At 69.0% G+C, this 112,207-nt stretch carries 108 protein-coding genes (1 of these 108 cut by a window edge); 35 read left to right on the plus strand and 73 right to left on the minus strand.

Going from position 1 to position 112,207, the window contains the following annotated elements:
- The 4 genes from ACIOVG_RS05525 to ACIOVG_RS05540 all read right to left on the minus strand — a co-directional run.
- On the minus strand, positions 1-114 hold the 5' portion of the coding sequence (locus ACIOVG_RS05525) for a GH1 family beta-glucosidase (protein ID WP_400869950.1). 1,338 nt of this gene lie to the left of the window's left edge; the window shows 114 of its 1,452 coding nt (coding positions 1-114); its start codon is at positions 112-114; its stop codon lies beyond the left edge, outside the window.
- A gap of 5 nt (positions 115-119) precedes the next feature.
- On the minus strand, positions 120-1,010 hold the full coding sequence (locus ACIOVG_RS05530) for a carbohydrate ABC transporter permease (RefSeq protein ID WP_400869953.1): 891 nt from the start codon (positions 1,008-1,010) through the stop codon (positions 120-122).
- Complete coding sequence (locus ACIOVG_RS05535; protein WP_400869955.1) at positions 1,007-2,041, minus strand: carbohydrate ABC transporter permease; 1,035 nt, start codon at positions 2,039-2,041, stop codon at positions 1,007-1,009. Before ACIOVG_RS05535 ends, ACIOVG_RS05530 begins: the two co-directional genes overlap by 4 nt.
- Before the next feature lie 191 nt (positions 2,042-2,232).
- Positions 2,233-3,543, minus strand: coding sequence for an ABC transporter substrate-binding protein (locus ACIOVG_RS05540; protein ID WP_400869957.1), 1,311 nt, complete (start codon positions 3,541-3,543; stop codon positions 2,233-2,235).
- Between the two features lie 282 nt (positions 3,544-3,825).
- Between ACIOVG_RS05540 and ACIOVG_RS05545 the strand changes: the two genes are divergently transcribed.
- The 3 genes from ACIOVG_RS05545 (at position 3,826) to purQ (ending at position 5,582) form a co-directional block, all read left to right on the plus strand.
- A complete protein-coding gene (locus tag ACIOVG_RS05545) occupies positions 3,826-4,359 on the plus strand; it encodes an adenine phosphoribosyltransferase (RefSeq protein WP_400869960.1) in 534 nt (177 codons plus the stop codon).
- Between the two features lie 270 nt (positions 4,360-4,629).
- The gene (gene purS / locus ACIOVG_RS05550; protein ID WP_141874191.1) at positions 4,630-4,878 is read left to right on the plus strand and encodes a phosphoribosylformylglycinamidine synthase subunit PurS; all 249 of its coding nucleotides are present in this window, start codon (positions 4,630-4,632) and stop codon (positions 4,876-4,878) included.
- Entirely contained in the window at positions 4,875-5,582 is a 708-nt protein-coding gene (gene purQ / locus ACIOVG_RS05555) for a phosphoribosylformylglycinamidine synthase subunit PurQ (RefSeq protein WP_363557848.1), read from the plus strand. Before purS ends, purQ begins: the two co-directional genes overlap by 4 nt.
- Before the next feature lie 28 nt (positions 5,583-5,610).
- Here the strand turns inward: purQ and ACIOVG_RS05560 are convergent, their stop codons facing one another.
- The 8 genes from ACIOVG_RS05560 to ACIOVG_RS05595 form a co-directional block, all read right to left on the minus strand.
- Positions 5,611-6,855 carry a hypothetical protein gene (locus ACIOVG_RS05560; protein ID WP_400869964.1) on the minus strand — a complete coding sequence of 415 codons (1,245 nt, stop codon included), beginning with the start codon at positions 6,853-6,855 and terminating at the stop codon, positions 5,611-5,613.
- Positions 6,856-7,033: 178 nt separating this feature from the next.
- Positions 7,034-7,462 (minus strand): DUF1761 domain-containing protein, encoded by a 429-nt coding sequence (locus ACIOVG_RS05565; RefSeq protein WP_400869967.1) that lies wholly within the window; start codon positions 7,460-7,462, stop codon positions 7,034-7,036.
- 61 nt (positions 7,463-7,523) lie between these two features.
- Complete coding sequence (locus ACIOVG_RS05570) at positions 7,524-8,705, minus strand: Gfo/Idh/MocA family protein (protein WP_400869970.1); 1,182 nt, start codon at positions 8,703-8,705, stop codon at positions 7,524-7,526.
- Entirely contained in the window at positions 8,696-9,691 is a 996-nt protein-coding gene (locus ACIOVG_RS05575; protein ID WP_400869973.1) for a nucleoside hydrolase, read from the minus strand. Before ACIOVG_RS05575 ends, ACIOVG_RS05570 begins: the two co-directional genes overlap by 10 nt.
- A complete protein-coding gene (locus ACIOVG_RS05580; protein WP_400869976.1) occupies positions 9,684-12,887 on the minus strand; it encodes a hypothetical protein in 3,204 nt (1,067 codons plus the stop codon). Before ACIOVG_RS05580 ends, ACIOVG_RS05575 begins: the two co-directional genes overlap by 8 nt.
- A gap of 27 nt (positions 12,888-12,914) precedes the next feature.
- Positions 12,915-13,766, minus strand: coding sequence for a carbohydrate ABC transporter permease (locus tag ACIOVG_RS05585; RefSeq protein WP_400869979.1), 852 nt, complete (start codon positions 13,764-13,766; stop codon positions 12,915-12,917).
- Positions 13,759-14,697 (minus strand): carbohydrate ABC transporter permease, encoded by a 939-nt coding sequence (locus ACIOVG_RS05590; RefSeq protein WP_400869982.1) that lies wholly within the window; start codon positions 14,695-14,697, stop codon positions 13,759-13,761. Before ACIOVG_RS05590 ends, ACIOVG_RS05585 begins: the two co-directional genes overlap by 8 nt.
- A complete protein-coding gene (locus ACIOVG_RS05595) occupies positions 14,697-15,956 on the minus strand; it encodes an ABC transporter substrate-binding protein (RefSeq protein ID WP_400869984.1) in 1,260 nt (419 codons plus the stop codon). The genes ACIOVG_RS05590 and ACIOVG_RS05595 overlap by 1 nt, the downstream gene beginning before the upstream one ends.
- 266 nt (positions 15,957-16,222) lie before the next feature.
- Between ACIOVG_RS05595 and ACIOVG_RS05600 the strand changes: the two genes are divergently transcribed.
- The 4 genes from ACIOVG_RS05600 (at position 16,223) to ACIOVG_RS05615 (ending at position 20,930) form a co-directional block, all read left to right on the plus strand.
- Entirely contained in the window at positions 16,223-17,398 is a 1,176-nt protein-coding gene (locus ACIOVG_RS05600) for an ROK family protein (RefSeq protein WP_400869987.1), read from the plus strand.
- A 93-nt stretch (positions 17,399-17,491) separates the two neighbouring features.
- Positions 17,492-19,153, plus strand: coding sequence for a glycoside hydrolase family 13 protein (locus ACIOVG_RS05605; RefSeq protein WP_400869989.1), 1,662 nt, complete (start codon positions 17,492-17,494; stop codon positions 19,151-19,153).
- Positions 19,154-19,252: 99 nt separating this feature from the next.
- Positions 19,253-20,296, plus strand: a complete 1,044-nt coding sequence (locus tag ACIOVG_RS05610; protein ID WP_400869992.1) for a LacI family DNA-binding transcriptional regulator — start codon at positions 19,253-19,255, stop codon at positions 20,294-20,296.
- A gap of 40 nt (positions 20,297-20,336) precedes the next feature.
- Entirely contained in the window at positions 20,337-20,930 is a 594-nt protein-coding gene (locus ACIOVG_RS05615; RefSeq protein ID WP_400869995.1) for a hypothetical protein, read from the plus strand.
- A 71-nt stretch (positions 20,931-21,001) separates the two neighbouring features.
- On the opposite strand, the gene ACIOVG_RS05620 is transcribed toward ACIOVG_RS05615, so the two are convergent.
- A complete protein-coding gene (locus ACIOVG_RS05620) occupies positions 21,002-22,387 on the minus strand; it encodes an O-acetylhomoserine aminocarboxypropyltransferase/cysteine synthase family protein (RefSeq protein WP_400869998.1) in 1,386 nt (461 codons plus the stop codon).
- 99 nt (positions 22,388-22,486) lie between these two features.
- On the opposite strand from ACIOVG_RS05620, the gene ACIOVG_RS05625 reads away from it, so the two are divergent.
- The gene (locus ACIOVG_RS05625) at positions 22,487-22,858 is read left to right on the plus strand and encodes a hypothetical protein (RefSeq protein ID WP_400870000.1); all 372 of its coding nucleotides are present in this window, start codon (positions 22,487-22,489) and stop codon (positions 22,856-22,858) included.
- 409 nt (positions 22,859-23,267) lie between these two features.
- Here ACIOVG_RS05625 and ACIOVG_RS05630 read toward each other — a convergent pair whose 3' ends face one another.
- A complete protein-coding gene (locus ACIOVG_RS05630) occupies positions 23,268-24,533 on the minus strand; it encodes a hypothetical protein (RefSeq protein WP_400870002.1) in 1,266 nt (421 codons plus the stop codon).
- A 520-nt stretch (positions 24,534-25,053) separates the two neighbouring features.
- On the opposite strand from ACIOVG_RS05630, the gene ACIOVG_RS05635 reads away from it, so the two are divergent.
- On the plus strand, positions 25,054-25,278 hold the full coding sequence (locus ACIOVG_RS05635; protein ID WP_400870005.1) for a hypothetical protein: 225 nt from the start codon (positions 25,054-25,056) through the stop codon (positions 25,276-25,278).
- Positions 25,279-25,464: 186 nt separating this feature from the next.
- On the opposite strand, the gene ACIOVG_RS05640 is transcribed toward ACIOVG_RS05635, so the two are convergent.
- From ACIOVG_RS05640 to fdxA, 5 genes are all read right to left on the minus strand, one after another.
- On the minus strand, positions 25,465-26,418 hold the full coding sequence (locus ACIOVG_RS05640; protein ID WP_400870007.1) for a RimK family alpha-L-glutamate ligase: 954 nt from the start codon (positions 26,416-26,418) through the stop codon (positions 25,465-25,467).
- Between the two features lie 172 nt (positions 26,419-26,590).
- On the minus strand, positions 26,591-27,220 hold the full coding sequence (locus tag ACIOVG_RS05645; protein WP_400870010.1) for a superoxide dismutase: 630 nt from the start codon (positions 27,218-27,220) through the stop codon (positions 26,591-26,593).
- A gap of 26 nt (positions 27,221-27,246) precedes the next feature.
- Positions 27,247-27,756, minus strand: coding sequence for a flavin reductase family protein (locus ACIOVG_RS05650; RefSeq protein WP_400870013.1), 510 nt, complete (start codon positions 27,754-27,756; stop codon positions 27,247-27,249).
- The gene (locus tag ACIOVG_RS05655) at positions 27,753-29,108 is read right to left on the minus strand and encodes an FAD-dependent oxidoreductase (RefSeq protein ID WP_400870016.1); all 1,356 of its coding nucleotides are present in this window, start codon (positions 29,106-29,108) and stop codon (positions 27,753-27,755) included. The genes ACIOVG_RS05650 and ACIOVG_RS05655 overlap by 4 nt, the downstream gene beginning before the upstream one ends.
- Positions 29,105-29,431, minus strand: coding sequence for a ferredoxin (gene fdxA, locus ACIOVG_RS05660; RefSeq protein ID WP_400870018.1), 327 nt, complete (start codon positions 29,429-29,431; stop codon positions 29,105-29,107). The genes ACIOVG_RS05655 and fdxA overlap by 4 nt, the downstream gene beginning before the upstream one ends.
- An 82-nt stretch (positions 29,432-29,513) precedes the next feature.
- Here fdxA and soxR point away from each other — a divergent pair, with 82 nt between their 5' ends.
- A complete protein-coding gene (gene soxR, locus ACIOVG_RS05665; RefSeq protein ID WP_400870021.1) occupies positions 29,514-29,993 on the plus strand; it encodes a redox-sensitive transcriptional activator SoxR in 480 nt (159 codons plus the stop codon).
- A 99-nt stretch (positions 29,994-30,092) separates the two neighbouring features.
- Here the strand turns inward: soxR and ACIOVG_RS05670 are convergent, their stop codons facing one another.
- The 6 genes from ACIOVG_RS05670 to ACIOVG_RS05695 form a co-directional block, all read right to left on the minus strand.
- Positions 30,093-32,339, minus strand: a complete 2,247-nt coding sequence (locus ACIOVG_RS05670) for a glycoside hydrolase family 3 N-terminal domain-containing protein (protein ID WP_400870024.1) — start codon at positions 32,337-32,339, stop codon at positions 30,093-30,095.
- Positions 32,339-33,439: an ABC transporter permease gene (locus tag ACIOVG_RS05675; RefSeq protein WP_400870027.1), complete on the minus strand. Its 1,101-nt coding sequence runs from the start codon at positions 33,437-33,439 to the stop codon at positions 32,339-32,341. Before ACIOVG_RS05675 ends, ACIOVG_RS05670 begins: the two co-directional genes overlap by 1 nt.
- 1 nt (position 33,440) lies before the next feature.
- Complete coding sequence (locus ACIOVG_RS05680) at positions 33,441-34,529, minus strand: ABC transporter permease (RefSeq protein ID WP_400870029.1); 1,089 nt, start codon at positions 34,527-34,529, stop codon at positions 33,441-33,443.
- Positions 34,526-35,341, minus strand: a complete 816-nt coding sequence (locus ACIOVG_RS05685; RefSeq protein WP_400870032.1) for an ABC transporter ATP-binding protein — start codon at positions 35,339-35,341, stop codon at positions 34,526-34,528. Before ACIOVG_RS05685 ends, ACIOVG_RS05680 begins: the two co-directional genes overlap by 4 nt.
- Positions 35,338-36,162: an ABC transporter ATP-binding protein gene (locus tag ACIOVG_RS05690; RefSeq protein ID WP_400870035.1), complete on the minus strand. Its 825-nt coding sequence runs from the start codon at positions 36,160-36,162 to the stop codon at positions 35,338-35,340. The genes ACIOVG_RS05685 and ACIOVG_RS05690 overlap by 4 nt, the downstream gene beginning before the upstream one ends.
- A gap of 127 nt (positions 36,163-36,289) precedes the next feature.
- Entirely contained in the window at positions 36,290-37,954 is a 1,665-nt protein-coding gene (locus tag ACIOVG_RS05695; RefSeq protein ID WP_400870038.1) for an ABC transporter substrate-binding protein, read from the minus strand.
- A 156-nt stretch (positions 37,955-38,110) separates the two neighbouring features.
- Between ACIOVG_RS05695 and ACIOVG_RS05700 the strand changes: the two genes are divergently transcribed.
- Together ACIOVG_RS05700 and ACIOVG_RS05705 are read left to right on the plus strand one after the other, a co-directional pair.
- Positions 38,111-38,758: a TetR/AcrR family transcriptional regulator gene (locus ACIOVG_RS05700; RefSeq protein ID WP_400870041.1), complete on the plus strand. Its 648-nt coding sequence runs from the start codon at positions 38,111-38,113 to the stop codon at positions 38,756-38,758.
- Positions 38,759-38,799: 41 nt separating this feature from the next.
- The gene (locus ACIOVG_RS05705; protein WP_400870044.1) at positions 38,800-40,014 is read left to right on the plus strand and encodes an amidohydrolase; all 1,215 of its coding nucleotides are present in this window, start codon (positions 38,800-38,802) and stop codon (positions 40,012-40,014) included.
- Positions 40,015-40,130: 116 nt separating this feature from the next.
- Here ACIOVG_RS05705 and moaA read toward each other — a convergent pair whose 3' ends face one another.
- The 7 genes from moaA to ACIOVG_RS05740 form a co-directional block, all read right to left on the minus strand.
- Positions 40,131-41,210: a GTP 3',8-cyclase MoaA gene (moaA, locus tag ACIOVG_RS05710; RefSeq protein WP_400870046.1), complete on the minus strand. Its 1,080-nt coding sequence runs from the start codon at positions 41,208-41,210 to the stop codon at positions 40,131-40,133.
- Between the two features lie 47 nt (positions 41,211-41,257).
- Positions 41,258-42,046, minus strand: a complete 789-nt coding sequence (locus tag ACIOVG_RS05715) for a hypothetical protein (RefSeq protein ID WP_400870049.1) — start codon at positions 42,044-42,046, stop codon at positions 41,258-41,260.
- Complete coding sequence (locus ACIOVG_RS05720; protein WP_400870052.1) at positions 42,043-42,663, minus strand: hypothetical protein; 621 nt, start codon at positions 42,661-42,663, stop codon at positions 42,043-42,045. Before ACIOVG_RS05720 ends, ACIOVG_RS05715 begins: the two co-directional genes overlap by 4 nt.
- Complete coding sequence (locus tag ACIOVG_RS05725; protein ID WP_400870055.1) at positions 42,660-43,280, minus strand: hypothetical protein; 621 nt, start codon at positions 43,278-43,280, stop codon at positions 42,660-42,662. Before ACIOVG_RS05725 ends, ACIOVG_RS05720 begins: the two co-directional genes overlap by 4 nt.
- Before the next feature lie 40 nt (positions 43,281-43,320).
- Positions 43,321-44,574, minus strand: a complete 1,254-nt coding sequence (locus tag ACIOVG_RS05730) for a hypothetical protein (RefSeq protein WP_400870057.1) — start codon at positions 44,572-44,574, stop codon at positions 43,321-43,323.
- Between the two features lie 2 nt (positions 44,575-44,576).
- On the minus strand, positions 44,577-44,885 hold the full coding sequence (locus ACIOVG_RS05735; RefSeq protein WP_400870060.1) for a hypothetical protein: 309 nt from the start codon (positions 44,883-44,885) through the stop codon (positions 44,577-44,579).
- 136 nt (positions 44,886-45,021) lie between these two features.
- Positions 45,022-45,477: a MarR family winged helix-turn-helix transcriptional regulator gene (locus ACIOVG_RS05740; RefSeq protein WP_400870063.1), complete on the minus strand. Its 456-nt coding sequence runs from the start codon at positions 45,475-45,477 to the stop codon at positions 45,022-45,024.
- A 62-nt stretch (positions 45,478-45,539) separates the two neighbouring features.
- Between ACIOVG_RS05740 and ACIOVG_RS05745 the strand changes: the two genes are divergently transcribed.
- Positions 45,540-45,908: a VOC family protein gene (locus ACIOVG_RS05745; protein WP_400870066.1), complete on the plus strand. Its 369-nt coding sequence runs from the start codon at positions 45,540-45,542 to the stop codon at positions 45,906-45,908.
- Between the two features lie 18 nt (positions 45,909-45,926).
- On the opposite strand, the gene ACIOVG_RS05750 is transcribed toward ACIOVG_RS05745, so the two are convergent.
- The 4 genes from ACIOVG_RS05750 to ACIOVG_RS05765 are packed head-to-tail and all read right to left on the minus strand — an operon-like array spanning position 45,927 to position 48,961.
- Entirely contained in the window at positions 45,927-47,003 is a 1,077-nt protein-coding gene (locus tag ACIOVG_RS05750; protein WP_400870069.1) for an ABC transporter ATP-binding protein, read from the minus strand.
- A complete protein-coding gene (gene modB, locus ACIOVG_RS05755; protein WP_400870072.1) occupies positions 47,000-47,788 on the minus strand; it encodes a molybdate ABC transporter permease subunit in 789 nt (262 codons plus the stop codon). The genes ACIOVG_RS05750 and modB overlap by 4 nt, the downstream gene beginning before the upstream one ends.
- The gene (gene modA, locus ACIOVG_RS05760; protein WP_400870075.1) at positions 47,785-48,567 is read right to left on the minus strand and encodes a molybdate ABC transporter substrate-binding protein; all 783 of its coding nucleotides are present in this window, start codon (positions 48,565-48,567) and stop codon (positions 47,785-47,787) included. The genes modB and modA overlap by 4 nt, the downstream gene beginning before the upstream one ends.
- A gap of 1 nt (position 48,568) precedes the next feature.
- Complete coding sequence (locus ACIOVG_RS05765) at positions 48,569-48,961, minus strand: molybdopterin-binding protein (RefSeq protein WP_400870078.1); 393 nt, start codon at positions 48,959-48,961, stop codon at positions 48,569-48,571.
- Between the two features lie 108 nt (positions 48,962-49,069).
- On the opposite strand from ACIOVG_RS05765, the gene ACIOVG_RS05770 reads away from it, so the two are divergent.
- The 8 genes from ACIOVG_RS05770 (at position 49,070) to ACIOVG_RS05805 (ending at position 55,585) form a co-directional block, all read left to right on the plus strand.
- Positions 49,070-50,455, plus strand: a complete 1,386-nt coding sequence (locus ACIOVG_RS05770) for a D-alanyl-D-alanine carboxypeptidase family protein (RefSeq protein WP_400870081.1) — start codon at positions 49,070-49,072, stop codon at positions 50,453-50,455.
- Between the two features lie 66 nt (positions 50,456-50,521).
- Entirely contained in the window at positions 50,522-51,418 is an 897-nt protein-coding gene (locus tag ACIOVG_RS05775; RefSeq protein ID WP_400870084.1) for a lipase family alpha/beta hydrolase, read from the plus strand.
- A 150-nt stretch (positions 51,419-51,568) separates the two neighbouring features.
- Entirely contained in the window at positions 51,569-52,174 is a 606-nt protein-coding gene (locus tag ACIOVG_RS05780; RefSeq protein ID WP_400870086.1) for a hypothetical protein, read from the plus strand.
- The gene (locus ACIOVG_RS05785; protein WP_400870089.1) at positions 52,174-52,764 is read left to right on the plus strand and encodes an RNA polymerase sigma factor; all 591 of its coding nucleotides are present in this window, start codon (positions 52,174-52,176) and stop codon (positions 52,762-52,764) included. The genes ACIOVG_RS05780 and ACIOVG_RS05785 overlap by 1 nt, the downstream gene beginning before the upstream one ends.
- Positions 52,765-52,834: 70 nt before the next feature.
- Positions 52,835-53,620: a HesA/MoeB/ThiF family protein gene (locus tag ACIOVG_RS05790; RefSeq protein ID WP_400870092.1), complete on the plus strand. Its 786-nt coding sequence runs from the start codon at positions 52,835-52,837 to the stop codon at positions 53,618-53,620.
- Positions 53,617-54,852, plus strand: coding sequence for a gephyrin-like molybdotransferase Glp (glp, locus tag ACIOVG_RS05795; protein ID WP_400870095.1), 1,236 nt, complete (start codon positions 53,617-53,619; stop codon positions 54,850-54,852). Before ACIOVG_RS05790 ends, glp begins: the two co-directional genes overlap by 4 nt.
- Positions 54,849-55,355, plus strand: a complete 507-nt coding sequence (moaC, locus tag ACIOVG_RS05800; RefSeq protein WP_400870098.1) for a cyclic pyranopterin monophosphate synthase MoaC — start codon at positions 54,849-54,851, stop codon at positions 55,353-55,355. The genes glp and moaC overlap by 4 nt, the downstream gene beginning before the upstream one ends.
- Positions 55,352-55,585, plus strand: a complete 234-nt coding sequence (locus ACIOVG_RS05805; RefSeq protein ID WP_400870101.1) for a MoaD/ThiS family protein — start codon at positions 55,352-55,354, stop codon at positions 55,583-55,585. The genes moaC and ACIOVG_RS05805 overlap by 4 nt, the downstream gene beginning before the upstream one ends.
- 172 nt (positions 55,586-55,757) lie before the next feature.
- Here the strand turns inward: ACIOVG_RS05805 and ACIOVG_RS05810 are convergent, their stop codons facing one another.
- From ACIOVG_RS05810 to ACIOVG_RS05830, 5 genes are all read right to left on the minus strand, one after another.
- Positions 55,758-56,192, minus strand: a complete 435-nt coding sequence (locus ACIOVG_RS05810; RefSeq protein WP_400870103.1) for a molybdenum cofactor biosynthesis protein MoaE — start codon at positions 56,190-56,192, stop codon at positions 55,758-55,760.
- Complete coding sequence (locus ACIOVG_RS05815; RefSeq protein ID WP_400870106.1) at positions 56,189-56,677, minus strand: molybdenum cofactor biosynthesis protein B; 489 nt, start codon at positions 56,675-56,677, stop codon at positions 56,189-56,191. The genes ACIOVG_RS05810 and ACIOVG_RS05815 overlap by 4 nt, the downstream gene beginning before the upstream one ends.
- A gap of 41 nt (positions 56,678-56,718) precedes the next feature.
- On the minus strand, positions 56,719-58,329 hold the full coding sequence (locus tag ACIOVG_RS05820) for a molybdopterin-dependent oxidoreductase (protein ID WP_400870109.1): 1,611 nt from the start codon (positions 58,327-58,329) through the stop codon (positions 56,719-56,721).
- A gap of 96 nt (positions 58,330-58,425) precedes the next feature.
- Positions 58,426-58,704 (minus strand): hypothetical protein, encoded by a 279-nt coding sequence (locus tag ACIOVG_RS05825; RefSeq protein WP_400870112.1) that lies wholly within the window; start codon positions 58,702-58,704, stop codon positions 58,426-58,428.
- A 230-nt stretch (positions 58,705-58,934) separates the two neighbouring features.
- Positions 58,935-59,633 (minus strand): GTP pyrophosphokinase family protein, encoded by a 699-nt coding sequence (locus tag ACIOVG_RS05830; RefSeq protein ID WP_400870115.1) that lies wholly within the window; start codon positions 59,631-59,633, stop codon positions 58,935-58,937.
- Between the two features lie 132 nt (positions 59,634-59,765).
- Between ACIOVG_RS05830 and ACIOVG_RS05835 the strand changes: the two genes are divergently transcribed.
- The gene (locus tag ACIOVG_RS05835) at positions 59,766-61,871 is read left to right on the plus strand and encodes an APC family permease (RefSeq protein ID WP_400870117.1); all 2,106 of its coding nucleotides are present in this window, start codon (positions 59,766-59,768) and stop codon (positions 61,869-61,871) included.
- Positions 61,872-61,899: 28 nt separating this feature from the next.
- Here ACIOVG_RS05835 and ACIOVG_RS05840 read toward each other — a convergent pair whose 3' ends face one another.
- The 10 genes from ACIOVG_RS05840 to ACIOVG_RS05885 all read right to left on the minus strand — a co-directional run bounded on the left by ACIOVG_RS05840 (position 61,900) and on the right by ACIOVG_RS05885 (position 69,717).
- Entirely contained in the window at positions 61,900-62,604 is a 705-nt protein-coding gene (locus tag ACIOVG_RS05840) for a GntR family transcriptional regulator (protein WP_400870119.1), read from the minus strand.
- Positions 62,605-62,626: 22 nt separating this feature from the next.
- Positions 62,627-63,310, minus strand: coding sequence for a GntR family transcriptional regulator (locus ACIOVG_RS05845; protein WP_400870122.1), 684 nt, complete (start codon positions 63,308-63,310; stop codon positions 62,627-62,629).
- A 200-nt stretch (positions 63,311-63,510) separates the two neighbouring features.
- Positions 63,511-64,674 (minus strand): SLC13 family permease, encoded by a 1,164-nt coding sequence (locus tag ACIOVG_RS05850; RefSeq protein ID WP_400872688.1) that lies wholly within the window; start codon positions 64,672-64,674, stop codon positions 63,511-63,513.
- A 66-nt stretch (positions 64,675-64,740) separates the two neighbouring features.
- Positions 64,741-65,226: a hypothetical protein gene (locus tag ACIOVG_RS05855; RefSeq protein WP_400870124.1), complete on the minus strand. Its 486-nt coding sequence runs from the start codon at positions 65,224-65,226 to the stop codon at positions 64,741-64,743.
- A gap of 20 nt (positions 65,227-65,246) precedes the next feature.
- Positions 65,247-65,639 carry a hypothetical protein gene (locus tag ACIOVG_RS05860; protein ID WP_400870126.1) on the minus strand — a complete coding sequence of 131 codons (393 nt, stop codon included), beginning with the start codon at positions 65,637-65,639 and terminating at the stop codon, positions 65,247-65,249.
- 112 nt (positions 65,640-65,751) lie between these two features.
- Entirely contained in the window at positions 65,752-66,264 is a 513-nt protein-coding gene (locus ACIOVG_RS05865) for a hypothetical protein (RefSeq protein WP_400870129.1), read from the minus strand.
- Complete coding sequence (locus tag ACIOVG_RS05870; protein ID WP_400870132.1) at positions 66,261-67,913, minus strand: hypothetical protein; 1,653 nt, start codon at positions 67,911-67,913, stop codon at positions 66,261-66,263. The genes ACIOVG_RS05865 and ACIOVG_RS05870 overlap by 4 nt, the downstream gene beginning before the upstream one ends.
- Positions 67,910-68,191, minus strand: coding sequence for a hypothetical protein (locus ACIOVG_RS05875; RefSeq protein ID WP_400870133.1), 282 nt, complete (start codon positions 68,189-68,191; stop codon positions 67,910-67,912). Before ACIOVG_RS05875 ends, ACIOVG_RS05870 begins: the two co-directional genes overlap by 4 nt.
- Before the next feature lie 109 nt (positions 68,192-68,300).
- Positions 68,301-69,080 (minus strand): hypothetical protein, encoded by a 780-nt coding sequence (locus tag ACIOVG_RS05880; protein WP_400870136.1) that lies wholly within the window; start codon positions 69,078-69,080, stop codon positions 68,301-68,303.
- A 55-nt stretch (positions 69,081-69,135) separates the two neighbouring features.
- Complete coding sequence (locus ACIOVG_RS05885; protein ID WP_400870138.1) at positions 69,136-69,717, minus strand: hypothetical protein; 582 nt, start codon at positions 69,715-69,717, stop codon at positions 69,136-69,138.
- A gap of 263 nt (positions 69,718-69,980) precedes the next feature.
- Here ACIOVG_RS05885 and ACIOVG_RS05890 point away from each other — a divergent pair, with 263 nt between their 5' ends.
- Genes ACIOVG_RS05890 through ACIOVG_RS05915 form a run of 6 tightly spaced genes read left to right on the plus strand, consistent with a single transcriptional unit; the run spans position 69,981 to position 77,770 of the window.
- Entirely contained in the window at positions 69,981-70,070 is a 90-nt protein-coding gene (locus tag ACIOVG_RS05890; protein ID WP_141874126.1) for a potassium-transporting ATPase subunit F, read from the plus strand.
- The gene (gene kdpA, locus ACIOVG_RS05895) at positions 70,070-71,749 is read left to right on the plus strand and encodes a potassium-transporting ATPase subunit KdpA (protein WP_400870141.1); all 1,680 of its coding nucleotides are present in this window, start codon (positions 70,070-70,072) and stop codon (positions 71,747-71,749) included. The genes ACIOVG_RS05890 and kdpA overlap by 1 nt, the downstream gene beginning before the upstream one ends.
- Before the next feature lie 2 nt (positions 71,750-71,751).
- Positions 71,752-73,917 (plus strand): potassium-transporting ATPase subunit KdpB, encoded by a 2,166-nt coding sequence (gene kdpB / locus ACIOVG_RS05900; protein ID WP_400870144.1) that lies wholly within the window; start codon positions 71,752-71,754, stop codon positions 73,915-73,917.
- Between the two features lie 24 nt (positions 73,918-73,941).
- A complete protein-coding gene (kdpC, locus tag ACIOVG_RS05905; RefSeq protein WP_400870147.1) occupies positions 73,942-74,544 on the plus strand; it encodes a potassium-transporting ATPase subunit KdpC in 603 nt (200 codons plus the stop codon).
- Entirely contained in the window at positions 74,541-77,102 is a 2,562-nt protein-coding gene (locus ACIOVG_RS05910; RefSeq protein WP_400870150.1) for an ATP-binding protein, read from the plus strand. The genes kdpC and ACIOVG_RS05910 overlap by 4 nt, the downstream gene beginning before the upstream one ends.
- A complete protein-coding gene (locus tag ACIOVG_RS05915) occupies positions 77,099-77,770 on the plus strand; it encodes a response regulator (RefSeq protein WP_400870153.1) in 672 nt (223 codons plus the stop codon). The genes ACIOVG_RS05910 and ACIOVG_RS05915 overlap by 4 nt, the downstream gene beginning before the upstream one ends.
- 129 nt (positions 77,771-77,899) lie before the next feature.
- Here ACIOVG_RS05915 and ACIOVG_RS05920 read toward each other — a convergent pair whose 3' ends face one another.
- The 3 genes from ACIOVG_RS05920 to ACIOVG_RS05930 all read right to left on the minus strand — a co-directional run bounded on the left by ACIOVG_RS05920 (position 77,900) and on the right by ACIOVG_RS05930 (position 80,368).
- The gene (locus tag ACIOVG_RS05920; protein ID WP_400870156.1) at positions 77,900-78,688 is read right to left on the minus strand and encodes a TspO/MBR family protein; all 789 of its coding nucleotides are present in this window, start codon (positions 78,686-78,688) and stop codon (positions 77,900-77,902) included.
- Between the two features lie 102 nt (positions 78,689-78,790).
- Positions 78,791-79,678: an aldo/keto reductase gene (locus tag ACIOVG_RS05925; RefSeq protein ID WP_400870159.1), complete on the minus strand. Its 888-nt coding sequence runs from the start codon at positions 79,676-79,678 to the stop codon at positions 78,791-78,793.
- A gap of 120 nt (positions 79,679-79,798) precedes the next feature.
- Positions 79,799-80,368 (minus strand): TetR/AcrR family transcriptional regulator, encoded by a 570-nt coding sequence (locus tag ACIOVG_RS05930; protein ID WP_400870161.1) that lies wholly within the window; start codon positions 80,366-80,368, stop codon positions 79,799-79,801.
- Positions 80,369-80,464: 96 nt separating this feature from the next.
- On the opposite strand from ACIOVG_RS05930, the gene ACIOVG_RS05935 reads away from it, so the two are divergent.
- Positions 80,465-81,307, plus strand: a complete 843-nt coding sequence (locus ACIOVG_RS05935) for an alpha/beta fold hydrolase (protein WP_400870164.1) — start codon at positions 80,465-80,467, stop codon at positions 81,305-81,307.
- A gap of 112 nt (positions 81,308-81,419) precedes the next feature.
- On the opposite strand, the gene ACIOVG_RS05940 is transcribed toward ACIOVG_RS05935, so the two are convergent.
- From ACIOVG_RS05940 to ACIOVG_RS05960, 5 genes are all read right to left on the minus strand, one after another.
- Positions 81,420-84,188, minus strand: a complete 2,769-nt coding sequence (locus ACIOVG_RS05940; protein ID WP_400870167.1) for a glycosyl hydrolase 53 family protein — start codon at positions 84,186-84,188, stop codon at positions 81,420-81,422.
- Between the two features lie 29 nt (positions 84,189-84,217).
- Complete coding sequence (locus ACIOVG_RS05945; protein WP_400870170.1) at positions 84,218-85,129, minus strand: sugar ABC transporter permease; 912 nt, start codon at positions 85,127-85,129, stop codon at positions 84,218-84,220.
- On the minus strand, positions 85,129-86,751 hold the full coding sequence (locus ACIOVG_RS05950; protein WP_400870173.1) for an ABC transporter permease subunit: 1,623 nt from the start codon (positions 86,749-86,751) through the stop codon (positions 85,129-85,131). The genes ACIOVG_RS05945 and ACIOVG_RS05950 overlap by 1 nt, the downstream gene beginning before the upstream one ends.
- A gap of 123 nt (positions 86,752-86,874) precedes the next feature.
- The gene (locus tag ACIOVG_RS05955; protein ID WP_400870176.1) at positions 86,875-88,101 is read right to left on the minus strand and encodes an extracellular solute-binding protein; all 1,227 of its coding nucleotides are present in this window, start codon (positions 88,099-88,101) and stop codon (positions 86,875-86,877) included.
- Between the two features lie 121 nt (positions 88,102-88,222).
- Positions 88,223-90,226, minus strand: a complete 2,004-nt coding sequence (locus ACIOVG_RS05960; protein ID WP_400870179.1) for a beta-galactosidase — start codon at positions 90,224-90,226, stop codon at positions 88,223-88,225.
- Between the two features lie 209 nt (positions 90,227-90,435).
- On the opposite strand from ACIOVG_RS05960, the gene ACIOVG_RS05965 reads away from it, so the two are divergent.
- Positions 90,436-91,443: a LacI family DNA-binding transcriptional regulator gene (locus ACIOVG_RS05965; RefSeq protein WP_400870182.1), complete on the plus strand. Its 1,008-nt coding sequence runs from the start codon at positions 90,436-90,438 to the stop codon at positions 91,441-91,443.
- Positions 91,444-91,602: 159 nt separating this feature from the next.
- Here ACIOVG_RS05965 and ACIOVG_RS05970 read toward each other — a convergent pair whose 3' ends face one another.
- From ACIOVG_RS05970 to ACIOVG_RS06015, 10 genes are all read right to left on the minus strand, one after another.
- A complete protein-coding gene (locus ACIOVG_RS05970; RefSeq protein WP_400870185.1) occupies positions 91,603-92,469 on the minus strand; it encodes an alpha/beta fold hydrolase in 867 nt (288 codons plus the stop codon).
- A 199-nt stretch (positions 92,470-92,668) separates the two neighbouring features.
- Complete coding sequence (locus tag ACIOVG_RS05975) at positions 92,669-93,625, minus strand: siderophore-interacting protein (RefSeq protein WP_400870187.1); 957 nt, start codon at positions 93,623-93,625, stop codon at positions 92,669-92,671.
- Entirely contained in the window at positions 93,615-94,415 is an 801-nt protein-coding gene (locus ACIOVG_RS05980) for an ABC transporter ATP-binding protein (protein ID WP_400870190.1), read from the minus strand. Before ACIOVG_RS05980 ends, ACIOVG_RS05975 begins: the two co-directional genes overlap by 11 nt.
- The gene (locus tag ACIOVG_RS05985) at positions 94,412-95,485 is read right to left on the minus strand and encodes a FecCD family ABC transporter permease (RefSeq protein ID WP_400872691.1); all 1,074 of its coding nucleotides are present in this window, start codon (positions 95,483-95,485) and stop codon (positions 94,412-94,414) included. The genes ACIOVG_RS05980 and ACIOVG_RS05985 overlap by 4 nt, the downstream gene beginning before the upstream one ends.
- 5 nt (positions 95,486-95,490) lie before the next feature.
- Positions 95,491-96,534, minus strand: a complete 1,044-nt coding sequence (locus ACIOVG_RS05990; protein WP_400870193.1) for a FecCD family ABC transporter permease — start codon at positions 96,532-96,534, stop codon at positions 95,491-95,493.
- Between the two features lie 31 nt (positions 96,535-96,565).
- Complete coding sequence (locus ACIOVG_RS05995) at positions 96,566-97,600, minus strand: iron-siderophore ABC transporter substrate-binding protein (protein WP_400870196.1); 1,035 nt, start codon at positions 97,598-97,600, stop codon at positions 96,566-96,568.
- Positions 97,601-97,794: 194 nt separating this feature from the next.
- Complete coding sequence (locus ACIOVG_RS06000) at positions 97,795-97,998, minus strand: cold-shock protein (protein ID WP_141874111.1); 204 nt, start codon at positions 97,996-97,998, stop codon at positions 97,795-97,797.
- A gap of 289 nt (positions 97,999-98,287) precedes the next feature.
- Positions 98,288-101,170, minus strand: a complete 2,883-nt coding sequence (locus ACIOVG_RS06005) for an AAA family ATPase (RefSeq protein WP_400870199.1) — start codon at positions 101,168-101,170, stop codon at positions 98,288-98,290.
- 86 nt (positions 101,171-101,256) lie between these two features.
- Positions 101,257-101,517: a hypothetical protein gene (locus ACIOVG_RS06010; RefSeq protein ID WP_400870202.1), complete on the minus strand. Its 261-nt coding sequence runs from the start codon at positions 101,515-101,517 to the stop codon at positions 101,257-101,259.
- A 116-nt stretch (positions 101,518-101,633) separates the two neighbouring features.
- Positions 101,634-102,689, minus strand: a complete 1,056-nt coding sequence (locus ACIOVG_RS06015) for a DUF998 domain-containing protein (protein ID WP_400870205.1) — start codon at positions 102,687-102,689, stop codon at positions 101,634-101,636.
- Positions 102,690-102,906: 217 nt separating this feature from the next.
- Between ACIOVG_RS06015 and ACIOVG_RS06020 the strand changes: the two genes are divergently transcribed.
- The 4 genes from ACIOVG_RS06020 to ACIOVG_RS06035 all read left to right on the plus strand — a co-directional run bounded on the left by ACIOVG_RS06020 (position 102,907) and on the right by ACIOVG_RS06035 (position 108,054).
- Positions 102,907-103,941 (plus strand): aromatic acid exporter family protein, encoded by a 1,035-nt coding sequence (locus tag ACIOVG_RS06020; protein ID WP_247628791.1) that lies wholly within the window; start codon positions 102,907-102,909, stop codon positions 103,939-103,941.
- A 21-nt stretch (positions 103,942-103,962) separates the two neighbouring features.
- The gene (locus ACIOVG_RS06025; protein WP_400870209.1) at positions 103,963-104,631 is read left to right on the plus strand and encodes a DNA alkylation repair protein; all 669 of its coding nucleotides are present in this window, start codon (positions 103,963-103,965) and stop codon (positions 104,629-104,631) included.
- A 14-nt stretch (positions 104,632-104,645) separates the two neighbouring features.
- Positions 104,646-105,359, plus strand: a complete 714-nt coding sequence (deoD, locus tag ACIOVG_RS06030) for a purine-nucleoside phosphorylase (protein WP_400870212.1) — start codon at positions 104,646-104,648, stop codon at positions 105,357-105,359.
- 148 nt (positions 105,360-105,507) lie between these two features.
- Positions 105,508-108,054, plus strand: a complete 2,547-nt coding sequence (locus ACIOVG_RS06035) for a DEAD/DEAH box helicase (protein WP_400870215.1) — start codon at positions 105,508-105,510, stop codon at positions 108,052-108,054.
- Between the two features lie 192 nt (positions 108,055-108,246).
- Here ACIOVG_RS06035 and ACIOVG_RS06040 read toward each other — a convergent pair whose 3' ends face one another.
- From ACIOVG_RS06040 to ACIOVG_RS06055, 4 genes are read right to left on the minus strand one after another with little or no spacing between them, the layout of a single operon-like run.
- A complete protein-coding gene (locus tag ACIOVG_RS06040; RefSeq protein ID WP_400870218.1) occupies positions 108,247-108,636 on the minus strand; it encodes a VOC family protein in 390 nt (129 codons plus the stop codon).
- A gap of 56 nt (positions 108,637-108,692) precedes the next feature.
- Positions 108,693-109,649 (minus strand): D-alanine--D-alanine ligase, encoded by a 957-nt coding sequence (locus ACIOVG_RS06045; protein ID WP_400870220.1) that lies wholly within the window; start codon positions 109,647-109,649, stop codon positions 108,693-108,695.
- On the minus strand, positions 109,646-110,776 hold the full coding sequence (gene alr, locus ACIOVG_RS06050; RefSeq protein ID WP_400870223.1) for an alanine racemase: 1,131 nt from the start codon (positions 110,774-110,776) through the stop codon (positions 109,646-109,648). The genes ACIOVG_RS06045 and alr overlap by 4 nt, the downstream gene beginning before the upstream one ends.
- On the minus strand, positions 110,773-111,441 hold the full coding sequence (locus tag ACIOVG_RS06055) for a M15 family metallopeptidase (protein WP_400870226.1): 669 nt from the start codon (positions 111,439-111,441) through the stop codon (positions 110,773-110,775). Before ACIOVG_RS06055 ends, alr begins: the two co-directional genes overlap by 4 nt.
- An 87-nt stretch (positions 111,442-111,528) precedes the next feature.
- Here ACIOVG_RS06055 and ACIOVG_RS06060 point away from each other — a divergent pair, with 87 nt between their 5' ends.
- Positions 111,529-112,200 carry a response regulator transcription factor gene (locus ACIOVG_RS06060; protein ID WP_400870229.1) on the plus strand — a complete coding sequence of 224 codons (672 nt, stop codon included), beginning with the start codon at positions 111,529-111,531 and terminating at the stop codon, positions 112,198-112,200.
- The last annotated feature ends 7 nt before the right edge of the window (positions 112,201-112,207 follow it).

A 112,207-nucleotide genomic window follows, 5' to 3' on the forward strand; every position in this document is an offset into this window, starting at 1 on the left:
CGAGAACGCATCCCAGATCGACGCGGTGCGACCGTCCTCGAAGGCCGCGCCCTCGATCTGGTAGGCGGCGGTCGCGGCGCCGAAGAGGAAGTTCGAGGCGAAGGGGCGGGTCATGAAGGTCATCCTTTCACCGCGCCCGCCATGATGCCACTGACCAGCTGCCGCCCCGCGACCACGAAGAGCACGAGAAGCGGAAGGGTCGCGAGCACCGCACCGGCGAGCACGATCGAGTAGTCGATGTAGTAGCCGGACTGCAACTGGCTGAGCGCGGTCTGCAGCGTCGGGTTCTGCGGGGAGAGCACGATGAGCGGCCACAGGTAGTCCGTCCACGCGGTCATGAACGTGAAGAGTCCGAGGATCGCCATGGCCGGCCGCGCCGCGGGGATACCGACGGTGAGGAAGGTGCGGAACTGGTTCGCGCCGTCCATCCTGGCCGCCTCGATCAGCTCGTCGGGAATGACGTCGACCAGGTACTGACGCATGAAGAACACCCCGAACGCGGTGACGAGCGTCGGCACGATCACGGCACCGATCGACCCGGTCCAGCCGAGCTCGCGCATCAGCATGAACAGCGGGATGATGCCCAGCTGCGTGGGGATCGCCATGGTCGCGATGACGAAGACCATGAGCCCCTCGCGCCCCTTGAACTTGAGCTTCGCGAAGGCGTAGCCGGCGAGGGTCGAGAAGGTGACGACCGAGATCGTGATGATCGACGAGATGAGGAACGAGTTGCCCAGCGCCAGCCAGAACGGGATCGCGTCGAACACCTTCGCGGCGTTCACGAAGAAGTTGCCCCCGGGGATCAGGGGCAGCGTCTCGCCGCGGGTCGCGTTCGTGCCGCTGGCCACCACCACAGACCACCACAGCGGATAGACGCTGCCGATGATGAAGGCCGCCAGCAGTCCGTAGGTGAGGAAGCCGGGCCGGCTGCCGATGCCGGCCGTTCCGACGGACATGCTCCGACGGCGGCGGATCTTCTCGGGCACGCTCAGTGCCTGGGTGGCGGTCATCGTGCGTCCTTCTGGGTGGTGGTGCGAGCGCGGCGGCGGGTCGCACGGTTCTTGGGGGCGTCACCGGTGGAGATGCGGCGCGAGATCAGGAAGTTGATCACGCCGATCCCGACGATCAGCAGGAACAGCAGGATGGCGACCGCCGAGGCCTCCCCGAGGTTCCGGCGGAAGAACGCCAGCTCCCACAGGAACAGCACCGTCGTCTGGAACTGCCGGTCGCTGCCGCCGATGCCACCAGCGGTCGAGACGTCGAACAGGCGGGGTTCGGCGAAGATCTGCAGACCGCCGATCGTCGCGGTGATGATCACGAAGATCAGCGTCGGACGGATCGTGGGGATCGTGATCGAGAAGAAGCGGCGTGCAGCACCCGCGCCGTCGAGGGCGGCGGATTCGTAGAGGTCGCGCGGCACCGCCTGCATCGCGGCGAGGAGGATCAGGGCGTTGTAGCCCGTCCAGCGGAAGTTCACCATGACCGCGATAGCGATGTGCGACAGAGCGGTGTTGTGCTTCCACTCCTGGTCGGCGATGCCGATGAGGTTCAGGAGGTTGTTGGCCAGGCCGTCCGCCTCGTTGAAGATGCTCGAGAAGATGATCGCCACCGCGACGGGGGTGACCACGAACGGGATGAGCACGCTCATGCGCCAGAACGTCGGCGCCCGCAGGCCCCGGTCGAGCAGGTAGGCGATCACGAGGGCGACCACCAGCTGCGGGATGGCGGAGAGCAGGAAGATGCTCAGCGTGTTGCCGATCGAGTTCCAGAACATCGCGTCGCCGAGGATCTTGACGAAGTTGCCGGCGCCGATGAAGTCGCCCTCGCCCTTGAGCAGATCCCAGTCGTGCACGGCCACGTACACCGTGTACAGCAGCGGGAACAGGCCCACCAGTCCGAACAGCAGGAAGAAGGGCGAGATGTAGAAGTACGGAGAGGCGTTCTGGTCGAACCGGGAGAGCCGGTGACGCCAGGGGCGCTTCGCGGAGGCGTCCGGAGCGGGGTCGGATGCCGTTGCGCGGCGTTCCGCGGTGAGAGTCATGTGCGTTCCTTGCTTGACGCGAGTACTGGGTCCCTGAGCTTGTGCGGAACCTGGGTCCCTGAGCTTGTCCGAACCTGGGTCCCTGAACTTGTCGAAGGGGGCCGTGCAGTGCTTCGACAGGCTCAGCAACCCGGTGGCCGAGGCGGCTGAGCCCCGGGATGGGTCACTGAGCCTGTCGAAGTGAGGGGATGTCAGCCGACCAGGTCGTTCAGCAGCTGGATGGCCTGATCCCAGGCGCCCTGGGTGTCGGTCTCACCGCGGTCGAGGCTGCTCAGAGCCGGACCGAAGACGTTCTCCTGGATGACCGAGTCATCCGCGCCCTTGAACTGTGCGACGACGCCCTTGGCACGTTCGGCGAGGATCGCTCCGGTGGGAGCGTCGTTGAAGAACGCGTTCGGCGTGGCGTCTGCAGCCAGCGTCTCCTGGGCCTTGATCGTGGACGGGAAGTTGCCGGCGGCAGCGGACTGCTTGACCTGCTGCTCGGGCTGCGTCAGCCAGTCGGCGAGCTCGGCAGCCGCTTCCTTGTGCTCGGACGACTCCGGGATCGACAGGAATGCGCCACCCCAGTTCGCGGCTCCTCCGGGGAAGACATCCGCGAAGTCCCAGCCGGTGGAGGCGTCGCCGCCGCCGGCCTCGACCTGCCCCTGCACGACACCGAGCATCCAGCCGGGGCACACGAAGGTCGCGAAGGTGCCGTCGACGAACGACTTGCCGCCGTTCCAGTCCCACGCGGTCTGCGCGGCGGACTGGCCGCCCTCGGTCGCGGCGCCCAGCTGCTCGAAGCGTTCCTTGAGCTCGGCGTTGCCCTCGACGTTCAGCTCGCCGTCGGCGGTGTAGTAGCCCTCGTCGAGCTGGTTGACCATGGCGTTCCAGACGAAGCCGGAGTGGTCGTACCAGGCTTTGCCGGTCTTGGCGGTGTAGTCGGCGCCGACGGCGAAGTAGTTCTCCCAGTCGCCGTTCAGCAGCTCGGCAACGGACTCCCGGTCGCTCGGCAGCCCTGCGGCCTCGAACGCGGCACCGTTGTAGCAGATGCCCGAGGGGCCGATGTCGGTGCCATAGCCGATCACGCGACCTTCGGCATCCGTGGCCTGGCCGTACTTCCAGTCGACCCAGTCATCCTTGCGGTCCTCGATGCCGTAGTCGCGCAGGTCGACGAAGGTGTCGGACACGTCCATGATCGCGCCGAGCCAGCCTTCCTCGATCGCGACGATGTCGCTGAGGCCGGAGCCGGCGGCGATCTTGGTGAAGGCATCGGTGCGGGCGTTGCCACCCGTGTCGATGTTGGTCGCCTCGATCTTCACGCTCGGGTGGAGCTTCTCGTACTCCTTGTACAGGTCTTCGTAGCCGAAGGTGCCGAAGGTGGTCACGGTCAGCGTGACGTCTTCGTCGCCATCGGCCCCGTCCGTTCCGCCGGTGTTGGCAGAGCAGCCGGCGAGGGCGAGGGCGGATACGGATGCCGCGGCGGCAATCGTCAGGATCCGGCGGCGGGCACGTGTGTTCACAAGTCACTCCTTTGTGCGGGTTTTCGTGCGGTGATGGTGCTTCGGGGATTCGTGGGAGCGCTCCCACGAACTGAGCAGTCACTCTATGGGAGCGCTCCCACGGATGTCAAGCGCGTGCCTGATGCTCGGTTCTCGGAACGATCATCCGGGCGGATCGGGGGCCGGCACCGGGGTCTCGCGTTCACAACTCCTCAAAAACCGGGGCGATCCGCCCGGATCGGGGCAGTTCCGACCCGAACGGCGTCATTTCTCCGGAGTTATGAACGCGGGTAACCTTGCCCGGTGCCCGAAGCCGAACTCTCCCCCGCCCTCACCCGCGCCGCCTCGCTGATCCGGAGCATCCCGGACTACCCCGAGCCCGGCATCGTGTTCCGCGACATCACGCCGTTGCTCGCCGACGCCGAGGCGCTGAAGGCCACGACCCAGGCGATCCTCGATCCGTTCGCCGGGCAGTTCGACGTCGTCGCCGGTATCGAGGCGCGCGGGTTCATCCTGGCCGGCGCCGCTGCCATCGCCGCGGGGGTCGGGCTCATCCCGATCCGCAAGGCGGGCAAGCTCCCCCGCCCCGCCGCATCCGTCGACTACGCGCTCGAGTACGGCACTGCGACGATCGAGATGCACGATGATCTGCCCGCCGGATCGCGCGTGCTGCTCATCGACGACGTGCTCGCGACCGGTGGCACGCTCGCCGCAGGACGCCAGCTGGTCGAGCAGCTCGGCAGCCACGTCATCGGCATCTCGGTGCTGTTCGAGATCGACGGCCTCGGCGGCCGCGACCTGATCGGCGACCTGCACACGGTGTTCCACGCGGAGTAGCCGGCCCACGCGCCCGCGCGCGCCCGCCGGCTCTCGCCGAGCGGACGGGATCGCGTCGAGTGCACGGCATCCACGCGTCGACAGCCCGTGCACTGGGCAACAGCCCGTGCACTCGGCGTCACAACGGGCCTCGTCGCACGGCGGAGGGGTGCGGCGAGGGACGGTAGACTGGGCGCGCCAGCTTCCCGCGACTTCCGGCGTTTCGACTCCTCGCTGCGCTCGTCGCTCAATGACCGAGAGGTGCGGCCTTCGGCCGCCAAGAGGATCAAGATGCCCACCATCGTCGTCGACGTCATGCCCAAGCCCGAACTGCTCGACCCCCAGGGGAAGGCCGTCTCCGGAGCGTTCACGCGTCTCGGCGTCGAGGGCTTCACCGATGTCCGCATCGGCAAGCGCTTCGAGCTCACCGTCGAGGGCGAGGTCACCGACGAGCTGCTCGCCGAGGCGAAGCGCGTCGCCGACGAGGTGCTCTCCAACTCCGTGATCGAGGACGTCGTCGGCATCGAGGTCGTCGAATGACCGCACGCATCGGCGTCGTCACCTTCCCCGGCTCGCTCGACGACCGCGACGCTCAGCGTGCGGTGCGCATCGCCGGTGCCGAGCCGGTGGCGCTGTGGCACGGCTCGCACGATCTCGAGGGCGTCGACGCACTCGTGCTCCCCGGCGGCTTCAGCTACGGCGACTACCTGCGCGCCGGTGCGATCGCCGCACTGTCGCCGATCATGAGCGAGGTCAAGGATGCCGCGGCGAAGGGCATGCCCGTGCTCGGCATCTGCAACGGATTCCAGATGCTCGTCGAGGCGCACCTGCTGCCCGGCGGCCTGATCCGCAACGACCACCAGCACTTCGTGCGTCGCGACCAGAAGCTCACGGTCGCGAACTCCGACACCGCGTGGACGAACACCTTCCGCACCGGCCAGGAGATCGTGATCCCGCTGAAGAACGGCGACGGAGGCTACATCGCCGACGACGAGACGCTCGACCGCCTCGAGGGCGAGGGGCTCGTGGCCTTCCGCTACGCGGGCGTGAACCCGAACGGCTCCCTGCGCGACATCGCGGGTCTCACCAACGAGGCCGGAAACGTCGTGGGGCTCATGCCGCACCCCGAGCACGCGGTCGAGCCCGGCTTCGGTCCCGACACCGCGGTCGCGATGCGCTCCGGTGTCGACGGCATCGGCTTCTTCGCGAGCGCGATCGCCGCGGTCGCCCGCGTCGCCGCGTAGTCTCCTCGGCCAACCGGGCGCCGCGCGGTCAGTCGGCCGGCAGGGCGAAGGGGTTGTCCCCCGCTGCCGCGAGCAGGTACCACGCGGTCGTGCCCGTGTGCAGGCTGGCGTAATAGAGGTCGCCGAAGCCGGAGTCCAGGCCGTCCGTCGACGTCGCGACGATGCCCTTCCCGTCGCCGTTCGGGGCGTCGCGTTGCGCCAGACGGATGCCGGCCAGCAGCGACTCCGCGCTCGCCGCATCACCCTGACCTGCGCGCAGCTTCAGCGACAGCGCCAGGTGGCCGCTCCCCTCGAACCAGACCTTCGACACGTCGGTGCCGCTGATCGAGGGACCGCTGTATGGACCATCCGTCGCGATGAGGTGCGCGAGGGTCCAGTCGAGGGCGGCGCCGTAGCGTGCGTCACCGGTGCCGAGGTAGCTCCACGTCTGCGCATCGAGGGGCACGGGGTAGGTGTTGACGGTGGAGCCGTCGAGAAGCGTGCCGGTGTCGACGTGCCCGTCTGCCGCCTGCATCGCCGTGACGAAGTTCGCGGCGATGGCCGCACGATCCGCCCATACCGTGTCTCCGGTGAGCTGGGCGAGCTGCGAGAAGAAGCCGGCGATGTCGGTGTTGTGCTCCGTGGACTTCCACACGAGCGAGGTGCCGTCCTCGAGCTGCCCGCCGGTGTAGCCGTAGGGCGCACGTACCGTGTCGGCCGTGTTGGTCTGGATCCACTGCGCGACCTGGACGGCACCGTCGAGGTACTTCTGATCGCCGGTCGCATGGAACAGCCGGGCGAGCGCCATCCCCACCCACGCCTGGTTCCCCGTGAACGTGCCGGGCCCCGTGATCTCGACCCGCCCCTGTCGGATGCCGTGCGGCTCGTAGGACGCGCGCGTGCGGCCGTCGCCGATCGGGTCGTTGTCCTGCAGGAACAGGAAGGTGTCGCCGATCGTGCGTGCACGGCGGATGTCGTCCGGCAGCCCCCTCGCGGTGTAGGCGATCACGACCAGCGCATCGTCGTAGACGAACGAGGGAGTGAAGTCCCACGTCGGCGTGGTGAAGAATCCGCCCTGGTAACTGCGGGGGAGGCAGTGCCCGTCACCGTCACAGAACTCGTCGACCCTGGCGTCCAGGAACTCGTAGGCGCGGGCGACGGAGAGCGTGGGGTCCGGGAGGGCTCCCTGATCGGGCTGCTCCGCGGCGGCCACGGCTCCTGCTGATAACGCACCGGCGAGGATGAGCGCGGCAGCGCCCGCCCAGGGGGCTGATCTGCGGAGCGGACCGAACATCGAGACCTCTCGGATACGTCCGCGAGCCGGGGGGAGCCCGCGGGCGCGGAGTAAACCGTCGCAGCGAAATACTGGCATATTCCCAGGCATCGGGAAAGGCCCGGGGCCAGGGAAATTCGTTGCGATCCGCGTCAACTGCAGCGCGGGCGCGCTGCAGCGGAGGACGGTCACGGAACCGTCAGGCGAGCGCGGGCGGCCACACCCCGATGAGTACGCCCATGATGACGACCGTCACGAGCTCGTGCGCGATGTTGAGCGTCGTGAGCGCGGTCGGGCGCCCCTCGAACGCATCGTGCGTGATGAAGCGCGCGGCCGTGAAGCCCGCCCACAACGTGACCGCGGTGATGATCGCTCCCCAGAAGAAGGATCCGCCGTAGAAGTGCCAGGCGATGGCGGATGCCCCGGCGAGCACCCACGCCGTGATGAAGCTCACGATCACCGTGGTGATGATGGCCATGGTCGCGCTCGATGCGGGGCGGTCCATGTCGACGTTCGCGAGCTTCGACCACCGCGTCCCGAACACCTTCGGCGTGTACCAGATCGAGCCGACGATCATGCTCGACGCGGTGGCCAGCAGAACAGCCCAGTAGTTGATCTCGGGAACCATGATTCCTCCTCGAATCGGTGCGGTCAGACTACTCCCGGACACACCGGTTCGATGGTCATGCTCAGCCCGCGCGCACGGCCGCGTCGCGCTGACCTCCGTCGAAGTACGCCCTGATCGCCGGGTCAAGTTCGGACACCTGCTGTGGTGCCGCCCCGTTACGGATCGAGATGGTCGCTGCGATCCCCGCCGCGACGCTGTCACGCGCGGCGACAGGTGAGGTCGCCAGGCGCCTCTCGCCGCGGAGGAACCCGAGGAACTCCTCGACGATCGCCAGGTCGGCTCCGCCGTGAGTGCCCTCGCCGAGCGGGATCTCGTAGTCGTGGTCACCGCGTCCGTTGTACTCCGACCGACGGTTCCACAGGCGCACGACGCCGCCGTCGGAGTCGCCGAAGTTCTCCAGGCGCCCCTCCGTGCCGATCACCGTGTAGTTGCGCCAGTAGTCGGGAGCGAACGCGCACTGCTGGTAGCTGGCCAGCACGCCGTTGTCGAGTCGCATCGTCATGAGCGAGACGTCCTCGATGTCGATCACCGGATTCAGCTCCGTCTGCGCGAGCGGGGGCCAGTTGTCGTAGCTGGCGAGCGTACCCATCATCCGATCGGAATTGTCACGTCGGTCCTCGATCGCGCCGTAGACCATGAGGTCGCCCATCGCGACGACGTCTGTGCTGGGCGCACCGCCGAGCCAGTGGATGACGTCGATGTCATGGGCGCCCTTCTGCAGCAGCAGGCCGGTGGTCTTCTCGCGCTCGGCGTGCCAGTCCTTGAAGTAGAAGTCCCCACCGTGGCCGATGAAGTGCCGGCACCAGATCGTCTTGACCTCGCCGATGGTGCCCTGGTCGATCAGTTCCTTCATCAGGCGGACCATCGGCATGTGCCGCATGTTGTGGCCGATCGCGAGACGCGTACGGCTCCCGTACGCGGCGCCGAGGATCCGGTCGGCATCGTCGAGACGCGTCGCGATCGGCTTCTCGAGATACACGGGGATCCCGGCCTCGAGCAGGTCGACGGCCACGTCGGCGTGGGTGTGATCGGGAGTGAGCACGAACACCGCGTCGAGATCGAACGCGGCGAGCGCGCGATGGTCGGGTACGACCGTGACCGACGCCCCGAACAGCTCTCCGGCCCGCTCGGCTCCCCGCGGCTCGGGGTCGGCGACCGCGACGATCTCGGCGCCGAACCGCGGGATGTAGGTGGCGAGCTCCGCACGCGATCCCGCGCCGGCCACTCCGATCTTCAGGACCATACGTCGACCTCGCTCGTGCTCGCGGAGATGCTTCTGACCGGCTGGCGCGGCGGACGCCCCAGGTGGTCGTCGATGATGTCGGCGATCTGTCCGGCCGATGAGATGACCTTCGCATAGCGGTGGTGGCCGTCTGCGGATGCCGTCCAGAGTGTTCGGGCGATGTCGTCGACGGCGACGGTGCCCGGCTCGCTCCACTCGACGTGCCCCTCGAGCTCGGACGCGCTCAGCATCACGGCGAGCAGATCCCAGCTCGGCCGACCAGTGCCCTTGCCGCTGTGCAGCGCGTAGGCGATCGCGACCGGGCTGTCGTCGCCCTGTGTCAGCGGCAGCGTGCGTCCGGTGATCACGTCGGCGGCGGTCTCCCATCCGACGAAGTTGATCGGTCCTGGCCATTCCCCGAGGAACCTCGCGGTCTGGCCGACATCGTGGGCGAAGTTCGTCTCCGCGATCGGCTCCGCGCCCTGTTCCGGCTTGGCCCGCCGCCCGAACACACCGCCCATCACGATCGTCCGCGCGACCTTGGCGCGCACCAGCTCGCGCCCCGAGGCGGATGCCACGGTATCCGCAGCGGAGTCCAGCAGTGCGACCAGGTTGCCGAAGTAGCCGATCGAGACGAGAGTGACGGATCCGTCATCGGCATCCGCCAATGCCTCGCGGAGCACGTCGACCGCGGGCGGCATCCGCTGGGGGGTGGCGGTGGACGGATGCATGCGGCTGATCGCTCGCGCGTAGTCCTCCGGCCCGATCGCATCCGTGGTCGGATGCAGGATGCCGACGGGCAGCTCAGGGCGCCCGTAGTAGCCGTTCAGCACCCGCGCGGCGCTGTGGCTCCAGTGCCCTGAGGTGTTGATCCCGATGCCGAGGATCCGCACCCGGCCGTCGTCGGCCAGGGCGTGCGCCACCGCGAGGGCCCCGGCGTCGTCGACGTCGTCGCAGAGGTCGGTCTCGATCAGGATCGGCACGGGGTGATGCCGGTGGTCAGTCATTGCGCGAGATGAGGATGTCATCGACAGAGAGCGCCCCTCCATTGTGCAGGCCCCAGATGAGGCGGTAGTCGGTGTGGTTGCCGGTCGTGAACGTCACGGATCTCTTGCGCACGGTGCCGACCGGGTCGGTCCATTCGGTCACTCCCCGATCGCTCGGGGATCCGGCAGCCTGGGACCGGGCGAGGAAGTAGAAGTTGCCGCCGCTTCCGGGCGCGGCACCGGTCTTGGTCACGAAGTCGACGGTGTAGGAGGCGTTGGCGGCGAGCGCGATCGTCGTCGGGTTCGAGTACAGGAACTCGTACCAGTCCGTCGTCGCCGGTGCCGCGCCGTAGGCGGAACGGGTGCCGGAGATGACCTGGGAGGGCACACTCGTGATGGTGCCGTACGTGCCGCCGAACCCACCGGTGAAATGGCTCGTCGCGAACGACCCGGTCTCGAATCCGAAGAGCACGCCACCGTGCACGAGCGGGTTGCTCCGCGCGAGCAGCACGGTGTCGCCCTTCGCCATCGTGAAGGTCGCCGTGGTCGCCGACAGGCCGATCAGGGTGTCCGTCCCCGTGTCGTACAGGGGCCCGGCGGCAGGCACCGTCACGGTCTTCGTTCCTGCGGTCTTCGCGTGCAGGCTGATCCACGAGGCATTGGCTTCGAGGTTGTCGTCACCGCTCGTGTACACGTGCACGCCGGCCTCGCCGTACAGCTTCCGCAGCACGGGCGACGGGATCGGGGGCGTGCTCGCGAGCACCGACGTCCATCCGCTCAACGCCTTCTTCGCGATCACCGGGCGCGGCGTGGCCTCGACGGAGCGGGCCAGCGTCGTGTACCCGCTCCCGGCGGGGAGGAAGAGCGGTTCGAGGGCGATCTCGCCGCCGAACGTCTCGGTGACCCCGGGGAATGCCGACGAGTCGAGGTGGTAGCTCATCGGCGGGAGCCCGGCGTTCTTGACCTTCGTGATGGTGATGTCGTCGACCACGACCTCGCCGCCGTCGTGGATGCCCCAGATCAGGTAGTAGTCGCTGTAGTTCTTGAGCGTGAACTCGAACTCCTTCGTGTAGACCCCGCCCGGTGCGTCGCTCCACTGGTTGGAGCCGACGTCCTGCGGCACCCCTCCGGTGCCGGTGCGGGCGACGAAGTAGAAGTAGGCGCCGGTTCCGGGGGCGGTGATGGTGCGCCCGCGGAACTTCACCCGGTAGGTGGCGTTGGCCTCGAGCGGGATCGATGCGGGCTTGGTGTAGAGGTATTCGTGCCAATCGGTCGTCGCCGGCGCGCTGCCCTTGACCGATCGCGTTCCGCCGATCACCTGGCCGGCGGTCGTGATGATCGAGCCGGCGGTGCCACCCGCGCCCGCGGAGTACCCGGTGCCCGCGAAGCTGCCGGACTCGAAGTCCTCGCTGTCCAGCGGGGTGCTCGGATCGGGCGGCGACGCTGTCGGGGCGTTGACCTGGGTGAGGCTGAACCCGGTCAGCGCCTCGACGTCGGCCTTCGAGAGCCCGGTGTCTCCCGCGTACCCGGGCGCCCACCCCCAGACCAGCGTGCGGCCGCCGGACTTGAGCGCGGTGATGGCAGCCCGCTGGGCGGCGTTCAGCCGGAACGCGTCGGGGAACACGTACACCTTGTAGTGCGTGGGGACGAGCCCGTCGACCAGGTCGTCGATCGTGAAGCGGTCGAACGGGGCACCGGCGCGGCTCAGCTCGCCGATGCCCTGGCGGCTGCCGAGCGAAGGGCCCTCGTAGAGCTTGGCCGTCGTGTCGGTCTCACCGCCGAGCACGAGTTCGGCGGTCGGCACGCTGATCACGGCGACCTCCGAAGACCGGGCGCGCGAGACGTTCATCGAGTAGTCGCCCCAGTGCTTGAGCTTCGCGAACTCCGCCCCGAATGCGGGATCGGCGTACCAGAGTCCCGAGGAGTGATCCATGTACCACATGCCCGTGGCGTGGGTCACAGCCTGACCGAACGCCCGACGGATGATGCCGAGGGATTCGGCCATGGTGGTCGCGTAGATGAACAGGATGGGGCTCTGCGCGAGGTGCGTGCGGTCGTCTGCCTCGTCGATGAAGAGCTTGCCGTGCAGCGCGAGGCTCTCGGTATAGGTGCGGTAGGCGCCGTCATCACCGGGAGCACGGCGGTAGTAGGAGTGCGGCGAGGTGACCAGATCGACGGAGTCGAGCCGGTGCAGCGCGGCGACCGCGCGGTGATGCTGCTCCTGCGGCATGTACCCCTGGTCAGGGGTGTAGCCGTAGAGGACGGAGGTGAGAAGCGTGCCGTCGCTCTCGTCTTTGACGATCGAGGCGAAGTGGTCGATGGCCTCCACGACGACCTGGTGATGGCTCTCGTAGTAGTCCAGCACGCGGCGCGACGCGGCCGGATCACGGAACAGCCCGTTCGCCGTCTCCCGCCGCTCCCCTGTGCCCGGGATCACCACGGTGTCGAAGGTGATGGCCGGGTCGTCCCACGCGGCACGGAGCTGCGCAACGCTGTTCGCGTACTTCGTCTTGAGATGCCCGATCCAGGCGGTGCGCATGGCCTCGCTCGTGTCTGGCAGGTACTCCGCGTTGTAGCAGAGCCACTCGCCGTAGAGCCCGCCGGCGAGCGTGATGCCCATGGTCCGGTCGCCCTGCGGTCCGTCCAGGATGTGCCGCACCATCGCGCGGAGCTTCGCACCGGCCTCCGTGCGCCAGGTCGCCGAGGCGAAGGAGGCGTCGCGGGGGATGGCGGCCGTTCCGGGGTCGATCGCATAGTCGACCACGTCGTCGGGGTGGGCGTCGAGCCACCATGGGGGCGCCCACAGGTGGATCCGCGGCTGCGCGTAACCATTCGGCACATGATCCTCGAACGTCTGCATCACACGGTCGATGATCGCGAAGTTCTGCGTACCTGCGCCGGTCCACCCGAGGTCGAGGAAGCTCTCCTTCTCGATGAACGAGTAGAACTCCACGCCGGCATCGCTGAAGGTCTGGCCGTCGGCGACCGACACCTCCTGCTCGAACAGGTACATCGGGAAGCGCGGAGCGTCATCGACGAAGAGGCAGGGAGCGCCGCGATGGGTCCCCACCCGGAACGTCGGCCGCCCCGACGTCGTGGTGAGCGGATGCACGGAGCTGCCGGTGCCCGCGACGGCGGATGCCGGTCGGGCGTTGCCGTCGACGAGCGCGATCAGCAGGGGTGCGGTCATGACACCGAGGAACGTACGTCTCTTCATCGAGCTGTCCTTTCGAAGGGGTGGGTCTCAGCCTTTGAGACCCGAGAAGGCGATGCCCTCGATGACGCGACGCTGCATCACGAGGAACAGGATCATGATCGGCAGCATCGCCATGAGCGCTGCCGCGAGCATCGAGGGGTACTCGGAGCCGTGCTCGCCCGTGAACGACGCCAGCCCGACGGCGAGCGGCATCATGTCCTGACTGTTGACGATCACGAGCGGCCACAGCAGCGACGACCACGACGCGAGGGCCGTGAGGATCGCGAGGGCGCTCAGCCCCGGGCGGGCCAGCGGGAGCATGACCTGCCAGAACACCTGGCCGGGGTTCGCCCCGTCGAGTCGCGCGGCCTCTTCGAGCTCCTTCGGCAGACCGAGGAAGAACTGCCGCATCATGAAGATCCCGAACGCGTTCACGAGGCCGGGGACCACGATGCCGGCGAACGAGTTGAGCCAGCCGAAGCTCTGCACCGTCTGGTACTGCGGGATGAGCAGCAGCGTGCCGGGCACCATCAGCATCGACAGCACGATCGCGAACAGCGGGCCCTTCGCGAAGAAGCGCATGCGGGCGAAGGCGTAGCCGCCGAGCGCGCACAGAATGAGCGTGGCGACCGTCGTCAGCACGGTGATGATGACCGTGTTCAGCATCTGCCGCAGGAACGGGATCTGGGTGAAGACGCCGATGTAGTTGTCGAGGTTCCAGTGCGTCGGCCACAGCGTCGGCGGCACCGAGGTGATCTGACCGTTCGTCATGAACGTGGCCAGCAGTTGGTAGATGAACGGCGACACCATCACGACGCCGCCGACGAGCAGCACGGCGTGTGCTCCGAGGTGCCGGCCGGTGCGCTGGCCCCGACGGTTCTGCACGCTGCGGTCACTCATAGTGCACCCACTTCTTCTGGAGGCGGAACTGGATGGCGGTGAGGATGGCGATCATGACGATGATCACGACGCCGATCGCTGTCGCGTAGCCCTTGTCGTTCTGCAGGAAGCCCTCGTTGTAGAAGAAGTAGACGAGCGTCTGCGAACGAGCGGCGTTGGGGCCGGTGCCGAGCATCACGAAGATCAGGTCGAACACCTGGAATCCGCCGATCAGCGTCAGCACGCTGATGAAGAAGATCGTCGGGGTGAGCAGGGGAAGGGTGATGCTGCGGAACTGGCGACCGGGACTCGCGCCATCGATCGATGCCGCCTCGTACAGGTCAGGCGGGATGCTGGAGAGCCCCGCGCTGAACACGATGATGTTGAAGCCGAGCGACAACCAGATGCCGACGATCGCGACGGCCACGAGCGAGAGCCCCGGCGTCGACAGCCAGTACGGACCCGGGATGCCGAACAGGCCGAGGAACGCGTTGATGAGGCCGAAGTCGCCGCTGTAGAGCATCCGCCACACGATCGCCACCGCGACCGGCATGGTGACCACCGGCAGGAAGTAGAGCGTGCGGTAGAGACCTTTGAAGCGCAGTCCCGGCCGGTTGATGAGCGCGGCGAGGTACACGGCGATCGGCACGTTGAGCATCACGATGGCCGTGTAGATAGCGGTGTTGCCGAGGGCGAGGGCGAAGTCGGGGTCGCTGAACAGGCGGACGTAGTTGTCGATCCCGGTCCAGCTGACGTCGCCGAAGAAGCCCCAGGTGGTGAAGCTGTAGTAGAACGTGCGCAGCAGCGGCCAGATGAAGAAGATCGCCAGGGGGACGAGGATCGGCACGAGGAAGATCCACGGCCAGATGCCGTCGTACTTGCGCGTGCGCCGCGCGGGGCGGGCGGTGGCCGGAGCCACCACCCGCTCGCGACTCGCTGTGGTGGTGGTCATCACTTCTGCTCGGCGGCGAGCACCTCGTTCATCGCGGCGGCCAGTTGCGTGCAGGCCTCCTCGACCGTGAGCTCCCCTGTCCACGCCTTGGTGAGGTACTCGTTCTCGAGCGCGTTCCAGGCGGCGGTGTTGAGCGACACCGGGTACGGTGCCGCGTGCTCCGCCTGGTCGCTGAACAGCGACAGATCCCACTGAGGGAAGGCGTCCGTGAAGCTCGAAGCGACACCGTTGTAGGCGGGGATGCCGAGCCCCGCGGCTCCGTACATCTCCTGTGCCTTCTTCGATCCGAGGAAGGCCTGGAACGTCTGCGCGGCCTCCTTGTTCTCCGAGTAGGCGGACACGGCGTCGGCGCCGCCCTGGATCGTGGTGACGAGGTCGGACTCGCCGGTCGGCAGCGGAGCCACCGCGACGGTCTCTGCGATCTCGCTGTCCTTCAGCGAGTTCGCGTTCCAGGGGCCCGACCACATCATGGCGAGCTTGCCGGAGGTGAAGTACTGCGGGATGGGGGTGTCGGTGATCTGCGCGACCGACGGGGAGACACCGGCCTGGGCCAGGTCGACCCAGAGCTTGACTCCGGCGATCGTGCCGGGGTCGTCGTATCCGGAGGTGGTGCCGTCGGCGGAGATGACCTCGCCGCCCGACTGGTAGATCGTGTTGTACGAGGTCTCCTGCCCGGTCCACGGTGCGGCGGCGGCGCCGAAGACGCCCTCGGAGCCGAGCGCATCGCTGATCGCCGTGGCCGCGGCGACGAAGTCCTGCTGCGTCCACCCGTCGGCCGGGTAGTCGACACCAGCGCGGTCGAAGAGGTCGGTGTTGTACCAGACGCCCATCGTCGAGTACCCGGTGGGCGCTGCGTAGAGCTCGTCGTCGAAGGTGTAGCTCTGAATGGACGCCTCGGGGAAGTTCGCGGGGTCGAATCCCTGGGCGGTGTCGATCGCGGCGAGCGCGCCGTTGGTCGCGTACAGGCCCGCGTTCGGCTCGTTGATCCAGAACACGTCGGGCAGTGTCTTGCTCGACGCCTGGGTCTGCAGCTTGGTCCAGTACTGGTCCCAGGGCAGCGCCTGGATGTTGACGGTGATCTCCGGGTGCTCCTCGTTGAACGCGGCGATCACGTCCTTGTAGGGCTCCAGGGCGTTCGCGTCCCAGATCACGTAGTTGATGGTGCTCTCTCCGCCTTCGGCGGCAGGCCCGGCGCCGGAGGCGCAACCTGCCAGGCTGAGGGAGAGGACGGAGACGGCGGCGACGGCGCTCGCGGTCATGCGCTGACGGTTCATTGTCTGCTGATTCCTTTGCTCGGGTGCGAGGGGGTACGGCATTCGTGCGCGAGCGGTGACGACTTCGGCACACCTGGATGACATCTGGCTATATAATAATCCAAGTTGGCATTAAAATTAAACGACGGCGCAGATCGCTGTCAAGCACGAAATTCGACACCGATCCGTCAAGGGTGGATCCGCTGCGGGCGCGCGCTACGATGACTAACCAAACTTCACGTGAAAATCCACTCCTCTACGTTCGGGAGACCATGACGACGACATCACGCTCCGGCGACCGGTCGCTGCTGAGGCGCATGAACACGCACGCTGCGCTCCTCGGCATCCGCGACGGTCATCAGACGACGTCGACGCTGGCTGACCATCTAGGCATCTCACGCACCGCCGTCGAAGACGTGATCCGCGACCTCGGGGAACTCGGCTGGATCGCGCCCGCCGACGCCCCCGCGAGCGCCCGCCCCGGCCGCCCCGCGCGGAGCTACCGCTTCGCCGCCGAGTCGGGGTACGTCGTCGGTGTCGACATCGGCGTGCACAAGATCCTCGGCACGGTCGCCGACCTCGACGGCGAACTCCGCGCGTCCCACAAGGCGCCCGTCGACGAAGACGCGAGCGCCACCGACCGCCTCGACCTCGCGACCACGGTCGTGGAGGAGTGCCTTTCCCTGGCCGGCGTGGATGCCGACGCCGTCTGGTGTGCCGGTGTCGGCTCGCCCGGTGTGATCGACGCCGCAGGCACCGTCACCCGGTACGGCGGCAACGGTCTTCCCGGATGGCTCGGCCTCGACCTCGCACAGACACTCTCCTCGCGGTGGGGTGTGCCGGTACGTGTCGAGAGCGACAACAACCTCGGCACCATCGCGGAGCACTGGCGCGGCAGCGCGCAGGATGCGCAGGACGTGGTCTACATCCTCTCCGGCAATCGGACCAGCGCGGGAATGCTGCTCGCCGGCTCCCTGTATCGCGGCCACAGCGGCGGGTCCGGCCTGGTCGGCGCACTCCCCCAGCTGGGCTGGGCCGACGCCCCGAATCACGTCGCCGCGCTCGCCGGCAGCGGCGTCGAACCCACCCGCGAAGCCATGTTCCTCGCGGCACGCGAAGGGCACCCGCTGGCGCTCGCCGCACTCGACGGATTCGCGGGCAGCATCGCGACCGGCGTGGTGGCGATGTCGCTCGCGGTCGACCCGGAACTGATCGTGCTCGGCGGCGGCATCTCGCGCGGCGGAGACGTCATCCTCGACGCTGTCCGTGCGCATATCGAACGATTGCACCCGCACGCACCGCGCGTCGTGCTGTCGACGCTGGGCGACGAGTCCGTCGCGATGGGAGCAGTCAGGATCGCGCTCGATGCCATCGAGTCCCAGCTGCTCGCCTCCGTGCAACAGGAGACGCGGTTCCCCTCCCCTTCCCGGGGGATCCTGACCACCTGAGAATGCTGAGGGCGCGCGGAGGGGAACACGAAAATCGAACCGATTCGATCCCCGCCCTGGCAACCATGTAAGCGTTTGCACTAACCTGTTCCCATGGCACAGCTTGAGCAGATCGCAGCCCCCGGTTCCGAGTGGTGGCGCAGCGCCGTCATCTACCAGATCTACCCCCGTTCCTTCGCGGACGCGTCGGGTGACGGCATCGGCGATCTGCCGGGCATCACCAGCCGCCTGGACTCCCTGCAGGAACTCGGCGTCGACGCGATCTGGCTGAGCCCGTTCATGACGAGCCCGCAGCGCGACGCCGGCTACGACGTCGCCGACTACCGCGACGTCGACCCGCTGTTCGGCACCCTCGCCGACTTCGACGAGATGCTGGCGCAGGCACACGCCCGCGGCATCCGCGTCGTGGTCGACCTGGTCCCGAACCACTCGTCCGACCAGCACGTCTGGTTCCAGCAGGCGTTGAAGGCCGCCCCGGGCAGCCCCGAGCGTGCGCGCTACATCTTCCGCGACGGCAAGGGCGAGAACGGCGAGCTCCCGCCGAACAACTGGGAGTCCGTGTTCGGCGGCGGCATGTGGCAGCGCATCACCGAGGCCGACGGCACACCCGGTCAGTGGTACCTGCACATCTTCGACGCCACGCAGCCCGACTTCGACTGGAACAACGAAGAGGTGCGCGAGGAGTTCCGCTCCATCCTGCGCTTCTGGCTCGACCGGGGTGTCGACGGCTTCCGCGTCGACGTCGCCCACGGCATGATCAAGGCCGAGGGGCTGCCCGACTACACGCCTCCCGCCGACGCCGACTCCATGGGCGGCGGCGAGGCGAACGTGCCGTACTGGGGTCAGGACGGCGTGCACGACATCTACCGCGACTGGCACAAGGTGCTCGCCGAGTACGACGGCGACCGCGCCCTGTGCGGCGAGGCGTGGATGCCGACGCTGAAGCAGACCGCGCTCTGGGTGCGCCCCGACGAGATGCACCAGACCTTCAACTTCCCGTACCTGATGACCCCGTGGGACGCGAAGGCTCTCGGCGACGTCATCCGCGAGTCGCTCGACGACTTCGGCGCCGTCGGCGCTCCCAGCACCTGGGTGCTCTCGAACCACGACGTCGTGCGCCACGCCTCGCGCCTCGCGCTGACGGCGGACAACCCGCAGGGCGAGGGCATCGGCCCGAAGACCCCGCACAAGCCCGACACCGCGATCGGTCTGGCCCGCGCCCGCGCGGCCACCACGCTGATGCTCGCGCTGCCCGGCTCCGCCTACCTGTACCAGGGTGAGGAGCTCGGCCTGCCCGAGGCGATGGAGATCCCCGACGAGTTCCGTCAGGACCCGACCTGGTTCCGCACCCAGCACGAGCGCTACGGCCGTGACGGCTGCCGCGTGCCCCTGCCGTGGGAAGCGGATGCTCCGGCGTTCGGCTTCAACACCACGAACCTGTCGTGGCTGCCGCAGCCGGCGGAGTGGGCGACCTACGCCCGCGACGTCGAAGAGGCCGACCCCACGTCGACCCTCTCGCTCTACAAGGAGCTGCTGGCCGCTCGCCGCGCGCACGGCTTCGGCTCCGGCTCGCTGATCTGGGAGGATGCCGGAGACGACGCCGTGGCCTTCCGCCGCGGTGACGTGCACGTCGTCGCGAACCTCGGCAGCGCACCGCTGGAGCTCCCCGCCGGAGCGACCGTCGTGCTGAAGAGCCAGCCGTTCGAGGGCACATCGCTCCCGGTCGACACCGCCGTCTGGTACACCCAGGCGTAACACCACACCTGCTCCACCCGCTTCCGGTCGCGAATACTGTCGCTCAACTCTCGACAGCCGACAGCATTCGCGACCGGAACGGAATCGCCAGAGGACTCCATGGCCAGCATCGATGAAGTCGCCCGGATGGCCGGGGTCTCCACGGCGACCGTCTCACGCGCGCTCAGCGGCCGCGGTCACGTGTCGGAGGCCGCGCGGGCGCGGGTACAGGCGGCAGCGCAGGCCCTCGGGTACGTCGTGTCCTCGCGCGCCTCGAGCCTCGCCTCCGGAAGGACCAGGAACATCGGCGTGGTCGTGCCGTTCCTCGACCGCTGGTTCTTCAGCACCGTGCTCTCGGGCGTCTCCGCCGCGCTGATGCGCGAGGGCTACGACATCACGCTCTACAACATCACCGCCGACAAGGATGTGCGCCGGCACGTGTTCGACACCTTCCTGCGCCGCCAGCGGGTGGATGCCGTGATCGCGGTGTCGATCGAGCTCGACGACGACGAGACGCAGTACCTGCTCGACCTCGGACTCCCGGTCATCGCGATCGGCGGACCGAACCCGAAACTCGACACCCTCACGGTCGATGACGTCGCGGTGGCGCAGCTGGCGACCGAGCACCTGATCAGCCTCGGGCACACCGACATCGCCCACATCGGCGCGAACCCCGAGTTCGACCTCGACTTCCACATCCCCACCAACCGGCGACTGGGCTTCGAACGAGCGCTGGCCACGGCCGGCATCCCCCTGAACCCGGCGTTCCTGGAGCCGGCCGACTTCACGGTCGAGGGCGGCTACCGCGCGGCCAAGCAGCTGCTCGGACGACCGGGCCCTCGCCCGACCGCCGTGTTCGCCGCGTCGGACGAGATGGCGATCGGCGCACTGCTCGCCGCCCGCGACCTGGGCTTCCGGGTGCCGGAGGACTTGTCGATCGTCGGCATCGACGGCCACGAACTCGGCGAGTTCTTCCGCCTCACCACGGTCGACCAGTTCCCGCTCGGCCAGGGCGAACGCGCGGCCGATGCCGTGCTCGCCAAGCTCACCGCGCCGGATGCGGTGCGCATCCCCTCGGCCCTGCCGTACGAGCTCAACGTGCGCGGCACCACCTCGCGACTGCCCTCGACGTGGGTCCGAGACGAGCCGGATCACCGCGCATGACCTCGCTGTTCAACGCACGGCTGCACGAGCTCGACGCCCGGTGAGCGAACGCATCGGGGATGCCCTGATAGCACCCACGCCGCGAGCCGTGCGGGCCGCCCGCGCGACCGCCCTTCTGCTGGCCGTGATCGTGCTGTGTGCGCTCACGGTGCACTGGTTCTTCTTCACCGGCAACCTCCTCCCCCTGCTCCGCCCGGAAGCCGACACGGGCGGGGCGACGTGGAGGGGGTTGTTCGGGATCTATCTGCTGCTGGTGGTCGCGGGGTGCGCCGTGCCGGTCGTCGCCGCCATGACGGGGCTGCGGAGCTGGGGCGTCTGGCTCACCACGCAGATCCTGACCGGCGTGGTCGGCATCTGCTTCGGCCTGGTGATCATGTTCCTGATCCTGATCGCCGGGATCGGCTTCGACCCCGGCGAGTCACGGCCGTGGCACAGCGCATCCGTCGTCCCGATCGGTCTGGTCGCCGTCGCTCCGATCGTCAGCTGCGGCATCCTCGCGAACCGCCTGGCGAGCTGGACCGAAGAGGATCGCGCCTGGCGCGGTCGCGCTCTCGCCCTCAGCGCCGGGCTGCTGGTCGCGGCCACCGCGCTGGCGGCCCTGTCGATGCTCGTCCTGCACCTCGACCGCGGGTAGGGCGTCGGCGGTCGTTGACGAACGCGTCGTCCCGCCGCTGATCGAGGCGGGCCGTCAACAGCGAGCGGAGACTATCGACTCTCCCGGAGGCCGGCGCCGCCGGCCAGGTCGAGGTGCGCGGCGACGGCGAGCGCGCTGTCGAGGTCGGCGATCAGGTCTGCGGCTGTCTCGATGCCGACCGAGAGGCGCACCAGCCCGTCGTCGATGCCGAGCTGCGCGCGCAGTTCGGGCGTGAACGACAGGTGCGTGGTCGTGGCCGGATGCAGCACCATCGAGCGCACGTCGCCGATGTTCGTCATGCGGCTGAACACGCGCAGGCTGTCGATGAAGATCTCCGCTCCCGCCCGTCCTCCACGCACCGTGACGGCGAACACGGATCCGGATCGTCCGCCGAGGGTGCGCTGGGCGATCTCGTGCTGCGGATGGCCAGGCAGCCCGGCGTAGTCGACGTACTCGACCGCGGGGTGCTGCGCGAGGAACTCGGCGACAGCCCGGGAGTTCTCGACGTGCCGCTCCATGCGCAGCGACAGCGTCTCGATGCCCTGCTGCAGCAGGAACCCGTGCAGCGGCGAGAGCGCGGGGCCCAGGTCGTTCACGATGCCGCCGCGCACGAACTGCTCGTAGGCGCGGTCGCCGTAGGCCTCGAGCGGGCTGAGCGCCCCCGCCGCGGGCGGCTCAGTGATCCCCGCATACGATCGGGGGCTGCCCGCCCAGTCGAAGGTGCCGCCGTCGACGATGATGCCCGAGATCGCGGCGCCGTGACCCGACAGGAACTTGGTGCCGGAGTGCACCACGATGTGCGCACCCTGCTCGAGAGGTCGCACCAAGTAGGGCGTGCCGATGGTGTTGTCGACGATGAGCGGCAGGCCGTGTCGTGCGGCGATGCGGGCGACGGCCGCGATGTCGACGACGTCGTTCTTGGGGTTCGGGATGGTCTCGGTGAAGATCGCCTTGGTGTCGGGGCCGATCGCGGCCTCCCACTGGGCCTCATCGGTCGGATCCGAGACGTAGTCGACGCCGACCCCGAACCGGGCGAAGGACCGCGCGAACAGGATGCGGGTGCCGCTGTAGATGCTCGCGGTCGACACGAAGCGCTCACCCTGGCCTGTGATCGAGAGGATCGCCGCGCTGATCGCCGCCTGCCCCGACGACACCACGATCGCCCCGGTGCCGCCTTCGAGCGCGGCGATGCGCCGCTCGGCCACGCCGTTGGTGGGGTTGAGGTTGCGCGAGTAGATCTGGCCGTCATCCGCACCGCTGAAGCGGCGGGTGCTCTCCTCGAACGAGTCGAAACGGAACGCCGCGCTGAGGTAGATGGGCGCGATGCGCGATCCGTACTCGGGCTCGTCGAACTCGCCGGCGTGCACCTGGCGGGTGTCGAAGCCGAAATCGGTCCAGTCGTAGACCGGCTCGCGGATCTCGTGCGCGACGGATTCGGGCGGGATGCCGTTGCTCATTGTCCTGACGCTAGACACTGCACGCGCACGGCGCGCGCCCGATCGTCATGAGACGTCACAGACGCGCCCGCCCGTCGGCGAACGCGTAGCGTCACCCCCGTGACAGCTGCCCCCTCGCACGCCTCCGACACGGCCACCGCGTCGCCCCTCGGCCTGCGGCTCGCGGCGGCCGCGGCCGCCGCGCATCCGTCTTCCGAAGCCAGGACGATCGGATGGCGGTTCCCTGCGCTGCCACCGGCGCTGGCGGATGCCGTGGCGAAGGAGTGGGGGCTGACGATCGTCGAGGATGCCGACGCGATCGACCCCCGGTCGCACGGCGCCTTCGCCGCCCTGCACGCCCACGCACGCTCCGGCTGGAGCCCGGCACCGCTGAACGAGCGACCTCATTTGTGTTTCGCATCCCGATGCACAATTATCGGCCGGGCGATGGCGGCGACGAGAACGATTATCGCGGACGCCCCAGCCGCATAGAGAATCCAAGCATTTTTAGCCCCGTGCCCAAAGCCGGCCCCCCATACGCTCACCACCGCGAGCAATACGACGACGACGGTAGCAACGAACATGATGGATTCCGCGCGTTCCGCACTACCGGATCCACTGCGACCTAGCCTGAGACCGACTATTGCTGCCAGTACGAGGCTGGCGCTGAATCCACCGACCGTGAAGAAAGTCAAAACCCAGCCAAAGGCTTCGACCAACGGGGAGCGATCACCACAGGTAACTAACAGTGGCGCGAAAGTGTAATCAAAGTCCGACGTGCATCGCATGTCGCGAGTTTGCGCCCACGACGAAAGAGCCACCAATAGAGGTATGAAGATACTCACGCCGAGCGTCATCCATCCCACAAGAATGAGTCGCATCCTAGATGCCCCTGTTCGTTTCAATCTACTGTCGAGCAATCCCAAAACGACGCCGCAGCGGTTCCGAATTCTCCGGAGTACCAGCATAGGTTGGGTGCTTTCTTGTTGCGCGAATCGTTAAGGACCATTCGACTCGAGGACGGCCCGGGACCCGGGTAGGCACCAGGAGTCACACCCATGCAATCCATCAAAGGCATCGATGGGTTGGATTCGCAGAACGACCTGCTCACTGGCTGAACGATTGCACCCACTTTGCTCTGGGCATCGTTACCCTTCTTGGGATAAAGATAGAGGTTCAAGAATTCATCGCCATATGAATGAGGCATCATGGTTGGCTGCGCCATTCCAACCGCGATCGTACTCACGGTGCAAGGGTCGCTCAGATCATTAAAGTCCCCGTACATTCCGAGATTCGCGGGGGCAACCACAATGTTCGGGCCTGCGATGACCCATGCGAACCAGCTGTATGGCCGCGTCGATGCCGCCGCCCAGTCCTTATAGTTGATCGTGGTATTACCACAATAAGGTCGAGTACCATAACCAATCGGATAGTCGCCGGGCGTAAGGTGCGGCCTGAGCGATGTGTAAAAGTCGAACTGAAACTCCATCCCCCAATGATCAGCCATCGCAGATGCTCCGGCATAAGGGTCAAGGCCGTACCAGGAGTACTTCGCTGAGATCGAGAGCGTGGCACCCGCGCCTTGAATCATGACCTCGGCGTCGACAGGTTGCCAAGTGTACGAAGTCGCTCGCGCTGCCTCCTGATGACCCGCGCCAGCCTTGGACTTCTTAGGTGCGATCACAAGGGACGGGTCCGCATCAGGCGCGTCGAAAGTAGGTAGATCGGCACCGAGAGGACCGTCTAAACCACGCGCCAGCTCTCGGCTCTGTTCGAAGTCATCCGCAGAAACGTACGCGGATACAACCTCAGGCGCTGTGCCCGTCTCCTTGCTTACGTTTGCAAGGAATTCTTCGACGGTCAAGCCTCCGTCCAACCAATAGTCGCCGATGATCGAGTCGCTGATGAAGTGATACCCCTGAATCTCCAGCCCGGCCGCAGTCGACAATGAAGTGGCCGATGCGAGACTAACGGGATGTGCGAACTCCAACTCAGCGAAGGTCGCACTTAGCTCATCCGATGCGAGCCCCTGCGTCGCTCGAGCCGATCCGACCGCCTGGCCCTGTTGCATAACGGTGCCTGAAGCGTTCGCCGATGTTGGCGCAAGCAGCCCCATCGAAAGAGCCAACAAACCTGCGCAGTAGGCGCAGTTCATCTTCTTGTTCATTTGTCCTCCGGTTAGATATTCCCCTGAGTCGAATCTTGTCTGATGACGCGCGAAAATGTCAACCAGTCGGATACAGAGCCTCACCGGCATCGGAGATAGGCGACACGGCCCGCAGAGAACGAGCGGACGACTCGAAGAGGGCCGCAAGAGAGTGCGGGTGGTTCTTTTGATGCGCTCTCCGAAGCGTTCGTCCGGCTAGCTATCTAGCTGATCGGAGCAGCGGTCGGGCACCAGTCGCGCAGCTTTACCACGGTGCACGCTCTTCGCGGCTGCAGCACGGCTTCGACGATCTTCCCGAGAAGACCTTGAGCGGCATCCGAATACATGTCGGGCAGGTCAAGGCAATTCCCACGAGCGCATCGAGGCGTTGCGGGCCGATGACCGGAGTGGATCGCTCGGCCTGGATTTCTGAGCTTGTCGAAGCGCGAAGCGTCCCCCACCCCCATTACGACACAGTGCGTCGGATCATTTCGTCATGTTTCCGATGCCGTGCCCGCGCGGCGCTCCGTCCACGAGACTCATGCCGCGAGAAGGCCGCCGCCGCTCTCATCGAGTGCCGCGCGGCGGAGGAGAACCAGACCCGGTCCCGGTCACGGTGTTCATCTACGCGCTCGCGAACTCGAACCTCAACACCTGGGCCGCGACCATGGGGGCCTCGCTGATCGCCAGCCTCCCGGCGCTCGTGCTGGTGCTCGCGGCGCAGCGGTACGTGAAGGAAGGCGTCATCACCGGCAGCGGACGGTGAGCCGGGGCGTCTGCTCGGCCGCGCCGTGTTCGCAACTCAGGCCCGCCGCGTTCACAACTCAGGCCCGCCGCGTTCACAACTCCTCAAAGAAGCCCCCGGGGCCCCGAATCCGGGGGCTTTTCGCAGCCCGGCGGCCGAGCTTGCCTGAGTTATGAACACAGCCCGACGCCGAACACCGGCCGAACCTCAGACGGCGACGGGCTCCGCGTCGCGCGCGAGCAGTCCGCCCAGATGCCGCGCGATCGCGCGGGGACCGGAGACCGGGGCCGTCGCCTCGACATCGGGGTTGTAGTTCGTGTTGGTGTTCACGTCGTAGGTGACCAAGCGGCCGTCGACCGTCTCGATGAACTCGATGCCTGCGACCGTGATGCCCGCGTCCTGCAGGAAGGCGAGGTACTGCTGAACGAGCGGGTGCGCGGCTGTGATCTCCTCGCGGATGCGGAACAGCGGCTCCGGCTCGACGCCGTCGGCTCCGGGCAGTGCGCAAGCCTCAGCCGGGCAGAGCTCGAAGCTGCCGGCGCTGGTGTCGACGCGCACCGCGTACACGAACTCCCCGCCGGCGAACTCGACGCGGGTGACGAAAGGAGCGGCGGCGAAGAGGTTCTCCTGCAGCAGCGTGATGCCGTCGGGCGAGGGCTCGAAGTCGGGGCCGTCAACCCACGCGTCGAACTCCTCGTGGCTGTCGTGTCGGCGTACGCCGAGGCCCTTGCCGCCCTGGTTGTGCTTGCTGATGAACGGCGCCGTGAACTCGCGGGCGCGCTGCTTCAGGGCCGTGGTGCCGAACACCGCGACCGTCCGCGGCACGACGACGCCCGCACGCTGCAGCGCCGCGTGCTGCGCGGCCTTGCTGACCTCCAGCTCGAGCACGCCGCTGCCGTTGACGACCGTCCGATCCGATGCCTCGAGCCACCGCAGCACGGCACGGCCGTACTCCTTGGAGTCACCGTGATCGCGCGTGTGCGCCGAAGCGCTGAGCCGCGACCAGAACACTCCGGCCGGCGGTTCGGCCGACAGGTCGATCGCCCCGTCGGTGAGCAACCACTCCTGCGCCGGCACGCCTTCGGCCTCGAAGGCCGCAGCGAACGGCGGGAACCATTCGGCGTTCTCGTGGATCACGTACACGCGGGGCTCGGCAGTCATACCGCCACGCTAGGTCACCCCGGAGCCAGCAGGGCCGGTCCGCGTGATCCGGCGTAACGCGATGACACATCTGCGCGCAGCCCTGGGCCCCTGAGCTCGCCGAAGGGCCCGGGGAACGAATCCCCGAGCCCCTTCGACGCTCGATCAACGGCGCACGATCAGCGACGCACGATCAGACCGCCGTGATGAGTCCCCGCGTCGCGGTGCGCGCGGCCTCGAACCGACGCTGCACGTCGGCCCAGTTCACGATGTTCCAGAACGCCTTGACGTAATCGGCGCGCACGTTGAGGTAGTCGAGGTAGTAGGCGTGCTCCCACACGTCGAGCTGCAGCAGCGGGATGACGCCGAGCGGCGCATTGCCCTGCTGATCGAACAGCTGGAAGATCACCGGGCGCGCGCCGACGCTGTCCCAGGCGAGCACGGCCCAGCCGGACCCCTGCACGCCCAGAGCCGTGGCGGTGAAGTGGTCGCGGAACGCGTCGATCGATCCGAATGCGTCGACCAGTGCCGCCGCGAGCTCGCCCTCGGGTGCTCCGCCGCCTTCGGGCGAGAGGTTCTGCCAGAACACGGAATGGTTGATGTGGCCGCCGAGGTTGAACGCGAGGTCCTTCTCGAGCTTGTTCACGTTCGCCAGGGAACCGGACTCGCGGGCGGCGGCGAGCTGCTCGAGCGCGGTGTTGGCGCCGGTGACGTACGCCTGGTGGTGCTTGGAGTGGTGCAGCTCCATGATCTTGCCGGAGATGTGCGGCTCGAGGGCTGCGAAGTCGTAGGGGAGCTCGGGGAGCGTGTACAGAGTGGACATGCGTGTTCCTTTCGTGGTGCGGATCTTCAGAGGTCGGAGGCGGAGGGCAGGGCGTGGAAGCGGCGGTCGACGTAGACGAGCGGGCGCCCCTGGGGACCGGCGATCACCTCGAGCACCTCGGCGATCACGACCGTGGAGGTGCCGACCGCGATGGTGTGCAGCGCCCGGCAGCGCAGGGCGGCGCGGGCGGTGTCGAGGTGCGGCTCGCCGGTGCCGAGTGCGGTCCACCCCTGTTCGGGGGTGAAGCGATCGGCGCCGCTCGTGGCGAAGCTCAGCGCGAGCGCGGAGTGCTCGTCGTCGATGAGGTGCACGACGAAGGTGTCGGCGCCGAGGATGGCTCCGGCCGAGCCGGTCGCCCGGGTGACCGAGAACACGATCGCCGCCGGGTCCACGGCGACGGAGGCGACGCTCGATGCGGTGAGCCCGACCGGCCCGTCCGGGGTGGATGCCGTGATGATCGCGACCCCCGCCGGGTGCGTGCGAAAGGCCGCTTTGAGTGCTTCGCCGACCGGGGTCGGCACCGGGTTCGTGCTCATCGAGCGATCTCCGTCATCTGTTCGTGTGAGGCATGGGCGAGCATCTCGGCCCGTTCCACCAGTTTGGTCCGTTCGCGCCCGCGTTCGGCGCCCGCATGACGTTCTGCGACGTCGATGCGCAGCCATCCCTCGAAGTCGACGGCGCCGGTGAGGTGCGCGACCGGATCTCCGTCACGCACGACGCTCTCCGCGGACTCCAGATCCTCGACCAGGTGCGCGACCGTCTGCGCGGCATCCGACTTGGTAGAGCCGATCAGTCCGACCGGGCCCCGCTTGATCCAGCCGGTCGCGTACAGCCGGGGGATCGGCGTCCCGCCTTCGTCGATCACGCGGCCCTCGACGTGCGGGACCACTCCGGCCTCGTCGTCGAACAGCATGCCGGGAACCGGCGTCGAGCGGTAGCCGACGGCGCGGTAGACGGCGCCCACGTCGTAGCGGAGCAGCTCGCCCGTGCCGACCATGCGTCCCAGCTCGTCGGATGCGGTGCGCTCCATCTCGATACCGGTGACCCCGTCGACGCCGAGCACGCGCACAGGGCGCTGGCGGAGATGCAGGTGGATGCGGCGCGACGCCGTGCCGACCTCGTCGCGTTCGGCCCATTCGGTGAGCGTGCGTACGATGATCCGGCGCTGCGAGAACTGCGCGATCATGCGCTCGGCGTGCGCGTCGAGCACGACATCCTCCGGATCCACGATCACGTCGACGTCGTGCTGCGCGGCCAGCTCCCGCAGTTCGAGCGCCGAGAAGCGCACGTCGGCGGGACCGCGGCGGGCGAAGAGGTGCACCTCGCGCAGGGGATTCGCGCCGAGCTGGGCCAGCACGTGGTCCGGGGTGTCCGTGCGCTCGAGCGCCGCGGCGTGCACGGCGAGGATGCGCGTCACATCGAGTGCGACGTTGCCCGCGCCGAGCACCGCGACCGACTCCGCCGTGAGCGGCCAGTCCCGCGGCACATCGGGGTGGCCGTCGTACCAGGCCACGAAGTCGGCGGCGCCGAAGGAGCCGGGCAGGTCGATGCCTGGGATGTCGAGCCGAACGTCGAGGTCGGCGCCGGTCGCGACGATCACACCGTCGTAGGCGGCACGCAGCTCGTCGATCGTGATGTCGGTGCCGACGTCGACATTGCAGCGCAGGCGGATCCGAGGGTCACGGATCACGTCGTGCAGCGCGTCGGTGATCTTGCGGATGCGCGGGTGGTCGGGGGCGACGCCGTACCGGACCAGTCCGTACGGTGCTGGCAGCTTCTCGAACAGGTCGACGGATGCGGTCGGTGCGAGGCCGAGCAGGATGTCGGCGGCGTAGATCCCCGCCGGTCCTGCGCCGACGATGGCGATGCGCGGGTCGAGGATGCTCATTCCGCTCCTTCCTGCGGCGGGAGCGCCGCGATGAGCGGATGGTCGTGGGCGATCATCCCGGTCTTGGCTGCTCCGCCCGGCGAGCCGATGTCCTCGAAGAACTCGACGTTCGCCTTGTAGTAGTCCTGCCACTCGTCGGGCAGGTCGTCCTCGTAGTAGATGGCCTCGACCGGGCACACCGGCTCGCACGCGCCGCAGTCGACGCACTCGTCCGGATGGATGTACAACGACCGTTCGCCCTCGTAGATGCAGTCCACGGGACATTCGTCGATGCAGGCGCGGTCCTTCACGTCGACACACGGCAGGGCGATCACATAGGTCATCAGGCGGCTCTCCTCGGGATACCTCCACCGTAAAACCTCAAGTATGCTTGAGGTCAAATCGGCGAGCAGTGAGGAGACGCACATGACGTCCGCGACAGACGATGAGACGCACCCGCACACCGCCGACGAGCCGCTCACGATCGGCGAGATGACGCGGCGCACCGGCGTCGCCGCATCCGCTCTGCACTTCTACGAGAAGCTCGGCCTGATCGCCTCGACGCGCACGCCGGGCAATCAGCGCCGCTACCCACGGCACATGCTGCGACGGGTGTCGCTCATCACGGTCGCCAAGCGCCTCGGCATCCCGCTGGCCGACGTGCAGAGCGCCTTCGCCGACGTGCCGCTGACCGAGACCCCGACGCACGCCGACTGGCAGCGCGCCTCGCGTCGCTGGAAGCGCGAGCTCGAGAAGCGCCGCGAGGGGATCGAGCGCCTGGAGCGCGAGCTCACCGGATGCATCGGCTGCGGCTGCTTGTCGATGAAGGCCTGCGGGCTGCTGAACCCGGACGACACCTTGGGCGCTCAGGGCGTCGGTCCGCTCCGTCTCCGCGACGAGGAGTGACGCCGAGACCCACCGCCCCCGCCGAGACCCACCGCCGCGCGCGTCGGCCGCAGGGGGTCTCGACGGGAAGGGTGGGTCTCGACGAGGAGTGGATGCCGGCTATACGACCTCGAACCCGGCGGAGAGCAGCACATCCTCGCGGGAGGACGGGCCGACGAGCAGCTCGAAGGCGCCGGCCTCGACGATGCGGACGCCGGCGGCATCCACGATCGTGCAGTCCGCGACCGGCAGCTCCAGGCGCACCCGCACCGACTCCCCGGGAGCGACGTCGACCTGGCGGTAGGCCTTGAGCTCGCGGTCGGTCCAGCTCACGCTCGTCACCGAGTCGCGCACGTACACCTGCACGGTCTCGCGTGCGGGGCGCGCGCCAGTGTTCGTCACCGTCACGTGTCCGACGATCGTGTCGGCCGCGGTGAGCGACGTCTGCTCCAGCGACAGGTCGGAGTACTCCACCGTCGTGTACGAGCGGCCCTCGCCGAAGCCCCAGGCCGGAGCCTGCGTGAGGTCGGCGTAGCGGTCGCCGTGCTGTCCGCGGATCTGGTTGTAATAGGTCGGCTGCTGACCGACGTGCCGCGCGAACGAGATCGGCAGACGTCCTGACGGCTCCACGGCACCCGAGATGATCTCGGCCAGCGCGCGCCCACCCTGCATGCCGGGGCTCGCGGCCCAGATCACGGCGGCTGCCTGGGCGGCGGAGGCCGGCAGCACGAGCGGCTTCGAGGCGAGCAGCACGATCACCACGGGTTTCCCGGTCGCGATGAGCGCGTCGAGCAGGGCATTCTGTCCGCCGATGAGCTCGAGCGTCGCAGTCGAGCGCCCTTCGCCGACCAGCTCGATCCGGTCGCCGACGACCGCGACGACGACATCGGCCTCAGATGCCGCGGCGACGGCCTCCGCGATCAGCGTCTCATCCGGGGCGCACGGCTTCACGACCGACGGTCGCGGCTGACCGTCGGGGAACAGCGCCCCCTGCGGGTCGTCCTCGAGCGTGAGGATGTCGGCGCCACGGGCGTGCGTGACGGTCCAGCCGTCGACGCCCTGGAGCCCGTCGAGCACGGTCGTGATCATCTCGCGCGGCTGGCCGTCGAGCCACCCGGCCTGACCGGAGCCCCCGGCCCAGTCGCCGAGCTGCGTCTGCGCGTCGTCGGCCAGCGGGCCGGTGACCGCGATCTTCAGGGGAGCTGCGGCATCGAGCGGCAGCACGCCGTCGTTCTCGAGCAGCACGAGCGAGCGCCGGGCGACCTCGAGGTTCAGCTCGGCGTGCGCCACGCTGCCGACCACGGCGTCGAGCTCGGTGCCGGGCAGGCGCGGGTTCTCGAACAGTCCCAGCTCGAACTTCAGCGTCAGGATGCGCGCGGCCGCAGCGTCGAAGGCGTCTTCCGTGAGCAGTCCCTGCGCGACGGCCTCCAGCGCGCCCTCGAAGAAGAGCGGCGTGGTCATGATCATGTCGTTTCCGGCCTTCACGGCCGCGGCGGCGGCGTGTGCGTAGTCGGGCTGCACCTTCTGCTCCCACACCATGCGTCCGACGTTGTCCCAGTCGGTGATGAGCGTGCCGGTGTAGCCCCACTCGCCGCGCAGCACGTCACTGAGCAGCCAGTCGTTCGTGGTGATCGGCACGCCGTCGGTGGTCTGGTAGCCGAGCATGAACGTGCGGCATCCCTCACGGGCCACTCGCTCGAACGGCGGGAGGAACCAGGAGCGGAGCTTGCGGCGCGAGATGTCGGCCTCGCTCGCGTCACGGCCGCCCTGCGTCTCGGAGTAGCCGGCGAAGTGCTTAGCGGTGGCGAGGATCGCGGTGGGGTCGTCGAGACCGTCTCCCTGGTAGCCGCGCACCATGGCCGAGGCGAGCTCCCCGATCAGGAACGGGTCCTCGCCGAAGGTCTCGTCGATGCGGCCCCAGCGCAGGTCGCGGGCGATGCACAGCACGGGCGAGAACGTCCAGTGGATGCCGGTCACCGCGACCTCTTCGGCCGTCGCGCGCGCCACGCGCTCGACGAGTTCGGCGTCCCAGGTGGCGGCCATGCCGAGCTGGGTCGGGTAGATCGTGGCACCGGGCCAGAACGAGTGTCCGTGGATGCAGTCCTCCCCCACCAGCAGCGGGATGCGCAGCCGCGTCTGCGCCGTGAGCTCGTTGGCGCGCAGGATGCGCTCCGGTGAGGTGTGCAGGATCGAACCGGCGTGGCGCCGCGCGACGTGATCGTCGAGGTCGTCGCGCGCATCGAGCTGCAGCATCTGCCCGACCTTCTCCTCGACCGTCATACGGCTGAGGAGGTCGGCGACGCGCTCCGGGATCGAGAGGGCGGGGTCCTGGTAGGGAAGGACCGTGGTCAACGTCTGAGAGGTCATCACTTCGTGTTCTGTGTCGTGGTCGTCGATGTCGTGGTCTTCGGGGAGTTCTCGTCCGGCAGGGCAGCCGTGCGCACAGCAGTGACCGCGTCGTTCACGTTCAGCCCCTTCTTCTTCATGGCCCTGGCCCGCTCTCCGGCGGAGCGCAGCCGCGGGTTGACGTACTCGTCGATGCCGAAGTTGATCAGTGAGAGTGCGACGCCGATGATCGCGATGCACAGGCCCGCAGGCACGTACCACCACCAGAGCCGCGGGAACGCGCCGTTCTGCTGCGCCCAGAACAGGATGGTCCCCCAGTTCAGATTGCTCACCGGGATCACCCCGATGAAAGCCAGCGTCGTGAGGCCGAGGATAGCCGCCGTGACCGTGCCGACGAAGCTCGACGCGATCAGAGCCATCAGGTTGGGGAGCATCTCGACCGTGATGATGCGGCGCAGGGGCTCGCCGTTGGCGCGCGCGGCCTGGATGAAGTCGCGGTTGCGCAGCGACATCGTCTGGGCGCGCAGCACGCGCGCGCCCCAGGCCCACCCGGTCAGCCCCAGCACGGCGGCGATCACGATCAGCGGCGGGTTCTCGAACTGCGAGGCGATGATGATGATCAGCGGGATTCCGGGGATCACCAGGAACACGTTGGTCAGCGCCGAGAGCGACTCGCTCTTCCATCCGCGCACGTACCCGGCGATGACGCCGACCGTGATCGCGATGACGGTCGCGATCAGGGCCGACAGGAAGCCCACGACGATCACGCCCTGGGTGCCGTAGATGATCTGACTCAGCACGTCCTCGCCCATATGCGTGGTGCCGAGCCAGTGCTCGAACGAGGGCGGCTGACGCAGCGCATCGCGGTCCTTCTGCGTCGGCGCATAGGGCGAGATCCAGGGGGCGAGGATCGCGACGAGCACGAACACTCCGAGGATGATCAGCCCTGCGACCGACTTCGGGTTGCGGAACATCGCGAACGCCTCAGCCAGCTGCGACCAGAAGGTCTTGCGCTGCGGGCCACCGGTCACCGGCGAGCGCAGCGTGGCCGTCTCCGGCATCCCGGTGACGACGGGGGTGCCGTCAGGGGCGGCACTGCCGGTGGATGTGGGAACGGTCATCTCAAGCCTCCGTCTGGCGCGTGCGCGGGTCGAGGTAGGCGTAGACGACATCCGCGAGGATGTTGGCCACGAGCACCGAGAGCGTGATCACCAGGAACACGCCCTGCATGAGCGCGTAGTCCTTGGCGTTGGTGGCATCGAGCAGGAGCTTGCCGACGCCGGGGTAGCTGAAGACCATCTCCATCACGATCGTGCCGCCGACGATGAAGCCGATCGAGAGCGCGAAGCTCTGGATCTGCGGCAGCACCGCGTTGCGGGCGGCATAGGACCACAGCACCCGCTTGTTCGGCATGCCCTTGGCCTGCGAGACCGTGATGTAGTCCTCGTCGAGCACGGTCAGCATCATGTTGCGCATTCCGAGCATCCAGCCGCCGAGCGACGCGATGATGATCGTGAGCGCAGGCAGGGTACCGTGCATGATCACCTGTCCGATGAAGTCGAGGCTCCACTCGGGCGACTGCCCCTTGTCGTAGGCATGCGACGACGGGAACCACTTCAGCGTGGACGAGAAGATCGCGATCGCGATCAGTCCGAGCCAGAAGTAGGGGATCGTGTTGAAGAACGTCGTGATCGGGATCAGCGCGTCGAGCTTGCTCCCCCGCCGCCATCCGACGATCGCGCCGCCGACCGTGCCGATCGCGAACGAGATGATCGTCGCGATGCCGACCAGGCCGAGCGTCCACGGCAGCGCAGCCGAGAGCACCTCCGCCACCGGCCGCAGGCCGTGCAGGGTCGAGATGCCGAGGTCGCCGCGCAGCAGCATCCCCCAGTACTCGATGTACTGCTGCCAGATCGACTTGTCGGAGTCGATGCCGAGCAGGATGCGCAGGGACTCCGCCGCCTCGGGGCTGACGTTGCGGTTGCGCGCCAGATACGAGCTGACCGCATCGCCCTTCATGAAGCGCGGCAGGAAGAAGTTGATCGTGATGGCGGCCCACAGGGTGAACAGGTAGAAGCCCGCCCGCCCGGCGAAGAAGCGCCAGGGCACACGGCGGCGCCCCTTCTCGGCGACCGTCGCCGTGGTGCCGACCTCGAGCGCATCGCGCTGGATGAGGTCGTTGTCGTCGAGCTGCGGGAATGCGGTACTCACAGTGCCCCTCCGTTCGTGGCCCCACCCGATGCCGTCGCGAAGTGCTTGTCCGGATCGGGCGATGCGGCGCGCAGTTCGCGCGTGTAGGGATCCTGCGGGTTGAGGATCACGTCATCCGCCGGTCCCCGCTCTACGACTCGCCCCTGGTTGAGCACCAAGATCTCGTCGCTGAAGTGGCGGGCGGTGGCGAGGTCGTGGGTGATGTAGAGCACGCCGAGGCCCTCCTCGCGCTGCAGGTCGGCGAGCAGGGTCAGCACGCCGAGGCGGATCGAGACGTCGAGCATCGAGACGGGTTCGTCGGCGACCAGCAGCGACGGCCGAGAGGCCAACGCACGGGCGATCGCGACGCGCTGACGCTGGCCGCCGGAGAGCTCGTGCGGGCGGCGGTCGATCACGGCGTCCGCATCCAGGCGCACCCGGCCGAGAAGTCGGCGCACCTCGTCCTCGGTGTCCTTCTTGGGCACGACGTCGTCGAGGCGGATGGGCCGCTCCAGGTGGTAGCGGATCGAGTGGTACGGGTTGAGCGAGGCGAACGGATCCTGGAACACCATCCGCAGCTGCTGCCGGTACTTTCGCAGCCCCTTGCCGCGGCGCGGGATGGGAGTGCCGTCGAGCAGCACCTCGCCGCTGGTCGGGGTCTCGAGCTGGGTGAGGATCTTCGCGATCGTGGACTTGCCGCTGCCGGACTGCCCGACCAGGCCGATGGTCTGACCAGAGACCAGGGTGAAGCTGACATCGTCGAGCGCCTTCAGCTGCCCTGCTCCACGCACGGTGTACGACTTGGTGACGTTCCTGAACTCGAGCGTGGTCATCGCGTCAGCACTCCTCTCGCCCCGGTCAGCCGGGGGAACGACGACAGCAGCGTCCTCGTGTAGCCCTGCTGCGGTTGTGTCCAGATCTGCTCGGCCGTGGCGAGCTCGATGATCTCGCCCTCGCGCATGATCGCGATCCGGTCGCTGATCTCCAGCAGCAGCGGAAGGTCATGGGTGATGAAGATGACCGAGAAGCCGAACTCGTGCCGCAGCTGCGAGATCTGCGTGAGGATCTCGCGCTGCACCAGCACGTCCAGCGCGGTGGTCGGCTCGTCCATCACCATCAGCTGCGGGCGCAGCGCCAGTGCCATCGCGATCATCACGCGCTGGCGCATGCCGCCGGAGAGCTCGTGCGGGAACGAGCGGATGCGCTGCCGGCCGACCTTGACGATCTCGAGCAGCTCCTCCGCCTCGGCGCGGCGCTGGCGGCGGGTCATGTCGGGGCGGTGGATCTCGAACACGTCCTCGAGCTGCGAGCCGATCGTCGCGACCGGGTTCAGGGCGTTCATCGCCCCCTGGAACACCATCGAGACCTTGTCCCACCGGAAGCGCTGCATCGCGTCGACGTCGAGCGCATTGATGTCGATGTCGACACCGGATGCATCGTGGAAGGCCACGCTGCCGCTGGTGATGACGGCCGGTGCGCGCAGCAGACGCTGCACACCGTAGGCGAGCGTCGTCTTGCCGCATCCGCTCTCGCCGGCGAGACCGAGGATCTCGCCGCGCTGCAGTTCGATGGACACGTTCTTGACCGCCTCGACGGGCGGATCGACGTCGTACACGACCGAGAAGTCGCGCACGCTGAGCAGGGGGTCTGGCATGGGGCGTCCTTTGTGTGGCTGGGTGCCGTGCGCCCTTCGTCTCGCTGCGCTCGCTCAGGGAGCGGAGGTGCCCCCGCTCCCTGAGCGAGGAGCGAAGCGACGAGACGAAGGGCGAACAGACGGAGCGTTACTCGGCGGGCTTCAGCTTCGTGAGGATCTGCACGATGTTCTGCTGCGTCGGGTCAGCCGAGGCGTACGGGTCCTTGTCCGAGGGCCATCCGACGTAGTTGCGGGTGTTGAACTCGCCCAGCAGCGGGTGCGCTCCCAGAGGGATGGCGGGCACCTGCTCGGAGAAGATCGTCTGCAGCGTGTCGAGTGCAGCGGTGCGCTCCTCATCCGACGAGGCGTTCGCGTAGGTGTTCAGCGCCTCGGTCGCGGCCGGGTCGTCGAAACGGCCGAAGTTGAAGCCGGCGATGCCCTCCGGCGAGATCCAGCGCGGGTCCATGGTCGACGTGTAGAGACCGTAGGCCGTGCCGCTGTCCTCCAGCCAGTGGATGATGGCCGAGAACGTGCCGTCGTCGCGGGGGCCCTGCCAGCCACCCCAGTCGGGCATGTCGATCTTGACCTCGGCGCCGATGGCCTCGTTCACGTCCTCCGCGATCAGCTCCTGCGCGGTGTTCCAGTCGCTCCAGCCAGAGGGGACCGAGAGCGTGAACGAGACGGGGGTGCCGTCCGGGTCGACCAGTGCGTCGTCCTTCCAGGTGTAGCCGGCGTCGGTCAGCAGGTCGCGGGCCTTCTCGGCATCGACCTTGTACTCCTTGCCCTGGAACTCGGGCTGGATCTCGTCGTCGAGGATCGAGGAGAGACCGGTCACCGACCAGACCGCCTCGCTCGCGCCCTCGCGTGCGATGTCGACGTAGGCGTCGCGGTCGATCACCCAGGCGAGCGCCTGGCGGAACGCGGGGTCGTCGAAGGGCTTCTGCTGCAGGTTCATGAACAGCGTCGCTGAGCCGGTGGTCGGGGCGGCCCAGAACACGTTGTGCTCGGGGTCGGCGTCGATGAACTGCTCCTGCACCTGCGGGATGAACGCCTGCGCCCAGTCCGCCTCGCCCTGCGCGAGCGCGGTGGTGAGAGCGGTGTTGTCGCCGTAGGAGACGTAGTGCAGCTCGGGCACGGCGAGGTCGCCGCCCCAGTAGTCGTCGCGCGCTTCGAGCGTGACCGACTCGGTGGACCAGTTGGAGAGCGCGTAGGGACCGGTGCCGACCAGGTCGTCGCCCTTGACGGGGTCGGTCGCCGGCTCGTCGAAGTTCTCCCAGATGTGCTTCGGCACGATCGGCACATGCAGCACGCGGGCCTGGTTGACGTACTTCGACTCGCCGAAGGTCAGGGTCACCGCGTCACCGTCGACCTCGGCGCCCTCGAACTTGAGGCCCGCGGTGTCGAGGGCGGGCGTCGAGACGAGCTCGTAGGTGTAGACGATGTCATCCGCGGTGAACGGCTCGCCGTCGCTCCAGGTGACGTCCTTGCGCGGGACGACCGTGACGGCGGTGTAGTCGTCGTTCCACTCGATGCTCTCGGCGAGCCAGGGGGTGACGCTGCGGTCGCCGGTCTGGTTCACCAGACCGAGCGTCTCGAAGATCACCTTGCCGTAGCCGTACTTCGACGCGGAGGAGTCGCCGACGTACGGGTTGTTCGACTCGGCGGTGATGGCGCCATCCGGCTTCGCGATGGTCAGCGCGGGGGAATCGCCGGCGGCGGCGTCATCGCCACCGCCCGACGAGCATCCGGCGAGGGCCGAGACGCCGAGCGCGGTGATCGCGGTCGCGGCGATCAGAGACTTTCTGAGCTTCATTGCTTCTCCTTGGGCACGGTCATTGTGCTGCGTCACCGTCGGATGGGGATCCGCGGCTGTCGTGATTTGCTTACTGTCGAGAAAGTAAGCTTCCGTGAGGTTACCCACTGGTAAGTAAGATGGCAAGTGCATGATCACAAGCGAGAGGGGGTCGTGATGAAGGACACCGACGAGACGTCCCGCGTGCGCCCGGCGACCCGAGCGAAACGCGAGCAGATCCTGAAGGCCGCTGTGGAGATCTTCGGCAACAAGGGCTCGACCAACGGCACTCTCGCCGACGTCGCCGAGCAGGTCGGCATCACGCATGCCGGAGTGCTGCACCACTTCGGCTCCAAGCAGAAGCTGCTGCTCGAAGTGCTCGCCTACCGCGACCAGGCCGACGTCGCGAACCTCGCCGACAAGCACATCCCCGACGGCCCCGAGCTGTTCCTCCACCTCGTGCGCACCGCGTTCGCCAACGAGCTCCGCCCCGGCATCGTGCAGGCGTACACCGTGCTGTCCTCCGAATCCGTGACCGACGACCACCCCGGGCGCGAGTACTTCGAGGACCGGTACATCACGCTCCGCCGCGAGGTCACTGCCGCGTTCCACGAGCTCTGCGCGCAAGAGGGCGTGACCGAGCCCGACACGGTCGCCGCCGCATCCGCCAGCATCCTCGCCGTCATGGACGGACTGCAGCTGCAGTGGCTGCTGCACCCGGACCTGATCGAGCTCGGCGAGACCAGCGAGTTCGCGATCAGGGCGATCGTGAACGCCGTGCTGCATCCCGGCCCCGCGCTCACGACCTACGCGCGCCCGTCCTGAGCGACCAGGTGTCGCATCGCGTCCGCAGCTAGGCTCGGGCCATGACGATCGATCTCGAAGCGCTCTACATCGACCTGCATCAGCACCCCGAGCTCTCCTTCCAGGAGACCCGCACCGCCGGCATCGCCGCCGCGCATCTGCGGGATCTGGGCCTGGAGGTGCACGAGGGCATCGGCGTCACCGGCGTCGTGGGCGTGCTCGCCAACGGCGACGGACCGGTCGTCTGGGTGCGCGCCGACATGGATGCGCTCCCCGTCGGCGAGCAGAGCGGTCGCCCGTACGCCAGCACCGCGACCGGCATCGACCCGGCCGGCAACACCGTCCCCGTCATGCACGCGTGCGGACACGACATGCACGTGACCGCGATGATCGGCGCGGTCGAGAAGCTGGTAGCCGAACGCGCCGAGTGGAGCGGAACCCTCGTCGTGCTCATCCAGCCGGCCGAGGAGTACGGGGCCGGCGCGCGGGCGATGCTCGACGGCGGCCTGCTCGACCTGGTCCCGAAGCCCGACATCGTGCTCGGCCAGCACGTCACCCCGCTCCCGGCCGGCACGATCGGCGTGCGACCGGGCACGCAGATGGCAGCCTCCGACGGACTGACCGTCACGCTCCACGGCCGCGGCGGGCACGGCTCGCGGCCGCACTCCACGATCGATCCGATCGTCATGGCCGCGGCGACCGTCATGCGTCTGCAGACCATCGCCTCGCGCGAGGTCGACCCCCGCGATGTCGCCGTCGTGACGGTCGGCTCGATCCACGCGGGGCTCAAGAACAACATCATCCCGGCCGAGGCGAAGCTCGAGCTCAGCCTGCGCTACCCCAACGACGAGATGCGCGACAAGGTGCTCGCGAGCGTCGAGCGCATCGTGCGGGCGGAGGCCGCGGCATCCGGTGCCGAGAAGGAACCTGAGATCCGCACCGACCACACCCTGCCCCCGACCATCAACGACGATGAGGCCACGGCCCGCGTGACGACGGCGCTGCAGCGCGCGCTGGGCGAGGCGTCCGTGATCGACCCCGGCATGTTCACGGGCAGCGAGGACGTGTCGTGGCTCGCGCGCGACACAGGCGCTCCGCTGGTGTTCTGGTTCTGGGGCGGCATCGACCCGGCGACCTTCGCCGCGGCGATGGCGGCAGGCACGCTCGACAAGGACATCCCGACGAACCACTCCCCGTACTTCGCGCCGGAGATCCACCCGACGATCGAGGTCGGCGTCACCGCCCTGTCGGCCGCAGCGCGCGAGTTCCTGGGCTGAGCCGGCGTTCACAACTCCTCAAGAACCGGCGCCTTCGGCCCGGACGCACAGCTCGACCCCCGGAACGCTCGTTCTCTGAGGAGTTGTGAACGACGAGCCGCCGAGCACCGGAGGTTTCAGCCGCCGATCGCGTTCATCCCGCGCGCCGGCTGCAGGAACGAGGGGTCGTTGATCGCGTGCCCTGGCAGCTTGCCGTGTATGCACGAGCGCAGCATGTCGGCGATCCCCTCGGACCGGTCGCCGGGCACGGAGCCCTCTCCCCGCAGCACCCCGATGAGGTCGTACTCGGCGTTGGAGAACAGGCAGTTGCGCAGCTGTCCATCAGCGGTCAGCCGCAGCCGGTCGCACGCCCCGCAGAACGGAGCGGTGACCGAGGCGATCACGCCGACCTCGTGCGGACCGCCGTCGATCCGCCACTTCTCGGCCGGTGCGCCGCCGCGGCCTTCGACCGGGTCGAGCGTCCAGCGCTCACCCAGCGACGCGAGGATCTCCTCGCGCGTGACCATCGAGGCGCGATCCCAGGTGTGCCCGGCATCCAGCGGCATCTGCTCGATGAAGCGCAGCTGCGCGCCGACGCCCATCGCGAACTCGACCAGCTCGACCAGCTCGTCGTCGTTGACACCACGCATCGCGACCGCGTTCAGCTTGAGCGGCCGCAGCGACGAGGCCGAGGCCGCGGCGATGCCCTCGAACACGTCGTCGAGACGGTCGCGTCGGGTCAGGTCGGCGAAGCGCTGACGGTTCACCGTGTCGATACTGATGTTCAGCCGCGTGAGTCCGGCGTCGATCAGGGCGGGGAGCTTCGGGGCCAGGCTGATGCCGTTGGTCGTCATCGCGACCTCGACGGGGCCGTCCTCCCCCTCGATCCGCGCGATCCGACGCACGACCTCGACGATGTCGGTGCGCAGCAGCGGTTCGCCCCCCGTGAGCCGGAAGGTGCGGATGCCGAGCGCAGCGGCCACCTCCGCCACCTCGACGATCTCGTCGGTGGAGAGGATGCTGGTGCGCGCGAGCCACTCGTTGCCCTGCTCGGGCATGCAGTACGTGCAGCGCAGCGAGCACCGATCGGTGAGCGAGATGCGCAGGTCGCGGTGCACCCGGCCGTGCGTGTCGACGAGGCCTCCGGCCATCGAGGTGGCGGGTGCGGGCCCGACCTGCGGGGCGCGCACCCCGATGACGACCGGCACGGCGGTCATCGCGTCCCTGCACTCCCCGTCATCGTTCGAGACTACCCGCTGCTACCTCAGCCGTGCGCCACGTCGGCGACAGGAGGGCGCGCCGGCGCCATGGTGACACCGAGGCGTCCGAACGGCGCCCGCTCGGCACGAGATGTCTCTTCAGGGCCGACGAGGCCGCGTGCCGACGCCAGCTTCAGAGCCTCATGCAACTCGGCGCGCAGAGCGACAGAACGCTCGGGGGCGATGGTGGCGAGCGCACGATCCAGTCGAACGTCCTCCTTGCTCGCGCGTTCGGCAGCCGCGTCGGCAGCCGGGCGGTTCCGCCTCCAGCGGACGACCGACAGCGCGATGTCGATGACCGGACCTGCGAGCGCCCACGCGGCGCTGCCGTCGACTGCCCCGGAGGTGAGGAACATCACACCGAGCACGAGGACGATCAGCGACGGCACGATGTGCACCACGGCGACGAGCCGCTCCGTCCTGGCGTCCACACCCTCCGGACGCGAGCGCCGCGCGATCATCCCAACCACGGAGAGCGCCGCCGCGAGACCCGCAAGGACTCCCGAACGGACGAGGTCGGGCTGCCCGTCGACCCAGTGCCGGGAGACGAGCGTCACGAGTGCGAGCGCCGGAAGAAGGAGACTTGCGATCTCTGCCAGCGAGAGAAGGAGCCCACCCAGTGAGAAGTGCCGTGCAGCGAATGCGCGGCGGGCGTCGGCGGGCGCACGGAACCACAGCGCCATCCGCACCTCGGGCTCATCACGGAACAGGTGGGACTCGAGGTGCCACCACGAGGCCGGGCTCCAGCGCTCCTGCGCCTCGACGTAACTGCGGGGTGTCATCTCACGGGTCACGCTGACCACCTCGGCTGGGCCGTCTCGTCGACGCGGACGAGCGCTTCCGGGTCGAAATCGGGCGATCGGCTCAGCACTCGATCGCCGACCGACAGGGCGGTGAGGAGGTCTTCGACGGTCACGCCGACGCTCAGCGCAGCGCTCTGGCCCACGGGGGAGGCGATCGCGGTCAGCGTGCATCCGCCCGCGATGAACAGCCAGCGAAGCTCGGCGACGCCGGGCTGCGCGGTGGGGAATGCAGACGAGCATCCGATCCCGAACACGGTCGGAGGAGTGAGGCGAAGCCGCCCGGACAGCGGAGCCACCGGTTGCAGGAACGACAGCTGTTCGGCACGAGTCGGCTCCCCCTCGACGATCGCCAGACGCACCGGCGCGATCGCCTGCGACAGCGGATCGAAGATGACGATGAGGTCGCCGCTCTCACCGGCGGCGACGGTGGCAAGCGCCTCGAGGCCGGCTGTCATCCAACGGACACGTTCGTCAGCCAGCTCGTGCAGCCGTCCCCACTGGCCGGCGATATCCTCCGCCCACGCCTGACGGGCAGCCGCGTCCGTATGCGTGCGCGGCACGGGCACCATGCGCGTCTGGTCGAGACGCACGTCGACGTCGAGCATCATCTGCCCCACCGGAACGTCGCGACGTGTGCATCCACGAGCGCGGTCCACGCCGCGATCTGCTCGTCCTCGGCGGGGTCGATGTCGGGGTCGTGCGCGATCGTCAGGGCGAACTGCAGGGCGCGCGCACGCTGCGTGCCGGGGATCGGCGTGAGATAGAAGACGATGTAGGCGCCGACCTCTTCGGTGCCGACGCGCGTGGTGCGACGCTCGACCCAGCGCAGCAGACGCTTGCCATCGTCGAGCTGCTGACCGCCGCGGCGCTGGATGACGTCGACGACGAGGTCATCCAGAGAGAGCTGGGGGGTCGCCTCGCGGATCGTCGCGACGATGCTCGCCGGGGCGAACAGGCCGGCCTCCGTGTCGGGGCCCGGCAGGATGAGCATGATCGCCCCCTGCTCCCGGGCGACGCGCATGGCGGAGGATACGTGGGATTCGAGGAGCCCCTGGAGATCTACCCGGTGCACCGGGCGCAATCGCTCGCGCGCCTGGGCGAGCATCGCCCGCTCGGTCTCCTCGCTCGCGTTATGCGCCTGCCATCCCGGTGGCAACATCATCCGGAACTCGGGGATGCCCGCCGGAACGGCGACACCGAGAAGCTCGCTGCGCAGACTGTTCACGTTTCCACTCTCGCATACCGCCCGGTCACGCCCGGCCACATCAAGAGGTCACTGCCTCATAGGCGTCGCCGATCAACTCGAACGTGTCCTTGACGACCAGCGTGCTCTGCGCGAAGACACCGACCGCGTTGAAGGCGTACATGGCCTGCTCGCCCATGCTTCCCAGGTCGCCGATGACAGGCCAGAGGCTGTTCGACTGTCCGGACACGATGGCGCTCCATGTGTCGGCGAGACCGGAGACGCCCTGGCCGCTGAGGCGCATGCTGGAGAAGAAGTTGCCACCCGACATGAGGCTCGTACCCCAGCGCGCACCGTCGTCGGCGAAGTTGCGCACGAGATCGCTGAACAATCGGGAGTTCCCGGAGGCCGGGGTGATGGAGAGCCAGGTACGGAACCCGGCGGCGAAGCCGTTTCCGCCGGCTTTGAACGCGGAGAAGGCTTCGCCGACGGCACCGAACGGGATGACTCCGATGACGGCCAACGCGAGGTCCCATCCGTCTGCGTCCCCCCGGCTGAACTGCCACGCGGTGCCGATGAGAGACAGCACGCCCACGACGAGGGCGAGAGCGGCGACGATGGGGCCGCCGACCACGAGCGCGAGGACCGCGAGGATCACGCCGGCCGCCTGCAGCCACGGCATCGCCGCCGCGACGAAGCCATCGATCTCATCGCGCCAGTCGTCTTCGATGCCGTTCGCGGTCGAGGTGCGGATCCCGGACACGGCGGTGTCGAACGCTGTTTCCCACGTGTCGTACTGCTCGTCGAATGCGGAGGCCTCGGCGTACCACCGCTGGCGGGCGTCGTCGGCAGCGACGCGGGCGTCGTCGATGTCGTCCTGCCGCTGTTGCTCGGCATCGCTCGTCTGGGTCGATGACGGCGAAGCGGACAGAGCCGCCGTCGGCGTAGGCACACGCTGCGCGTCGCCATAGTCTGCGAGCGCCCCCTGATAGGCCCTCCACGCCTCATCCGCTGCGGGGACGATGGCCGTCATGCGGCTCTTCACCTCGCCGAGCGTCAGCCCGTAGTTGCGGATGTAGGGTCCGACCTCCTCGTAGAGGGTGGCCGCAAGGCCGAGCTCGGCGTGGATCTCGCGGCTCACCTCGGCGAGCGAATCGATCGCCTCGCCCTCCATGTCGGACTCGAGACCGGAGCCCAGGACGTCGCTGATGGTGTTGTACCCGGAGCGCATGATGCCGCCGAGCCGCACGATCTGATCACCACGGGACCGGACGTCATCAGGTTGCCCGGCGACGACCTCGACCGGCCGCCCCTTGGGAGAGTTGTGCATCGCCACGGTCAGGAACCCTCCTGCATCGCTGAGGCCATCTCGGCCGCCGCTTCGGTGTCGAAGTCACCGAAACCGTCGAGGATCGCCTTCGTATGCTCGCTGACCTTCTTCAAGCCCTCGTTCAACTTGTTTCGACGGTCGTCCCACTGGGACTCGAAGTCACCGGCGAGGTCACGCAGCTCGCCGCGTCCGTACGGACGATCGACGTCGGACTGGAGGTCGCTGCGACGGTTCGACGCCTCGTCGAATTCTGTCGAGATCGCCAGGAGATTGGTATACAGCTCTCCCAGCCGATCGTATGAGACCTTCACAGACATGTCCCGCGTCCCCCTCCGGTTCTTCGTGGGCGGCGACGATATGCGCCCGACATCGGAAATCTAACAGTCGCCTCCGGAGAGAAGCGATGGGGAGCATTCCCCATCGCTCCTCTCCCGAAGTCCGTCGAGACCGCGGTCAGGAGTCGCCGGGGTCGCGCAGCGACTGGATCATGCTGCGGAGGGCCCGGCGGGCTCCCGCCTGCTCATCCTCCGTCATGCCACCGAGCATCCGCACCTCGACCGAACGCACCGCGGCGCTCGCCTGCTGCCGCTTCTGCTCGCCGAGCGGGGTCAGCCGCGTGGGTAGTGCTTTGCCGACCGGGGCCTCGGTCGCCCGCGTCACGGAGCCGTCCCGTTCGAGCGCCTGCAGCAGCACGTTCATCGACTGCCGCGTCACGAAGGTGCCCCGCGCGAGCTCGGAGTTCGACAGGCCGGGACGCTGGGCCAACAGCTCCAGGCACGAGTAGTGCGTGACCGTCATCCCGAGCGGCCGCAGCACCTCTTCCATCGCCGCCCGCAGAGCGCTCGACGCCTCCTTCAGCAGATAGCCGAGCGATGTCTCCAGGTGGATGACCTCTCCGTCTTGACTCATGTCAGTATTCTGACATACAGTGATGCATGTCAGATAACTGACACATAACCAAGGAGCTTCTCATGCCCGTCACCGGTCCCGACTTCCTCTCCCTCCAGGCACGCGACCTCGCCGGATCCCAGGCCTTCTACGAGAAGTACCTCGGTCTCGTCCGCTCGCCCGCCGGCCCGCCGCACGCGGTGGTGTTCCAGACCACGCCGATCGCCTTCGCCCTGCGCGACGTCGTTCCCGGCACCGACCTCGACTCCGTGCCGCAGCCGGGCGTCGGCGCGGCGATCTGGCTGCACGCCACCGGGGTTCAGGAGATCCACGATGCACTGGTCGCCGACGGACACACGATCGTGGCGGCGCCGATCGACGGCCCCTTCGGCCGGACTTTCACCTTCGCCGACCCCGACGGCTACCAGATCACCCTGCACGACCGCGCCTGAACGCCCGCGCTCAGAAGCTCAGCCGACCGCGACGAACCGCACATCCGCGGGGTCGACCTGCAGGTGCAGCTCGTCGCCGGGCGCGAGACCCGCGGCATCCGGCAGGGCGACATCGACCTGGCAGAGCTCGGTGTGCACGCGGATGCCGGCGAGCGTGGGCTCGAGCCGGATGATGCGGCTGCGCCAAGACTCGGCCGCGTCCGGATCCACGAGGCGCACGGCATCCGCGCGGAACACGGCGGCGAGCGCGGCGCCGTGTTCCGCACCCAGGGCGCGAGACGCGGTATCCGCGCTGCGCAGTCGCACTTCGCCGCTGCGCCATGCTCCGTCATCGGCGACACCGATCACCCGGTTGACGCCCGCGATCGAGGCGACGAAACCGGATGCCGGAGCCGCCAGCACCTCGCGCACGGGTCCGCTCTGCGTGACGCGACCCGCCTCCACGATGAGCAACCGCTCGGCGAGAGCGACCGCATCGGCGGCGTCATGCGTCACCGCGATCGTCGTCACTCCCGCGAGCTGGTCGCGCAGCATCCGCCGGATCTCCCCTGCGGTCTCCGGGTCGAGGGCGACCAGCGGTTCATCCAGCAGCACGGCGCGGGGCGATGCGGCGAGCGCCCGCGCGACCGCGACGCGCTGGCCTTCGCCGCCGGAGAGTTCCCGCGGCATGCGATCCCCCGCTCCGGGGAGCCCGACGCGCACGAGCCATTCGTCCGCGGAGTCCCGCGCCGTCCTGGCATCGACCCCACCGGCGCGGGGGCCGAAGGCGACGTTCTCCCGCACGGACAGGTGCGGGAACAGCCGCGGCTCCTGGCTCAGCAGCACGATGCCGCGATTCATCGGCGGGGTCTGCACGCGCGGAGCGGCGGCGCGGTCGACCACCCGCCCCTCGATCGCGATCTCTCCGGACGTCAACGGCTCGAGTCCGGCCAGCGCCTGCAGCAGCGTCGACTTGCCGGCACCGCTCGGCCCCATGACCGCGACGGTCTCGCCGGGCTCGACCTCCACCTCCACGTCGACGGCGAAGTGCTCGCGTGCGACGACGACGTGCGCCCGCAGGCCCGGCGTGCGGGCGTCGACGCCCCCGGCACTCATCGCGCCGCTCCCGGTCGCCAGCCGCGCACGAGCAGCAGCACCACGATCGCGGTGGCGAGCAGCAGCAGGGCGAGCGCGACCGCCGTGCCCTGCGACACTCCGGCGCCGTTGAATGCGGTGTAGATCGCGAGGGGCATGGTCTGGGTGACCCCCGGCCGGTTGCCCGCGAACAGGGCGGTCGCCCCGAACTCCCCGATGGCCCGCGCGAAGCACAGCACGACGCCGGCGACGATGCCGGGGGCGGCGAGCGGCAGGGTGATGCGGCGCAGGATCGTCCAGCGGCCGGCACCCAGCGCGGCGGCCGTGCGCTCGTACTCCACGCCCGAGGTGCGCACCGCACCTTCAACGGCCAGCACCAGGAACGGCAGGGCGACGAAGGTCTGCGCGAGCACGACCGCGGGCGTGCTGAAGGAGAGCCCCAGTCCGCCGAGCCAGCCCGCGCGGCCGAACAGGTACAGCAGCGCGACGCCGCCCACCATCGGCGGCAGCACGAGCGGCACGGTGACGACGGCCCGCAGCAGGGCGGCCAGACGCGGCCCCGATCGTGCGATGTACAGAGCGAGCGGCACCCCCACGATGATGCACAGCACGGTGGCCACCAGTCCGGTCCCCAGCGAGAGCGCGAGCGCCGAGAGCGCGACCTCGGATGTCACATCGGCGAGGAAGGTCGACCACTGCACCCGCGCGACGAGCGCGGTCAGCGGCACGACCAGGAAGGCCAGTCCGATCAGGGCGGGGATGGCGAGCGCACGCGGAGCGTAGCCACGCGCGCCGGCCGCGCTCACGGCGCCCCGAACCCGAAGTCCGCCAGGATCTCCTGCCCCGCATCCGACAGCACGAACGCCACGAAGGCATCGGCGGCATCGGGGTTCGGAGCGTCGGAGAGAGCGGCGATCGGGTAGTGGTTGACGACACCGTCGGCACCGTCCGGCACGATCACCTCGACGTCGTCGCGACCGATCACGTCGGTCGCGTACACGAGACCGGCATCGGCTTCGGATGCGGCGACCTTGGTCAGCACGGCGGTCACGTTCTGCTCGATGCTCGCGGCCTCGACAGTGACCCCCGCCGCGGTGAGGAGCTTCTCGGATGCCGCGCCGCAGGGCACTTCGGGGGCGCACAGCACGGTGGTCACGTCGGCCAGGTCGGCGAGCGTCTCGACACCGCCGGGGTTACCCGCCGGCACCGCGATCACGAGGGTGTTCGAGGCGAACAGGGCGGGGTCGACCGCGACATCCGCCGCCTTGTCCATGTTCGCCTCATCTGCCGAGGCGAACACGTCGGCCGGCGCCCCCTCGAGGATCTGCGTCGCCAGCGTTGACGAGCCGTCGTACACCGGGCTGAACGTCACGTCCGGGTGCTCCGCGACGAAGGCTTCACCGATCGCATCGAACGCTCCCGTGAGCGATGCGGCGGCGTAGACGGTGAGGTCGCCGCTCACGGCGCTCTCGCCGGCGGAGACGGATGGCGACGGGGCCGATTCAGCGGCACTCGCGCAGCCGGTGAGGGCGAGCAGGGAGGCGGCGATCACGACCAGGGCGGAGCGGCGCAGCGTGCGGTTCATGTCAGGCCTTCGGGACTTCGACGACGACCTGGGTCGCCTTGACGGATGCGGCGGCGAGCGAGCCGACCTCGAGCTGCAGCTCCCGCGCGGCCTCCGCCGACATGAGCGAGACCACGCGATGCGGTCCGGACTGGATGTCGACCTGCGCCATCAGCCCCTCGATCTGCACGCGGGTCACGATGCCGATGAAGCGGTTGCGAGCGCTGGAGAGCGCGTCTCCGGCGATCGTCGCCTCCTCCGCGACGGCCACGGCCCGCGCTGCGATCGCATCGCCGGGGATCTCCGCCGGCACGGCGTCGGTCACGGGTAGCAGGCCCTGGTCGATCCAGCGCCGCACGGTGTCGTCGCTCACGCCCAGAAGTTGGGCGGCACGGGCGATCCGATAGGTCTGCATACGGTCGACATTACCGCTTTTGCGGATGCTTGGATCGGAATTCGCCGCAGTTGCGCATTCTGCGATCTTCTCTCCCCACCGGCATCGTTCGGCGATACGGTGTTGCTCATGCCAGACGCGACCGGTGAGGGGACCTCGATGACGGCACCGAACCTCCCGTCTGACGCACTGTCCGACTTCGCGGAGTTGATGGCCCAGGAGCAGGACCTGACCGGACGTCGTGATCGAATCGACCCCGAGAAACGCAGAGCACGCAGACGCCGGGGGCTCATCGTCACTGCTGTCTGTCTCATCCTGCTGCTGGCCGCGTGCGGGGGATACGTCTGGTGGGCTCTCACCGCCACCGTTGCTCCCCCGGAGGTGACGACGCAGACGCCGCAGGCGCCGTCCGTCGAGGCCGCTGCCATCACGGCCGCCCCTGGGGCCGCCTCGGCGATCAGCATCTCCGGCGCCGACGCGTATCTCGGCGAGGGTGCGAGCGGGATCTGGTCGTCGAGCGGAGCCGGCGACCCTCGACCCATCGCGAGCATCACGAAGCTCATCACCGCACTGGTCATCCTCGACGCCGTCCCGCTCGCCTCCGCGGACGATCCGGGCCCCACCATCACCTTCACCGAGGCCGACCACGACCTCTACGACCGCTACTACGTGCAGGGCGCGACCATCGCCCCCATGCCCACCGGCACCTCGATGTCGCTGCACGATGCCCTGGCCGCCATGCTGATCCCCTCTGCGAGCAACTACGCCGAGGCGCTGTCGTCCCGGATCTTCGGATCGCAGGATGCGTTCCTCAGCGCGACGCGCACCTGGCTCTCCGCCCACGGACTGACCGGCACCACGATCACCGAGCCCACCGGCATCAGCCCGCGCAACACGAGCACGCCCACCGACCTCCTGACGATCGGGAAGCTCGCCGCCGCGCAGCCGACCATCGCGCAGATCGTCGCGACGTCGTCGATCTCGCTGCCCGGAGCCGGGCAGCTCCACAACACCAACGGACTCCTCGGGACCGCGGGGATCACGGGGTTGAAGACCGGCACCCTCGGCCAGGGCACCTACAGCCTGCTGTACACGGCGACGCTCCATGTGGGGGCGGCGGAACCGCTGGCGGTGACCGGGGTGCTGCTCGGAGGAGCGTCGCGCGAGTCGGTGAACACGACCGTGATCGCGACTCTCGACAGCATCCGCGCCGGTTTCCACGAGGTACCGCTCGCGTCATCCGGTCAGGAGGTGGGCGCGATCTCGACGCCGTGGGGTTCCACCGCTCAGCTGGTCATCGACGAAGATGCGTCGATCTTCACCTGGTCGGACACCCCGATCGAGGTGAGCATGCAGATCGAGACCCCGGCGACCTACCGGGACGGCTCGGTCGTGGGGAGCGTCACCTGGACAGCGGGGCCGAACACCGTCACCACTCCGGTGACGATCCAGGGGCAGATCGATCAGCCGTCCGAGTGGTGGCGGCTCACCCACCCGTCAGAGCTGAGTCGATGAGAGCGTCCGGCGGCTGAGGCATCCTGCCCTATCCTGACCGCGTACCCCGTCGAGAAGGAGCCTCCCATGTCCGAAGCCGTCGTCCTGGTTTCCGGCGGTGCCGCGGTGACACCGTTCACGGATCCCGACCGCGCGAGCGGCTCCGGCCTCGCCGCCGGCAACACGCTCACCGCGCTCCGCGCACATCTGCTCGCCCGCGGCAGGGCGGTCTTCACCGCACCCGCACGCCTAGGACCCGGGGAGGTCAGGGAAGACACCGGCTGGCAGGGGTTCGCCGACGTGCCCGTCGTCCTGCCCGCCGAGATGACCGTCAACGCGGTCGGCGGAATCGACGAGGGCGGCGCCCGCCTGGCCGCTTTCCTGCGGTGGCTCAGCGCGGAGCACGGCTTCGCCCGCATCGACCTCGTCGCCCACTCGATGGGCGGTCTGTTCTCGCGCGCCGCGATCCGCGAGCTGGGCGACGCGGGCCCGTCGGTGTCGCGTCTCGTCACCCTCGGCACTCCCTGGGACGGCTCTCTGCTCGGCGACGTGCTCACCGATGAGGTCTCGGTCGCCGATGCCCACGGCGATGCCGCAACGACCCAGATCCTGGAACGGTCGCGCAGCTACGCGGCCGAGAACTCCCAGGGCGCTGCCGACCAGGTCTCGCGGCGCTTCCTGCGGGAATGGAACGCGACCCAGGCGGGGGCGCTCGACGCGGTGACCGTCACGGCGGTGGGTGCCGGTCACTTCCGCGCGGCCTCGGAACCGCGCCAGCTGTGGCCACACGACGGGCTCGTCTCGCAGCAGAGTGCGCGCGCAGAAGAGGTTCCGGTCGAGGTGCTTCCCCACGTCGCCCGCCGCACGTTCGCGCACGACGTGCACAGCATCTTCTTCGCCGATGCCTTCGACCTGCCCTGGGAACGAGCACTCACCTGGGACCCCGACGTGTTCGCGGCAGTCGACGAGGCGCTCCAGGCCTGACTCGCGTCATGCCCGCCGCTGCGGCAGGCCCGAATCAGCCGTCAGCCGCCGTCGCATCGGGGCCGAACGCGCGTCCCGACGAGACGATTGTGAGACGGTTCGCGCGCTCACGTCATGTCCTGTGTGAAGCGACATGATGAGGAGCGAACAATGAACGAACGAGTGCAGTCGGATCTCGCGTCCGCCGATCCGGTGCGCGGAGGCGATGACGCAGAGCTTCACGACCTCGTCCGCCGCGTGGCCGCCGACGCTCAGGCGACGGCCGCGATGGGCATCGCCCGCACCCCGTGGTGGAGGCGTCGCCGAGCGATCGTTCCGATCAGCCTCGGCGTCCTCACGGTTGCGACGGGGGCGGCAGTGCTCATCCCTCTGCAACTGAGCGTGAACGACACTCCGGTCGAGCTCGATGTCGAGATCCCCATCGTCTACACGACCGACACCGGCATCGAAGTCAGCTGCCGCTACGGGTTGTACTTCGGCAACCCCGTCGATCGCTCAGCGGCCGATGAACGACTCGCCGCCTTCGTGAGAGGCCATGACTGGACGGGCATCGGGCAGCGCATCTATGACGAAGCGATCGCGAACCCGTTCGTCCCCGGTCCCGACGACGACTGGGAGGTCGATACCCCCGAGCTGCGGGACCAGTCGTCGTTCATCCACGCGACGGAGTTGATCTGGGCGGAGATCCCCGACGAGCTGTTGCGTGAAGAGTGGTCGTCGGGCAGCACGATGGATTGCACAGGGGTGCTCCATTGATGGGCCCGCGTCCCCTTCCGGAGGAGCTTCGCGCCTGGGTCGAGATCGTCGTCCAGGACAACGCCGACGACCTGCTCCGGTATCTCGCGCGACGGGTTCGCCCGCGGGAGGATGCCGCAGACCTGCTCGGGAAGGTCCTGCTCATCCTCTGGGAGAAGGGCGCGCGCGTACCCACCACCGACGAGGCAGCGCGGATGTGGTGCTTCGGCATCGCGAGGAACGTGCTCCGCGAGCACCGGCGGCGAGCGCTGAAGTCTCTCGACCTCGCCGACGCGCTGCGCCACCACCTTCGCGACGCACCGTCTCGGGTCGATTCGGCGGATGCGATCGTCGAGGCCGCGATGCGCGCCGATGGTGTCCGCGCGGCGCTGCGGCGCCTCGACGAACGGGAAGCGGAACTCCTGATGCTCATCTATTGGGACGACTTCGCCATCGCCGAGGCCGCGCGACTTCTGCGCATCAACGAGTCGACCGCGCGGACTCGTCACATGCGTGCGCTTCGCCGGCTCGAAGCGCTGCTCGAATCCGCCCCGCAGCCTCCGCTCGCGCACAACGGCCGCAGCGCGGCCACCGCGAGAGGAACCACCTGACGGGCACAGCGGCTGCCCGGCCGAGAGACGCACGGGAGTGCCTCGTCCCGCTCGGGCATACGCTGAACCCATGCAGCCTCTCGTCGCCCCCGCCCCCGCGCTGGACCCGCAAGAGCTCGTCCGCACCGCCAGGCATGCCGTGCTCGCGGGCATCGGAGAAGAAGGGCAGCGCCGTCTGAGTGCCGCACGCGTCGCGGTCGTCGGCGCGGGAGGGCTGGGCTCCCCGGTGCTGCTGGCCCTGGCGGCTGCCGGGGTCGGATCGATCACGATCATCGACGACGACGTCGTGGAGCTCACGAACCTGCAGCGTCAGCTCGCGCACCGCGTGGACGACATCGGCACGCGCAAGACCGAGTCGGCCGCCCGCGCCGTCCTGGCGCTCGCCCCGCAGACCACTGTGACGCAGGTGCCCGAACGACTGGATGCCGCCAACGCCGCCCGGCTGATCGGGGGCGCGGATGTCGTGGTCGACACGAGCGACTCCTTCGCCACCCGCCGCGATGTCGCCACCGCAGCCGAATCCCTCGGACTGCCCGTCGTATGGGGCGCCGTGCAGGAGTGGCACGCGCAGGTCACCGTGTTCTGGTCGGCACCGCGCGCGGGCGAACCGGTGGTGCTCGCCGATCTCTTCCCCCCTGGCACCGAGGGAGAACCGCCCAGCTGCGCCCAGGTCGGGGTGCTCGGAGCGCTGTGCGTGCAGGTCGGCGGGATGCTGGCCGGCGAAGTGATCAAGCTCGTCACCGGCGCCGGGGAACCCCTGCTCGGCCGGCTCGCGGTGATCGACGCGCTGACCGCGCGCCAGCACGAGATCGCGATCCGCCCGGCCTCGTCTGCGACGGCGGAGGTGCACGCATGAGCGGGCGCCGTACGGTCGAGGAACAGCTCGCCCGTGTGCTCGCCGCGGTGCGGATCCTCCCGCCCGAGACTCGCCCGGTGCGTGCAGCAGCGGGACGGACGCTGGCGGCGCCCGCCGCCGCAGCCCACGACATCCCGCTGTTCGACAACTCGGCGATGGACGGCTTCGCGGTGCGCGGCGCCGATGTCGCCGCGGCATCCGAGGAGAACCCGATCACTCTGCGGGTCGTCGCCGACCTGCCAGCGGGTGTGTCCCTCGACCCGCCGCTGGGGCCCGGCGACGCCGCCCGCATCATGACCGGATCTCCCACGCCCGCCGACGCCGACGTGATCGTGCCCTTCGAAGACACGGAGGGCGGACTCGCCGACTCCCTCGGCGAGGTGCGGGTGCTGCGCGCGCCCGCGAAACCCGGCGTGTTCGTGCGCCGGCGCGGCGCCGACCTGCGCGCGGGCGACGAGGTGGTGCGCGCCGGTGAGCGCCTGGGCGCCTTCCAGGTCGCGGCAGCGGTGGCCGCCGGCGTCGCCGATGTCACCGTCACGCGCGCGCCCCGCGTGGCCGTCGTGTCGACGGGGAGCGAGCTGCTCGCCCCCGGCGAGGCCGTGACCCGCGGGCGCATCCCCGACTCCAACGGGCCGCTGCTCGAGCAGCTCGTCGCCGACGCCGACGCCGAGGTCGTGCTGGTCGCCCGCGTGACGGATGACGCCGACGCCGTGCGTTCCGTGACCGCCGAGGCCGTCGCGCTCGGCGCCGATGTGATCGTCTTCACCGGCGGCGTGAGCGCCGGGGCCTACGAACCGGTGCGCGGCGCCTTCGACGGCCAAGGCGAGGTGGAGTTCGCGAGCGTCGCGATGCAGCCGGGCAAGCCGCAGGCCTTCGGCGTGTTGAACGGCGGGACGCTGGTGTTCGGGCTGCCGGGCAACCCCGTCAGCGTCGCCGTCTCGTTCGAGGTGTTCGTGCGCCCCGCCCTGCTCGCGCTGCAGGGGCGCACCGAGATCCAGCGGCCGCGTGCAGCGTTCACCGCCGATGCGGCATGGACCACGCCGCCTGGCCGCCGCCAGTACCTCCCGGCGGTCGTCGACCTCGCGGCCCGCACCGTGCGCCCCGCCACTGCGGGCGGATCGGGATCGCACCTGGCCGGCGGACTCGCACGAGCCCACGCGTTCGCGATCGTGCCGGCCGAGGTCGAGGCCGTCGCCGTGGGAGATGCGATCGATGTCATGCTGGTGGGATGAGCTTCACTCACCTTGACGCCGCCGGCCGCGCCCACATGGTCGACGTGACCGCGAAGCAGCCGACCGTCCGCACGGCGACCGCCCGCGGATTCGTGCGCTGCAGCGCCGACGTGATCGCGGCCCTCCGCGATGGCACCGTGCCCAAGGGCGATGTGCTCGCCGTGGCGCGCATCGCCGGCATCCAGGCGGCCAAGTCCACCGCGTCGCTGCTGCCGCTCGCACACGTGATCGGCGTGCACCGGGCGAGCGTCGAGCTCGAGATCGTCGACGACGGCGTGCGCGTGGAGGCGACGGTGGGCACCGCCGATCGCACGGGCGTCGAGATGGAAGCGCTCACCGCGGTATCCGTGACGGCTCTCGCGATCGTCGACATGATCAAGGGCGTCGACCGTGCGGTCGTGATCGAGGACGTGCGCATCGTGGCGAAGTCGGGCGGACGCTCCGGCGACTGGGTGCGCCCCGGCGAGGATGCCCCCTTCATCGGATCCGAGGACACCCGATGACGCGCGTGCGCTACTTCGCCGCCGCCGCCGAGGCCGCAGGCACCGACAGCGAGGAGCGCAGCGAGACCTCACTCGTCGCGTTGCGCGCAGCGGTCGTGACCGAGCATCCGGCTCTGGCCGACATCCTGCCGCGCTGTGCCGTCATGGTCGACGGGGTGCGCAGCGACGGCGACCTGGCCCTCGACGACATCGAGCTCATCGACATCCTCCCGCCGTTCGCCGGCGGCTGACCCCGCGGCGTCACCGGCTGACCCCGCGACCTGCAGGACCGATGGCCACCTGCAGGACCGATTCCGGGCGATTCCTCCTGCAATCCGCGAGATCTCCTGCACGTGGCACGTCTGGGACAGGGCCCGATGCCGGATGCCGGAGGGGCGGATGCCGAAGGGGTACCGCCTCTGCTCAGCCGCCGATGCCCTTCCAGGACGAGGTCCCGTCGACCTCGAGCTGCCGCTTCCACACCGGGAGGTCGCTCTTGATCGCCTCGATCACGGCCCGGCACACGTCGAACGCCTCGGCGCGATGCTCGGAGGCGACCGCGATCACCACGGCCGCGTCGCCGACGTCCAGGCGTCCGATCCGGTGACTCACGGCCACCACGGCGAGGGCATCCGCTCGGGCGCCGGCCTCCTGGGCGATCCGCCGCAGCGTCGCCTCGGCATCCGGGTGAGCGCTGTATTCGAGGCCGACGACGGGCGTCGCGGCATCCGGGTCGTTGTCGCGCACGCGTCCGACGAAGGTCGTCACCGCGCCGAGGCGGGGGTCCTCCACGGCAGCGAGATGTGTGTCGAGATCGAGCCGTTCCTCCGATACCGCAGCCAGTCGTACGTCGTTCATGAGTGATCTCCGCCTTCCACCTGGTCCAGGATGTGCCCGGCGACGCCGAGCACCACGGGTACGCCGGATGCCACGGCACGCGGGGATCCCGGAAGATTCACCACGAGCATGCCCGCGGGGTCGACGATGCCGGCCAGCCCGCGCGATAACACCGACAGCGGGGTGTCGGCGAGCCCACTGCGGCGCAGCTCCTCGGCGATCCCGGGGATCTCGCGGGTGATCACGCGCCTCGTGCCCTCGGGCGTCAGGTCGCGCGGACCGACTCCGGTTCCCCCTGTGGTCACGACCAGGCGGATGCCGCGGGCGAGAGCACGCCGCAGCGCATCCGCCACCGCGCTCTCGCCGTCGGCGATGATCTCGGCATCCGGGCAGTGCCATCCGGCCTCCCGCAGCAGCTCGACGGCGATCGGGCCTCCGCGGTCCTCGCGCTCACCCGCGGCCGATCGGTCGGAGACGGTGATCACGAGTGCGGGGCGCGGCGTCATGGCTCCCACCCTAGGCCCGGGCGTGCGGCCGCGCACCGGTCTCAGGTGACCCGGATGAGCGAGCGCTGCCAGCCGGACGAGCCGTTGGGGGCGATCGGGGCGCGCTCCTCGATCTGCAGGTCGCCGTTCTTGTTCACCGCACGGACGGCGACATAGTGGGTGCCGGGAGTGGCATCCCACTCCATGAACCACTGCACCCAGGTGTCGTCGTTGATCGGCGCCGACAGCGTGGCCGGAACCCAGTCGCCGTCGTCGATGCGCACCTCGACCCGCTCGATGCCGACCGACTGCGCCCAGGCGACTCCGGCGATCGGGATCTTTCCCGCGTCGACGGCCGCGCCGAGCTTGGGGGTGTCGACGCGCGAGGAGAACTTGATCGGCGCCTCCGCGCTGTAGCCGCGGGGCGTCCAGTAGGCCTCGTCGTCGGCGAAGGTCGTGACCTTGAGCTCGGTGAGCCATTTGGTCGCCGACACATAGCCGTATAGCCCCGGCACGACCATGCGCACGGGGAAGCCGTGCTCGAGCGGCAGCGGTTCTCCGTTCATCGCCACCGCGAGGATCGCGTCGAGGTTGTCGTCGGTCAACGCCGATAGCGGGGTGCTCGCCGTGTAGCCGTCGACGCTGCGCGACAGCACCATGTCGGCCCCGGACTTCACGCCGGCCTTCTTCAGCACGTCGCGCAGCGGCACCCCGAGCCACTTCGCGTTGCCGACCAGCTCGCCGCCGACCTCGTTCGACACGCACGTGAGCGTGATCGCGTACTCGTCCAGGCCCATGTCGAGGAGGTCCTGGAAGCTCATCTCGACCCGCTGGTCGACCATGCCGTCGATCACGAGTCGCCAGGTCTCCGGGTCGATCGTGGGAACCGTGAGCGCGGTGTCGACGCGGTAGAAGTCCTTGTTCGGAGTGAACAGCTTGCTGAGTCCGGGAATGTCGAGCTCGGCGCCATCCGGGACCACGACCTTCGACTTCGGGGCAGGCAGCTTGAGCGCGCCGCGGATGGCCTCGACCGACGACACCGCCATGCTCACGGTGCGGGCCGTGATGCCCACGATCAGGGCGGATGCTCCGGCGACGGCGGTGAGCATGAAGAAGCGGCGACGATCGAAGCCGGGCCGGACGGCCGCGCCGTCGACGGGTTCGACATCGGACGGAGCGGTCTCGGCCGCGTCATCCGTGCGCACGCCGACGACGGAGGCCCGCCACGCGCGCAGACGGCGGATGAGCAGCACGAGGATGAAGGCCCCTGCGACGGTTCCGAGGACCGGAGGCACGAACGCCAGCGGCGACACGGCAGCACGGGTCACGATCGCCGCGGTGGACAGCACCCCCGCGATCACCAGGGCGATCACGCCGAGCGGCGGGCGCACCAGCTGCAGGATGCCGGCGATCGCCGAGGCGATGAACACGGCGAGACCGAGGCCGGCGAGCAGCGCGATCTTGTCGTACTCGCCGAAGGTGGCGATCGCGAACTCCTTGAACGGCTGCGGCACGATGTCGATCACGAAACCGCCCACCGCGAGGATCGGGCTGGCCGCGCGCGCGAACAGCAACGCGAACAGCTCAGCCGTCGCGAGGAAAACCCCGCCGCCGATCACACCCGCGAGGGCAGCCCACACGAAGAACCTCTTGCCACTGCTGCGCTGCGCCATGATCGTCTCCTGTTCCACCGTCGCCGGTGTGGTCCAGGCTTGTTCGGAGCCGACGAGCGATCGGATGTGACGACCCGCACCGTCTCCGCGGCGTGGTCAGAGACGGCGCACGGTGATGGCCTCGCGACCCTGGATCTGCCGCAGCGTGCGCATGCACCGGGAGCACAGGATCTCGACCCGGCGCGGATGACCCTCACCGCAGACGCAGTCGACCGTGACGCGCCACTTCGCCTTGCGTCCGCACGGCTGGTAGCCCTCATCGTCGCCGTGGTCGCACTCGCAGCGCTGGCGTCCGCGGTCGATGCTCGCGAGGTCGTCGGTGCGTGCGAGCTCATCGACCTCGCGGTCGGAGTCCACGGACACGGCTTCCTGCATTCTCACCACCTGCCGATGTTCCCAGGGCCAGGGAGGCATCGCAACATCGGCGTCTCCGCTCGGCGCCGTCCATACCTCAGGACGCGACACCGCGGGGTCGCCGGTCACGCGCCACCCTCACAGGCGACCCGTCTGCTTCGGCCGCCGTTCTTCCTGAGTTGTGAACGCCGACGCGGAACGCGGAAACAGTTGTGGACGCCGACGCGGAACGCGGAAACGCCGCGCGACGGTCAGACCGGGACGATGCGCGGAGGGGGCGGGGGCGCGAGCTGACGCTGCGGCACCCCGTGCGCCTCGCGGTGCAGGCGCTCCATGCGGCTGTCGAGTTCGGCGGCCGCATCCGCGGCATCCGTCAGGCTCTCCACGAGGTGCGACGGCACCTGGTTCGAGAACTTGTAGTAGATCTTGTGCTCGAGGCTGGCCCAGAAATCCATGGCGATCGTGCGGAACTGCACCTCGACCGGCACCGACAGCGCGCCCGTCGACAGGAACACCGGCACTTCGATGATCGCGTGCAGGCTCTTGTAGCCGTTGTCCTTCGGCTTCGCGATGTAGTCCTTGACGGTACGCACCGTGATGTCGTCCTGCGCCGTGAGCAGATCGAACAGCCGATAGACGTCTGCCACGAAGCTGCAGGTCACCCGCACACCGGCGATGTCGGTGATCTCGGCACGGATGCGTTCGAAGTCCGGCTCCTCGATCCCCTTGCGGGCGATCTTCTCGACGATGCTGTCGGGAGTCTTGAGCCGGCTCTTCACGTGCTCGATCGGGTTGTACGCGTGGTGGTGCGTGAACTCGTCGCGCAGGATCGAGATCTTCGTCTCGACCTCCCGCATCCCGAACTCGTACTCACGCAGGAAGCGCTGGAACTCGTCGCGCAGTTCGCGCGTCTTGCGGATGGAGTCTTCGGTGACCTGAAGGGTCGTCATACGTCCGACGTTACGCGTTCGTGATCGGAAATCCCTGTGGATTTCCGAGGGGTCGACGATGCCGCGAGCGCCGTAAGGATTCCGTGAGGGACACCCGGCGGCCCGTAGGGATTCCGTGAGGATCTTGTGAGGATGCCATCTGCGGGCGTAGTGTCGCGGGACGTGTCAGACGAAAACCGCGACAGCGCAGATGCGCCTCCTCTCGCCAAGCGCATCCTCATCGGCGATCCGCTGACGAGCGAGCAAGTCGACGAGCAACTCCTTCCCAAGCGCATGGCGCTGCCGATCTTCGCGTCGGACGCGTTGAGCTCGGTGGCCTACGCGCCGCAGGAGCTCGTGATGATCCTGCTGATCGGCGGACTGACATTCCTGTCGTTCACCCCGCTGGTCGCCGCGGCCGTCGTGGTGCTGCTGATCGTGGTCGTGCTCAGCTACCGGCAGCTCATCAAGGCGTATCCCTCCGGCGGTGGCGACTACGAGGTCGCGTCGAAGAACCTGGGCGAGATCCCCGGAGTTGTCGTGGCCGCCGCCCTGCTCGTCGACTACGTGCTCACGGTCGCCGTGTCGGTCGCTTCCGGCGTCGACAACATCATCTCCGCCGTGCCCGGTCTCGATCCGTTCCGGGTGGAGCTCGCGGTCGGCTTCGTGATCCTGATCATCATCGTGAACCTCCGCGGGGTGCGCGAAGCATCGCTGGTCTTCGCGATCCCGACCTACGTGTTCATCGCCTCCGTCGGCTTCATGATCGTCACCGGCCTCATCCGCACGTTCCTCGGCGACGCACCGGTCGCCTCCAGCGCCGAGTTCACGGTGCACGCCGAGAGCCTCAGCCAGGCGGCCGTCATCCTGCTCATCCTGCGCGCCTTCTCGAGCGGTTGCTCGGCGCTCACCGGAGTGGAGGCGGTGTCGAACGGCGTGCCGGCGTTCCGCGCTCCGAAGGTGCGCAACGCGCAGTCGACGCTCGTGCTGATGGGCTCGATCGCGGCCTGTCTGTTCGCCGGCCTCACGGCCCTCGCGCTGATCACCGGCGTGCACTACGCCGAGAACCCCTGTGACCTCGTCGGCTTCGACTGCACGACTCCGCAACCCAGCCTCATGGCCCAGATCGCGAGCGCGACGTTCGGCGGCGGCAGCATCCTGTTCTTCATCGTGCAGGCGGCCACCGCGTGCGTGCTGCTGCTCGCGGCGAACACGGCGTTCAACGGCTTCCCCCTGCTGGGCGCGGTGCTCGCCCGCGACGGCTACGCCCCCAAGTCACTGAACACCCGCGGCGACCGGCTCGTGTTCTCGAACGGCATGATCCTGCTCGGCATCGGCGCGATGATCGTGCTGGTGGTGTTCCAGGCGCGACTGACGACCCTGATCCAGCTGTACATCATCGGCGTCTTCGTGTCGTTCTCGCTCGGGCAGATCGGCATGGTGCGGCACTGGCGCAGGGTCCTCCGCGGGCCGGCCGAGGATTCGACGGGTTCCGGGATCGACGGCGCCTCGGCATCCGATCGCCGCTCGGCGAAGGTGGGGCTCATCATCAACTCCACCGGGGCGGTCATGACCGTGCTCGTGCTTCTGATCGTCACCATCACGAAGTTCACGCACGGGGCCTACCTGGTGTTCTTCGCGATCCCGATCCTGGCCTTCCTGATGCTCGGGGTGAAGCGGTACTACCGCGACGTCGAGCACGAGATCGCGATCGACGACACGACCAAGTTCGGCGCGACGGGCGACCTCGCCATCGTGCTCGTCAACCGCCTGCAGAAGCCGGTCGTGAAGGCCATCGACTACGCGATCGCCGCCAAGCACGGCAAGACGCTGGCCGTGCACGTCGCAGTCGCCTCCGACGACGCGGCCCAGCTGCAGAAGGACTGGGCCGACCACCTGGTGCCCATCCCCCTGGTGATCGTCGAGTCGCCGTACCGTTCATTCGCGCAGCCGGTGACGCAGTTCATCAAGCAGTATCGCGAGAAGCACGGCTCCTCAGTCGTGACCGTGTATCTGCCGCAGTACATCGTGGGGCACTGGTGGGAGTCGTTCCTGCACAACCGTCGCGCTCGCCGCCTCGCCAACCAGCTCATGCTCGTGCACGGCGTCTCGATCACCCTCGTGCCGTGGCTGCTGGACTCCTCGGAGCTGATCTACGGACGCCGCTCACGCCCGCTGCCGGGGCAGGAGCGCGCCGGACGCCCGGTGGTCGTGAGCGGACGCCGAGCGCATCGCCCCGCCGGTCCGCCGCAGGACTGAGTCCCGGGTCGGCTCCGGTCGCCGCGGCTCAGAGCTCGACGACCCCGTCGATGACGAACATGTACAGATCGCGGACGATGTCGGTCGCCTCGATCCGATCGCGCGAACGGACCGCCAGCACGAGAGCGTCGACCACTGACCGCAGCATCGCGGGGTTGCGGGGCTTGCTGAGCGCATGGATGCCGAACACCAGGGCCGTGCGCTTGGATGCGTGCAGCTCGCGCAGGTAGTGGTTGCGCGAGAAGGTCGCGAGCAGATCGATCAGCTCCCAGAGCCCTTCGGCCCCCACGATCTGGTCGTGCTCGTCGGTCTCCCAGAGGGCTCTGACGTGCGCGGAACGGTCGACGAACTCGGCGATCTGCGCATCGGTGGCGTGCGCGATACCGAGGTCAGCGGCACTCACCGACAGCCCGGAGCACTCGGATGCGACGGCGATGAACCACGCGGGCGTCGGCGTGATCACGACCGAGGCCCTGTTCATCCGGTGCTCGATCAGGTGCATCCCGTCGAGCACCCCGAGCCCGGCGCGCACGGTCGCGGCCGACACGCCCAGGCGCTGGGTCAGCGCCGAGACCGAGAGCGGATCGCCGGGGCGGAGGTCACCGGATTCGATCGCCGCCGCCAGGGTGTCCACCACGGCATCCGCTCGGGAGCTGATGAGCGGGACGCCCGCCTCGCCGCCGTTCAGCAGGCGCGTGGACTGCAGCGAATCGATCCGCGCGGCATCCGTCATGCACTCATCCTGGCATCCGCTGTTAGGATGCCGCCGCCGCGTCACGCAGTGGGCCGATCGATGAACGATGGAACAGCTCCTCGATCAGAGCGCGCGCCCTGTCACCGTCGCGGCGGTGCACCAGCTCGCGGAGTTCGCCGAGGGCGTGGCGCAGATAGTCGGCGATGTCCTGCGGGGTGCGCTGTGTGGGGATGGTGCGCGTCAGGTGCACTGCGAGCTGTCCGTCGAGGATGTCGATCATCGTCTGATTGCCCGCCGCGATCACGAGGGAGCCCCAGAGCCCGTACCAGTGGCCGCGCACCTCACGACTGCCGGCGAGCGTCAGATCGAACGCGAGGATGTCGTCGATGCGGGCGTCCAACGCGGAGACCTGCTCGTCGGTCAACGTCGGGATCGTCGTGTGCGCGCAGTACGCGACCACGGCGCACGCCATCTCGAGGCGATCGGCCTGCGCTGCGAGGTCGATGGGAGCGACGCGCGTGAAGCGGTTCGTGCTGACCTCGATCAGCCCGATCTCGGCCAGCCTGGTCAGCGCCTCGCGGATGGGGGTGCGTGAGACCCCGTACTCGGCCTGCAGATCCTGGTCGCGGATCTCCTCGAGCGGCTGCCGGCGCCCCGAGACGATCTCCTCCGCCAGGGTCGCGAAGACCTGATCCCGGATGAGCTGCCGAGGCCGGATGGGCAGGGAGTCGCTGGCATCGTCCACGGCCACACCCTATGCCGCGCGCACGCGCCCTCACCACACCAGAGACTGAAATTTCACACGGGGTGGGGCACCTTGCGTACCTTCGATGGAGAGGGCAGCGGCCCGCCCACGACACGGCCCCCACGTGTGTCGTAGATCCCCCCGAGTATCCCCAGTACTTGGGCCGCTGCCCTTCTCTCGTACCCGCGCGCGGTCTACGGTCAGCCCGCGACGAGGGCCAAGGCGAGAGCGGCGACCATGACGGTCGGCACCGCGACGATCAGCCCCCAGAGCATGAAGCGGCCCCAGCGGATCTCGACACCGAGCGAGACGATCCGGTGGTGCCACAACAACGTCGCCAGCGACGCCCACGGCGTGACGAGCGGTCCGAGATTGACGCCGATCAACAGCGCCATCAGCGCCACCGGATCGCCCGCCGCCGGCTCCAGGATCAGGTAGGCCGGCAGATTGTTCACGCCGTTCGCGGTGAGGGCTCCGAGGGCGGCGAGTCCCAGGATCTCTCCGATGCCGTGACCGCTCGACACCAGCGACGTGAGGAAGTCGAGGATGCCGTTGGCGTGCGCGGTCTCGACCAGCACGAACAGCGCTGCGGCGAGCGCGATCGCCTGCCACGGCACGAGTGAGAGGCGCAGCACGTGCCTCCGCCGCACCGCGAAGAGTCCGACCAGCAGCAGAGCGGCGGCTGTGGCGGGGATCCACACGTCGTGCGTGAGAGTGAGCAGCGGGAGCAGCACGACCAGCACCGCGGTCGCTCCCCAGAACAGCACCCGGTCGGAGGGCCCGCCGGTCTGCGGCACGCGGTAGGCACCGAACAGGGTGCGTCGGTGGGCGACGGTCAGGATCGCGACCGGGATCAGCACACCCACCAGGGTCGGCGCCCAGCTCAAGGCCAGGAACGCACCGGGATCGTCGCCGATCGCGGGAGCGGCGAGCAGGTTGGTGAGGTTCGAGACCGGCAGGGCGAGGGATGCCGTGTTCGCGAGCCAGACCGTGGCGAGCGCGAACGGCAGCGGCGAGACCCCGATGCTCTGCGCCAGCACCACCACCACCGGCGTCACGATCACGGCGGTCGTGTCGAGCGAGAGGAACACGGTACTCACCACGGCGAGCGCGACGACCGAGGCCCACAGGGCGATCACGCGGCCGCGGCCCCACTGCGCGAGACGCTGCGCGAGCACGTCGAACACGGCCGCATCCCTGGCGAGTTCGGCGACGATCGTGATCGCCACCACGAACCCGAGCACCGGGGCGATGCGGGCACCGAGGGCACCGGCATCCGGCGCGGGGAGCAGTCCGGTGAACACGCACACCGCCGCGACGACGATCAGCGCGAGGACCACGATCGTCCCCGCGCCGAGCTTCATCCGCCGCGCACTCACCTCGTGAGCATAGATCCGCCGGGGAGCCCGGTGCACCAGGAACTCACCCGCTCAGAAGCTGCCGCCCGGGTACGTGCCCTCCGGGAGCGTGAAGCACTCCGACCAGGAGTCGATGATGATGCTGTTCGCTTCCCAATGGCCCAGCAGGTAGGCCTCCTGGGTCGTCGCCGACTTTGCCATCACCGCGTAGTCGCCGAAGAAGTCCAGCCGATTCGTCACGGCAAACTCACCGCGTCCATCAAGGACTCCATTCAGTTGGCGCTCCACGTTCTTGATCGCCGAGTCGAGGTCGATGCCGGAGGCGATTTCCACTGTCGCAGTGCCGTGCCAGCGATGACGGGTGTCATCACAACTGAAGAGCGTGCCGGTCGCATTCTGATTCACGACGACAACGTCCTCCTGGGGAATCAACGCGATGATCTCCCGAGCCGTGGACTGCGCTGACGCCTTCGCTTCCTCCCACGTCAGGCTGCTTTCGACCGGATCGAGCTCCGCGGAGCACCCGGTCACCAAGGCGACGAGTGCCGCAACACCCACTGTCACACTCCGGCGCGCGTTCAGAAGCCACCGCCGGGGTACATGCTCTCAGGAAGGGTGAAGCACTCCGACCACGAATTGATGACGATGAGGTCGCCTTCGTCCATAGCTAGGAGATACGCCTCCGATGTCGTGGATGACTGTGCCGCCAGAGCGTAGTCACCGAAGAAGTCGAGCCGACTACTCACTGCGAAGGCTCCCCGGTCGCGAAGAAGATCTTCCAGAGTGGGCTTGATTCGCTTCATGACCTCCTCGATGTCGGAGCCCGGTTGCACCGTGACGTATGTGACTCCGGTCCAGGTGTGCTGATCACCATCGCAACTGAACAAGCCCCCTTTCTCGTGCTGATCGACACTGACCACCTTCTCGCTCGGGATGAGGTCCACGATCTGCAAGGTCGTCGACTGCGTCACGGCCTTCGCTTCTTCCCAGGTCGGACTGCTCTTGATCGACTCCGGCCCCGCAGAGCACCCGGTCAGCAACGTGGCAATCGCGACGACGCCGGCGGGTGGAGCAACCGCCCGTTCAGAACTTGCCTCCCGGGTATGTGCCCTCAGGCAGGGTGAAGCATTCCGACCAGGAGTCGATCACCAGCGTGTCACCGTCACGCAGCCCCAGGAGATACGCCTCCGACGTCGTGGATGACTGGGCGCTCACCGCGTAGTCGCCGAAGAAGTCCAGCCGATTCGTCACTGAGAAAGAACCCCGGTCGCCAAGAAGCTCTTGTAGATTCGGCTCAATTCGCTTGATGATCGCCTCGATGTCCGTGCCCGGTTGCACCGTGACAAAGGTGATCCCCGTCCAGCTGTGCCGGTCACCATCGCAACTGAACAACGTCCCCGTTTCATGCTGATCGACGCCAACCACGGTCTGACTCGGAATGAGATCGACGATTTCCAAAGTCGTCGACTTCGTCATCGCCTTCGCTTCCTCCCAAGTCACGATGCTCCTCTCTGCTTGTTGCGACGGAGGGTTCGCGCATCCGGTCACCGCGAACAAGATCGCGAACAGAACCGCCGCTGCCCGAGCTTCTGTCATCGCGTCTCCAACAGCTTTTGGAGGTCCTGCAACGCCGTCTTGTTCGCCGGATCGTCGGTCGCGATCAGGTTGTGGTTCTCGGTCAGCACCGCGAAATAGTCCTTCGGAATGTTGATCGTCGGCCGGCCGAGGCTGCCGTCGTCTGCCCTGTCGAGAGCCTCGTCGTTCGGGCCGACGTAGTAGTCGCCGTGCTCGAAGGCGGGGTTCGACCGCGGAGTGTTGCCGTCCCAGACGACGCCGAGGTCCTGGCCCGTCTGCAGGATGTCGCGATACGAGAGGTCGGCGTAGACGGTGTCGGGATCGGGCCTCCATTCCGGAAGCATCCCGGCGCCAGATAAGGAGACGACCTTGTCGAAATCGGCGCCGGCGACCTCGGCGCTCGTCACGTTCGCCAGGCCCCAGCTGTGGCCGAAGGCATCCTGTTCCGCGACCGCGAGTTGCGGGTCCGCCCGCATCCCCGCCTCGAACCGTGCGAGCTGCCGGCCTGCCTCGGCCGCCCGCTGTTGATCGTTCGCCTCGACGATCCGCAGCGGATCCGCGCCGCCGACTTCCGGGTTCTCACCGGGGAACGGGCCGTCCTTGTACACGAACACCAATGTGCCCGGCGCACCGTCGACCATGGATGCCGCCACCTGCTGCACCTGTCCGGCGTAGAAGTCGCCGAGGCTCGTGAAGGTGCCGGGCACATAGGTCAGCACGCGCTGCGGCACCTGCGCGAGGTCGCCGATCACCTCGACGATGCGCGAGAAGACACGGTCGTAGAGATACAGCTGCACACTGCCGTCGAGCACCTGGCGCAGGTACGCGATCTCTTTCGCCAGGAACGCCGACCGCTCGGACCCTTCGGGCTCCGCAGCGCGCTCGGCTTCCGCGGCCTCGATCCAGGCATCCGCGTTCGCCTGGTTCGCCCGCACCCGCACGGCAGCCGGAATCCCGTCCATCGCGCCGAGCACCTCCGGATGCGCGGCGATCAGCTCTTCCTGCAGCTCCGGATGCGCCAGCCACAGCGCCAACACCGCGGCCGGGGTGTCGGCGGAGAGCAGGTCGCCCAGCAGATCCCGCGACTCGAGCGTCGACGACACTCCCGCCTCGCCCACCAGTGCCCGCACGCCGGCGTCGTACGCCTCGTCCCACGCCTGGAAGTGGAACTCGTACCTCGCCCAGAGGTCGTCGAGATCCTCCTCGGCACGGCGATGCTCCGTGATGCTCTCGGATGCCGCGTCCTCCGCCTGCTGCGCCGCGACCTGATCCTCACCACCCGACGCGGCGCGCGCACGACGCCCCGCCTGATCAGACGCGACGCGCAACCGGGCGCATGCCGCGTGGGCGGCCTCGATCTCCTCGATCAGCGCGTTCGCCTGTCTCGCATGCTCGTCATGGGACTTCGCATAGCCGGACAGCACCGATGAGAGCGTCTGCGCGACCGCGATGTGCGAACCGATCGTCGTCAGCACGTCGACGGCATCCGCCCGCACCGAGCTCACCGCCTGCCCCATTCCCGGCAACCCGGTGGCCCGCGCAGACGCGCCCCGCAACGCACGCAGGTGATCCGCCAGCATCTCGAACTGATCGACCCACCGCGACATGGTCCCGACGTCGCCCGTGATCTGCTCCAGGGGGTATCCCCTGTTCGGAGAGGTCAAGGTCATCCCGACAGCTCCTGGTCGAGAGCCGCGTAGTTCGATGTGATCGCGGAGATCGTCTCGGCGAGCGCCATCCCGGCCTCCCAGTACGCGAACGATGCGTCGTGGAGCTGGTCCATCCGACGGTTCAGTTCGACCTTCAACTGGTACCGCCCGATCGGCGTCTCGACCCCGGGATCATCGCCGCTGAGGCACGGCACGTCGAACTGCAACGCCGAAGCAGCCCCGGTGAAATCGGTCGCCGATTCCTGCAGATCGTCGTAGAACAGTTCCACCGCCGTCACCCAGCCACCCCCAGCATTCACTGGGAGCTTATTCGCATTCATGCGAGGACAGTCAGCCCCCGAAATAGGGGAACAGGACGGATGCGACCGATCGCGGCGTGCAGTGCTGCTAGCCGCCGGGACACTCGCATTCGCTGCCGCTGTAGCAGGCACACCGCTCGGGCTCAGGCGTCGTCTCGGGTGACGGTTCCGAGCCACCGCGAGGCACGTCGTGGTACGTGGTGCTCGTCCACAGCGTCACGACGAGTGCACGTCCACTGGCGCGAACAGCTGCCTGGTCGTGGGGCTGGTCGGTGATCTGCTCGCCGTCGCCGGCGTAGTACGTCACGAGCGTCGAGGCGTCGAACTCTGCCGCGGAACGAAACCCGATCCCGATCCCGGCGCCGTCCGGGCAGCGTGCGCTCGCGCTGGGCAGGTTGTCGACGGTATAGCGGTCGCCGTTCGCGTTCTGCCCGCTGACCCCGTACATCTCCCAGTACTGCGCCGTCATGTCGAAGTCCGCCTCACTCGGCTCGCACCCGATCGATGCGAGGTGCGCGCGGTAGGCGGCGATGAGCTCGCCCGGGTCTTCGCTGTCGGTTCCCACGACCCACGACGTCACGTGCCCGCACGACCAGTAGTAGGGGTCGCGCGGTCCCCACGGTTCGCTGTAACTGCCACTCCTGCAGTAGTCCTGGACACCCTCGGAGATCACCTCACCCATCGCCGCGTTCGCGAGAAGCTCGCCCTGTGCCGCGGCAGCCTCCTCACGGGCCGCGACGACATCCGGCTCGTTCGCACCTGACGGGGGAAACTCGCGAGGCACGACCGCACATCCGGACATCGAGAGCACCGAAGCGACCATCACCGCGACCATCGTCCCGAGAAGGCGTGAGCGCCGTGTCTTCATGGCGAAATCATAGGACCCGCCACATGCGCCATCCGGCATGCGGCGACGCCGACCATCACCCCTGCCCCGGCGCTCCGTACGTCCCACCGTCGGGAAGGGTCGGACAGCTGGCGGACTCGGTGAGTGCTGCGACCTCAGCTCTCACAGCCACGCCATCGCCGGTCTTCGCGACGGTGTAGACGATCCCTTCTTGAGAATCGCGTTCGGGAATGTAGCCAACCATCGCGGAGTCGATCGTTCCGTCGTCGGGGACCGGCCCGCCTGCTGTGCTCAGGAGGTTCGCTGTGGGGTTCTCCCTCAGCCAGTTCGCCGTATCGGCCACCGTCGCGCCGGGAATCGTCCAGAATCCCTCCAGCTCCTCCACCGGCCCGCACGGCCATCCCGTGTAGGAACCGAAGCCGTCGATGGGCGCTTCCGAGCGGACTGCTCCCGGGGGGAGGACAGCCGCATCGAGCCACGCCTGCGCTTGTGCGAGAGCCGCGGCATCGGCACTGTCCGTGGGGGCGGCGGACTCGCTCGTCTGAGCGGGCGCCCCGCCTGGCTCGGCGACACCGCCCCCATCTGCGCCCGACGCGCAGGAGGCGAGCGAACCGGTGAGCAACAGGGCACCGACCATCACGATTGAGCGAGACCGCATCCCCCCAACCTAACGGGGTGATCTCGCAGGAGCGCGTGGCGCGTCGCCGTGTTCGCCGACACCAGCCACGCGGTCCGCAGCCGGGAGCCCGGCTGTGAGCAACCCGCATGCGTTGCGCGCGGGGGCGTAGGGGAAGCGTGAGGATCGGATTCGCGGATGCTGTCGCGGAGTTGTATCGGATCCGTGCTCGACATCATCTACCTCGCGCTGACCTTCGCGCTGTTCGCCCTCGTCTCGCTGATCGCGAAGGGGGTGGAGCGCCGATGATCGTCTTCGAGATCCTCGGCGTCGTCCTCGCCGTCGCCGCCATCGTCTACCTCGTGGTCGCGCTCGTCGCGCCGGAGAGGTTCTGATGGACGCCACGATCTGGTTCGGAATCCTGCAGCTCACGGCGGTCGTCGTCGTGCTCGTGCTGCTCTACCGCCCCCTCGGCGACTACATGGCCCGGGTGTTCAGCTCGGCCCGCGACCTGCGTGTCGAACGCGGCATCTACCGGCTCATCGGCGTCGACTCGGCCTCAGAGCAGACCTGGCGCGCCTATGCCCGCAGCGTGCTGGCGTTCTCGGTGGTCGGCGTCGTGCTCGTCTACGCGCTGCAGCGACTGCAGGCGTTCCTGCCGCAGTCGCTCGGTCTCCCTGCCGTGCCCGAGGGGCTGGCGTTCAACACCGCGGCGTCGTTCGTCGCGAACACGAACTGGCAGTCCTACTCCCCCGAGCAGACCATGGGCTACACGGTGCAGCTCGCGGGCCTCACGGTGCAGAACTTCGTCTCCGCCGCGGTCGGCCTCTCCATCGCGATCGCCCTCGTGCGCGGCTTCGCCCGCCGCGGCTCCACGACCATCGGCAACTTCTGGGTCGACCTGATCCGCGGGCTCGGGCGCATCCTGCTGCCGCTCGCGGTGATCGGCGCGATCGCACTGCTCGCCGGCGGCGTCATCCAGAACTTCGCGGGTTTCACCGACGTGACCACGGTCTCGGGCGGCACCCAGACGATCCCCGGCGGACCGGTCGCCTCGCAGGAGGCCATCAAGCTCCTCGGCACGAACGGCGGCGGGTTCTTCAACGCCAACTCGGCGCACCCGTTCGAGAACCCGACCGGATTCACCAACCTGCTGCAGGTGCTGCTGATCCTCGTGATCCCGTTCGCGCTGCCCCGCACCTTCGGTCGCATGATCGGCGACCACCGCCAGGGCTACGCGATCGCCGCGGTCATGGCGACCATCTTCCTGGTCTCGACCTTCGCCCTCTCGGCCCTCGAACTGGCCGGACGCGGCACCGCACCGGAACTCGCCGGCGCCGCGATGGAAGGCAAGGAGCAGCGCTTCGGCATCCTGGGCTCCACGCTGTTCGGCAGCGCGAGCACACTGACCTCCACCGGCGCGGTCAACTCGATGCACGACTCGTACACCGCTCTCGGCGGCATGATGCCGATGCTCAACATGATGCTAGGCGAGGTCGCCCCCGGCGGCGTCGGCTCCGGCCTGTACGGCATGCTGGTGCTCGCGATCGTCGCGGTGTTCGTGGGCGGACTGCTCGTCGGTCGCACCCCGGAGTATCTCGGCAAAAGGATCGGCCCGAAGGAGATCACGCTCGCCAGCCTCTACATCCTGGTGGTGCCCGCGCTCGTCCTGGGCGGCACGGCGCTGAGCTTCGCGATCCCCGGCATCCGCGCCGACGTCGAGTCGACCAGCATCCTCAACCCCGGCGTGCACGGCATGAGCGAGGTGCTCTACGCCTTCACCTCGGCCGCGAACAACAACGGCTCCGCCTTCGCCGGGCTCACCGCGAACACGCCCTGGTTCAACACCGCACTCGGGGTGGCGATGCTGCTCGGCCGGTTCATCCCGATCGTGCTGGTGCTCGCGCTGGCCGGCTCCTTCGCCGCGCAGGAACGCGTGCCGGCCACGGTCGGAACCCTGCCCACACATCGGCCGCAGTTCGTCGGCCTCCTCCTCGCCGTGACGGTCATCGTCACCGCGCTCACCTACTTCCCGGTGCTCACCCTGGGCCCGCTCGCTGAAGGACTGGTCTGACCATGACTCTCATCACCTCCGCCACCGACACTCCGTCGGCCCCTGAGCCCGACGACGGATCGGGACCCGCCACGCCGTCGCGCGCCTTCGGGTTCGCGCAGCTCGCGCAGGCGCTGCCCGGTGCGCTGCGCAAGCTCAACCCGGCATCGCTCGTGCGCAACCCCGTGATGCTGCTGGTCTGGGTCGGCGCGGCGTTCACGACCGTGCTCGCCATCGCGGAGCCGTTCCTCGGCGGCGCCGGAGAGTCCGGAGGCACCGCCGTGCCGCCGCTGTTCACGTGGGGCATCGCGGTGTGGCTCTGGCTGACCGTGCTGTTCGCGAACGTCGCCGAGTCGGTCGCCGAGGGGCGCGGCAAGGCCCAGGCGGCGAGCCTGCGCAAGACGCGCACCAGCACCATGGCGCGGCGCGTGGTCTCGTACGACGGCGCGGCGGATGCCATCGCCGAACGCGCCGCGACGACCCAGGTGTCATCGGCCGAGCTGCAGCGCGATGACGTCGTGATCGTCGAGGCGGGAGAACTGATCCCCGGCGACGGCGACATCCTCGCCGGCATCGCCACGGTCGACGAATCCGCCATCACGGGCGAGAGCGCCCCGGTGATACGCGAATCCGGCGGCGACCGCAGCGCCGTGACCGGCGGCACCCGCGTGCTCTCTGACCGCATCGTCGTGCGCATCACCTCGAAGCCCGGCGAGACGTTCGTGGACCGCATGATCGCCCTCGTGGAGGGCGCCAGCCGCCAGCGCACGCCCAACGAGATCGCCCTCAACATCCTGCTCGCAAGCCTGTCGATCGTGTTCGTGATCGTCGTGCTCGCCCTCAACCCGATCGCCTCGTACGCGGCATCGCCCGTCAGCATCCCGGTGCTGATCGCCCTGCTCGTGTGCCTCATCCCGACCACGATCGGCGCCCTGCTGTCCGCCATCGGCATCGCGGGGATGGACCGCCTCGTGCAGCGGAACGTCCTCGCGATGTCGGGCCGCGCGGTCGAGGCCGCCGGAGACGTGACGACCCTGCTGCTCGACAAGACCGGCACCATCACGTACGGCAACCGCCGCGCGCACGAGGTGGTGGAGATGCCCGGCATCGACCCCGACGAGCTGCTGCGCACCGCCGCGCTGTCGTCGCTCGCCGACCCCACGCCCGAGGGCGCATCGATCGTCGAGCTCGCGATCGGCCGCGGCATCCGCGTCACCGCTCCGGAGGATGCCGTGGTCGTGCCGTTCACCGCGCAGACGCGCATGTCGGGACTCGACCTCGCCGACGGCACGCAGATCCGCAAGGGCGCAGGTTCCGCCGTGCAGGCGTGGCTGGACCCTTCATCAGGCTCAGGGATCCAGGTGGTCGAGGAGCTCGCGAGCCGCACGGATGCCATCGCACAGAGCGGCGGCACCCCGCTGGTCGTCGCGGTGAAGACGCCTGCGGAGGGCCGCATCCTCGGCGTCGTGCACCTGAAGGACATCGTCAAGGAGGGGCTGAGCGAGCGATTCGAGGAGCTGCGCAGCATGGGCATCCGCACCGTGATGATCACGGGCGACAACCCGCTCACCGCGCAGGCCATCGCCGCGGAGGCCGGAGTGGACGACTTCCTCGCCGAGGCCACGCCCGAGCAGAAGCTCGAGCTGATCCGCCGCGAGCAGGAGGGCGGTCGCCTGGTCGCGATGACCGGGGACGGCACCAATGACGCCCCCGCCCTCGCCCAGGCCGACGTCGGCGTCGCGATGAACACCGGCACCTCGGCCGCGAAGGAGGCCGGCAACATGGTCGACCTGGACTCCGACCCGACCAAGCTGATCGACATCGTGCGCATCGGCAAGCAACTGCTGATCACGCGCGGGGCGCTGACGACCTTCTCGCTCGCGAACGACATCGCGAAGTACTTCGCGATCATCCCCGCGATGTTCATGGGCGTCTTCCCCGGACTGGCGGTGCTCAACATCATGCAGCTGCACTCGCCGGCATCCGCGGTGACGAGCGCGATCATCTTCAACGCGATCGTGATCGTCTTCCTGATCCCGCTCGCGCTGCGCGGAGTGAAGTACCGCCCGGCGAGCGCCTCGCAGATCCTGCAGCGCAATCTACTGATCTACGGGCTCGGCGGAGTGATTGCCCCGTTCATCGGCATCAAGCTCATCGACCTCGTCGTCAGCCTCATCCCGGGCTTCTGACCCGCATCCGAAAGAGATACAGACATGTCCTCCACCCGTACCGCTCTGCGCACCACCGGGGTCGCCGTGCGCGCGATGCTCATCCTCACCCTGGTGCTCGGCATCGGCTACACGCTGGTCGTCACCGGCATCGGACAGCTGCTGCTCCCCTGGCAGGCGAACGGCTCGCCGCTCCCCGACGGCAAAGGCAGCTCGCTGATCGGGCAGTCCTTCACGGATGCCGACGGCGAAGCGCTCCCCGAGTACTTCCAGTCGCGTCCCTCCGCCGCCGGCGACGGTTACGACGGCACGTCCTCCGGCGGCAGCAACCTCGGCCCGGAGAACCCCGACCTCGTCACCGCGATCCAGGAGCGCAAGCAGGCCATCGCCACGCGCGAGGGGGTCGACCCGTCCGAGGTTCCCGCCGACGCCGTCACGGCATCCGGCTCCGGACTCGACCCGCACATCAGCGTGGCGTACGCACTGCTGCAGGTACCCAGGGTGGCGGAGGCGCGCGACCTGCCGGAGGCCGAGGTACGGGCGCTCGTGGAGTCTAGGATTCAAGGGCGGGATCTGGGATTCCTCGGCGAGGAGCGCATCAACGTCGCCGAGCTCAATCTCGCGCTCGATGAGCGGGAGGGTGCATGAGCGCAGAGCGGACGCGCAGCCACGAGCACGGCCCCGCACGGCGTGGCCGTCTGCGCGTGCTGCTCGGAGCCGCACCCGGCGTCGGCAAGACGTTCGAGATGCTGGCCGAGGGCCGCCGGCTGCTCGACGAGGGCCGCGACGTCGTGATCGCGATCGTCGAGACGCACGACCGGGCGGCGACGCACGCGCAGACCATCGGACTCCCCGAGGTCCCCCGTCGCTCCGACAGCCACCGCGGCATCACCCTGACCGAGCTCGACGTCGATGCGGTGATCGCCCGCCATCCCGAGATCGCCCTGGTCGACGAGCTGGCGCACACGAACATCCCCGGCTCCACGAATCCGAAACGCTGGCAGGATGTCGAGCTGCTGCGCGACGCCGGCATCGACGTCATCACCACCGTCAACGTGCAGCACATTGAGTCGCTGAACGCCGTGGTCGAGAAGATCACCGGTATCGCCCAGCAGGAGACGATCCCGGATGCCGTCGTGCGTGCGGCCGATGAGATCGAGGTCGTCGACCTGGCCCCGCAGTCGCTACGCGACCGGCTCTCCGCCGGACTCGTGTACCCCGCGGAGCGCATCGACGCCGCACTGTCGAACTACTTCCGCCTGGGCAACCTCACCGCGCTGCGCGAGCTCGCACTGCTCTGGCTCGCCGATGAGGTCGACAGCGCCCTGCGCAGCTACCGCGCCGACCACGGGATCGAGGGCAGCTGGCAGGCGCGCGAGCGCGTGGTCGTCGCGCTGACCGGAGGCCCGGAGGGCGAGACCCTGCTGCGCCGCGGCGCCCGCATCGCCGCCCGATCGGCCGGAGGAGAGCTGCTGGCAGTGCACGTCTCCACTCAGGACGGGCTGCGCGGAGAGACCCCCGGCGCCCTGGCCTCCCAGCGGGCGCTCGTCGAGTCGCTGGGCGGCAGCTTCCACCAGATCATCGGCGACGACATCCCCGGCACCCTCGTCGAGTTCGCCCAGGGGGCGGATGCCACGCAGCTGGTGATCGGCGTGAGCCGGCGCAGTCGGCTGATGGCGGCGCTCACCGGACCGGGCATCGGCTCCGAGATCATCCGCGGTTCCGGCGACATCGATGTGCACATCGTGACGCACGCCGCGGCCGGAGGTCGGGCGGCACTCCCGCGCATCACCGGCGGTGCACTGGGCTGGCGGCGCCAGGTGCTCGGGTTCGCGGTCGCGCTCGTGTTCGGCCCCCTGCTGTCGTGGCTGATGTTCACGTTCCGCAGCCCCGAGTCCATCACGGCCGAGGTCCTCGCCTACCAGCTGCTCGTGGTCGTCGTCGCGCTCATCGGCGGGCTGCGCCCCGCGGTGTTCGCCGCCGTGCTCTCGGGGATCACCCTCGACTTCCTCTTCGTCGCCCCGCTGTTCACGATCACGATCGCGCATCCGCTGCACGTGCTCGCGCTCACCCTCTACGTCATCATCGCGATCCTGGTGAGCCTGATCGTCGACCAGGCCGCCCGGCGGGCGCGCACGGCCAAGCGCGCGACGGCCGAGGCCGAACTGCTCGCCGCGGTCGCCGGCAACGTGCTGCGCGGCGACAACGCCGTGCTCGCCCTCGTCAGCCGCACCCGCGAGGCCTTCGGGCTGAGCGGGGTGCGGCTGCTCTCCCCCGAGGGCGAGGTGCTGGCCAGCGACGGCGAGCCCCTGCGCGACGGGCGGGCCACCACGATCCCGGTGCTCTCCGCGTCCGACACGACGCCCCGCGCGCTGCTCGAACTGCACGGCGACCCGCTCGACGGCCCCGCCCGCCGCCTGCTCGACGCGATCGTCGCCCAGCTGTCGGCCGCCATCGAGCACACCGATCTGCGCGCCACCGCGGAGGAGGCGGTCGCGCTCGCCGAGACCGATCAGGTGCGCAGCGCCCTGCTCTCGGCGCTCAGCCACGACCTGCGCCGCCCGCTGGCCTCGGCCGTCGCCGCCATCGGTGGGCTGCGCGGCGCGCATGAGCTCTCCGCCGACGATCGCGCCGAGCTCCTCGCCACCGCCGACGAGAGCCTCGCGACGCTGTCGACCCTCGTCACCGATCTGCTCGACGTGAGCCGCGTGCAGGCCGGAGTGCTCGCCGTGTCGGCGCAGCGGCTCGAGGCCACCTCCCCGATCCTCGCCGCCGTCGACGAACTCGGACTGGGACCGGCCGACGTCGACCTGACACTCGACCCCGGCCTGCCCGCGCTGTACGCCGATCCGGTGCTGCTGCAGCGGGTGCTGGTGAACGTGCTCGCCAATGCGCATCGCCACTCGCCGCCGGACAGACGCGTCATCATCTCGACGAGCACGATCGGCGACCGCGCGGAGATCCGCATCATCGACCGCGGGGAGGGCGTGCCTGTCGAGCGGCGCGACAGCATCTTCCAGCCGTTCCAGCGCTTCGGCGACACCGACAACACGACCGGCCTCGGACTCGGACTCGCCCTGTCGCGCGGGTTCACCGAGGGCATGGGCGGTAGCCTGACACCCGAGGACACCCCGGGTGGAGGACTCACGATGGTCATCTCGCTGCCGCTGGCCGCAGCGGATCCGCACAGGGAGGACACGGAGTGAAGCTCCTCATCGCCGACGACGACCCGCAGATGGTGCGTGCGCTGCGCATCACGCTCGCCGCCCACGGCTACGAGGTCGTGGTCGCGGCCGACGGTGCGGCAGCGATCGCGGCAGCGGCGCAGTCCCACCCCGACCTCATCATGCTCGACCTCGGCATGCCGCGACTCGACGGCATCGAGGTGATCCAGGCCCTGCGCGGCTGGACGAACGTGCCCATCATCGTGGTCTCCGGGCGCACCGGTTCGGCCGACAAGGTCGATGCGCTCGACGCCGGCGCCGACGACTTCGTCACCAAGCCGTTCCAGGTCGACGAGCTGCTGGCGCGGCTGCGCGCCCTGTCGCGGCGCTCCCTCCCGGCGGGCGGCGAGTCGGCCGTGTCGTTCGGCGATGTGGTGGTCGACCTCTCGACCAAGACCGTCACCCGCGCGGGCTCCCGCGTGCACCTGACGCCGACCGAATGGCGCATGCTCGAGCATCTCTCGCGGCACCCCGGCGCACTCGTGACCCGGCAGGATCTGCTGAAGGAGATCTGGGGCAGCGAGCAGGTGTCCGACTCCGGCTACCTGCGGCTGTACATGTCGCAACTGCGCAAGAAGCTCGAGCAGGAGCCCAGCTCCCCGGTGCACCTGCTGACCGAGTCCGGGATGGGCTACCGGCTGGTGCTGTGAGCCCTCGGCTCGGCTCGCCAGTCTTGCGGACCGTCGCAACTTCTGCGGCCGATCCGCGCGGATTCCTCCGCCGAAGGCGACTGTGGCCGCAGAAGTTCAGGGGCCACAGGTGGCTGTGGCCGCAGAAGTTCAGGCAGGAACAGCGGCTCGCCCGCGCCGCACGGCGAGCGCGGCTGTCACCAGCACCACGGCGACGATGATCGCGGCGACGGCGGTGGCGGTGCTCTCGGGCTCGCCCGTCAGACGCCCCACCGCGAGCCAGGCCAGTCCCCACGCGGTCGCGAGCGCCGGCGCGATGCGTCCGGTCGCCCATGCCGCGGCGACGCCGATGACCATCACGACCGCGAGCACGATCACGGCCCAGACCTCGGCCTGATCTGCCCAGCCCTCCGGCGCGATCTGCGTCAGCCACGCGGTGATGTTGGCGACGGTCGCGATCGTGACCCAGCCGAAGTGGAGGCCGTTCGCCCCGTCGACCACCAGGCGCTCCGGCCATCCGCGAGCGGGCCGTCGTCCGAGCAGCACGATCACCCTGGCCAGGGTCGCGAGCAGCAGCGCGATCACGATCACCGTCATGATCAGCGAGCCGAACTGGGCCGTCACCAACCACAGCCCGTTGAGCACCAGGGACAGGGCGATCCATCCCCCGACCGTCCGCTGACGTTCGTCTGCGCGCTGCGCCGGCAACGCCTGCCACACCGTGTAGGCGATGAGCCCGATGTAGATGAGCGTCCAGATCGAGAACGCCGGTCCGGCGGGCGCGAGGTACGAGCCCTGCGCCGACAGCGCCCCGTCCTGCAGCTCGCTGACGGAGGTCCCGCCGAACGCACCGGCCCCGACGGCCGCGGCGATCAGCATGAAGGATGCCGCAGCGATGATCACCGTCTGCCTGATGATGTCCCTGCTCCGAGATTCCATGCCCCGGACACTATCCGTGCATCCAATCCCGCGCATCCACCTTGACACCGGCGACCAAAAAGTCTAACCAGGCGAGAGATATCCACCGGTGTCGCCCAGGGCTCAGGCCTCGTCGATCACCCGGTCGAAGAACTCGTCGCGCGGAGCGTCGGGATCAGGACCGCTGCGCACCCCGGTGTCGAGGGCGTCGAGCTGTGCGAGCTCGTCGGCCTCGAGCGCGAAGTCGAACACGTCGAAGTTCTCGGCGATGCGGCCGGGGTTCGTCGACTTCGGGATCGCCGAACGACCTTCCTGCAGGTGCCACCGCAGCATGACCTGCGCGGGGCTCTTGCCGTGCCGCTCAGCGATCGCGGCGATCGTCGGGTCCTGCATCACGTTGCGACGCTCGTCACCCCACGGTCCGGGATAGAACGTGATGCCGCCGATCGGCGACCAGGCCTGCGTCACGATGCCGTGCGCGGCATCCGCTCGCTGCACATCGGGCTGTGCGAAGTACGGATGCAGCTCCACCTGGTTGACCGCCGGGACGACGTCGGTCTCCTGACGCAGACGCTCCAGGTGCGGGGGCATGAAGTTGCTGACACCGATCGCGCGAACCCGCCCGTCCGCGAGCAGTGTCTCGAGCGCCTGGTAGGCGGCGATCACGCTGTCGATGCGAGCAGGGGCGGGCTGATGCAGAATGAACAGGTCGAGCGTGTCGATGCCGAGCTTGCCCGTGGCCTTCTCGAACGCGTGGAGGGTCTTGTCGTAGCCGTAGTCCGACACCCATACCTTGGTCTCGACGAAGACCTCATCGCGCGGGATTCCCGAGCGGCGGATGCCCTCGCCCACCTCGCGTTCGTTGCGGTACGCGGCCGCGGTGTCGATGTGACGGTAGCCGACGCGCAGTGCTTCCGCGACGGCGGCCGCCGTCTCCTCCGGTGCGCTCTGGAAGACGCCGAGCCCCAGCGCGGGCATCGTGACCCCGTTGTTCAGAGTGAGATCGATCATGGTGAGTCCTTTCGCCGGCGGGCCGCGCCACGCGGCGTCGTCCTGTCATCCACCGTAGGAGTCGCTCCTCGCGCGCGGGAGGTCAGGGCTTAACCGGTACTGGTGGAACCTGGTTCGCACTCAGACGCGCGCCGGGATCACGGCGTCGATCAGCACCTCGGCGGCACCGCGCGCCTGCACCGCAACCTGCGGATCGGCGGAGATCGCGGCGGTGCTCTGCGCCCCCTCGGCGAGGATCGACAGCTGCGCGGCCAGCGCGGCAGGAGCACCGATGTCGGCGACGAGTCCGGCCATGTAGTCCTGGAACGACGCCTTGTGCGCGCGCACGACCGCGGCGACCTCAGGGTTGGTGCCGCCCAGCTCGCCGAAGGCGTTGATGAAGGCGCAGCCGCGGAAGCTGTCGGTGCAGAACCAATTCTCCAGGTAGCCGTACACGGCGAGCAGGCGCGCGCGAGGGTCGTCACCGGCATCCGCCACCGCCGTCGAGAGCCCGGACTCCCATTCGGCGTGCTTGCGGGCGAGCACCGCGGCGACGATGTCGTTCTTGGCGGGGAACAGTCCGTAGAGGCGACGCAGCGACACGCCGGCGCTCTGGCGCAGCTCGTCCATGCCGACGGCCGCGTAGCCCTTGCGGTAGTACAGCTCCTCGGCGGCGGCGAGGATGCGTTCGCGAGCGTCTTCTTCGGTCATACCCAGAAGTGTACTTGACATGAGAACGATCGTTCTCTAGATTGAGGACATCGAGCGAGAACGATCGTTCTCACCGGAACCGGAAGGATCAGGATCATGGGTTACATCACCGTCGGCAACGAGAACAGCACCCCGATCGAGCTGTACTACGAAGACCAGGGAGCCGGCCAGCCCGTCGTCCTGATCCACGGCTACCCGCTCGACGGGCACAGCTGGGAGCGCCAGACGCGCGAGCTGCTCGCCCAGGGCTACCGGGTGATCACCTACGACCGCCGCGGCTTCGGGCAGTCATCCAAGGTGAACGTCGGCTACGACTACGACACCTTCGCCGCCGACCTCAACACGGTGCTCGAGACCCTCGACCTGCGCGATGTCGTGCTCGTCGGCTTCTCGATGGGCACCGGCGAACTGGCCCGCTACGTCGCCCGCTACGGCCACGAGCGCGTCGCCAAGCTCGCGTTCCTCGCCTCGCTCGAACCGTTCCTGGTGCAGCGCGACGACAACCCCGAAGGTGTGCCGCAGGACGTGTTCGACGGCATCGAGGCGGCGGCCAAGGGCGACCGCTTCGCATGGTTCACCGACTTCTACCAGAACTTCTACAACCTCGACGAGAACCTCGGCTCGCGCATCAGCCAGGAGGCCGTCACCGGCAGCTGGAACGTCGCGATCGGCAGCGCCCCCGTCGCCGCCTACGCCGTCGTCTCGTCCTGGATCGAGGACTTCCGCGCCGACGTCGAGGCCGTGGCAGCCGCCGCGAAGCCGACGCTGATCCTGCACGGCACCAAGGACAACATCCTCCCGATCGACGCGACCGCGCGCCGCTTCCACCAGGCCGTCCCCGCGGCCGAGTACGTCGAGGTCGAGGGTGCGCCGCACGGCCTGCTGTGGACCCACGCCGACGAAGTCAACGCGGCGCTGAAGGACTTCCTCAGCAAGTAAGCCCCGCTGCTGCGGCATCCGGATCTCGGAGTTCTGCGGCATCTCGGATCATCCCGTGCGGATCGGTCCGAGATGCCGCAGTTCTCCGAAGGGCGATCCGGCGATCCGTGGCTCAGCGCCCGACCGTGACCGCCACGGGCTGGCTCGCCGTTGCCCCGGCGGCGTTCACGAACTCGACCCGGTACGTGTATGTCCCGACGGCACGACCGGTGACCGGCACGGCCACCTGCTGCAGGTTCGGCGTCTTCGCCTCGAGCTCTCCCTGCGTCAGCAGCACCCCGTTCTCGAACACCCGGTACGAGGTGGCGTTCGTGCCCCACCAGAGGTTCGCCGTCACGGTGTAGCTCCCGTCGCGATCCCAGTTGTCGTGCGAGAGCACCGGCACGCCCGGCGCCGCATCCTTCACCGCCACCGTGACCGGCTGCACCGCGGTCACCCCTCGCGAGTTCACGAGCTCCCCCGTGTACACATAGCTGCCGTTCGTCTTGCCGCTCACCGGTATCCGCACGGTCTGCGCCGCGGTGCCGCCATATTCCAGCGGCACGGTCGAGATGAGCACACCGTTCTCGAACACCCGCAGCTTCGTGGCGTTCTGCCCCCACCACAGGTTCATCGTGACCGTGAAGTCGCCGTCGAGCAGTCCGGTGTCGTGACCGTTGTCGTGCGACAACACTCCCCGGGCCGGCGCCGCCGTCGCCGAGTCCCTCACCACGAGGGCGTCGACTGCGGCATCCAGCGCGGCGATCGCTCCCGCCACCGCATCCGCGCTCGGCGCCGCCGCCGCGAGCACGATGTCGGCCCGCGCGATCGCCCCGGCGAGGCCCGCGGTCGACTCCTCGACGTACTGCGTCGGATCCACGTCCGCTGCGGCATCCCGCTGCGAACGCAGCTCTGTCGTGTCGGCACCGGCCTCCGGCGCCCGCACCAGCTCGAAGTCGTCGAGCGTTCCCCATGCCCCCGCGGGCAGGCTGCTCGTGACACGCACGGTCGCAGTACCGCCGTCAGCGACCTGCACGGCCTCGGTCTCCGGCGTCGACCAGACCCGCCACCCGTCGAACGCGAAGGCCGCGGGCGCTCCCGTCGCGGCGGGCGTCGACAGCGACAGGCCGGCACGCCCGTCGGCACCCTCGCCGTCGCCCTGCAGGGAGGCGCGCGCGACGTACGACCCGGCGGGCAGATCGGACACCGTCTGCGCGAGCTCGAAGGAGTACGCGGATGCCGAGTAGAAGTGCGCCGAGTTCGTGCCGCTGCGCGGGTCGTCCCAGGCACGCAGCGTGAGTCCGGTGCCGCTCGTCCTCCACATGCTCGTGTCTGCGGCCTCGAACCCCGGGTTGCGCAGGAAGTTGCGCGCGGAGACGGTCACCGTGGCGGTGGCCGCGAGACCCGCATCCGTGGCTCCCGAGACCGCGTACTCGCCCACGCCCTCGATGTACTGCGCCGCGTCCGACCAGGTGACCTGCTGCTGCTCCGACGAACCGTCGTTGTAGAGCACGGTGACCTCGCGCGGCAGCTCGACGGCATCGCCCTCGGTCACCCGCAGAGCCACCGGGTGCACCGACTCCACGGCACGTGAAGCCTGGGCACCGGTGCGCACGTACGAGAAGATGTTCAGCGCGTCGGACGCGGTGCCGTCGAATGCGAACAGCGCCTGGTTGTCCCACGCCGATCCACCGAACCAGTGCCCGGCGTCCTCCGGTTCGTACTCGCCGGCGAAGCTCGACGCCCATCCCGATCCGTCGCGCTCCCACAGCACCTTGTTCTGCTCGAGCTGCGCCGGGGTACCGACCGGCAGCCACGCGGGCTCCCAGTAGTACACGCCGATTCCGGCCTCGCCGACGTCGACGACAGCCTGCACGACCGCACGCACCGCATCTGCCTGGCCCTGCACGCTCACCGGGTACTGCGTCGCCTCGGACGGCAGGTCGATGACGTTGCCGTGCCCGTCGCCGTCGTCGAGCGTGAACGCCCACGAGGTCTCGGCGACCATGACCTTCTTGCCGTATGTCTCGGCGACGTGCGAGAGCACCGCGGTGAGGTTCTCGGGAGTGCCGTGCCAGAACGGGTAGTACGACGATGCGAACACGTCGTAGTCGACATCGCGGCGGTCGAGCTGGGCGGCGACGTCGGCGTAGAAGCCGGCGCGCTCGGGGTTGGTGAAGTGCAGCGCGACGAGCGTGTCCGGCGACTCGGCGCGCACGGCGGCGGAGCCCGCCGCGAACACCTTCGCCATGGCATCCCAGCCGCGCACACCGGCGACGCCTCCGTTCGTCTCGTTGCCGACCTGCACCATGCGCAGGTCGACGCCCGCTTCGGCGAGGCGTCGCACCGCGTCTCGGGTGAAGACGCCCACTTCGGCGGCGACCTCATCGACCGTCATCCCCGCCCAGGCCTTGGGCGCCTGCTGCTTGGCGGGGTCGGCCCAGAAGTCCGAGTAGTGGAAGTCGACGAGCACGCCGAGCCCGGCATCCGTCGCGCGCTGAGAGATCTCCACCGCGCGGTCGACGTCGACGTCACCGCCGCCGTAGCCGTTGCCGTCCGCGTCGAACGGGTTGTTCCACACCCGCACCCGCACGTCGGTGACCCCGGCGTCGGCGAGGATCTCGAACAGATCGCCCGGAGTGCCGTCGGAGTCGCGGAACACGACGCCGGACGCCTCGAGCGACAGCACCGACGAGACGTCGACGCCGCCGATGAAATCCTCCGGCAGATTCTCGACGCGCGGGACGGTGATCGTGGCATCCACCGGGGCGGCTGCCGCGACGATCACTGCCGAGGATGCAGGGGTCGAGGCGGCCGACGCCGGCACCGACACCCCGATCAGGGAGACAGCGGCGACCGTGGCCAGGGCGGTGGAGAGAAGGGAACGCGTGCGACGGTGCATGACGGCCTTTCGAGCAGGAGGGGTGAGGATCAGCCTTTGACGGATCCTTGGGTGAGTCCGCCGACGATGTACTTCTGCAGCGAGAAGAACAGCGCGAGGACGGGCACGGCGGCGACCACGACACCGGCGGCGAACAGCCCCCAGCGCGAGGTCAGCTGGTTGGAGACCCACTGGTACATGCCGACGGCGAGGGTCCAGTTGTCCTCGGAGGTGAGGATGATCTTCGACAGGATGAAGTCGCCGAAGGCCGCGAGGAACGCGAGCAGCGCGACGACCGCGAGGATCGGCACGACCAGCGGCATGATGAGCCGCCAGAAGATCTGCGCGTGGGTTGCTCCGTCGATCTTGGCCGACTCGTCGATCTCGACCGGGATCGTGTTGAAGAAGCCGTACATCAGGAACGTGTTCGCGCCGAGTGCGCCGCCGAGGTACACGCAGATGAGGGCGATCTTCGAGTTGATGCCGAGCGCGGGCACCACATCGCCGATGGTCTGCAGCATCAGGAAGATCGCGATGAACGCGAGGGCCTGCGGGAACATCTGCAGCACCAGCAGCGTGGTGAGGCTGGCGCGCCTGCCGCTGAACCGGAACCGCGAGAACGCGTACGCGCCGCAGGCGCCCATGAGCACCGAGCCGACCGCGGTCACGCCGCCGATCAGCAGCGTGTTACCGAACCACACCCAATAGCGGGATTCGCCGAGGGCGATGTAGTTCGCCGGATCGAACGCACTGAACAGAGCACTGGATGCCGCGAGGCTGCCGTTCGGGTTGAGCGATGCCGACAGCACGTACACGAGCGGGAACGCGGCGAAGATCAGCACACCGACGGCCAGGATGTACTTCCAGCCGATCTCGCTCCACCAGCGACGCCGACGTGCACCCGCGCGGGCGGCCTGCGTCTGCGTCGACGAACCGGTCACGATGACTCTGGTCTCGCTCATCACTGGTACTCCTCGAGCTTGCGGGTCTGTCGGAAGCTCAGCGCTGAGATGAGGCCGACCACGATGAAGGCGATGATCGACAGCGCGCTCGCGAGGCCGTAGTCGGCCGCACCACCCGAGACGCCCGAGACGTCGTAGATGGCCGAGACGAGGATGTCGGTCGAGCCCAGTGCATACGGTGCACCGGCGATGGCCGGCCCGCCGTTGTTGAAGGTGTAGATCACGGTGAAGTTGTTGAACGCCACCGCGAACGAGGCGATCAGCAGAGGCGCGGTCGAGACGAGCAGCAGCGGCAGCACGATCGCCCGGAACCGCTGGATCTTGTTCGCCCCGTCGATCTCGGCCGCCTCGAGCGTCTCGCCGGGCAGCGACTGCAGCGCGCCGGTGCAGACCAGGAACCAGTACGGATAGCTGAGCCAGACGTTCACGAAGATCACCGCGGCACGGGTCAGCCACGGATCCCCGAGCCAGTTGATGTGCGCCCCGAAGAAGAGGAGGTCGTTGATCACGCCGAACTCGGCGTTGAACATGCCACGGAACAGCAGCGCGGCCATGAACGCGGGGAACGCGTACGGCAGGATGAACAGCGCCCGCAGGAGCCGTCTGCCCTTGACCCTGGGGTCGTTGTAGACGATCGCGAGGCCGAGTCCGACGGCGAAGCTGAGCACGACGGACAGGATCGCGAATGCGAACGTCCAGACCGTGACGCTCAACAGGGTGCCCGCGAGGTTCGCGTCGGTGAAGAGCTTGAGGAAGTTGGCGAAGCCGACGTTCACGGACCACCCGGTCGGCAGCGCCGTGCCGTCGTCTGCGACGAACGCGCCGAGCTCGGTGGCCGTGTACACCGTGCCGGACTGCGTGTCGGTGATGGTCTGCGCATCGGCATCCCACACCAGCGTCGGCTCGTAGACCGAACCGGTGGATCCTTCACGGGTGCGGATCGAGCCGTCGTTGGGGTCATCCGACACCGGAACGCGGAGGTCCTTGATCGTCGCGCCGAGTGTGGCGTCGGTCAGCACGGTCGCGCGGGGGATGACCGTCCACCCCGGAACCTCGCTGGGGGCGCCGGTGGTGCCGATCTCGGCACCGGATACCGCGGTCAGCGGCTCCTCCGCCGAGCCGACACGAACGTCGCCGTCCTCGTCGACGATCGCGAAGCCGAGCTCGCCACCGCGCTCCACGATGGACAGCGGGTAGTCGGCGGACCCGTCGACACGGCGCTCACCCTGGATCAGTGCGGCCTCGACCGCCTGCTCCTGCGTGCCGACGTGGCCGGTGCCGTAGTTGGTGAAGGCGATGTAGGCCGTGTAGCCGAAGATGAACACCTGGAAGACGAGCAGGAAGACCAGCCCGGGCAGCAGATACTTCAGCGGCAGCGCCCGACGGGTGAAGTACACCCAGTCGGCGATGATCACCAGCAGGACGACGACGCCGAGGACGATCCAGGACTCGGCGCTCCACGCCGAGATCGCCGTCATGATGCCGAAGGCGTTGACCAGCGCCATGAGCGCGAGCTTGATGAGGAACCCCCAGCCGAGGCCGCGGAAACGGCGGGCGTGGGATTCGCGCGAGGACCTCACCACCGGGGTGGGCGCCTGCGTGGGCGGTGCCTGGATCGTCATGTCATCCGTCCTGTCTGCGGATCGCTGGCGTCCTTCGTCTCGTCGCTGCGCTCCCGCTCAGGAGACGGCCTGGAGAGAACCGGCTCCTGAGCGGGCGAAGCGAGACGAAGGGCTCCGGCAGAATCAACCCGCGAGAGTCGTCTCGAGGTCGGCGACCATGGTGTTCCACGTCGACACGGGGTCGGCGCCGTTGATGATCTGCGCCTGAGCGGCGTTCCAGAGGTCCCACACCGAGCCCATCTCGGGGATCGACGGCATCGGCACGCCGTTCTTGGCGGATGCCACGAAACCGGCCGTGATCGGGTCGGACGAGACCTCCTCGGCGAGCGTGGTCCATGCCGGGATACGGGGATCGGCCTCGTACAGGGCGCGCTGCGCGTCTTCGGTGCCGAGGTAGTTCACGAGGAACTCCTGGGCGAGAAGCGCGTTCTTGCTCTTGCTCGACAGGTAGAAGCCCTGCACACCGACGAACGGGGCGGCGGTCTCGCCACCGGCCGAGGGGATCGGGTTCACCGCGACGTCGATGCCGTCGAACGCGCTGATCGCCCACGGACCCTGGATCGTGTACGGAGCCTTGCCCGACGCGAACAGCTCGTTGTTGATGTCGTAGTCGATCGTGGTCGAGATGTAGCCGGTGCCCGTGGCGCCGTTGGCGCCGAGCCAGGTGGCGAACGCCTCGCCGGGCGCGCCGCCCATGCCGACCTCGCTCGTGTACGAGCCGGTGTCGTCCTGCACGAAGACCGGGGCTCCGAACGAGGTCTGCAGCCCGTACATCGTGTAGCCGTCGCCGGTCTCGCCCGCGGTGTTGATGACGAACGGACGCTCGGTTCCCGCCGCGACGCCCTTCGCGATCATGTCGTCCCAGGTCGCGGGCGCCTCGGCGCCGACGAGGTCGACATTCTGCACCAGGGCGATGGTCTCGAGCGAGTACGGCAGCGCGTACAGCTGGCCGTCGTACGTCATCGCGTCGAGGGCGACCTGCTCGAACTCCGACGCCTTGTCGGCGAGATCGATCGTGTCGACGACGCCGGCCGCGACCAGCGCGCCGAGCCAGTCGTGGGCGCCGACGGTGATGTCGGGGCCCTCGCCGGTCGGCACCTGCGCGATGAAGTCGTTGCGGAGGTCTTCGAAGTTCTTCTGCACGAGGGTGACCGTGGCTCCGGTCTCCTCCTCGAAGGCCTCGGCGGCGGCGGTGATCGCGGCTTCGCGCTCCGCGTCCGTCCAGATGACGAGTTCCGCGCCGTCTCCCGACGTGGCGTCGTCGCCGCCCTCGGGCGCGCCGGCCGAGCAGCCTGCCAGCAGGACGACGGCGGACAGAGCGAGTGCGCCGACTCCGATGTGCTTGCGCATGCGTTTTCCTATCTGTTGTGGCCGACGATGCGCTTCGCGTCATCGCGACCGGTGAGTGGGTGGTGCAGTGGTGATGTCGTCGTCTCGCCCCCTGAACGAGCGGAGCGAGACGCGGGGTGGGTCAGGTGGTTCGGATGACGGCGACGCCGCCCGCCGCGATGGTCAGGGATCCCGAGACCTCGGTGCCGGTGAGCAGCTCGACGCCGGCGGCCTCGAGCTCGACGTCGTGGTCACGATGGTTGACGGCCACGCGGTACACGGCGTCGGCGCCGCGACGGGTGATGACCTCGAGGCCCTCGGCGACGCCGGACGGTGAGATGTCGGCATCCGCGTAGACCTCGTGGAGGAGCGCGCGCATGCCCGCCGCATCCAGTCGGGTGCCGACGTACCAGCCGGTACCGGCACCGTGGGTGTGCCGGGTGATCGCGGGCTCGCCTTCACCGGGTCCGCCCGAGAAGCTCGCGACGACCTCGGCTCCCTCGAGCGCGATGTCCTCCTGCCAGACGTCGGCCACGATGTCCGCATGGTCGGCCCAGTCGAGGCCATGGCTCTCGCCTTCGCGCAGCGGCAGGAACTCCTCGACCGTGAGGCCGAGCGCATCGCGCAGCGGGGCCACGAAGCCTCCGGCGTGCACGGCGTCGTTCTCGTCGACGATCGCCGAGAAGAACGAGACCAGCAGCGTGCCGCCGTCGTTCACATAGGCGGTGAGGTTCGCGGCATCCGCGGTGCTCAGCAGGTACTGCGCCGGGGCGACGACCAGTCGGTAGCCCGAGAGATCCTGGCCGGGGAGGGCGAAGTCGACGGTGATACCGTCGCGCCAGAGCTGCTCGTAGAAGCGGCGCACCTGGGCGGCGTGTGTGACGTCTTCGGACGGGCGCCATTCGAGGTCCTGCGCCCAGAACGACTCGAAGTCCCACAGGATGGCGACGTCGGCCACGACCGTGGTGCCCTGCACCTCGTCGAGGCGCCCGAGCGCGGCGCCCAGTTCGACGACCTCGCGGAAGACCCGCGAGTCGGCTCCCGCGTGCGGCAGCATCGCGGAGTGGAACTTCTCGGCGCCGGAGCGCCCTGCGCGCCACTGGAAGAAGAGGATGCCGTCTGCCCCGCGTCCGAGATGCGTGAGCGAGTTGCGCATCATCTCGCCGCGGCGCTTCGCGATGTTGCGCGGCTGCCAGTTCACGGCCGAGGTGGAGTGCTCCATGAGGATCCACGGCTTGCCGCCACCGACCGAACGACTGAGGTCGGCCGCGATCGCCAGACCGATGTGCGCATCCTCGTCGGCCGCCCACAGGTAGTGGTCGTCCGAGACGATGTCGACCTCGCGCCCCCAGGCCCACAGATCCGTGGTCCAGCTCTGGTTCGCCATGAAGTTCGTCGTGACGGGCTGCGTGGCGTGCGCGCGGATCGCGTCGCGCTCGGCGATGAAGCACGCGCGCAGCTGGTGATCCGTGAAGCGGGCGAAGTCGAGGCGCTGCGCCGGGTTCACGACGCTCGGGGCGATGGCCGGGGCGCCGATGTGCTCCCAGGCCGAGTAGTGCTGCCCCCAGAAGGCGGTGCCCCACGCGCTGTTGAGCGCCTCGAGCGAGCCGTACTTCACCTGGAGCCAGAGCCGGAAGGCGGCGACCGCGTTGGGGGAATAGTCCTCGCCGACGGGAACGCCGTATTCATTGTGCACGTGCCAGAGCACGACGGACGGATGCTGCGCGTAGCGTGCCGCGAGGGCATCCGCGATCCGGACGATCGCCTCGCGGTAGGCCGGCGACGAGTGCGACGCCATGCCACGGGAGCCGAAGCCCATGGTGCGACCCTCGCGGTCGATCACGTGCGCCTCGGGGTGGCTCGCGAAGAACCAGGCGGGCGGGGAAGCCGTGGGCGTGCCCAGGTCGACCGCGATGCCGTTCTGGTGCAGCAGGTCGAGCAGTTCGTCGAGCCAGGTGAAGTCGAACTCCCCCTCGGCGACCTCGATGAGCGCCCACGAGAAGATGCCGACGCTGACCAGGTTCACTCCGGCCTCGCGCATCAGCACGACGTCTTCGCGCCACGTCTCACGGGACCACTGCTCAGGGTTGTAGTCGCCGCCATAGGCGATTCCGCGCAGGTCGGGCCAGGCGTGGGGGGAGGTCATCGGCACTCCATCGGGTCGGTGCGGTCGTGGTGCGGTCCCTGCATGCTGTCGCTTGACTGGGACCGGTCTCAGGTTGTCACAGGGACGTGACTGGGACCGGTCTCAGTTCTACCTCAGGTCCGCCGTCGATCACAACCGCCGTTACCGAACTGAGACCGGTCCCAGTTTCGACTACCGCTGGACGGGATGCTGTGGGTAGAGTCACAGCGATGAGTGATGTCAGCGCGAAGCGCAAGCCGACGATCCGCCAGATCGCGGCACAGGCGGGGGTGTCCCGCAGCACGGTCTCGCGCGTGATCAACGGCGGGCACTGGGTGTCCCCCGACGCCAGACAGGCGGTCGAAGAGGCGATCCTCGCCACCGGCTACACCGCCAACCACCATGCCCGCAGCCTCGCCACCGGCCGTGCCGGCTCCCTGGCGTTCCTGCTCACCGAGCCGCAGCAGCTGCTCTTCGACGACCCGACGTTCGCCCTGCTGCTGCGCGGAGCCGCCGAGGCCCTCGCGCAGCGAGCGATGACCCTGGTGCTCCTCGTGGCCGGAACGCCCGCCGAGCGCGAGAGCGTCGCGCAGTTCCTCAGCGCCGGCCACGTCGACGGCGTCATGCTCATCTCGTCGCACGAGTCCGACCCGCTGCTCGACCAGCTGATCGAGGTCGGCATCCCCACCGTCTGCTGCGGCGTGCCCCTCGGACACGAGCGCGAGCTCTCGACGATCTCGGTCGACGAGGTCGCCTCTGCCCGTGCGATGGCCGCGCACCTGGTGGCGCAGGGACACCGTCGGATCGGCATGATCACCGGCCCCGACGACACCCCAGGCGGGCGCTACCGTCTGGTCGGTTTCCGCGAAGAGCTCGGCGACCGGTACGACGAGTCGCTCGTCGAGGTCGGGGACTACTCGTACGAATCGGGTGTCGCCGCGATGACCCGGATGCTCGCGCACGACGTCGACGCCGTGTTCGCCGCCTCCGACCGGATGGCCGCCGGCGCGATCGCCGCCGCGCGCCGGGCCGGACGCCGGGTGCCCGAGGACATCGCGATCGCCGGCTTCGACGACTCCGGCCTCGCCGCCACCCACGAGCCCCCGATCACGACCATGCGCCAGCCGTGGGACCAGATCAGCGCGCAGATGGTCGCCGTGCTGCTCGAGGTCATCGCCGGAGCATCCCCCCGCTCCGTGGTCCTCGACACCGAGCTGGTGGTGCGCGAGAGCGCCTAGACGGTTTCGCGCACCCCCTGGCGGGCCGACGCCCGTTCTACAGGAGATCTCACGGAATGCAGGAGCAGATGCCGGAATCGGTCCGTCATCCCGTGCGATCTCCGTCGGCGCGTGCGACGGCCTCGCGGCGGGAGGAGGCGAGCGGGCTCGCCGCACACCCTAAGTCCGGTCGAGCACCTCGCGGAGCTTCGCGGCGAAGGCCTCGGGCTGCCCGGCATACCCGAACTCGCCGCCCATGAACCCGCCGTGATGGCTGGGGAAGACCGTGGCCTGCTGGCCGAGCTTCTCGGCGAGGGCGATCGAGGTACGGCCGGTGTAACTCTTCAGCGACTCCTCGCCGACGGCCACCACGATCCGCGTCGGCGCTGCAGTCAGCGCCTCCAGATCCGGCTCGTAGAGCGGCACCGCCCAGGAGAGTTCGGACAGGAGCGGATCATCCCGCCTCCCGTCATCCTCCGTCGGCATCCCGAACGCGGCGGGATCGGGCGCCGGCTGGGCGAGGAACTCGTCGTTGACCTCACCCTCCCATGAGGTCATCGCGACGAATGCCGCCATCCCGGCGCCCCATCCGCGGTCCTGGTACGCCTGCGTGTAGGCGATGCGGGCTCGATGCACCGCGTCGGCGTCCGGCAGCACGCTGTCGATCGGCGGCTCGTGCGCGACGAGCGTCGCGACGTCATGCGGATGCACCGTCACCAGCGCGAGGGCGGTGACCGCGCCGCCACTGCTCGCGAGCATGTCGACGGGTCCGGCACCGAGCGTCTCGATGATCGCGTGGACGTCCTCCGCCTGGACCTCGGGGTCGTTCGTGACCCCGCCGTCCTTGCGGATGCTGCGGCCGAGGCCGCGAGGGTCGTACGTCACGACGGTGCGGTCAGCGAACAGCGCCACCTGCGCCTGGAACCCGCTCGCATCCATCGGCTGGCCGATCATCATCAGCGGCGGCCGGCCATCCGGGGTCGGCAGCGGTCCGTGCACGTCGTAGACGAGGTCGACCTCCGGGAGCTCGAGCGTGTGCTGCGTCATCGGGGCCTCCTCGTCGAACGATTCCACGGGGATGCTACGCCGCAGCGCCCGCGTCCGCCACCGGTCCCTGCGGAGCTCCGCATCCCCGCGATCGCACGCGGTGAAGGAGATCTCACGGAATGAAGGACCGGATATCGGAAACCGTCCTTCGTTCGTGAGATCTCCGTCGAGACGGGCGCAACAGCCCCGCGCGCTCGCGTCAGCCGCGCATGGCGACGCCGCGGCGCCAGTACCCCATGAACGCGACCTGCGAACGGTCGATGCCGAGGTCCTTCACGAGGTGGCGGCGCAGGGTCGTGACGACGCCGCTCTCGCCCGCGATCCAGAAGTAGCGTTCGCCAGGAGCATCCGTCGCCGCGATCTCCTCGCCGAGCCCCGAGTAGTCCGGCGTCTCCCAGAGCAGATCCTCGGTGTCGATGTCCTTCACCCGGATCTCGTCCGCCGCATCCGCATCTCCCAGGTGCGCGAGCACCGCGGGGATCAGGCGCAGCCCGTGCGGCTCACCGGCATCGCGGGGCAGCCAGTGCACCTCGACGCCGGCCGGCACGTCGATCCGCAGGATGTCGGCGGGCGACGGCACCTCGATGAAGGCGACGCCGCGCAGGTCGCTCGGGGCGTCTTCGAGGATGCGGGCGATGGCCGGCGCGGCCGTCTCGTCACCGGCGAGCACGACCGAGGCGGCAGTTCCGGGGGCGTACTCCGCTCCACCGTGCGCATCGGCTGCCACCCCGCGGCGCGGACCGACCAGGAACAGCTCCTGCCCCACCGCGGCGGCGCTCGCCCAGAGGGACGCGGGCCCGGTGAGACCCGGTTCGAGGTGCAGCACGAAGTCCACGTCGAGCTCCGTACCCTCGGCATCGACCCGCAGATCACGCACCGAGTAGGTGCGCATGGACCCGCGCTCCTCCTCCGGCACCGCGAGGAACGACCCCCACCAGTCGCCGGTCTCGCGGTCGAGGGTCGGGAGCACGCCGGATGCCGGCGGGAAGATCAGCTTGATCCGGCTGTCGAAGACCTCGCCAGGGGTGCCGAACTCGAACAGCTCGTCGCCGCCGAAGGTCACCCGCACGAACGACGGCGAGACGCGGTTCACGGCACGCACCTCGGCGCGCGCCAGCACGTAGGTGGGGCGTTCGGTGGTGGTCTCAGCGGACATGGTGCCTCCCGATGGGTGTGACCATCGGCTTGCCGGAGACCGGATCGATGGTGATCTGATTGGCGAGGCCGAAGACCTCTTCGACGAGTGCGGCGGTGACGACATCCTGCGGAGCGCCGATCGCGTGCACGCGTCCGTCCTTCATGGCGACGAGCTCGTCGGCGTAGCGCGCGGCGAGGTTGAGGTCGTGCAGCACCATCACGATGGTCGTGCCGCGCGAGACGCTGAGGTCGGTGAGCAGATCGAGCACCTCGACCTGGTGCGCGACATCGAGGAACGTGGTCGGCTCGTCCAGCAGCAGGATGTCGGTCTCCTGCGCGAGCGCCATCGCGATCCACACCCGCTGGCGCTGTCCGCCCGAGAGCTCGTCGACGCTGCGGTCGGCGAGCTCGGTCGTCCCCGTGGCCGCCAGCGCATCGGCTACGACCTCGTAGTCGTGCGCGCTCCACCGCGCGAGCACCTTCTGATGCGGATGCCGGCCGCGGCCCACCAGGTCGGCCACGGCGATGCCCTCCGGCGCGACAGGCGACTGCGGGAGCAGGCCGAGGATGCGCGCGACCTCCTTGGTCGGACGCGCGTGCACCGACTTGCCGTCGAGCACGACCTGTCCGGCGCTGGGCGACAGGAGCCGGGCGAGCGAGCGCAGCAGCGTCGACTTGCCGCATCCGTTGGCCCCGACGATCGTGGTGATCTTGCCCGGGCTGATCTGCAGATCGAGCGTGTCGATGATGGTGCGGTCACCGTAGGAGAGGGTGACCCCCTCCGCCGACAGTGTGTGCGAGACGGTCACAGCGAACCCCCGGTGCGGTTGGTGCGGATGAGGAGATAGATCAGGTACGGCGCGCCGAGCACGCCGGTGATGACGCCGACCGGGTAGCGCGCGCCGAGCGCGAACTGGCCGATCAGGTCGCCGCCGAGCACCAGGACCGCGCCGACGAACGCGCTGGGCAGCAGCAGGTTCGCGCCCGGTCCCGTGATGCGTGCGGCGATGGGGCCCGCCATGAACGCCACGAAGGCGATGGGACCGGTGGCCGCGGTGGCGAATGCCAGCAGTGCGACGGCTCCCAGGATGAAGAGCAGGCGCGTGCGGTTCACGCGCACCCCGAGACCGGAGGCCGAGTCGTCGCCCAGCTGCAGGGCACCCAGCGCCCTGCCCTGCGTGAGCATCAGCGGCAGGATGACGGCTGCGGCGATCGCGAGCGGAGTCACGCGCTCCCACGACGCGTTGTTCAGGCTGCCGGTGAGCCACTGCATCGCGGTCTGGATGTCCCAGCTCGCGGCGCGCGACAGCAGATACGAGATCACGCTCTGCAGCATCGCCGCGATGCCGATCCCGATCAGGATCAGTCGGGTACCCGCGAAGCCGCCCTTGATCGAGAGCAGGTAGATCACCCCGGCGGTGATGAGCGCGCCACCCAGGGCCAGCAGCGAGACGACGGGTCCGTTCAGCGACAGCACCACGATGCCGACCACGGCCGCCGCGCCGGCCCCATCGGAGATGCCGATGATGTCGGGGGAGGCGAGCGGGTTGCGCAGCAGGGTCTGGAAGCACACGCCCGCGATGCCGAAGGCGAGCCCGGCGAGCACCGCCAGCACGGCGCGCGGCAGCCGCAGCTCGCCGACGGTGAAGGAGGCACCAGGCACCGTCTCGCCGAGGATCACCCGGATGATCTGGTCCGGTGTGTAGAACGTGTTGCCCACCATGAGCGCGACCGCGAAGAGGACGAACAGCAGGATGCCGAGCACGACGGTGGCGATGCCGTGGCGGCGATGGCGGGCACGACGGCCCGCGATGATCGCGGCGACGCTCGCCGCTGCGGCGTCGGATGCGGGCGGTTGCGCCTCACTGGTCTGCTTCAGGGTGCTCACAGTTCCCGCACCTTCTGACGGCGGACGATCCAGATGAAGAACGGGGCGCCGACGATCGCGGTGATGATGCCCACCTGGATCTCCTCGGAGGACGGCGCGATCACGCGTCCGATGATGTCGCTGGCGAGCAGGAGTGCCGCACCGGCCAGCGCGGAGAACGGCAGCAGCCAACGGTGGTCGGTGCCGATCAGCAGGCGGCAGACGTGCGGGATCACCAGCCCGACGAACCCGATCGGTCCGGCGATCGCGGTCGCGGCACCGGCGAGGATGACGGCACCCAAGGCCGACATCAGGCGGGTGCGGAAGACGTGCTCCCCCAGCCCCTTGGCCATGTCGTCGCCGAGCGCGAGGGAGTTCATCCCGCGGGCGCTCGCGATGCAGATGAGCGCGCCGAGCGCGAGCACCGGTGCGGTCAGCGCGATGCGCGGCCACTCGGCGCCGCCGACGCCGCCGATCTGCCAGGACTGGAACGTCTGCAGCAGGTCGACACGGGGCAGCATGATCGCGCTGATGAGCGAGGCGAAGGCGGCAGAGGTCGCGGCTCCCGCGAGCGCGAGTTTGAGCGGCGTGGCCCCACCGCGGCCGAGCGAGCCGACCGTGTAGACGAAGGTCGCGGCGATCGCGGCGCCGACGATCGCGAGGGCCATCTGGCCGTAGGGGTTCGAGAGGCCCAGGAACGCGATGCCGAGGACGACCGCGAGCGACGCACCGTTCGAGACGCCGAGGATGCCGGGGTCGGCGATCGGGTTGCGGGTCACGGCCTGCATCGTGGCGCCGGAGAGCGCGAGCGCGGCGCCGACCAGCAGCGCGAGCACCGTGCGCGGCAGCCTCTTGACGATCGCGGCCTGGGCGAGGGTGTCGGTCTGCCCGCCGAGAGCCGCGATGATGTCGTCGATGCTGACCGCGCGCACCCCGAAGCACACCGACAGCACGCAGAGCACGAGCAGCACGCCCAGCCCGATCAGCAGCCAGAGGGTACGCGCCCACGCCGGGCGCCGCAGGTCTGCGGTGCCCGGCGTGGGAACGGTGACGGTGGCCACTGTGTTCAGTGCACGGAGCGGGAGTCGAGGCTCACTTCGCCGCGAGCGGCGCGGCCAGAAGGGCCAGGTAGTCGCTCAGACCCCACGGGATCGACAGCGGCGAGGGGTTCGCGGATGCCGCGACCGGCGTGGCGTCGGGCAGGATCGCGATCCGCCCCTCGGCGATGGCCGGGATCTTGGAGAGCAGCGGGTCGGCCTGCAGCGTCGCGATGAGCGAGTCGTCTCCGTAGGTGACGAACACATCGACGTCAGCGAACTTGTCGGCCTCTTCCGAGCTGACCGTGAGGTAGAACTGGTCGCTGCCGGCGTTCTCCTCGACGATCGACGGGAGCGGGAGCCCCAGGTTGTCGTGCAGGAAGCCGGGGCGCGTGTCGATCGCCGTGTAGTAGCCGATCTGGCTGAGGTCGGTCGGGTCGACGTAGGCGAACAGGACCTTCTTGTCCTTGAGGATGCTGTTCTCCTCGAGCGCCGCCTCGGAATCGGCGTGCAGGTCCTCGATCAGCGCCTGCCCCTCTGCCTCCAGGCCGAGGGCCTTCGAGTTCAGCTCGATCATGTCGTCGACCGAGGTCCCCCAGGCGACCTTGGGGTAGGCGACGACCGGAGCGATCTTGGAGAGGGTGTCGTACTCCTCCTGGGTCAGACCGGAGTACGCGGCGAGGATGACGTCGGGCTCGGTGTCGGCCACAGCCTCGTAGTCGATGCCGTCGGTCTCGTCGAACAGCACCGGGGTGTCGGCGCCCAACTCGTCGAGCTTCTCCTCGACCCAGGGCAGCACGCCGTTGTCATCGTCGTCGCCCCAGGTGGCCTTGCTCATGCCGACGGGGACGATCCCGAGAGCCAACGGCACCTCGTGGTTCGCCCACGCGATCGTCGCGACGCGCTCGGGCTTCTCGGTGATCGTGGTCTCGCCGTAGACGTGCTCGACCGTGACAGGGAAGGCGGAAGGATCGGCAGGGTTGCCGCCGACGGCGTCGGAGTCTTCGCCGGTCGACGCGGTCGCGCAGGCGGTGAGGCTGAGGGCGAGCGCCGCGGCGACGGCGGCGGCGAGAAGTCGAGAGGTGCGCACAGGCATTCCCTTCGGAGGGTGGAGGGGGGGAGGCTTTGGTAAGCCTGGCCTAATCTAACAGATGGTTAGGCATCCCTAATAAGCCAAGAGTCTGGACTTACCGACCCCTCCTCGCGCATCCACTCCCGGAGGGAACGCAGAAGCCGGCCGGACCCACGAGGGGCCCGACCGGCTTCCGGACGATCAGTGCGCGCTCAGAGTGCGCGGATGTTCGCCGCCTGCATGCCCTTGGGGCCACGCTCAGCGTCGAATTCGACCTTCTGGTTCTCGCGGAGCTCCTTGAAGCCCGAGCCCGTGATCGCCGAGTAGTGGGCGAACAGGTCGTCGGAGCCGTCATCGGGAGCGATGAAGCCGAAGCCCTTTTCCGCGTTGAACCATTTCACAGTGCCAGTGGCCATGTGTTTCTTCTTTCTGTTGAACTAGCCGCTGTTTTACACGGCTTGTGCATCGCCCCGGAACAACCGGAGGATACGAGTGAGCCACCTCCGAATGAAGGGGCGAGATTTTCAGGGGATCCGTGCCGAACCGATCGGCGCAGAATTCGGATCCAGATGTCGGGCCACACACGTCGCAGCAAGCGTTCGCGGGCCGGTGATGAATGACGCCTCCAGGAAGAGGCACGTTGCCAACCGTACCACGCCGCCCCTGGTCGTGGGCCCCCGAGTTCTGGAGCACGCCACACCCGGCTCACGACAGCGCGCGGGAAGCACGGGCCGCCAGCGCCGCCTCGGTGCGCGTGCTCACCCCGAGCTTGCGCAGCACCGCCGAGACGTGCACGCTCACGGTCTTCACGCTGATGAACAGCCGCTCTCCGATCTGGCGATTGCTGAGCCCTTCGGCGACGAGTGCCAGCACCTGGCGCTCGCGGGCGGTGAGGAGTGCGGACTCGTCGTCATCGCCCGCCCTCAGCCCGGCCGCCGTAGCGAACTCCGCGACCGCGGCCTGCAGCTGCACATGACCGAGCTCGTCGGCGATCCTCTCGGCAGCTGCCAGCAGCGGTGCGGCGACAGCCCGCTCGCCGGCGTGCACGAGCAGCCGTGCGCGCTCGATACGGCTGACGACACGGAACGTGACCGGCACATCTTCTCCGTCGGCGAGGGCGATCGCCTCATCGAGCGCCTCCGCCGTCGGTGCGAGCAGCGCGTCGAGGATCACCGACCAGGTGCCGCCCCTCAACTGCGCCGACTGCGCGGCCCACGCCGCAGCGACTGCGCGCGACGCCGCGGCCACATCGTCGCCCGCCGCACGCAGCTGCGCGATGATCGCGCCCGCCTGCAGCAGCAGCCGGCGCTGGTGCAGCAGCACGGGGCCGTCGTCGTCGATCATCGCGAGGATCGCGGCGAGCGCTCCTCGCTGATCTCCGGCGCTCTCGGCCACCGCGACGGCCATCACCACGCCGTCGTACCAGATCTGCCGTTCGACGGCGCCGGTCTCCCGGAACGCGGGAAGCCATTCGCGCATCGCATCGGCCGCCTCGGCTGACCGCCCTCGCCACGCCAGCACACGCACCCACGTCATGGTCGCGTACATGCGGAACACCCGAAGCGTGCCCTGCATGAAGTCGCGCGCGAGCATCTCCTCCACCCGGGCGATCTCGCCGCGCTCGAGCAGCGGCACCGCCATGTTCTGCGCCATGATCGACCCCGATGTGCGCTCCACGCCGAGCACGCGCGCGCGAGCGAGGCCCTCCTCCGCGAGCAGCAGCGCCTCGCGGTACCGGCCGAGCAGACCCAGGAGGTCGGAGTAGTTGACCCGGTAGCGCATCTCGGCCGTCGAGCCTCGGGCGAGGTCGCGGGCGAGCGCGTACTCGCGGACGCCACCCTCGATGTCGCCGAGATGAGCGCGCGACGCACCTCGCACGTTCGCGGCGATCGAGAGCTGATCGTCGGAGTGCGCGCGGGCGGCGACCTCGGCGGCTTCGGTGGCGATCGCGATCGCCTCCATCCGGTCGCCCGCGATCATGCGCCGGCTCGCCAGCTGGTTCAGCAGTTCGGCCCTCAGCCCGTCGTCGTCGACGCGTTCTGCGGTGACGAGCTCGTCGTCGACGTTCCCGTCGAGGATCGCGAGCGCCTGCTGCAGCAGCGGGATCGCCCCGGCGCGACCGAGGTTCACCAGATACAGCGCCTTGTTGCGGAGCAGGCGGGCATGCAGTCGCGGGTCGACCGTCGCGCTGTCGACCTCGTCGAGCGCGAGATTCGCGACGGTGAGCGCCCGTTCACCATCGCCCGCATTGCGCAGGATCGACCCGAGCGTGTGGAGCAGTTCGAGGTGCGTGACGCCCGCCGCGTCCGCCGCATCGGGCACCTGCGGCCACAGGTCGAGGGCGAGCTCGCCGAACCGGGCGGCCGTGCCGAACGCGAACCGCGCCTTGGCGTGACGCATCGCCTCGACCGCGGCGATCAGGGCGCGACGCTCGTCTTTGGCGAGCTGCCAGTGGTACGCCAGAGCCGCGGCATCGCCGCTCTCGGTGTCGTCGCTGTGCGCCTCGAGCGTCTCGGCATAGGAGCGGTGCAGCCGCGACCGCTCTCCCGGCAGCAGATCGGCGTGCACGGCTTCGCGCAGCAGCGCATGCCGGAATCGATACAGGTCGTCGGAGATGACCAGGATGCCGCTGCTCATCGCCTCACGGAGCGCGTCGTCGAGCCGCTCCTCCGGGAGGTCGGCGAGGTGCATGAGCAGGGGATGCGCGAGCGGCCGCTCCGCCCCCGATGCGACCTGCACGACCCGGCGCGCATCGTCGCCGAGACGGTCGAACCGCGCGAGCAGGATGTCGCGGAGACCGTCGGGCAGCGGACCCGCCGTGCACCCGGCGATCTCCTCGACGAAGAACGGGACGCCCTCGGCGCGCTCCTGCACGCGCTCCAACGCGACCTCGCTCAGCGGATGGCCGGTGATCTGCTCGGCGAGGGTGCGCACCGCATCCGCCGCGAGGCGCTGCAGAGCGATGCGCTCGAGCAGCCGCGCTCTGGTGGCCTCGGCGATGAACCTGCTCACGGCATCGCCGCGACGCACATCGTCGGTGCGGCAGCTGAGGAGCAGCAGCGCCCGTCCCCGCGTGAGGGTGCGCAGCAGGAAGGAGAGGATCGCGAGCGTCGATTCGTCCGCCCAGTGCAGATCTTCCACGATGAGCACCTGCGGGGCGCGGGATGCCGCCGTCTCGATGAGCGTCGCGATCGCGTCGCGGAGCCGTTCGGGGCTCGTGCGCTCGCGCTCGCTCGGCACCGCCACCAGTTCGGGCAGCAGCATGCCGAGCGCTTCCGCCCCCACCCCCACCGCCTCACGCACCTCGTCGGCGCCGACTGTGGAGACGAGCGAGCGCAGGATGCCGGTGAGCGGGCCGTAGGGCGTGCGCGCGGGCCCGAGGTCGAGGCACCACCCGACATGCACGTCGGCCCGATCGGCGACCTCGGCTGCGAACTCGCGCAGCAGCCGTGACTTGCCGATGCCGGCCTCCCCCTCGACGAGGAGCGCAGCCGGCGTTCCGTCGACGGCGGTGCCGAACCCGCGGTGCACGACCGCGAGATCGGCGTCGCGACCGACCATCGCGGAGCTGGGACCGAACGAGGACATGGATTCATGCTCCCACTCCTCGCCGACATCCGGAGTGCTGTCCGCGACCGTCGCCTGGCGGTCCCGTGGCGACGGGATCGCCGTGCTCACCGGGCGGTCAGCGGCTCGCCGGAGCCGGAGGGACGGCGCTCGACCGACGGCCCGGCAGCCGCTCGCGCGGTCGCGGCATCCGCCGCCGTGCCGGTGCGCCCGAGCATCCGGCGCACCGCCCCGCGCACTGCTCCGACCTGACGCGGCACGATCTGGTCCGCGCGTTCGATCAGCACCCGATGCCGCTCGGCCGCGCGCACCAACTCCTCGCGCTCGAACTCGGTGACCTGGTAGCTGAGATACGGGTGCTCGTACATGACTTCTCCTCGACGGTGTGCGATATCCCTACACTCCGCTCTGAGGCACCCCGTCCACATCGGACGGATTCCCTATCTTCGCCACGTGCCCTCGCCCCGGGCATCCGTCGCAACGCTCAGGCCCGCCGCAGCGTGGCACGGGCCGACGGGCGGGAGGCAGCGGGAACCACGATCGCGAGCACGCGAACCAGCGTCGTCATCCAGAGCAGGCCGAGGCCGACCACGATCGCCTCGAGCGCCGTCACGGAGAACAGTGCGAATCCGAAGCACAGCACGACCGCCACGACCACGAGCAGCACGACGCCCGCGGTCGTGATCACCAGCGCTCTCGGACGATCAGGCACCGTCGTCGCCGTGGCCACCATGGCCACCGCGAACAGCACGAGCGTCGCGAACGCCGCGATGTCGTGCCCGATCGGCACCCGGTGCAGCGGCAGCAGTCCGACCGCGGCGAGCGTGATCCCGGTGGCGGCCCACAGCGCCACGATGCCGGCGATGCGCCGCAGTGCACCGTCGCCGAGGGCCCGGTGCAGGTCGCGTCCGATGTACGAGCCGACGGTCGCCACCAGCAGCCCGGCGATCATGAGCGTGCCGTTGAACGCCCACGAGCCGGCGCCGCCGCCCAGCTGCGAGAAGTTCCGCTCCCACCACCGCGGATCGGCGGCGGTGACCATCGCGAACAGGGTGCCGATGACGAGGTACCCGGACAGGAGCCCGGCGAGGTCGGCGGTACGCAGCCCGATCCCGGCGCCGAACGCGAGACGTCCGCCCACGGCCGCCGCGACCCCGGCCAGCAGGCCCCCGCCGAGCGCGCCGAGTTCGAGGCCGCGCAGTCCGACCGCGAGGATCTCCGCCGTCAGCAGCACCCCCATCGCGGTGACCGCGCCGAACGCGGCGGTGAGCGCGACCGCCGACACGTCCGACACGACGGCCTGCCAGCGGGGCATCGGCACGGTCTCGCCGCGTCGATGCATCCGGGTGCTGACGACGAACGCCGCAGCCGCGATCACCCCGGCGATCGCGGCGACGGGGAGCGCGAGCCCGCCGTCCCCGGTGAGCGGTCGTGGCTGACCGGCCGGCAGCGTCACACCCCCGAGCGCGCCGAGCACGAAGCAGATCGCCGTCGCCCAGACCGCCCTGGTCTCGGCCTGCAGTCGAGTCCGCTGCTCCATGTGGCCCATGCAAGCACGCGGCTCCGACGTCGTCATCCATCCGCGCCGCGATGAGGCACACCCGCCATGCCGAGTCGAGGCACACCCGCCCCGCCACCTGCAGGAGGAAACGCCGTGACATTCCCCTGCGGATGGCGGATCCTCCTGCCGGTGGCAGGCGGCGGCACAGCACCCACACGGCTCCGACGGCCGCCGTCGCACGACTACCGTGGAGAGCATGCGCATCCCCGCCGCGATCCGCGCCTCGCAGCGCTCCCCGTTGTTGCAGGTGGTCAAGTCCGCCGCAGCGACGATCTCGGCGTGGCTGATCGCCGGGTGGGTGTTCCCCGCGCAGCTCCCCGTCTTCGCGGCGATCGCCGCATTACTGGTCGTGCAGCCCAGCGTGAACCAGTCCCTCTCGAAGGCGCTCGAGCGCAGCATCGGGGTGATCGCCGGCGTCGTGATCGCCATGGCTCTGGGCCTGCTGCTGGGGTCGCCGAGCTGGATCGTGCTGCTCGCGATCGTGGTCGCCATGCTCGTCGCGTGGGTGTTCCGAGCCTCACCGGGGACCGGAAACCAGGTCGCGATCTCGGCGATGCTGGTGCTCGCGCTCGGGTCGTCGAGCCCGGAGTACGCGTTCGCGCGCATCGTCGAGACCCTGATCGGCGTCGCGATCGGCATCGTGGTGAACGCCGCGATCGTGCCTCCGGTGCTCGTCGCCCCCGCCCGGCGCGATCTCGGCCTGCTGGGCGGCGAGCTGGCTGCCTGCCTCGACCGCCTCGCTGACGCCCTGCCTTCACCGCAGACCCCGGCCAGGATGCAGGAGCTGATGCTGGAGGCACGACTGCTGCGCCCGATGAAGGATGCGGCCGAAGCCTCCATCGCGGCCGGCGAGGAATCGCTGACGCTGAATCCGCGGCGCTCCACCCACCGTGCCGACCTGCGGGAGATGCGGGAACTGCTGGAGCGGCTGTCGCCCATCGTCACGCAGGTCATCGGCATGACCCGCGCCTACTTCGACCACTACGACGACTCGATCGGCGATGAACCCGCCGTCGCCGCGATCGCCGAGCAGCTGCGCCGGGCCGGGCACGACGTGCGCCTCGCGGTGCAGATCGCCGACGTCGCCCAGGAACCCGAGGCGCTCACCTCCGCCATCCCGGCGTTGACGGCTCCCCTGGTCATCCGTCCGCCGGCATCGCAGCACTGGATCCTGATCGGATCGATGATGGAGGATCTGCGGCGCATCCGCGACCAGCTGGTCGAGGACTGACGCGCGGCCTACCCTGGACCCATGCCCGACATGACGCTGCCGGAGGCGCTCGGCGAACTCGCCGCCCTCGAGGATCCGAAGATGCGCGCCGCGAACGAGAAGCGCGGCGACGACCACGGCATGAACCTCAGCCGCCTGCGCGCGCTGGCGAAGCGCATCAAGACCGACCAGCCGCTCGCGAAGGAGCTGTGGGCGACGGGCGAGACCGGCGCGCGACTGCTCGCGCTGCTCATCTGCACGCCGCGCGCGTTCACGCCGGACGAGCTCGACGCGATGCTGCGCGAGACGCATCCACCCAAGGTCAACGACTGGTTCGTGAACTACGTGGCGAAGAAGACGCCTCTCGCCGAGGAGATGCGTCTGCGCTGGTTCGACGACGCCGATCCGACGGTCGCCGCCGCGGCCTGGTCGCTCACCTCGGTGCGGGTCGTGACACAGCCGGACGGCCTCGACCTCGCGCACCTTCTCGACCTGATCGAGCGCGACATGAGGGATGCTCCGAAGCGGCTGCAGTGGTCGATGAACGAGACCCTCGCGCAGATCGGCATCCATCATCCGGAGCTGCGGGCGCGGGCGCTGGCCATCGGCGAGAGACTGCAGGTGCTGGCCGACTACCCCACGGCGCCGGGGTGCACCTCGCCGTTCGCCCCGCTGTGGATCGGCGAGATGGTGCGACGCCGCGAGGGCTGACCTACGCTGAGTCGATGAGCACGCACATCGCCGCAGAGCCCGGTCAGATCGCCCCCATCGTCCTGTTCCCCGGTGACCCGCTGCGGGCGAAGTGGATCGCCGAGACGTTCCTCGACGGCGCCGAGCTCTACTCCGAGACCCGCGGGATGCTGGGCTTCACCGGCACGTGGGAGGGGCACCGCGTCTCGGTGCAGGGCTCGGGCATGGGGCAGCCGTCGATGGCGATCTACGCCACCGAGCTGTTCACGTCGTACGACGTGCAGACCATCGTGCGGGTGGGGTCGTGCGGGGCGCTGACCGAGAAGCTGAAGGTGCGCGACATCATCATCGCGAACGGCGCCTGCACGGACTCGGGCATCAACCGGGTGCGCTTCCACGGGCTCGACTACGCGCCGGTCGCTGACTTCTCCCTGTTGCGCGCCGCGGTCGAGGCGAGCGAGCGCGAGCCGCTGGAGTCGTCGGTGCACGTAGGGCTGCTGCTGTCGAGCGACCAGTTCTACAGCACGCGCCCCGAGCTCACGGCACCGTTCGTGCAGCACGGTGCGCTCGGGGTGGAGATGGAGACCAGCGGCCTGTACACCCTCGCCGCGTTCCACGGCCGGCGGGCACTGAGCATCTGCACGGTGTCGGACCACATCGTCACCGGCGAGGAGACCACGGCGCAGGAGCGCGAGCAGACGTTCGGCGACATGATCCGTATCGCCCTGCAGGCGGCCACCGCGGTCTGAGGGCGGTTTCCGGCGTTCACAACTCCTCAAAGAATGGGATCGATCGGCCGCCGCGGGCGTTCCCGCGGCCTCCAGCCCGAGTTTCTGAGGAGTTGTGAACGCCTCCGGGCAGAGAGTCTTCAGGCCGGGGTGGGATGATCGGAGGACCATGCCCTCCCTCCTCGACGCCGCCCCTCCCGCCGGAGCCGATGCGGACACCGTCTATCTGGCGTTCGTCGAGTGGGCGGAGTCCACCGGGATCCGGCTGTATCCCGCGCAGGACGAGGCCGTCATCGAGATCGTCTCCGGCAAGAACCTGATCCTGTCGACCCCGACAGGCACAGGCAAGTCGCTCGTCGCGATCGCCGCGCACTTCTCCGCGCTGAACGCCGGCGTCCGCAGCTACTACACCGCACCGATCAAGGCTCTGGTGAGCGAGAAGTTCTTCGCTCTCGTCGACGTCTTCGGCACCGAGAACGTCGGCATGATCACAGGCGACTCCTCGGTCAATGCGGATGCGCCGATCATCTGCTGCACGGCCGAGATCCTCGCGAACCTCGCGCTGCGCCAGGGGCCGGAGCTGCCGGTGGGTCAGGTCGTGATGGACGAGTTCCACTTCTACGCCGATCCCGACCGTGGATGGGCGTGGCAGGTGCCGCTGCTGGAGCTGCCGCAGGCGCAGTTCATCCTGATGTCGGCGACGCTCGGAGACGTGACCGAGCTCGCCGCCGACCTCTCCCGCCGCACGGGCAGGGAGACCGCCTCTGTGACCGGTGTCGAGCGTCCGGTACCCCTGCACTTCTTCTATGAGCAGACGCCCATCCACGAGACCATCGACGAGCTGCTGAACACCGGCCAGGCGCCGATCTACATCGTGCACTTCTCGCAGGCCGCCGCGATGGAGCGGGCCCAGGCCCTGTCGAGCACCAAGGTCGCCACCCGCGAGCAGCGCGACCAGATCGCCGAGCTGATCGGCGGGTTCCGCTTCACCACCGCGTTCGGCAAGACGCTCTCGCGCTTCCTCCGCGCCGGCATCGGCGTGCACCACGCGGGGATGCTGCCGAAGTACCGGCGCCTGGTCGAACAGCTCGCCCAGCGCGGACTGCTGCGCGTGATCTGCGGCACCGACACCCTCGGCGTCGGCATCAACGTGCCCATCCGCACCGTGCTGCTCACCGCGCTCACGAAATTCGACGGCACGCGGATGCGGCAGCTCAACGCCCGTGAGTTCCACCAGATCGCGGGCCGAGCCGGTCGCGCCGGCTACGACACCGCCGGCACCGTCGTCGCCCAGGCGCCGGAGCACGAGACCGAGAACCTCGCCGCGATCCGCAAGGCCGGCGACGACCCGAAGAAGAAGCGCAAGATCATCCGGAAGAAGGCGCCGGACGGCTTCGTGTCGTGGGGAGAGCCCTCGTTCCGCAAGCTCATCGACGCGGTGCCGGAGACGCTCACCTCACACATGCAGATCACGAGCGCCATGATGCTCAACGTGATCGGTCGCGGCGGCGACGTGTTCGGGAATATACGCGCGCTGGTATACGACAACCATGAGCCCCGGAAGCGGCAGCGCGAGCTCGCGATCCGGGCCCTCGGCATCTACCGCACACTGCGCGAATCGGGGATCGTCGAGCTCCTTCCGGGAAACCCCCGTGCTGAGCGAGAGGCGGAGCGACGAGACGAAGTGCGCCTCACGGTCGACCTGCAGCCGAACTTCGCGCTGAACCAGCCGCTGTCGCCGTTCGCCCTCGCCGCGTTCGAGCTGCTGGAGCCCGAGAGCCCCGGGTTCGCACTCGACATGATCTCGATCGTGGAGTCGACCCTCGACGACCCGCGCGCCATCCTCGGGCAGCAGGAGTTCCTCGCCCGCGGCGAGGCGATCGGCGCGATGAAGGCCGAGGGCATCGAGTACGACGAGCGCATGGAGCTGGTCGAGCAGGTCACCTACCCGAAGCCGCTGGACGAGCTGTTGAGCGCCGCGTTCGAGACCTTCAGCGCCGCGCAGCCGTGGATCCGCGACTTCGAGCTGCATCCGAAGTCGGTCGTGCGCGACATGTACGAACGCGCCATGTCGTTCGGGGAATATGTCGCCTACTACAAGATCGCCCGCTCCGAGGGCGTGGTGCTGCGGTATCTCTCCGACGCCTACCGCGCGGCCTCGCAGACGATCCCCGAGGAGCTGAAGAACGAGGACCTCCGCGACCTGATCGAGTGGCTGGGCGAACTGGTGCGCCAGGTCGACTCGAGCCTGCTCGACGAGTGGGAGGCCCTTCGTCTCGATCCGACTGCGGCGGGTCTCGCTCAGGGCCCAGGGAGCAGCGACGAGCCGATCGTGCCCCCTGCACCGAAGCGCCTCACGAGCAACGTGCGCGCCTTCCGCATCCTGGTGCGCAACGAGCTGTTCCGCCGGGTGCAGCTCGCGGCACGCGAAGACGTGGATGCACTCGCCGAGCTCGATCCCGCCTTCGGTGCGGATGCCTGGTCGGACGCACTCGACGGCTACTTCGCCGACCACGACGAGATCCTCACGGGCGCGGATGCGCGCAGCTCGAAGCTGCTGCTGCTCACCGAGGGCGCCGAGGCGTGGACCGTCCGCCAGATCCTCGACGACCCCGCCGGAGACCACGACTGGGGCATCTCCGCGACCGTCGACCTCGCCGCCTCCGATGCGGAAGGCGCCGCGGTGGTGACCGTCACCGCGGTCGACCGGCTCTGAGTTCGACATGGCACCGGTGCGACTGACGATCCAGGGAGGACCGTTCGACGGAGGTGCCGTCGAGGTCCCCCGCCGCACGCCTCCGGGCCTGCGCCTCAGTCTCACCAGCGACGACGTCACGGCGAGCTACCGCATCACCGGCACCGCGAGCGGCACCTGCGTGGTGCTTTTCGAGGAGCCGTCCGCGCAGGATCAGACCTGCAGCACGGCCAGCACGTTGCCCGCGGGGTCGCGGAACCACGCGATGTCCGGTCCCCGCCCGTCGCCGCGGACGATGCCCCGGTCGTCCGAGGGGAACTCGGCGTCGCTGTAGATCTTGGTCGTCACCCCGCGGTCGATGAGCTCGTCGACCGCGGCATCGATGTCGGAGACGGGGAAGTTCAGGATCGTGAAGCTCGCCGGCTCGTGGTTCGGCTTCGCGTAGATGAGGACCGATCCGCCGCTCGGCAGCCGCAGATCGAGGAACCCCATGGCATTGCGCTGGACGTCGAGCCCCAGAGTGGAGCCGTAGAACGCCTCCGCCGCATCGATGTCATCGACGCTGAACCCGCTGAACGCGCCTTCTGCAGTGAACGCTGTCATGCGTCCAGCATCCGCCTTCCCTCCCGGAAAGTCGAGAGCCGGTCGGGCTCCCGCGCTCACCCAGCCACGGCTGCCCGCACCATCCTCGCCACCAGGTCGACGTAGCTCACACCGGCGGCCGCGAACATCCGGGGAACCTGCGAGGCCGCGGTCATGCCCGGCATGGTGTTGACCTCGTTCAGCACCGGGCCCTGATCCGTGAGGAAGAAGTCCATCCGCGCGATGCCCGCACAGCCGAGCGCGTCGAAGACGGCGATGGCCGCTCGTCGCAACGCGGCGCTCTCGGCCGCGTCCAGTGCGGCCGGCACGTCGAAGCGCGCGCTCCCGTCGTACTTCGTGGCGGTGTCGAACAGCCCGGTCGCGTGGATCTCGAGCGGCGGTGCCGCCCAGCGCACACCGCCGGCCTCCCGCAGCACCGCCACATCGATCTCGCGCCCCCGCACGACCTCCTCGACCAGGATCCGGTTGTCGAAGCGCGCGGCCTCCCGCAGCGCGTCGAGCAGCTCGCCCTCCTCCGTCACCAGACCCACCCCGTAGCTCGACCCCGCCGATGCCGGCTTGACGACCACCGGACCTTCGAACTCGACGTCGCCGATGTCGGCGGCGGCGACCAGCCGTCCCCGCGCCGTGCGCAGCCCCACAGCATCGGCCACCAGCTTCGTCGTCCACTTGTCCATGCCGATCGCTCCCGCGCGCAACGGGGATCCGACCACCCGCACCCCCGCGAGCGCGCAGATGGCCGCCAGCGCGCCATCCTCGCCGAGCTCTCCATGCACCGCGGGGAAGACGACATCCGCGCGGCCCAGCAGTGGCACGGCGAGGGCCAGCGACTCGGCAGCGGAGACCCCGGTCGGGATGCCGTCCGCCCGCCAGATCCCCTCGCGATCGATCGTCACGGTGGTGACCGTGTGATCCCCCATCCGCAGCGCGGCGGCGACCGCGGCCGCCGATGCCAGCGACACGTCATGCTCGGCGTTCTGTCCGCCGCCTATGACCAGCACGTTCGTCGTCATGCGATGCTCCTCTGCACGCGGGGGCCGATCCCCGTCACGATGGTGTGCGGGATCGTCTCCGCCCACCGCGCCCAGTCCTGCACCGAGGGCACCACCCCGCCCTCCGGTCCGAACAGCGTCACCGCGGTCCCCCGGGGATACCGCTCCTCCCCCGTGTCCACCACGATCTGATCCATCGAGACCGGTCCCACGATCGGATGCCGCCGCCCTCCGATCTCGACGCCGGCCTCGGCGCTCAGCTGCCGCGGGATGCCGTCGGCGTACCCCACCCCGACCACGCCGAGGTGCGTCGCCCTCGGCAGGACGCAGGTTCCGCCGTAGCCGACCGCGGTGCCGGCCGGCACCCGCGCGCTGTGCACGACGGATGCCGTGAACCGCGATGCCCCGGCCAGATCCACCGTCTCGGAGGGGTCGATCCCGACGAGCCCCGCGCCGATGCGCACCATCCCGAAGTGCGTGGAGGGGTCGGTCAGCGCGCCCGCCGTCGCTGCGAGGTGCACCAGGAGCGGGCCGAAGCCCGCCCGCAGCACGGCGTCCCGCCCCTGCCGCATCCGCAGCACGGCGGCGGCGTTCGCAGCCGGGTCACCCTCGTCGGCCCGCGGCAGATGCCCCATGACCCCCACGACCTCGATCCGCCCACCCGTGACCCCGCGCCGCGCGACACGCAACAGCTCGGCCCAGTCCTCGACCGCGCACCCTCCTCGCGCCATGCCCGTGTCGAGATGCAGGTGCACGCGCACCGGTTCCTCGGCATCCGCCACCAGCTGGCGCAGCTCCTCCACCGAGCCCACCGCGATATCGACCCGCTGCCGGGCAGCGAGCACGGCATCCGCCCCCGCGGGGTTCAGCCACGACAGGATCGGCACTGTCAGACCTGCCTCGCGCAGGGCCACGGCCTCGGCGACCTGGGTCACCCCCAGCCATTCCGCACCGGCTTCGACGGCGGAGTGCGCGACCGCGATCGCTCCGTGGCCGTAGCCGTCGGCCTTCACGACCGCCATGACGGTCGACGCGGTCGCGGCGCGCACCTGCCGCACGTTCGCGGCGACCGCCTCCGGAATCGTCTGGAGCGTCGGCGCCGGCAGGGCGGACAGCGTCGCCCGCGCGGGCGTGAGCACGGCGGTCATCGCTGCATCCTCGGGTCTTCGGTGGGATCGGAGTACATCTGCGGGCACCCCTGCGTGACCGCGTCCGGCCGCAGCTCGTAGTGCCACGACTCGTTGGCGTAGATCTGGCACAGGCCGTAGTCGGCGCCGTGCTGCGCGAGCCAGTCCAGCGTCGGCAGCGGACCCAGGTCGACCGCATCGCCCGAGACGTGCGCCGAGGTGGTGGATGAGGCGACCCAGCGCGCGGCCTCGGCCTCGGAGCCGTAGTGCGAGACCGCATCCTGCAGCATCCGGTCCTGCAGAGCGGGCGAGCGCCATCCGCTGTTGACGAGGAAGGTCACCCCGGCGTCGGCGGCATCCGTCGCGGCGCGCTGCAGAGCTGCGAGCAGTTCCGGGTCGAGCTTCGAGACCGCGACCCTGTCCACGTCGAACACGGTCGGCTGGTCGCCGTCGCGGATCACGCCGTCGGCCTCACTGGGCGCGACGACGCTCCCGTCGATCACGTCGTTCGGCATCGCTTCGCCGGTCTCCGTGCTCTGCCCAGGTGGGACGGCAGCGGATGCCGCCGCGATCGACTGCTGCACGGCGCACGCGACGATGACCGCCGCGATGAGGCCGACGACCGCGAAGACGATCCGTCGACGGCGCCGCGCACGGGGTGGGAGGGAGACGGTGGTGCTGTTCATGTCTCCAGCCAAGACAGCGGGCTGTTGCCGGGGCGTATGCGGTTCTTCATATGCTCCCGATATGCACCGGTGCGTAGGATCTCAGCCATGCGTGTGCTGATCGTCGAGGACGAGCCCTACCTCGCCGAGGCCGTCCGCGATGGGCTGCGGCTCGAGGCGATCGCCGCCGATATCGCCGGAGACGGCGACACCGCGCTCGAGCTGCTGAGCATCAACTCCTATGACCTCGCGGTGCTCGACCGCGACATCCCCGGCCCGAACGGCGACGAGGTCGCGCGCTGGATCGTGGCCTCCGGCAGCGGCATCCCGATCCTGATGCTGACCGCGGCGGACCGCCTCGACGACAAGGCCTCCGGCTTCGAGATCGGCGCCGACGACTATCTCACCAAGCCGTTCGAGCTGCGGGAGCTCGTGCTGCGGCTCCGTGCTCTCGACCGACGGCGTCAGCGCGTGCGCCCGCCCGTGCTCGAGGTCGCGGGCCTGCGACTCGACCCGTTCCGGCGCGAGGTGTTCCGCGACGGCCGCTACGTCGCGCTGACCCGCAAGCAGTTCGCCGTGCTCGAAGTGCTCGTCGACGCCGAGGGCGGAGTCGTGAGCGCGGAGCAGCTGCTCGAGCGGGCCTGGGACGAGAACGCCGACCCGTTCACGAACGCCGTGCGCATCACGGTGTCGTCGCTGCGCAAGCGGCTCGGGGAGCCGTGGCTGATCCTCACCGTGCCGGGTGTCGGGTACCGGATCGGGACGGATGCCGATGCGTAGGCGCCGC

Origin of the sequence: Microbacterium sp. NPDC087591, assembly GCF_044743625.1 — a bacterium.
In the GTDB taxonomy this organism is placed as follows: Bacteria; Actinomycetota; Actinomycetes; order Actinomycetales; family Microbacteriaceae; genus Microbacterium.

Bases quoted from the DNA above. Each gene is read 5' to 3' on its own strand.
- ACIOVG_RS05530 (WP_400869953.1), bottom strand. From the start codon at position 1,010: ATGACCGCCACCCAGGCACTGAGCGTGCCCGAGAAGATCCGCCGCCGT.
- ACIOVG_RS05535 (WP_400869955.1), bottom strand. From the start codon at position 2,041: ATGACTCTCACCGCGGAACGCCGCGCAACGGCATCCGACCCCGCTCCG.
- purS (WP_141874191.1), top strand. From the start codon at position 4,630: ATGCCCACCATCGTCGTCGACGTCATGCCCAAGCCCGAACTGCTCGAC.
- purQ (WP_363557848.1), top strand. From the start codon at position 4,875: ATGACCGCACGCATCGGCGTCGTCACCTTCCCCGGCTCGCTCGACGAC.
- ACIOVG_RS05560 (WP_400869964.1), bottom strand. From the start codon at position 6,855: ATGTTCGGTCCGCTCCGCAGATCAGCCCCCTGGGCGGGCGCTGCCGCG.
- ACIOVG_RS05565 (WP_400869967.1), bottom strand. From the start codon at position 7,462: ATGGTTCCCGAGATCAACTACTGGGCTGTTCTGCTGGCCACCGCGTCG.
- ACIOVG_RS05570 (WP_400869970.1), bottom strand. From the start codon at position 8,705: ATGGTCCTGAAGATCGGAGTGGCCGGCGCGGGATCGCGTGCGGAGCTC.
- ACIOVG_RS05575 (WP_400869973.1), bottom strand. From the start codon at position 9,691: ATGACTGACCACCGGCATCACCCCGTGCCGATCCTGATCGAGACCGAC.
- ACIOVG_RS05580 (WP_400869976.1), bottom strand. From the start codon at position 12,887: ATGAAGAGACGTACGTTCCTCGGTGTCATGACCGCACCCCTGCTGATC.
- ACIOVG_RS05585 (WP_400869979.1), bottom strand. From the start codon at position 13,766: ATGAGTGACCGCAGCGTGCAGAACCGTCGGGGCCAGCGCACCGGCCGG.
- ACIOVG_RS05590 (WP_400869982.1), bottom strand. From the start codon at position 14,697: ATGACCACCACCACAGCGAGTCGCGAGCGGGTGGTGGCTCCGGCCACC.
- ACIOVG_RS05595 (WP_400869984.1), bottom strand. From the start codon at position 15,956: ATGACCGCGAGCGCCGTCGCCGCCGTCTCCGTCCTCTCCCTCAGCCTG.
- ACIOVG_RS05600 (WP_400869987.1), top strand. From the start codon at position 16,223: ATGACGACGACATCACGCTCCGGCGACCGGTCGCTGCTGAGGCGCATG.
- ACIOVG_RS05605 (WP_400869989.1), top strand. From the start codon at position 17,492: ATGGCACAGCTTGAGCAGATCGCAGCCCCCGGTTCCGAGTGGTGGCGC.
- ACIOVG_RS05610 (WP_400869992.1), top strand. From the start codon at position 19,253: ATGGCCAGCATCGATGAAGTCGCCCGGATGGCCGGGGTCTCCACGGCG.
- ACIOVG_RS05620 (WP_400869998.1), bottom strand. From the start codon at position 22,387: ATGAGCAACGGCATCCCGCCCGAATCCGTCGCGCACGAGATCCGCGAG.
- ACIOVG_RS05630 (WP_400870002.1), bottom strand. From the start codon at position 24,533: ATGAACAAGAAGATGAACTGCGCCTACTGCGCAGGTTTGTTGGCTCTT.
- ACIOVG_RS05635 (WP_400870005.1), top strand. From the start codon at position 25,054: ATGCCGCGAGAAGGCCGCCGCCGCTCTCATCGAGTGCCGCGCGGCGGA.
- ACIOVG_RS05640 (WP_400870007.1), bottom strand. From the start codon at position 26,418: ATGACTGCCGAGCCCCGCGTGTACGTGATCCACGAGAACGCCGAATGG.
- ACIOVG_RS05645 (WP_400870010.1), bottom strand. From the start codon at position 27,220: ATGTCCACTCTGTACACGCTCCCCGAGCTCCCCTACGACTTCGCAGCC.
- ACIOVG_RS05650 (WP_400870013.1), bottom strand. From the start codon at position 27,756: ATGAGCACGAACCCGGTGCCGACCCCGGTCGGCGAAGCACTCAAAGCG.
- ACIOVG_RS05655 (WP_400870016.1), bottom strand. From the start codon at position 29,108: ATGAGCATCCTCGACCCGCGCATCGCCATCGTCGGCGCAGGACCGGCG.
- fdxA (WP_400870018.1), bottom strand. From the start codon at position 29,431: ATGACCTATGTGATCGCCCTGCCGTGTGTCGACGTGAAGGACCGCGCC.
- soxR (WP_400870021.1), top strand. From the start codon at position 29,514: ATGACGTCCGCGACAGACGATGAGACGCACCCGCACACCGCCGACGAG.
- ACIOVG_RS05670 (WP_400870024.1), bottom strand. From the start codon at position 32,339: ATGACCTCTCAGACGTTGACCACGGTCCTTCCCTACCAGGACCCCGCC.
- ACIOVG_RS05675 (WP_400870027.1), bottom strand. From the start codon at position 33,439: ATGACCGTTCCCACATCCACCGGCAGTGCCGCCCCTGACGGCACCCCC.
- ACIOVG_RS05685 (WP_400870032.1), bottom strand. From the start codon at position 35,341: ATGACCACGCTCGAGTTCAGGAACGTCACCAAGTCGTACACCGTGCGT.
- ACIOVG_RS05690 (WP_400870035.1), bottom strand. From the start codon at position 36,162: ATGCCAGACCCCCTGCTCAGCGTGCGCGACTTCTCGGTCGTGTACGAC.
- ACIOVG_RS05695 (WP_400870038.1), bottom strand. From the start codon at position 37,954: ATGAAGCTCAGAAAGTCTCTGATCGCCGCGACCGCGATCACCGCGCTC.
- ACIOVG_RS05700 (WP_400870041.1), top strand. From the start codon at position 38,111: ATGAAGGACACCGACGAGACGTCCCGCGTGCGCCCGGCGACCCGAGCG.
- ACIOVG_RS05705 (WP_400870044.1), top strand. From the start codon at position 38,800: ATGACGATCGATCTCGAAGCGCTCTACATCGACCTGCATCAGCACCCC.
- moaA (WP_400870046.1), bottom strand. From the start codon at position 41,210: ATGACCGCCGTGCCGGTCGTCATCGGGGTGCGCGCCCCGCAGGTCGGG.
- ACIOVG_RS05720 (WP_400870052.1), bottom strand. From the start codon at position 42,663: ATGATGCTCGACGTCGACGTGCGTCTCGACCAGACGCGCATGGTGCCC.
- ACIOVG_RS05735 (WP_400870060.1), bottom strand. From the start codon at position 44,885: ATGTCTGTGAAGGTCTCATACGATCGGCTGGGAGAGCTGTATACCAAT.
- ACIOVG_RS05740 (WP_400870063.1), bottom strand. From the start codon at position 45,477: ATGAGTCAAGACGGAGAGGTCATCCACCTGGAGACATCGCTCGGCTAT.
- ACIOVG_RS05745 (WP_400870066.1), top strand. From the start codon at position 45,540: ATGCCCGTCACCGGTCCCGACTTCCTCTCCCTCCAGGCACGCGACCTC.
- ACIOVG_RS05750 (WP_400870069.1), bottom strand. From the start codon at position 47,003: ATGAGTGCCGGGGGCGTCGACGCCCGCACGCCGGGCCTGCGGGCGCAC.
- modA (WP_400870075.1), bottom strand. From the start codon at position 48,567: ATGAACCGCACGCTGCGCCGCTCCGCCCTGGTCGTGATCGCCGCCTCC.
- ACIOVG_RS05765 (WP_400870078.1), bottom strand. From the start codon at position 48,961: ATGCAGACCTATCGGATCGCCCGTGCCGCCCAACTTCTGGGCGTGAGC.
- ACIOVG_RS05770 (WP_400870081.1), top strand. From the start codon at position 49,070: ATGCCAGACGCGACCGGTGAGGGGACCTCGATGACGGCACCGAACCTC.
- ACIOVG_RS05775 (WP_400870084.1), top strand. From the start codon at position 50,522: ATGTCCGAAGCCGTCGTCCTGGTTTCCGGCGGTGCCGCGGTGACACCG.
- ACIOVG_RS05780 (WP_400870086.1), top strand. From the start codon at position 51,569: ATGAACGAACGAGTGCAGTCGGATCTCGCGTCCGCCGATCCGGTGCGC.
- ACIOVG_RS05785 (WP_400870089.1), top strand. From the start codon at position 52,174: ATGGGCCCGCGTCCCCTTCCGGAGGAGCTTCGCGCCTGGGTCGAGATC.
- ACIOVG_RS05790 (WP_400870092.1), top strand. From the start codon at position 52,835: ATGCAGCCTCTCGTCGCCCCCGCCCCCGCGCTGGACCCGCAAGAGCTC.
- glp (WP_400870095.1), top strand. From the start codon at position 53,617: ATGAGCGGGCGCCGTACGGTCGAGGAACAGCTCGCCCGTGTGCTCGCC.
- moaC (WP_400870098.1), top strand. From the start codon at position 54,849: ATGAGCTTCACTCACCTTGACGCCGCCGGCCGCGCCCACATGGTCGAC.
- ACIOVG_RS05805 (WP_400870101.1), top strand. From the start codon at position 55,352: ATGACGCGCGTGCGCTACTTCGCCGCCGCCGCCGAGGCCGCAGGCACC.
- ACIOVG_RS05810 (WP_400870103.1), bottom strand. From the start codon at position 56,192: ATGAACGACGTACGACTGGCTGCGGTATCGGAGGAACGGCTCGATCTC.
- ACIOVG_RS05815 (WP_400870106.1), bottom strand. From the start codon at position 56,677: ATGACGCCGCGCCCCGCACTCGTGATCACCGTCTCCGACCGATCGGCC.
- ACIOVG_RS05820 (WP_400870109.1), bottom strand. From the start codon at position 58,329: ATGGCGCAGCGCAGCAGTGGCAAGAGGTTCTTCGTGTGGGCTGCCCTC.
- ACIOVG_RS05825 (WP_400870112.1), bottom strand. From the start codon at position 58,704: ATGCAGGAAGCCGTGTCCGTGGACTCCGACCGCGAGGTCGATGAGCTC.
- ACIOVG_RS05830 (WP_400870115.1), bottom strand. From the start codon at position 59,633: ATGACGACCCTTCAGGTCACCGAAGACTCCATCCGCAAGACGCGCGAA.
- ACIOVG_RS05835 (WP_400870117.1), top strand. From the start codon at position 59,766: ATGCCATCTGCGGGCGTAGTGTCGCGGGACGTGTCAGACGAAAACCGC.
- ACIOVG_RS05840 (WP_400870119.1), bottom strand. From the start codon at position 62,604: ATGACGGATGCCGCGCGGATCGATTCGCTGCAGTCCACGCGCCTGCTG.
- ACIOVG_RS05850 (WP_400872688.1), bottom strand. From the start codon at position 64,674: ATGAAGCTCGGCGCGGGGACGATCGTGGTCCTCGCGCTGATCGTCGTC.
- ACIOVG_RS05865 (WP_400870129.1), bottom strand. From the start codon at position 66,264: ATGACAGAAGCTCGGGCAGCGGCGGTTCTGTTCGCGATCTTGTTCGCG.
- ACIOVG_RS05870 (WP_400870132.1), bottom strand. From the start codon at position 67,913: ATGACCTTGACCTCTCCGAACAGGGGATACCCCCTGGAGCAGATCACG.
- ACIOVG_RS05880 (WP_400870136.1), bottom strand. From the start codon at position 69,080: ATGAAGACACGGCGCTCACGCCTTCTCGGGACGATGGTCGCGGTGATG.
- ACIOVG_RS05885 (WP_400870138.1), bottom strand. From the start codon at position 69,717: ATGCGGTCTCGCTCAATCGTGATGGTCGGTGCCCTGTTGCTCACCGGT.
- ACIOVG_RS05890 (WP_141874126.1), top strand. From the start codon at position 69,981: ATGATCGTCTTCGAGATCCTCGGCGTCGTCCTCGCCGTCGCCGCCATC.
- kdpA (WP_400870141.1), top strand. From the start codon at position 70,070: ATGGACGCCACGATCTGGTTCGGAATCCTGCAGCTCACGGCGGTCGTC.
- kdpB (WP_400870144.1), top strand. From the start codon at position 71,752: ATGACTCTCATCACCTCCGCCACCGACACTCCGTCGGCCCCTGAGCCC.
- kdpC (WP_400870147.1), top strand. From the start codon at position 73,942: ATGTCCTCCACCCGTACCGCTCTGCGCACCACCGGGGTCGCCGTGCGC.
- ACIOVG_RS05910 (WP_400870150.1), top strand. From the start codon at position 74,541: ATGAGCGCAGAGCGGACGCGCAGCCACGAGCACGGCCCCGCACGGCGT.
- ACIOVG_RS05920 (WP_400870156.1), bottom strand. From the start codon at position 78,688: ATGGAATCTCGGAGCAGGGACATCATCAGGCAGACGGTGATCATCGCT.
- ACIOVG_RS05925 (WP_400870159.1), bottom strand. From the start codon at position 79,678: ATGATCGATCTCACTCTGAACAACGGGGTCACGATGCCCGCGCTGGGG.
- ACIOVG_RS05930 (WP_400870161.1), bottom strand. From the start codon at position 80,368: ATGACCGAAGAAGACGCTCGCGAACGCATCCTCGCCGCCGCCGAGGAG.
- ACIOVG_RS05935 (WP_400870164.1), top strand. From the start codon at position 80,465: ATGGGTTACATCACCGTCGGCAACGAGAACAGCACCCCGATCGAGCTG.
- ACIOVG_RS05940 (WP_400870167.1), bottom strand. From the start codon at position 84,188: ATGCACCGTCGCACGCGTTCCCTTCTCTCCACCGCCCTGGCCACGGTC.
- ACIOVG_RS05945 (WP_400870170.1), bottom strand. From the start codon at position 85,129: ATGAGCGAGACCAGAGTCATCGTGACCGGTTCGTCGACGCAGACGCAG.
- ACIOVG_RS05950 (WP_400870173.1), bottom strand. From the start codon at position 86,751: ATGACGATCCAGGCACCGCCCACGCAGGCGCCCACCCCGGTGGTGAGG.
- ACIOVG_RS05955 (WP_400870176.1), bottom strand. From the start codon at position 88,101: ATGCGCAAGCACATCGGAGTCGGCGCACTCGCTCTGTCCGCCGTCGTC.
- ACIOVG_RS05960 (WP_400870179.1), bottom strand. From the start codon at position 90,226: ATGACCTCCCCCCACGCCTGGCCCGACCTGCGCGGAATCGCCTATGGC.
- ACIOVG_RS05965 (WP_400870182.1), top strand. From the start codon at position 90,436: ATGAGTGATGTCAGCGCGAAGCGCAAGCCGACGATCCGCCAGATCGCG.
- ACIOVG_RS05970 (WP_400870185.1), bottom strand. From the start codon at position 92,469: ATGACGCAGCACACGCTCGAGCTCCCGGAGGTCGACCTCGTCTACGAC.
- ACIOVG_RS05975 (WP_400870187.1), bottom strand. From the start codon at position 93,625: ATGTCCGCTGAGACCACCACCGAACGCCCCACCTACGTGCTGGCGCGC.
- ACIOVG_RS06000 (WP_141874111.1), bottom strand. From the start codon at position 97,998: ATGGCCACTGGCACTGTGAAATGGTTCAACGCGGAAAAGGGCTTCGGC.
- ACIOVG_RS06005 (WP_400870199.1), bottom strand. From the start codon at position 101,170: ATGTCCTCGTTCGGTCCCAGCTCCGCGATGGTCGGTCGCGACGCCGAT.
- ACIOVG_RS06010 (WP_400870202.1), bottom strand. From the start codon at position 101,517: ATGTACGAGCACCCGTATCTCAGCTACCAGGTCACCGAGTTCGAGCGC.
- ACIOVG_RS06015 (WP_400870205.1), bottom strand. From the start codon at position 102,689: ATGGAGCAGCGGACTCGACTGCAGGCCGAGACCAGGGCGGTCTGGGCG.
- ACIOVG_RS06020 (WP_247628791.1), top strand. From the start codon at position 102,907: ATGCGCATCCCCGCCGCGATCCGCGCCTCGCAGCGCTCCCCGTTGTTG.
- ACIOVG_RS06025 (WP_400870209.1), top strand. From the start codon at position 103,963: ATGCCCGACATGACGCTGCCGGAGGCGCTCGGCGAACTCGCCGCCCTC.
- deoD (WP_400870212.1), top strand. From the start codon at position 104,646: ATGAGCACGCACATCGCCGCAGAGCCCGGTCAGATCGCCCCCATCGTC.
- ACIOVG_RS06035 (WP_400870215.1), top strand. From the start codon at position 105,508: ATGCCCTCCCTCCTCGACGCCGCCCCTCCCGCCGGAGCCGATGCGGAC.
- ACIOVG_RS06040 (WP_400870218.1), bottom strand. From the start codon at position 108,636: ATGACAGCGTTCACTGCAGAAGGCGCGTTCAGCGGGTTCAGCGTCGAT.
- ACIOVG_RS06045 (WP_400870220.1), bottom strand. From the start codon at position 109,649: ATGACGACGAACGTGCTGGTCATAGGCGGCGGACAGAACGCCGAGCAT.
- alr (WP_400870223.1), bottom strand. From the start codon at position 110,776: ATGACCGCCGTGCTCACGCCCGCGCGGGCGACGCTGTCCGCCCTGCCG.
- ACIOVG_RS06055 (WP_400870226.1), bottom strand. From the start codon at position 111,441: ATGAACAGCACCACCGTCTCCCTCCCACCCCGTGCGCGGCGCCGTCGA.
- ACIOVG_RS06060 (WP_400870229.1), top strand. From the start codon at position 111,529: ATGCGTGTGCTGATCGTCGAGGACGAGCCCTACCTCGCCGAGGCCGTC.